General features: G+C 65.4%; 103 protein-coding genes, 1 tRNA gene and 1 pseudogene (1 of these 105 only partly in view). 55 read left to right on the top strand and 50 right to left on the bottom strand.

From position 1 onward, the window contains the following. From WN72_RS40865 to WN72_RS40850, 4 genes are all read left to right on the top strand, one after another. Positions 1 to 3,290 carry the 3' portion of an acetyl-CoA carboxylase family protein gene (locus WN72_RS40865; RefSeq protein ID WP_092215065.1) on the top strand. The gene continues 13 nt to the left of window position 1, outside the view, so the window shows 3,290 of its 3,303 coding nt (coding positions 14-3,303); its start codon lies beyond the left edge, outside the window; it ends in the stop codon at positions 3,288 to 3,290. A 228-nt stretch (positions 3,291 to 3,518) separates the two neighbouring features. Beyond that, on the top strand, positions 3,519 to 5,363 hold the full coding sequence (locus tag WN72_RS40860; RefSeq protein WP_167380752.1) for a sigma-54-dependent Fis family transcriptional regulator: 1,845 nt from the start codon (positions 3,519 to 3,521) through the stop codon (positions 5,361 to 5,363). Between the two features lie 123 nt (positions 5,364 to 5,486). Beyond that, complete coding sequence (locus tag WN72_RS40855) at positions 5,487 to 6,374, top strand: LysR family transcriptional regulator (protein WP_027563795.1); 888 nt, start codon at positions 5,487 to 5,489, stop codon at positions 6,372 to 6,374. A 133-nt stretch (positions 6,375 to 6,507) separates the two neighbouring features. Beyond that, positions 6,508 to 7,929: an FAD-binding protein gene (locus WN72_RS40850; protein WP_092215061.1), complete on the top strand. Its 1,422-nt coding sequence runs from the start codon at positions 6,508 to 6,510 to the stop codon at positions 7,927 to 7,929. A 1-nt stretch (position 7,930) separates the two neighbouring features. On the opposite strand, the gene WN72_RS40845 is transcribed toward WN72_RS40850, so the two are convergent. Both WN72_RS40845 and WN72_RS40840 read right to left on the bottom strand, forming a co-directional pair. Further along, the gene (locus WN72_RS40845) at positions 7,931 to 8,485 is read right to left on the bottom strand and encodes a flavin reductase family protein (RefSeq protein ID WP_027563796.1); all 555 of its coding nucleotides are present in this window, start codon (positions 8,483 to 8,485) and stop codon (positions 7,931 to 7,933) included. A 57-nt stretch (positions 8,486 to 8,542) separates the two neighbouring features. Then, positions 8,543 to 9,640: an LLM class flavin-dependent oxidoreductase gene (locus tag WN72_RS40840; protein WP_027563797.1), complete on the bottom strand. Its 1,098-nt coding sequence runs from the start codon at positions 9,638 to 9,640 to the stop codon at positions 8,543 to 8,545. A gap of 210 nt (positions 9,641 to 9,850) precedes the next feature. Between WN72_RS40840 and WN72_RS40835 the strand changes: the two genes are divergently transcribed. The 3 genes and pseudogenes from WN72_RS40835 (at position 9,851) to poxB (ending at position 13,227) form a co-directional block, all read left to right on the top strand. Continuing rightward, positions 9,851 to 10,765, top strand: a complete 915-nt coding sequence (locus WN72_RS40835) for a 2-dehydro-3-deoxygalactonokinase (protein WP_092215059.1) — start codon at positions 9,851 to 9,853, stop codon at positions 10,763 to 10,765. A 13-nt stretch (positions 10,766 to 10,778) separates the two neighbouring features. Further along, positions 10,779 to 11,411 (top strand): 2-dehydro-3-deoxy-6-phosphogalactonate aldolase, encoded by a 633-nt coding sequence (locus tag WN72_RS40830; RefSeq protein WP_092215057.1) that lies wholly within the window; start codon positions 10,779 to 10,781, stop codon positions 11,409 to 11,411. 80 nt (positions 11,412 to 11,491) lie between these two features. Beyond that, positions 11,492 to 13,227, top strand: a pseudogene (gene poxB, locus WN72_RS40825) (ubiquinone-dependent pyruvate dehydrogenase). Here poxB and WN72_RS40820 read toward each other — a convergent pair. Then, a complete protein-coding gene (locus tag WN72_RS40820; protein WP_027563801.1) occupies positions 13,224 to 13,589 on the bottom strand; it encodes a hypothetical protein in 366 nt (121 codons plus the stop codon). The pseudogene poxB and the gene WN72_RS40820 sit on opposite strands and share 4 nt — an antisense overlap. Before the next feature lie 68 nt (positions 13,590 to 13,657). After that, the gene (locus tag WN72_RS40815) at positions 13,658 to 14,566 is read right to left on the bottom strand and encodes a PaaI family thioesterase (protein ID WP_027563802.1); all 909 of its coding nucleotides are present in this window, start codon (positions 14,564 to 14,566) and stop codon (positions 13,658 to 13,660) included. Between the two features lie 134 nt (positions 14,567 to 14,700). On the opposite strand from WN72_RS40815, the gene WN72_RS40810 reads away from it, so the two are divergent. After that, entirely contained in the window at positions 14,701 to 15,012 is a 312-nt protein-coding gene (locus tag WN72_RS40810) for a hypothetical protein (RefSeq protein ID WP_027563803.1), read from the top strand. Positions 15,013 to 15,182: 170 nt separating this feature from the next. Here the strand turns inward: WN72_RS40810 and WN72_RS40805 are convergent, their stop codons facing one another. Both WN72_RS40805 and atzD read right to left on the bottom strand, forming a co-directional pair. Beyond that, on the bottom strand, positions 15,183 to 16,652 hold the full coding sequence (locus tag WN72_RS40805; protein ID WP_027563804.1) for an amidase: 1,470 nt from the start codon (positions 16,650 to 16,652) through the stop codon (positions 15,183 to 15,185). 111 nt (positions 16,653 to 16,763) lie between these two features. Continuing rightward, a complete protein-coding gene (gene atzD / locus WN72_RS40800) occupies positions 16,764 to 17,864 on the bottom strand; it encodes a cyanuric acid amidohydrolase (RefSeq protein ID WP_092215053.1) in 1,101 nt (366 codons plus the stop codon). Positions 17,865 to 18,279: 415 nt separating this feature from the next. Here atzD and WN72_RS40795 point away from each other — a divergent pair, with 415 nt between their 5' ends. From WN72_RS40795 to WN72_RS40780, 4 genes are all read left to right on the top strand, one after another. Continuing rightward, positions 18,280 to 20,610 (top strand): Tex family protein, encoded by a 2,331-nt coding sequence (locus WN72_RS40795; RefSeq protein WP_167380751.1) that lies wholly within the window; start codon positions 18,280 to 18,282, stop codon positions 20,608 to 20,610. 331 nt (positions 20,611 to 20,941) lie between these two features. Then, a complete protein-coding gene (locus WN72_RS40790; protein ID WP_092215051.1) occupies positions 20,942 to 21,478 on the top strand; it encodes a hypothetical protein in 537 nt (178 codons plus the stop codon). Between the two features lie 100 nt (positions 21,479 to 21,578). Beyond that, a complete protein-coding gene (locus WN72_RS40785; protein WP_092215049.1) occupies positions 21,579 to 22,271 on the top strand; it encodes a response regulator transcription factor in 693 nt (230 codons plus the stop codon). After that, positions 22,258 to 23,325 carry a sensor histidine kinase gene (locus tag WN72_RS40780; RefSeq protein ID WP_027563809.1) on the top strand — a complete coding sequence of 356 codons (1,068 nt, stop codon included), beginning with the start codon at positions 22,258 to 22,260 and terminating at the stop codon, positions 23,323 to 23,325. The genes WN72_RS40785 and WN72_RS40780 overlap by 14 nt, the downstream gene beginning before the upstream one ends. Here WN72_RS40780 and WN72_RS40775 read toward each other — a convergent pair. Both WN72_RS40775 and WN72_RS40770 read right to left on the bottom strand, forming a co-directional pair. Then, a complete protein-coding gene (locus tag WN72_RS40775) occupies positions 23,320 to 23,691 on the bottom strand; it encodes a response regulator transcription factor (protein WP_027563810.1) in 372 nt (123 codons plus the stop codon). The genes WN72_RS40780 and WN72_RS40775 overlap by 6 nt on opposite strands. Continuing rightward, the gene (locus WN72_RS40770; RefSeq protein WP_027563811.1) at positions 23,688 to 24,554 is read right to left on the bottom strand and encodes a S1C family serine protease; all 867 of its coding nucleotides are present in this window, start codon (positions 24,552 to 24,554) and stop codon (positions 23,688 to 23,690) included. Before WN72_RS40770 ends, WN72_RS40775 begins: the two co-directional genes overlap by 4 nt. 233 nt (positions 24,555 to 24,787) lie before the next feature. Here WN72_RS40770 and WN72_RS40765 point away from each other — a divergent pair, with 233 nt between their 5' ends. The 3 genes from WN72_RS40765 to WN72_RS40755 all read left to right on the top strand — a co-directional run bounded on the left by WN72_RS40765 (position 24,788) and on the right by WN72_RS40755 (position 29,220). Then, a complete protein-coding gene (locus tag WN72_RS40765; RefSeq protein WP_092215047.1) occupies positions 24,788 to 25,753 on the top strand; it encodes a VOC family protein in 966 nt (321 codons plus the stop codon). A gap of 61 nt (positions 25,754 to 25,814) precedes the next feature. Beyond that, positions 25,815 to 26,690, top strand: a complete 876-nt coding sequence (locus WN72_RS40760) for a dihydrodipicolinate synthase family protein (protein ID WP_027563813.1) — start codon at positions 25,815 to 25,817, stop codon at positions 26,688 to 26,690. A 208-nt stretch (positions 26,691 to 26,898) separates the two neighbouring features. Next, positions 26,899 to 29,220 carry a xanthine dehydrogenase family protein molybdopterin-binding subunit gene (locus tag WN72_RS40755; RefSeq protein WP_092215045.1) on the top strand — a complete coding sequence of 774 codons (2,322 nt, stop codon included), beginning with the start codon at positions 26,899 to 26,901 and terminating at the stop codon, positions 29,218 to 29,220. A gap of 202 nt (positions 29,221 to 29,422) precedes the next feature. Here the strand turns inward: WN72_RS40755 and WN72_RS40750 are convergent, their stop codons facing one another. From WN72_RS40750 to WN72_RS40740, 3 genes are read right to left on the bottom strand one after another with little or no spacing between them, the layout of a single operon-like run. Further along, the gene (locus WN72_RS40750) at positions 29,423 to 30,619 is read right to left on the bottom strand and encodes an acyl-CoA dehydrogenase family protein (RefSeq protein ID WP_027563815.1); all 1,197 of its coding nucleotides are present in this window, start codon (positions 30,617 to 30,619) and stop codon (positions 29,423 to 29,425) included. A 15-nt stretch (positions 30,620 to 30,634) separates the two neighbouring features. Then, positions 30,635 to 31,774, bottom strand: coding sequence for an acyl-CoA dehydrogenase family protein (locus WN72_RS40745; protein WP_092215044.1), 1,140 nt, complete (start codon positions 31,772 to 31,774; stop codon positions 30,635 to 30,637). 4 nt (positions 31,775 to 31,778) lie between these two features. Further along, on the bottom strand, positions 31,779 to 32,630 hold the full coding sequence (locus WN72_RS40740; RefSeq protein ID WP_027563817.1) for an enoyl-CoA hydratase: 852 nt from the start codon (positions 32,628 to 32,630) through the stop codon (positions 31,779 to 31,781). Positions 32,631 to 32,775: 145 nt separating this feature from the next. Here WN72_RS40740 and WN72_RS40735 point away from each other — a divergent pair, with 145 nt between their 5' ends. The 3 genes from WN72_RS40735 (at position 32,776) to WN72_RS40725 (ending at position 34,932) form a co-directional block, all read left to right on the top strand. After that, positions 32,776 to 33,378, top strand: a complete 603-nt coding sequence (locus WN72_RS40735; protein WP_027563818.1) for a LemA family protein — start codon at positions 32,776 to 32,778, stop codon at positions 33,376 to 33,378. A 165-nt stretch (positions 33,379 to 33,543) separates the two neighbouring features. Then, positions 33,544 to 34,431, top strand: a complete 888-nt coding sequence (locus tag WN72_RS40730) for a TPM domain-containing protein (RefSeq protein WP_027563819.1) — start codon at positions 33,544 to 33,546, stop codon at positions 34,429 to 34,431. Between the two features lie 3 nt (positions 34,432 to 34,434). Then, positions 34,435 to 34,932 (top strand): TPM domain-containing protein, encoded by a 498-nt coding sequence (locus tag WN72_RS40725; protein WP_027563820.1) that lies wholly within the window; start codon positions 34,435 to 34,437, stop codon positions 34,930 to 34,932. A gap of 131 nt (positions 34,933 to 35,063) precedes the next feature. Here WN72_RS40725 and WN72_RS40720 read toward each other — a convergent pair whose 3' ends face one another. Further along, positions 35,064 to 35,876, bottom strand: a complete 813-nt coding sequence (locus tag WN72_RS40720) for an MBL fold metallo-hydrolase (RefSeq protein WP_092215042.1) — start codon at positions 35,874 to 35,876, stop codon at positions 35,064 to 35,066. Further along, a complete protein-coding gene (locus tag WN72_RS40715) occupies positions 35,873 to 36,244 on the bottom strand; it encodes a Crp/Fnr family transcriptional regulator (RefSeq protein WP_027563822.1) in 372 nt (123 codons plus the stop codon). The genes WN72_RS40720 and WN72_RS40715 overlap by 4 nt, the downstream gene beginning before the upstream one ends. A 279-nt stretch (positions 36,245 to 36,523) precedes the next feature. Here WN72_RS40715 and WN72_RS40710 point away from each other — a divergent pair, with 279 nt between their 5' ends. The 3 genes from WN72_RS40710 to WN72_RS40700 all read left to right on the top strand — a co-directional run bounded on the left by WN72_RS40710 (position 36,524) and on the right by WN72_RS40700 (position 39,334). Next, the gene (locus WN72_RS40710) at positions 36,524 to 37,522 is read left to right on the top strand and encodes a hypothetical protein (protein ID WP_167380770.1); all 999 of its coding nucleotides are present in this window, start codon (positions 36,524 to 36,526) and stop codon (positions 37,520 to 37,522) included. 94 nt (positions 37,523 to 37,616) lie between these two features. Further along, positions 37,617 to 39,152, top strand: a complete 1,536-nt coding sequence (locus tag WN72_RS40705; protein WP_092215039.1) for a hypothetical protein — start codon at positions 37,617 to 37,619, stop codon at positions 39,150 to 39,152. 17 nt (positions 39,153 to 39,169) lie between these two features. Continuing rightward, entirely contained in the window at positions 39,170 to 39,334 is a 165-nt protein-coding gene (locus WN72_RS40700) for a hypothetical protein (RefSeq protein ID WP_167336556.1), read from the top strand. A gap of 197 nt (positions 39,335 to 39,531) precedes the next feature. Here WN72_RS40700 and WN72_RS40695 read toward each other — a convergent pair whose 3' ends face one another. The 3 genes from WN72_RS40695 to putA form a co-directional block, all read right to left on the bottom strand. After that, positions 39,532 to 40,179, bottom strand: a complete 648-nt coding sequence (locus WN72_RS40695) for a glutathione S-transferase family protein (RefSeq protein WP_027563825.1) — start codon at positions 40,177 to 40,179, stop codon at positions 39,532 to 39,534. Positions 40,180 to 40,335: 156 nt separating this feature from the next. Next, entirely contained in the window at positions 40,336 to 41,541 is a 1,206-nt protein-coding gene (locus WN72_RS40690) for a CaiB/BaiF CoA transferase family protein (protein WP_027563826.1), read from the bottom strand. A gap of 256 nt (positions 41,542 to 41,797) precedes the next feature. Further along, positions 41,798 to 44,797 carry a bifunctional proline dehydrogenase/L-glutamate gamma-semialdehyde dehydrogenase PutA gene (gene putA / locus WN72_RS40685; protein WP_092215037.1) on the bottom strand — a complete coding sequence of 1,000 codons (3,000 nt, stop codon included), beginning with the start codon at positions 44,795 to 44,797 and terminating at the stop codon, positions 41,798 to 41,800. Positions 44,798 to 44,911: 114 nt separating this feature from the next. Here putA and WN72_RS40680 point away from each other — a divergent pair, with 114 nt between their 5' ends. Continuing rightward, positions 44,912 to 45,373, top strand: coding sequence for an Lrp/AsnC ligand binding domain-containing protein (locus WN72_RS40680; protein WP_027563828.1), 462 nt, complete (start codon positions 44,912 to 44,914; stop codon positions 45,371 to 45,373). A 171-nt stretch (positions 45,374 to 45,544) separates the two neighbouring features. Here the strand turns inward: WN72_RS40680 and WN72_RS40675 are convergent, their stop codons facing one another. From WN72_RS40675 to WN72_RS40660, 4 genes are all read right to left on the bottom strand, one after another. Further along, positions 45,545 to 45,745 carry a cold-shock protein gene (locus tag WN72_RS40675; protein ID WP_008563500.1) on the bottom strand — a complete coding sequence of 67 codons (201 nt, stop codon included), beginning with the start codon at positions 45,743 to 45,745 and terminating at the stop codon, positions 45,545 to 45,547. Positions 45,746 to 45,953: 208 nt separating this feature from the next. Then, a complete protein-coding gene (sorB, locus tag WN72_RS40670; protein WP_167380750.1) occupies positions 45,954 to 46,262 on the bottom strand; it encodes a SorB family sulfite dehydrogenase c-type cytochrome subunit in 309 nt (102 codons plus the stop codon). Positions 46,263 to 46,273: 11 nt separating this feature from the next. Beyond that, positions 46,274 to 47,473, bottom strand: a complete 1,200-nt coding sequence (sorA, locus tag WN72_RS40665) for a SorA family sulfite dehydrogenase catalytic subunit (protein ID WP_092215032.1) — start codon at positions 47,471 to 47,473, stop codon at positions 46,274 to 46,276. Positions 47,474 to 47,823: 350 nt separating this feature from the next. Continuing rightward, positions 47,824 to 49,551 carry an adenylate/guanylate cyclase domain-containing protein gene (locus WN72_RS40660; RefSeq protein ID WP_092215030.1) on the bottom strand — a complete coding sequence of 576 codons (1,728 nt, stop codon included), beginning with the start codon at positions 49,549 to 49,551 and terminating at the stop codon, positions 47,824 to 47,826. 400 nt (positions 49,552 to 49,951) lie between these two features. Here WN72_RS40660 and WN72_RS40655 point away from each other — a divergent pair, with 400 nt between their 5' ends. Then, positions 49,952 to 51,469, top strand: coding sequence for a glycosyltransferase family 39 protein (locus WN72_RS40655; protein WP_092215373.1), 1,518 nt, complete (start codon positions 49,952 to 49,954; stop codon positions 51,467 to 51,469). 116 nt (positions 51,470 to 51,585) lie between these two features. Here WN72_RS40655 and WN72_RS40650 read toward each other — a convergent pair whose 3' ends face one another. Together WN72_RS40650 and WN72_RS40645 are read right to left on the bottom strand one after the other, a co-directional pair. Then, complete coding sequence (locus WN72_RS40650; protein WP_027563832.1) at positions 51,586 to 52,614, bottom strand: YcjF family protein; 1,029 nt, start codon at positions 52,612 to 52,614, stop codon at positions 51,586 to 51,588. After that, positions 52,611 to 54,080 carry a YcjX family GTP-binding protein gene (locus WN72_RS40645; RefSeq protein ID WP_027563833.1) on the bottom strand — a complete coding sequence of 490 codons (1,470 nt, stop codon included), beginning with the start codon at positions 54,078 to 54,080 and terminating at the stop codon, positions 52,611 to 52,613. The genes WN72_RS40650 and WN72_RS40645 overlap by 4 nt, the downstream gene beginning before the upstream one ends. Positions 54,081 to 54,267: 187 nt before the next feature. Between WN72_RS40645 and trhA the strand changes: the two genes are divergently transcribed. Further along, on the top strand, positions 54,268 to 54,963 hold the full coding sequence (trhA, locus tag WN72_RS40640; protein WP_027563834.1) for a PAQR family membrane homeostasis protein TrhA: 696 nt from the start codon (positions 54,268 to 54,270) through the stop codon (positions 54,961 to 54,963). Between the two features lie 64 nt (positions 54,964 to 55,027). Beyond that, positions 55,028 to 55,822, top strand: a complete 795-nt coding sequence (locus tag WN72_RS40635) for an SDR family oxidoreductase (protein WP_027563835.1) — start codon at positions 55,028 to 55,030, stop codon at positions 55,820 to 55,822. 189 nt (positions 55,823 to 56,011) lie between these two features. On the opposite strand, the gene WN72_RS40630 is transcribed toward WN72_RS40635, so the two are convergent. Continuing rightward, positions 56,012 to 56,473, bottom strand: coding sequence for a MarR family winged helix-turn-helix transcriptional regulator (locus WN72_RS40630; RefSeq protein ID WP_084334926.1), 462 nt, complete (start codon positions 56,471 to 56,473; stop codon positions 56,012 to 56,014). A 75-nt stretch (positions 56,474 to 56,548) separates the two neighbouring features. Here WN72_RS40630 and WN72_RS40625 point away from each other — a divergent pair, with 75 nt between their 5' ends. Then, positions 56,549 to 57,325 (top strand): SDR family NAD(P)-dependent oxidoreductase, encoded by a 777-nt coding sequence (locus WN72_RS40625; RefSeq protein WP_027563836.1) that lies wholly within the window; start codon positions 56,549 to 56,551, stop codon positions 57,323 to 57,325. A gap of 174 nt (positions 57,326 to 57,499) precedes the next feature. On the opposite strand, the gene mdlC is transcribed toward WN72_RS40625, so the two are convergent. The 4 genes from mdlC to WN72_RS40605 form a co-directional block, all read right to left on the bottom strand. Continuing rightward, positions 57,500 to 59,122, bottom strand: coding sequence for a benzoylformate decarboxylase (gene mdlC, locus WN72_RS40620; protein ID WP_092215023.1), 1,623 nt, complete (start codon positions 59,120 to 59,122; stop codon positions 57,500 to 57,502). Positions 59,123 to 59,292: 170 nt separating this feature from the next. Next, a complete protein-coding gene (locus tag WN72_RS40615) occupies positions 59,293 to 60,144 on the bottom strand; it encodes an HTD2 family dehydratase (RefSeq protein ID WP_092215020.1) in 852 nt (283 codons plus the stop codon). A 14-nt stretch (positions 60,145 to 60,158) separates the two neighbouring features. Then, entirely contained in the window at positions 60,159 to 61,259 is a 1,101-nt protein-coding gene (locus tag WN72_RS40610; RefSeq protein ID WP_092215017.1) for a CaiB/BaiF CoA transferase family protein, read from the bottom strand. 9 nt (positions 61,260 to 61,268) lie between these two features. Then, the gene (locus tag WN72_RS40605) at positions 61,269 to 62,438 is read right to left on the bottom strand and encodes an acyl-CoA dehydrogenase family protein (RefSeq protein WP_092215371.1); all 1,170 of its coding nucleotides are present in this window, start codon (positions 62,436 to 62,438) and stop codon (positions 61,269 to 61,271) included. Positions 62,439 to 62,563: 125 nt separating this feature from the next. On the opposite strand from WN72_RS40605, the gene WN72_RS40600 reads away from it, so the two are divergent. Next, a complete protein-coding gene (locus WN72_RS40600) occupies positions 62,564 to 63,484 on the top strand; it encodes a LysR substrate-binding domain-containing protein (protein ID WP_027563841.1) in 921 nt (306 codons plus the stop codon). 228 nt (positions 63,485 to 63,712) lie between these two features. Here the strand turns inward: WN72_RS40600 and WN72_RS40595 are convergent, their stop codons facing one another. After that, positions 63,713 to 64,987, bottom strand: coding sequence for a cytochrome P450 (locus tag WN72_RS40595; RefSeq protein WP_167380749.1), 1,275 nt, complete (start codon positions 64,985 to 64,987; stop codon positions 63,713 to 63,715). A 178-nt stretch (positions 64,988 to 65,165) separates the two neighbouring features. After that, positions 65,166 to 66,431 carry a cytochrome P450 gene (locus WN72_RS40590; protein ID WP_027563843.1) on the bottom strand — a complete coding sequence of 422 codons (1,266 nt, stop codon included), beginning with the start codon at positions 66,429 to 66,431 and terminating at the stop codon, positions 65,166 to 65,168. A gap of 314 nt (positions 66,432 to 66,745) precedes the next feature. Here WN72_RS40590 and WN72_RS40585 point away from each other — a divergent pair, with 314 nt between their 5' ends. After that, a complete protein-coding gene (locus WN72_RS40585) occupies positions 66,746 to 67,891 on the top strand; it encodes a YjgN family protein (protein WP_194483055.1) in 1,146 nt (381 codons plus the stop codon). Positions 67,892 to 67,894: 3 nt separating this feature from the next. After that, the gene (locus WN72_RS40580) at positions 67,895 to 69,004 is read left to right on the top strand and encodes a M48 family metallopeptidase (RefSeq protein WP_092215011.1); all 1,110 of its coding nucleotides are present in this window, start codon (positions 67,895 to 67,897) and stop codon (positions 69,002 to 69,004) included. A gap of 10 nt (positions 69,005 to 69,014) precedes the next feature. Here the strand turns inward: WN72_RS40580 and upp are convergent, their stop codons facing one another. The 3 genes from upp to WN72_RS40565 are packed head-to-tail and all read right to left on the bottom strand — an operon-like array spanning position 69,015 to position 72,198. Beyond that, entirely contained in the window at positions 69,015 to 69,644 is a 630-nt protein-coding gene (upp, locus tag WN72_RS40575; RefSeq protein ID WP_027563846.1) for a uracil phosphoribosyltransferase, read from the bottom strand. Between the two features lie 51 nt (positions 69,645 to 69,695). After that, on the bottom strand, positions 69,696 to 70,934 hold the full coding sequence (locus WN72_RS40570; protein WP_092215009.1) for a URC4/urg3 family protein: 1,239 nt from the start codon (positions 70,932 to 70,934) through the stop codon (positions 69,696 to 69,698). A gap of 7 nt (positions 70,935 to 70,941) precedes the next feature. Further along, on the bottom strand, positions 70,942 to 72,198 hold the full coding sequence (locus WN72_RS40565) for a GTP cyclohydrolase II (protein ID WP_194482960.1): 1,257 nt from the start codon (positions 72,196 to 72,198) through the stop codon (positions 70,942 to 70,944). A 256-nt stretch (positions 72,199 to 72,454) separates the two neighbouring features. Here WN72_RS40565 and WN72_RS40560 point away from each other — a divergent pair, with 256 nt between their 5' ends. From WN72_RS40560 to WN72_RS40550, 3 genes are read left to right on the top strand one after another with little or no spacing between them, the layout of a single operon-like run. Continuing rightward, the gene (locus tag WN72_RS40560) at positions 72,455 to 73,582 is read left to right on the top strand and encodes a threonine synthase (RefSeq protein WP_092220645.1); all 1,128 of its coding nucleotides are present in this window, start codon (positions 72,455 to 72,457) and stop codon (positions 73,580 to 73,582) included. Between the two features lie 9 nt (positions 73,583 to 73,591). Beyond that, positions 73,592 to 74,245 carry a helix-turn-helix transcriptional regulator gene (locus WN72_RS40555; protein WP_092220639.1) on the top strand — a complete coding sequence of 218 codons (654 nt, stop codon included), beginning with the start codon at positions 73,592 to 73,594 and terminating at the stop codon, positions 74,243 to 74,245. Continuing rightward, a complete protein-coding gene (locus WN72_RS40550) occupies positions 74,235 to 75,380 on the top strand; it encodes an alanine racemase (protein ID WP_244554012.1) in 1,146 nt (381 codons plus the stop codon). Before WN72_RS40555 ends, WN72_RS40550 begins: the two co-directional genes overlap by 11 nt. A gap of 54 nt (positions 75,381 to 75,434) precedes the next feature. On the opposite strand, the gene WN72_RS40545 is transcribed toward WN72_RS40550, so the two are convergent. Both WN72_RS40545 and WN72_RS40540 read right to left on the bottom strand, forming a co-directional pair. Further along, positions 75,435 to 76,250, bottom strand: coding sequence for a DUF2927 domain-containing protein (locus WN72_RS40545; protein WP_167381188.1), 816 nt, complete (start codon positions 76,248 to 76,250; stop codon positions 75,435 to 75,437). A 209-nt stretch (positions 76,251 to 76,459) separates the two neighbouring features. Next, positions 76,460 to 77,038, bottom strand: a complete 579-nt coding sequence (locus WN72_RS40540) for a L,D-transpeptidase (RefSeq protein ID WP_027563853.1) — start codon at positions 77,036 to 77,038, stop codon at positions 76,460 to 76,462. A 365-nt stretch (positions 77,039 to 77,403) separates the two neighbouring features. On the opposite strand from WN72_RS40540, the gene WN72_RS40535 reads away from it, so the two are divergent. Continuing rightward, positions 77,404 to 78,951 (top strand): acetolactate synthase large subunit, encoded by a 1,548-nt coding sequence (locus WN72_RS40535; RefSeq protein ID WP_167381187.1) that lies wholly within the window; start codon positions 77,404 to 77,406, stop codon positions 78,949 to 78,951. A gap of 38 nt (positions 78,952 to 78,989) precedes the next feature. Continuing rightward, positions 78,990 to 79,508 carry a hypothetical protein gene (locus tag WN72_RS40530; RefSeq protein WP_027563855.1) on the top strand — a complete coding sequence of 173 codons (519 nt, stop codon included), beginning with the start codon at positions 78,990 to 78,992 and terminating at the stop codon, positions 79,506 to 79,508. 52 nt (positions 79,509 to 79,560) lie between these two features. Here the strand turns inward: WN72_RS40530 and WN72_RS40525 are convergent, their stop codons facing one another. Next, positions 79,561 to 81,144, bottom strand: a complete 1,584-nt coding sequence (locus WN72_RS40525) for a winged helix-turn-helix domain-containing tetratricopeptide repeat protein (protein WP_092220631.1) — start codon at positions 81,142 to 81,144, stop codon at positions 79,561 to 79,563. 149 nt (positions 81,145 to 81,293) lie between these two features. Here WN72_RS40525 and WN72_RS40520 point away from each other — a divergent pair, with 149 nt between their 5' ends. After that, complete coding sequence (locus tag WN72_RS40520; RefSeq protein WP_092220629.1) at positions 81,294 to 81,527, top strand: DUF1127 domain-containing protein; 234 nt, start codon at positions 81,294 to 81,296, stop codon at positions 81,525 to 81,527. 112 nt (positions 81,528 to 81,639) lie between these two features. On the opposite strand, the gene WN72_RS40515 is transcribed toward WN72_RS40520, so the two are convergent. Next, on the bottom strand, positions 81,640 to 83,181 hold the full coding sequence (locus WN72_RS40515) for a peroxidase family protein (RefSeq protein ID WP_092220627.1): 1,542 nt from the start codon (positions 83,179 to 83,181) through the stop codon (positions 81,640 to 81,642). Positions 83,182 to 83,312: 131 nt separating this feature from the next. Here WN72_RS40515 and WN72_RS40510 point away from each other — a divergent pair, with 131 nt between their 5' ends. Further along, positions 83,313 to 83,471: a hypothetical protein gene (locus WN72_RS40510; RefSeq protein ID WP_156950915.1), complete on the top strand. Its 159-nt coding sequence runs from the start codon at positions 83,313 to 83,315 to the stop codon at positions 83,469 to 83,471. Positions 83,472 to 83,516: 45 nt separating this feature from the next. Here the strand turns inward: WN72_RS40510 and WN72_RS40505 are convergent, their stop codons facing one another. After that, entirely contained in the window at positions 83,517 to 83,750 is a 234-nt protein-coding gene (locus tag WN72_RS40505) for a DUF3551 domain-containing protein (protein WP_027563859.1), read from the bottom strand. A gap of 273 nt (positions 83,751 to 84,023) precedes the next feature. Here WN72_RS40505 and WN72_RS40500 point away from each other — a divergent pair, with 273 nt between their 5' ends. The 3 genes from WN72_RS40500 to greA all read left to right on the top strand — a co-directional run bounded on the left by WN72_RS40500 (position 84,024) and on the right by greA (position 85,638). After that, positions 84,024 to 84,398: a hypothetical protein gene (locus WN72_RS40500; RefSeq protein WP_027563860.1), complete on the top strand. Its 375-nt coding sequence runs from the start codon at positions 84,024 to 84,026 to the stop codon at positions 84,396 to 84,398. Positions 84,399 to 84,534: 136 nt separating this feature from the next. After that, entirely contained in the window at positions 84,535 to 84,999 is a 465-nt protein-coding gene (locus WN72_RS40495; RefSeq protein ID WP_092220625.1) for a hypothetical protein, read from the top strand. Positions 85,000 to 85,155: 156 nt separating this feature from the next. Continuing rightward, on the top strand, positions 85,156 to 85,638 hold the full coding sequence (gene greA / locus WN72_RS40490; protein WP_027563862.1) for a transcription elongation factor GreA: 483 nt from the start codon (positions 85,156 to 85,158) through the stop codon (positions 85,636 to 85,638). A 203-nt stretch (positions 85,639 to 85,841) separates the two neighbouring features. Here greA and WN72_RS40485 read toward each other — a convergent pair whose 3' ends face one another. From WN72_RS40485 to WN72_RS40470, 4 genes are all read right to left on the bottom strand, one after another. Continuing rightward, positions 85,842 to 86,615 carry an SDR family NAD(P)-dependent oxidoreductase gene (locus WN72_RS40485; protein WP_092220623.1) on the bottom strand — a complete coding sequence of 258 codons (774 nt, stop codon included), beginning with the start codon at positions 86,613 to 86,615 and terminating at the stop codon, positions 85,842 to 85,844. A gap of 46 nt (positions 86,616 to 86,661) precedes the next feature. Then, the gene (locus WN72_RS40480) at positions 86,662 to 87,060 is read right to left on the bottom strand and encodes a (R)-mandelonitrile lyase (protein ID WP_208617525.1); all 399 of its coding nucleotides are present in this window, start codon (positions 87,058 to 87,060) and stop codon (positions 86,662 to 86,664) included. 121 nt (positions 87,061 to 87,181) lie between these two features. Further along, complete coding sequence (locus WN72_RS40475) at positions 87,182 to 87,967, bottom strand: carboxymuconolactone decarboxylase family protein (protein WP_092220619.1); 786 nt, start codon at positions 87,965 to 87,967, stop codon at positions 87,182 to 87,184. After that, positions 87,964 to 89,169 (bottom strand): arabinose transporter, encoded by a 1,206-nt coding sequence (locus WN72_RS40470; protein ID WP_244554011.1) that lies wholly within the window; start codon positions 89,167 to 89,169, stop codon positions 87,964 to 87,966. The genes WN72_RS40475 and WN72_RS40470 overlap by 4 nt, the downstream gene beginning before the upstream one ends. A 100-nt stretch (positions 89,170 to 89,269) precedes the next feature. Between WN72_RS40470 and WN72_RS40465 the strand changes: the two genes are divergently transcribed. From WN72_RS40465 to WN72_RS40455, 3 genes are all read left to right on the top strand, one after another. Continuing rightward, positions 89,270 to 90,169 (top strand): LysR family transcriptional regulator, encoded by a 900-nt coding sequence (locus WN72_RS40465; protein WP_092220617.1) that lies wholly within the window; start codon positions 89,270 to 89,272, stop codon positions 90,167 to 90,169. A gap of 196 nt (positions 90,170 to 90,365) precedes the next feature. Beyond that, positions 90,366 to 91,043 (top strand): hypothetical protein, encoded by a 678-nt coding sequence (locus tag WN72_RS40460; protein ID WP_027563867.1) that lies wholly within the window; start codon positions 90,366 to 90,368, stop codon positions 91,041 to 91,043. 217 nt (positions 91,044 to 91,260) lie between these two features. Beyond that, complete coding sequence (locus tag WN72_RS40455; protein ID WP_027563868.1) at positions 91,261 to 91,962, top strand: hypothetical protein; 702 nt, start codon at positions 91,261 to 91,263, stop codon at positions 91,960 to 91,962. Between the two features lie 287 nt (positions 91,963 to 92,249). Here WN72_RS40455 and WN72_RS40450 read toward each other — a convergent pair. From WN72_RS40450 to WN72_RS40440, 3 genes are all read right to left on the bottom strand, one after another. Next, positions 92,250 to 92,324 (bottom strand) — tRNA-Val (locus WN72_RS40450). A gap of 157 nt (positions 92,325 to 92,481) precedes the next feature. After that, positions 92,482 to 93,774 (bottom strand): coiled-coil domain-containing protein, encoded by a 1,293-nt coding sequence (locus tag WN72_RS40445; protein WP_027563869.1) that lies wholly within the window; start codon positions 93,772 to 93,774, stop codon positions 92,482 to 92,484. Between the two features lie 118 nt (positions 93,775 to 93,892). Next, positions 93,893 to 94,498: a DUF1134 domain-containing protein gene (locus tag WN72_RS40440; protein WP_092220615.1), complete on the bottom strand. Its 606-nt coding sequence runs from the start codon at positions 94,496 to 94,498 to the stop codon at positions 93,893 to 93,895. Between the two features lie 140 nt (positions 94,499 to 94,638). Here WN72_RS40440 and WN72_RS40435 point away from each other — a divergent pair, with 140 nt between their 5' ends. After that, positions 94,639 to 95,124, top strand: a complete 486-nt coding sequence (locus tag WN72_RS40435; protein WP_092220613.1) for a YHS domain-containing (seleno)protein — start codon at positions 94,639 to 94,641, stop codon at positions 95,122 to 95,124. A 9-nt stretch (positions 95,125 to 95,133) separates the two neighbouring features. On the opposite strand, the gene WN72_RS40430 is transcribed toward WN72_RS40435, so the two are convergent. After that, entirely contained in the window at positions 95,134 to 95,961 is an 828-nt protein-coding gene (locus tag WN72_RS40430; RefSeq protein ID WP_027563872.1) for a 3'(2'),5'-bisphosphate nucleotidase CysQ family protein, read from the bottom strand. A 189-nt stretch (positions 95,962 to 96,150) separates the two neighbouring features. On the opposite strand from WN72_RS40430, the gene chpT reads away from it, so the two are divergent. From chpT to WN72_RS40395, 7 genes are all read left to right on the top strand, one after another. Further along, positions 96,151 to 96,804: a histidine phosphotransferase ChpT gene (chpT, locus tag WN72_RS40425; protein WP_167381186.1), complete on the top strand. Its 654-nt coding sequence runs from the start codon at positions 96,151 to 96,153 to the stop codon at positions 96,802 to 96,804. Positions 96,805 to 97,001: 197 nt separating this feature from the next. Then, complete coding sequence (locus WN72_RS40420; protein WP_194482959.1) at positions 97,002 to 99,803, top strand: hybrid sensor histidine kinase/response regulator; 2,802 nt, start codon at positions 97,002 to 97,004, stop codon at positions 99,801 to 99,803. An 83-nt stretch (positions 99,804 to 99,886) separates the two neighbouring features. Continuing rightward, entirely contained in the window at positions 99,887 to 100,357 is a 471-nt protein-coding gene (locus tag WN72_RS40415; protein ID WP_092217595.1) for a chemotaxis protein CheW, read from the top strand. A gap of 74 nt (positions 100,358 to 100,431) precedes the next feature. After that, positions 100,432 to 100,797, top strand: a complete 366-nt coding sequence (locus WN72_RS40410) for a response regulator (RefSeq protein ID WP_007600538.1) — start codon at positions 100,432 to 100,434, stop codon at positions 100,795 to 100,797. A gap of 75 nt (positions 100,798 to 100,872) precedes the next feature. Then, the gene (locus WN72_RS40405; protein WP_027562540.1) at positions 100,873 to 102,072 is read left to right on the top strand and encodes a protein-glutamate methylesterase/protein-glutamine glutaminase; all 1,200 of its coding nucleotides are present in this window, start codon (positions 100,873 to 100,875) and stop codon (positions 102,070 to 102,072) included. Next, on the top strand, positions 102,069 to 102,941 hold the full coding sequence (locus tag WN72_RS40400) for a CheR family methyltransferase (RefSeq protein ID WP_027562541.1): 873 nt from the start codon (positions 102,069 to 102,071) through the stop codon (positions 102,939 to 102,941). Before WN72_RS40405 ends, WN72_RS40400 begins: the two co-directional genes overlap by 4 nt. A 264-nt stretch (positions 102,942 to 103,205) precedes the next feature. Further along, positions 103,206 to 103,676, top strand: a complete 471-nt coding sequence (locus WN72_RS40395; protein ID WP_027562542.1) for a hypothetical protein — start codon at positions 103,206 to 103,208, stop codon at positions 103,674 to 103,676. 54 nt (positions 103,677 to 103,730) lie between these two features. Here the strand turns inward: WN72_RS40395 and WN72_RS40390 are convergent, their stop codons facing one another. The 5 genes from WN72_RS40390 to ctrA all read right to left on the bottom strand — a co-directional run bounded on the left by WN72_RS40390 (position 103,731) and on the right by ctrA (position 106,876). Then, positions 103,731 to 104,891 (bottom strand): glutathionylspermidine synthase family protein, encoded by a 1,161-nt coding sequence (locus tag WN72_RS40390; RefSeq protein WP_092217596.1) that lies wholly within the window; start codon positions 104,889 to 104,891, stop codon positions 103,731 to 103,733. A 3-nt stretch (positions 104,892 to 104,894) separates the two neighbouring features. Further along, on the bottom strand, positions 104,895 to 105,143 hold the full coding sequence (locus tag WN72_RS40385; RefSeq protein ID WP_092217597.1) for a hypothetical protein: 249 nt from the start codon (positions 105,141 to 105,143) through the stop codon (positions 104,895 to 104,897). 64 nt (positions 105,144 to 105,207) lie between these two features. Further along, complete coding sequence (locus WN72_RS40380; RefSeq protein WP_092217598.1) at positions 105,208 to 105,597, bottom strand: hypothetical protein; 390 nt, start codon at positions 105,595 to 105,597, stop codon at positions 105,208 to 105,210. A gap of 1 nt (position 105,598) precedes the next feature. Continuing rightward, a complete protein-coding gene (locus WN72_RS40375; RefSeq protein WP_027562546.1) occupies positions 105,599 to 106,003 on the bottom strand; it encodes a DUF350 domain-containing protein in 405 nt (134 codons plus the stop codon). A 171-nt stretch (positions 106,004 to 106,174) separates the two neighbouring features. Further along, positions 106,175 to 106,876, bottom strand: coding sequence for a response regulator transcription factor CtrA (gene ctrA / locus WN72_RS40370; RefSeq protein ID WP_016848562.1), 702 nt, complete (start codon positions 106,874 to 106,876; stop codon positions 106,175 to 106,177). 400 nt (positions 106,877 to 107,276) lie between these two features. Here ctrA and fliI point away from each other — a divergent pair, with 400 nt between their 5' ends. The 5 genes from fliI to WN72_RS40345 all read left to right on the top strand — a co-directional run bounded on the left by fliI (position 107,277) and on the right by WN72_RS40345 (position 112,088). Continuing rightward, a complete protein-coding gene (gene fliI, locus WN72_RS40365; RefSeq protein ID WP_092217599.1) occupies positions 107,277 to 108,602 on the top strand; it encodes a flagellar protein export ATPase FliI in 1,326 nt (441 codons plus the stop codon). Between the two features lie 121 nt (positions 108,603 to 108,723). Continuing rightward, the gene (gene fliJ, locus WN72_RS40360) at positions 108,724 to 109,143 is read left to right on the top strand and encodes a flagellar export protein FliJ (protein ID WP_011084990.1); all 420 of its coding nucleotides are present in this window, start codon (positions 108,724 to 108,726) and stop codon (positions 109,141 to 109,143) included. A gap of 183 nt (positions 109,144 to 109,326) precedes the next feature. Further along, entirely contained in the window at positions 109,327 to 109,872 is a 546-nt protein-coding gene (locus WN72_RS40355; RefSeq protein ID WP_027562548.1) for a sigma-70 family RNA polymerase sigma factor, read from the top strand. 37 nt (positions 109,873 to 109,909) lie between these two features. Beyond that, the gene (locus WN72_RS40350; protein ID WP_092217600.1) at positions 109,910 to 110,962 is read left to right on the top strand and encodes an anti-sigma factor; all 1,053 of its coding nucleotides are present in this window, start codon (positions 109,910 to 109,912) and stop codon (positions 110,960 to 110,962) included. Positions 110,963 to 111,128: 166 nt separating this feature from the next. After that, positions 111,129 to 112,088: a helix-turn-helix transcriptional regulator gene (locus WN72_RS40345; protein ID WP_092217601.1), complete on the top strand. Its 960-nt coding sequence runs from the start codon at positions 111,129 to 111,131 to the stop codon at positions 112,086 to 112,088. Positions 112,089 to 112,178 lie beyond the last annotated feature (90 nt).

Below are 112,178 nucleotides of genomic sequence, written 5' to 3'. Positions count from 1 at the left end.
AACTCCTGATCGCCAACCGCGGCGAGATCGCCATCCGCATTGCGCGTGCCGCGGCCGATGCCGGCATCGCAACGGTTGCGATCCACCCCGCAGACGATGCGCTGTCGCTGCATGTGCGCCTCGCCGACGAGGCGGTCGAAATTCCCGGCCGCGGCGCGCGAGCCTATCTCGACATCGAAGCCGTGGTGAAGGCGGCGAAGAGCGCCGGCTGCGATGCTGTTCATCCCGGCTACGGCTTCCTCAGCGAGAACGCGGCGTTCGCCAAGGCCTGCGCTGACGCAGGCATTGCCTTTGTCGGACCCAAGCCGGCGGCGCTGGAGCTTTTCGGCGACAAGGTCGCGGCCCGGCAACTGGCAAAACGCTGCGGCGTGCCGATCATCGCAGGCACCAGCGGCCCGTCGTCGCTGGAGGAGATCACGGCATTCTTCGAATTGCTCGGCAAGGGCGCGGCGATCGTGATCAAGGCGATGGCCGGCGGCGGTGGTCGCGGCATGCGCGTGGTGGAGAAGGCTGCTGATCTCGCGGAAGCCTATGCGCGTTGCCAGTCCGAGGCCAAGGCGGCGTTCGGCTTCGACGGTGTCTATGCGGAGCGGCTGATCCGTCAGGCGCGCCATATCGAGGTGCAGATCATCGGTGACCGTCACGGCGCGATCTCCCATCTCTGGGAGCGCGAATGCACCATCCAGCGCCGGCACCAGAAGCTGATCGAGGTGGCGCCGAGCCCCTCGCTGAGCGACGGCTTGCGCGGCCGCATCATCGAGGCGGCGAAGCAGCTTGCGGCTGCGGCCTCGTATGACAATCTCGGCACGTTCGAGTTCCTGGTCGACGGCACGGCCGAGGACAGCTTTGCCTTCATCGAAGCCAATCCACGTCTCCAGGTCGAGCACACCGTGACGGAAGAGGTGCTCGGCCTCGATCTCGTCCGGTCCCAGCTCGCGGTCGCGGCGGGCAGCACGCTCGCCTCGCTCGGCCTTGCGCAGGGCGCGATCCCGAAGCCGCGCGGCTATGCGATGCAGCTGCGCGTCAACATGGAGACGCTGGACGAGACCGGCGCGACGCATCCGACCGGCGGCGTGCTCGCGGTGTTCGAGCCGCCGTCTGGGCCCGGTGTGCGCGTCGATAGCTTTGGCTATGCCGGCTACAAGACCAGCGCTGCCTTCGACTCGCTGCTTGCAAAAGTCATCGTGCATACGCCGGGCGAGGCTTGGCATGACGTGGTGGCCAAAGCCTCGCGCACCCTGCGCGAGTTCCGGATCGACGGCGTCGTCACCAACATCGCCTTCCTCCAGGCGGTGCTGGCGCATCCCGATTTCAGGACCAACCGCATCGCGACCGACTTCATCGATCGCAACGTTGCGAAGCTGGTCGAGGCAGCGGACGGGGCGGCCAAGCCGCTCTACTTCGCGGCGACGGAGCGCGGCGATCACGGCGTGGAAGCGCATATCGCGCAAGTCGTGCCCGAAGGCGCGGTGATGGTCGCAGCGCCCTTGCAGGGCACCATCGTCACCGTCCAGGTGAAAGAAGGCGAGATCGTGCGGCCCGGTCAGCAGCTCGCCGTGATCGAGTCCATGAAGATGGAGCATCTGGTCATGGCCGAACAGGGCGGTCGGGTGACAAAACTCGTCGCCGGCGACGGCGTCACGCTGATGCATGGCGAACCGATCATGTATCTGGAGCCGCTCGACGTCGCGGCTGACAGCACGGCGGCGGAAGCCGACATCGATCTCGACCACATCCGTCCTGACCTCGCCGAGCTGATCGCGCGCCAGGCCAACACGCTCGATGCCAACCGCCCGGCCTCGGTCGAGCGCCGCCGCAACACCAACCAGCGCACCGCGCGCGAGAATGTTGCCCAGCTCGTGGACGAAGGCTCGTTCATGGAATATGGCAGCCTTGCGATCGCCGCCCAGCGCCGCCGTCGCAAGCTCGACGATCTCATCAAGAACACGCCGGCGGACGGCCTCGTGATGGGCGTTGCCACGGTGAATGCCGAGAAGTTCGGACCCGACGGTGCGCGCTGTATCGTCGTGGCCTATGACTACACCGTGCTTGCGGGCACGCAGGGCCACATGAACCACAAGAAGATCGACCGCATGCTGACGCTGGCGGAAGACTGGCGCGTGCCGCTGGTGTTTTACGCGGAAGGCGGCGGTGGTCGGCCCGGCGACACCGACCGGCTCGGCATGACCGGCCTCGACGGCCCGTCCTTCGTGCAGTTTGCAAGGCTCTCCGGCCTTGTGCCCGTCATCGGCGTCGTCTCCGGCTATTGCTTCGCCGGCAACGCGGCGATGCTCGGCTGCTGCGATGTCATCATCGCTACCAAGAATGCGTCAATTGGCATGGGCGGCCCGGCGATGATCGAGGGCGGCGGGCTCGGTGTCTATCACCCGGCCGAGGTCGGCCCGGTTTCATTCCAGTCGCCGAACGGCGTCATCGACATCCTGGTCGAGGACGAGGAGGAGGCGACGCGGGTTGCGCAAAAGTATCTGTCCTATTTCCAGGGTGCGGTGCAGGACTGGGAAGCCGCCGACCAGCGCCTGCTCCGTCGCGCGATTCCTGAGAACCGCCTGCGCGTCTACGACATCCGCAACGTGATCGATCTCGTCGCCGACAAAGATTCCGTGCTGGAGCTGCGCCGCGACTACGGCGTCGGCATGATCACCGCCCTGATCCGCATCGAAGGCAAGCCGTTCGGCCTGATCGCCAACAATCCGCGCCATCTCGGTGGCGCCATCGATGCCGATGCCGGCGACAAGGCCGCCCGCTTCCTCCAGCTCTGCGATGCCTTCGACCTGCCGATCGTGTCGCTCTGCGACACGCCCGGATTCATGGTCGGGCCCAAGGCCGAGAAGACCGCGATCGTCCGTCACGTCTCGCGCATGTTCGTGACCGGCGCGAGCCTCACCGTGCCCTTGTTCGGCATCGTTCTGCGCAAGGGCTATGGCTTAGGGGCGCAGTCGATGATCGGCGGCGGCTTCCACGCCTCCTTCTTCACCGCGGCTTGGCCGACCGGCGAGTTCGGCGGCATGGGCCTCGAAGGCTATGTCCGCCTCGGCTTCCGAAAGGAGATGGAGGCGATCGCCGACCCCGAGGAGCGCGAGACCTATTATCGGAACAAGGTCGCCGAGCTCTATGCCAACGGCAAGGCGGTCTCGATCGCCTCGGTGTTCGAGATCGACAACGTCATCGACCCCGCGGAGACGCGGCGCTGGATCATGGCCGGCTTACGCTCCGTGCCGAAGCCGCCGGCGAGGACGGAGAAGAAGCGGCCCTGCATCGACACGTGGTGAGCGCGGTGCAGCAATTGCAATGCGGGGTCATTCCGGGGCGGCTCGCAGAGCCGAACTCCGGTGCGCAATTGCGCACCTGAGAATCTCGAGATTCCGGGTTCGATGCTTCGCATCGCCCCGGAATGGCAACTGGAGACAGCGCGCCGTGCTGCTGTTCCCGGTTCCCGATTGACATCCCCGCCCGTGCTGCCAGACTTTGCACAATAATACAGGGTGGAGACGTCCGCGATGGCCAGCCTGTCGGCCTCGAACCATGTCGCCCGTGTTCTGTCCGTCGCCAATCATGTGGCCGACGTCGATGCCTCCTCGCGCATCGCCAATTCCTGGCGGCGCTGTCTGATCAGCCACAAGCTCGATCCCGCCCGCCAGGGCCCGCCGCAGACGCTGACCGAGGCAGAGATCCGTCACGTCGCAGAACCCATGGAAGAGGTGATCAGGCTCGCGACGCCCGAGCTCGACGATCTCGCCCGCGTGCTGCGCGACGCCGGCTACTGCGTCAACCTCGCTGACGCGAACGCGACCATGCTGTTCAGCCGCCTGCCCGGCGAGGCCGACGCCAAGATGTTCCTGGATTGGAAGATCTACACCGGTTCGAACTTCGCCGAGACGTTCGAGGGCACCAACGGGCTCGGCACCGCGCTAGCGGAGCAGAAGCCGATCCTGGTGCATCGCGACGAACATTTCCGTGCGCAATGGCACATGTTCTCCTGCGCGGTGGCGCCGCTGTTCGATCAGGCCGGCCGTCTCGCCGGCGCCATCAACATCACCTCCTGCCGCGAGGACCTCGAGCGCGCCGCGCATCAGCTGGCGCTGGCGGTGACGATGGAGGCGACGCGGCGGATGGAGGGCGCGATCTTCCGCGGTCATTTCCGCAACGCCTGGATCGCGACCGTGCCGGGTGATGGCGGCAGCGGTCTCATCGCCTATGACGACGACCGCCGCGTCGTCGGCGCCTGCCGCTCGGCGCGTGCGCTGCTCGGCCTCACCGATGGCATGATCGCCTCCGGCATCGATCTGTCGCGCTACATCAAGTTCGATCATCACGCCGCGCGGAGCGCGGACGAGGTCGTCGAGCTGAGCCGCGCCGACGGCCGTGCATTGGGCCAGGGCCATATCGCGCCGCCGCTGCGTACAAGGTCGCCCGTTCCGCGCCGCGATGCGCCCGCGGATCGCTTCGACGCGCTGCACCGGCTTGCCGGCCGGGATCCAGGCCTCGTCAAGAGCGTCAAGCGCTTGAGGAGCATCGGCGATCACAATCTGCCGGTGCTGCTGTATGGCGAGACCGGCGTCGGCAAGGACGTGTTCGCACGCGCGATTCACGCCGCCAGCAACCGCGCGCGCAACAATTACGTTGCGCTGAACTGCGCGGCGATGCCGGAGAGCCTGATCGACGCCGAGCTGTTCGGCTACGAGGCCGGAGCCTTCACCGGCGCGCGGCGCGAGGGGTCGAGGGGCCTGATCGTGCAAGCCGACGGCGGCACGCTGTTCCTCGACGAGATCGGCGACATGCCGATTGCGCTGCAGACGCGCCTGCTGCGCGTGTTGGAGAATCGCGAGGTCTGGCCGCTCGGCGCGCGCAGGCCGGTGCCGGTCGACATCCGCCTGATCAGCGCCACCCATCGCGATCTCGGCCGCATGGCTGAGGAGGGCGCCTTCCGTCCCGATCTCTATTTCCGCCTGCGCGGCATGGAGGTGCGGCTGCCGGCCTTACGCGAGCGCGCCGACCGGGACGACATCATTCGCCAGATCGCGCGCGAGGAAGCGCCGAATTGCCGCCTGTCGGACGAAGCCTGGTTGTTGCTCACAGCGTATTCCTACCCCGGCAACATGCGTCAGCTCCGCCACGTGCTACGGCTTGCGGGCTGCACGGCGGAGGACGGCATCATCACGGATGCCGATCTCGATCTGCCGCCGTTCGGTGGAAGGACCGCGGAGCCTGCTCTCGAAGTGGCCGAGCGCGCCACCATCGTCGAGGCCCTGCGGCAGCACGGTGGCCGCGTCACTGAAGCAGCGCGCGCGCTCAAACTCAGCCGCGCCACGCTCTATCGCAAGATCAAGCAATTGAAGATCTAACGAGCAAGGGGCTCCTGCCGGAACCCTGACGCCGCCCGGCCCTTGATCTGCTCTCCCGGATCAGGCGGCAAACGCGCCGCCGCGAACATACATTCCCGAGAGTTCGAGAGAGGAGCGCATTCGATGGAGGAGATCGAGGTCTTCCTGGCGGTCATCGAGGCGGGAAGCCAGACGGCCGCCGCGCGGCAATTGGGTCGGTCGTTGCAATCGGTGAACCGCGTACTCGCCGCGCTGGAACGCAGTGTCGGTGTGGAACTGGTTCGGCGAACCACGCGGCAATCGGTGGCGACCGAAGCGGGTCTGGCGTTCTATCGCCGCGTCAAGCCGGCCTTTGCGGAAATCACCGAAGCGCGGCTCGAAGCCGCGAACCGGCGCGTCGAGCCGTCGGGACTGCTCAAGGTCGCAGCACCGGTCCTGTTCGGATCGACCCATGTGGTGCCCGTGATCGCCGAGTTCATGGCGCGCTTCCCGCAGATCGAAGTCGACGTCAACATGTCCGACCGGCCTGTCGATGTCGTCGGCGATGGCTTTGATCTCGCCGTGCGGATCAGGGAATTGCCGGACTCCTCGCTGAAGACCCGGCGGCTGGGCGAGCTGCGCACGGTCGTCTACGGCGCGCCCGATTATTTTGCGCGCCATGGCCGCCCGCATCATCCGAACGATCTCGCCAGGCATCAATGCATCCTGCGCAAGATCAATCGCGGCGAAGCGGATGCATGGCGGTTTCAGATCGACGGCAGCGCGGCGATCGTGCAGGTGAACGGCCGCTTTCACACCGACAATATGACGGCTGCGCATGCGGCCGCCCGTCATGGCCTCGGTGTCGGATATGGCCCGTTCTGGCAGATCCGCGATCTCGTCGATCAGGGCGCGCTCGAAATCGTGCTGGAGGCGTTCGAGGCCGCGCGAACGCCCGTGCGCGCCGTGTTCCCTCCGAGCGCGATACCGCCGGCCAAGACGCATCTCTTCGTCGATCTGCTGGTGGAGAGGCTGAAGCACGAGCGGCTTTGAGCCGCGTCCGGGAACGCATTCTACCATTTGGCGGGAATGTCTATCCCGCGAGGCGCCGGTTGTCCTGACGTGCCGTCGATCGCAGCTTGAAGCGGGGCGCATATCCGCCCGGCGAGGCGCAAAGGACTGCTCCATGGCTCCCAATCGACGGACACTCTTGCACGCCGGCGTCAGCGTCACCGCGACGCTGGCTTCCGCCACCCTCGCCGGACAGTCTGGCGCACGCGACCCGCAGCCGCCGAAGTTCCTGCTCGCGGACGATTCGGAATCCTGCGCGGCGGCCGCGCAAGATTTCGGCCACATCGTTCAGAGGCGGCCGCGGGCCATCTGCAAACCCGCGACCAGCGGCGAGGTCGTCGACATTCTGCGCTGGGCGCGCGAGCAGGGCCTGAAGGTCGCGGCGCGCGGGCAGGGCCACGCGACCTACGGCAGGGCCATGGCCGAGGACGGCATCGTGATGGACCTTGGAGCGCTGGCCGCGATCCACCGGATCGAGCCCGATCGCGTCGTGGTCGATGCCGGCGCGACCTGGCACGATGTGCTGGATGCGACGCTGGCCAAGGGGCTCACACCTCCGGTGTTGACAAACTATCTCGGCCTGTCCGTCGGCGGCACGCTTGCCGTCGGTGGAATCGGCGGATCATCGTCCCGGCATGGTCTCCAGACCGATCAGGTTCTGGAGCTCGATGTCGTCACCGGCGAAGGCGTGGAGCTGACCTGCTCGCCGACTGCGCATGCCGAGCTGTTCGACGCCGTTCGGGCCGGGCTGTCGCAGTGCGCGATCATCACGCGGGCGACGCTTCGATTGATGCGTGCGCCCGAACGTGTCAGGCGTTATCTGCTGTCCTATCCCGATCTTGCCTCGCTGACCGCCGATCAGCGGCGCGCTCTGGACGAGCGACGTTTCGATCAGTTGCAGGGCGCTGTCGTGCCTGATAGCGCCGGCGGCTGGCGCTATCAACTCGAAGCAGGCGTCTTCTACGACAGCAACACGCCTCCCGACGACAAGGTTTTGCTCGCGGGCCTCGCCGACAAGCGCGAGACCGTCTCGGACCTTGGCTTCGGGGAGGACGCCAACGCATTCGCCAAGCTCGAGAAGCTGCTGCGGTCGAACGGCCAATGGTTCAATCCGCACCCCTGGCTGCTGACATACTTGCGCGGCAGCAACGCGCTGGAGGTCGCAAGCGAGGTCATTGCTGAACTGAACAGCGATGATCTCGGCCCGTTCGGACGGATCACTTACTATCCGATGTTCAAGGATGCATGCCGGACACCCTTGCTTCGATTGCCTGACGAGCGCGTCGTCGTCCCGTTCAATCTCATCCGCATCCCTGTAACGGCCTACAAGGCGAATGCGGACCGGCAGGTCGTCCGCAACCGCACACTGTACGATCGCATTCGCGAGGCAGGCGGCATTCTGTATCCAGTGAGCGCACTCGCCATGTCGTCGCAGGACTGGGCCGACCATTTCGGCGCGAGATGGCCGCTGCTGCGCGATGCTAGGCGTCGTCACGACCCGGACGGCATCCTCACGCCTGGCTATGATCTGTTCTAGATCAGGAGAAATCCGTCCAGCTGAGATGCCGCGCATCGAGGTCGCCGAGCGCGACCGTCTCGCGCATCTCCTGCGGCGTATGAAAATGGCCGCGCAGATACACCAGTGGCTTCGCGGCATCCGAATGGGACACGCCGCGCACCTCGCCGACGAAGATCGAATGCGTCCTGGTTTCGAATTCCTGCGCCAGCACGCAGTCGAAGGCTGCGACCGCGTCGGTCAATACCGGCGCGCCGGTTGCGCCGCGCGTCCACTGCCCGAACGCAAACCGGTCGTCGCCGTTGACGCCCTTCTGGCCGCTGAAGGTCAGCGCCAGCATCGCGTGATCCTCGTGCAGGAAGTTGATCGCGAAGGCGCCTTCCTCGCGGATGCGCGTATGCGCACTGGCATTGCGGTTGACGCACACGATCAGCGAGGGCGGATTGTCGGACAGTGAGCAGGCCGAGGTCACCGTCAAACCCGTGCGCTTGCCGTGCTCGGCGCCGACCGTGACCAGCGCCACGGCGCCGGCGCACTGGCGCATCGCCTGCTTGAAATCCTTCGCGTCGACGCTCACGCGGAAATCTCCCAAATGAAAGCGGGTGCGGCACGATCGCGCCGCACCCGTATCGGGTCAAGCTGCCTTCTTCGCGGAGCCGAGATGCGTCAGACGCGGCATCACCTCGTTCTTGAGCAGCGAGAGCGAATGGTGCCAGGCCTCGGCCTTGTGCTTGTAGTCGAAGCCGAACACCAAGAGCACGCCGAAGCCGCCGACCTCGTCGTAGATCTTCTCGATCTTCTCGGCCACGGTCGCGGGCGAGCCGACGATCCAGTTCCGCTTGGCGCAATATTCGACCGTGACGTCGCTGTCGGGCACGTCAGGCGCGTGCTTGAGGTAGTCCTTGAAGCCGAAATGGCCGAGCAGCGGCAGGAAGTATTCGTGCATCATCCGGCCCATCATGTCGCCGGTCGAGAGCTTCCAGGCCTCCTCGTCGGTATCGGCGACGAACACCTCGCGCACGAGGCGCCAGTCCTGTCGGTTCGGCTTGCGGCCGGTCTTGGCGGCGCCGATCTCGACCGAGTCCCAATGGCTGCCGACATAGGCCGGGTTGAGATTGAGGCTCATCGGGATGAAGCCGCGCTCACCTGCGAGCTTCAAGGTGTCCGAGTTCTTCGATAGCCCGGCAACGCCGATCGGCGGATGCGGCGCCTGCAGCGGCTTGATGTGGGGCTTGAGGAAGTCGAACATCGTGTCCGGCTTGGTCACCGTCCAGTATTTGCCCTTGTGGGTGAACGGCGCCGGCTCACTCCAGAGCTTCAAGATGATCTCCAGCGCCTCGCGGGTCATGTCGCGGTTCTGCCCGCTCATGCCGTCGACGTTGAACATCGCCCAGTCGCTCGGCAAGCCGCTCGCCGCGACGCCGAAATTGAGCCGGCCCTCGGACATATGGTCGAGCATCGCGACGCGGTTGGCGAGCTCGGCCGGGTGGTGATAGGGCAGCAGGAAGCCGCCCGGCCCGATGCGCAGGCGCTTGGTCTGCATCAACGCCTGCGCGATCAGGAGGTCCGGCGTGGGATTGGGTTCCCAGGGCGCGGTGTGGTGCTCGCCGACCCAGGCCTCCTGATAGCCGAGCTCGTCGAGCCAGCGCATGACTTGCAGGTCCCAGTCGTTCCCTTCCTTCAGACCGCACTCCGGCGGATGCGAAGGCATCGTGAAATAGCCGATCTCCATGGGTTTCCTCATCTGATGTTGACGCGTCTTGCTGCGCGGTTCACGGACGTGAGTGGAGAGGCTTCAGCAAGGCGTGTGCCAGCGCGGCTCGCCCTCGGACTTGCGAGAAAAGGCTGGTTTGCGGCCGCAATAGCCGATATCCCGAGGCAGATTTGCAGAGCGCCGTCTCATTGTCGCGAGACGCCGTCTTGCCTGTGAGACGAGGACACGATGACCGAACCCGCTTTTGTCGCGGTGGACTGGGGCACCAGCAGTTTTCGCCTGTGGCTGGTTGATCGCACCGGCCAGGTTCTGGCCGAGCGCCGCAGCGGCGAGGGCATGCTGACGGCGGCGAAGGCTGGCTTCTCCTCCGTGCTGCAGTCGCATCTCCGCACAGTCGAGGCGCCCGATCCTCTGCCCGTTCTCGTCTGCGGCATGGCCGGCGCAAAAACCGGCTGGGTCGAGGCCGGCTATGTCGACACGCCGGCGCCGCTCGCCGCCGTCCTGAAGCAGGCGGCGCGCGTGCCGGGTGAGGCGCGCGACATCCGCATCCTGCCGGGCATCGCACAGCGCGACGCCAGCGCGCCGGACGTGATGCGCGGCGAGGAGACGCAGCTGCTCGGCGCGCTTGGCCTCGATGCCGCCGGCCAGGCGCTGGTCTGCATGCCCGGCACCCATTCGAAATGGGTGCGGGTGAAGGACGGTACGGTCGCTCACTTTTCCACCTTCATGACCGGCGAGCTCTTCAGCGTCGTTTCGCGCGAGACGATTTTGTCACTTGCGGTTGCCAATGCCGATGACGCCGAGGATGTCGAGAGCTTCAAGGCGGCCGTGAAAGCCGCGTATGAGGCGCCGGCCTTCGCCGCCAACCTCCTGTTCACCGCGCGCTCGCGTCAGCTGCTGTTCGGCGGCACGCCGGCTGAGGCGCGCGAGACGCTGTCGGGCACGTTGATCGGCGCCGAGCTCGCGGCAGGGCTCTCCGGAGCGTTGCCAAAAGCGGGCATTACGCTGATTGCCTCGGGGCGGCTCGCGACGTTGTATCGCCACGCTTTCGATGCGCTGGCGGTCGCCGTGCAGCCGGTCGATGCCGACGAAGCGGTCCGCCGCGGTCTGTCGATGGCCGCTGCGGCGATCTGGACGAAATAGAGGGATTTTTGAGATGAGCGTTCCTTTTCCATCGATGAAGCGTCCGCTGGTCGCGATCCTGCGCGGCGTCAAGCGGGAGGAGACCGAGGCCATCGTCGGCGTGCTGATCGAGGCCGGCATGACCGCGATCGAGATTCCCTTGAACTCGCCCGATCCGTTCCGTTCGATCGCAACCGCCGCCAAGCTCGCGCCGGCTGGCGTGCTGATCGGCGCCGGGACGGTGCTGACCGCCGCAGATGTCGACCGCCTCAACGATGCCGGCGGCAAGCTGATGGTCTCGCCCAATGTCGATACTGACGTGCTTGCGCGCGCGCATCAGCACGGCATGGTGACCCTGCCCGGCGTGTTCTCGCCGACGGAAGCGCTGCTCGCGGCGCGCTCCGGCGCATCGGGCCTGAAATTCTTTCCGGCCAGCGTGCTCGGCGCATCCGGGATCGCCGCGATCCGCGCCGTGTTGCCCGCGGGCGTCATGATCGCCGCGGTTGGCGGCGTCTCCGATCAGAATTTTGCCGAATACATCAAGGGTGGCGTGACGGCGTTCGGGCTGGGCTCGAGCCTCTACAAGCCCGGCATGTCGGCGGCCGATGTGGCGACGCGGGCGAAGGCGACGATTGTGGCCTATGATCGGGCGATTGCGAAAGACTGAGCGCGCAATAAACAAGCCGTGATGCCGTCACGGTCGCGCGTTATCCTATCTTGCTCTACCGGCGAGATCAGGAGACCGACATGGCGATCAACAACGTGGCCGATCTGTTCGTGGGAACGCTCGAGCAGGCCGGCGTCAAACGCATCTATGGCATCGTCGGCGACAGCCTGAACGCCTTGACCGAGGCGCTGCGCCGCCGCGGCACCATCGAGTGGATCCATGTCCGGCACGAGGAGGTTGCAGCCTTCGCCGCTGCGGCGAAGCCGAGATGACGGGAAGCCTCGCGGTCTGCGCGGGTTCCTGCGGCCCGGGCAATCTGCATCTGATCAACGGCCTATTCGATGCCCATCGCAGCCGCGTTCCCGTGCTGGCGATCGCGGCGCAGATCCCGACCGCCGAGATCGGCGGCGGCTATTTCCAGGAGACACATCCGCAAAACCTCTTTCGCGAATGCAGTCACTACTGCGAGCTGGTCTCTGATTCGAGCCAGCTTCCTTATGTGCTGGAGAACGCGATTCGCGCGGCGGTCGGCCTGCGCGGCGTCGCCGTCGTCGCGATGCCCGGCGATGTCGCCTTCCGCTCGCCGCCGAAGCGAGCACTGTCGACGACACGTGGCCTCGCGTTATCCGCACCGAAGATCGTGCCGCAGGCGGATGAGCTGAAGGCGCTCGCCGATCTCCTCAACCGCGCCGAGCGCATCACGCTGTTCTGCGGCCGCGGCTGCGCCGGCGCGCACGCACCGCTGATGCAACTGGCCGAAACGCTGAAGAGCCCGATCGTGCATGCGCTCGGCGGCAAGGAGCATGTCGAATACGACAACCCTTACGATGTCGGCATGACCGGATTCATCGGCTTCTCCTCGGGCTATGCCGCCATGCACGCCTGCGACGCGCTGGTGATGCTCGGCACCGACTTTCCCTACAAGCAGTTCTTCCCTGTTGATGCGAAGGTCGCGCAGATCGACATCCGCCCGGAAAATCTGGGACGGCGGTGCAGGATCGATCTCGGCCTCGTCGGCGACGTCAAGCTGACCATCGAGGCGCTGCTGCCGCTGCTCAAGTCCAAGACGCAGCGCAGGCATCTCGACGATGCCATCGCGCACTACAAGAAGGCGCGTGAGGGTCTCGACTCGCTCGCCAAGGGCACGCCCGGCAGCAAACCGATCCATCCGCAGTATCTGGCCAAGGTCATCAGCGACCACGCGTCCGACGATGCCGTGTTCACCGCCGATGTCGGCACGCCCACGGTGTGGGCCGCGCGCTATCTCGACATGAACGGCCGCCGCCGGCTGATCGGCTCGTTCGTGCACGGCTCGATGGCCAATGCCATGCCGCAGGCGATCGGCGCGCAGGCCGCGCAGCCCGGCCGCCAGGTCATCTCGCTTTCCGGCGACGGCGGCTTCACCATGCTGATGGGCGACCTCATCACGCTGACGCAGATGAAGCTGCCGGTGAAGGTCGTCGTCTTCAACAACGGCGTGCTCGGCTTCGTCGCGCTGGAGATGAAGGCGGCCGGCTTTGTCGACACCAATGTCGATCTGGAAAATCCTGATTTCGCCGCGATGGCGCGCGCGATGGGCATCTTTGCCAAGCGCGTCGAGGATCCCGGCGAGCTGCCGGGCGCGATGAAGGAGATGCTGGCCCACAACGGGCCGGCGCTGCTCGACGTCGTCACCGCCAAGCAGGAGCTGTCGATGCCGCCGACCATCACAGCCGAGCAGGTCAAGGGCTTCAGCCTGTGGGTGCTGCGCGCGGTGATGAACGGCCGCGGCGACGAGGTGCTCGACCTCGCGAAGACGAACCTCTTGCCGCGCTAACCGCGCTTCACTGACGGCACCGGCAGCCGCTCGTGGCGGCGCTGGAAGCGCTGCCAGTGCAGCACGATGCCGATCAGCAAGGCCGGCAGGAAGCCGAGCGCGATCAGGAAATGCGGCAGCTGCGTCGGCGAGATGAACGCCATGGCGACGTCGGAGATCAGCCAGAGCGCCGCGAACATCACCGCAAAATCGGTGCGTGGGCAGCGCAGATAATAGAACACGGCGGTAATGACGATGGCGGGCCCGATCGCAATCCCGATCATCACCGCCGTCAGCTCTTTCGGCGTCAACGCGTCGAGCACCATCGCCGCCAGCAGCCAGAGCGCGGCGAACATGGCGATGATGTCGAGCGGATGCCGCAACCCAATACCTCTCGCAGGGAACGCGCTATCGTTGTGGCCCGGCCCCCTGCCGTCAAGGGAAAATACGCCTATTCCTCGTCACTTCCGGGCGTCGGGCGCAGCATGAAATGGCCGAAAGCGGTCGCGATCGGCTTGTCCCCATCGTCCTGCCAGGCCCGCGCCTCGAAGGCGACGATGCGGCGGCCTTGTTTCACGATCGAGACATTGGCAATGCTGTCGAGCGCGCGGCCGGAACGCAGATAGTTGACGGTGAGCCCGATCGGCTTGGGCAGCGCGGCGATGCCGAGCTCGCGCGTCACGCCGACGATCGCGGTGGTCTCGAGAAAAGCGCCGGTCATCCCGCCATGGATCGCGGGCAGGATCGGGTTGCCGATGATTTTCGGAGAGAACGGCATGGTCAGCGTGCCGTCGTCATTGATGCGGATGCCGAGGCAGCGTGCGAACGGGCTGCTCGCGAACGGGCCGTCCGGATCATCCGGCGCCTCCAGCGTCGGGATGTTGCGCGCATCCATCCTGCGGTCGGCGAGCATGTTGGTGCGGTTGGCGCCGATCATGAAGCAGGCGGTCGCGGTCGCGACCGGATCGTCCTCGGACTCCTGGTAGGCGGTGGAGCGCACGAAGGCGATCGAGCGCGTGGTGCGGTAGCAGACCGAATGCGCCTTGATGTCGAGGCCCGGCGTTGCCGGCTTCTGGTAGTCGATGCGCAAGTCCAGGGTTGCGATCGCACGGGTGCCGTCGAGCGCGAGTTGCACGGCCATGCCGCAGCTCTCGTCCAGCATCGCGGTGACCACGCCGCCATGCAGCACGCCGGTCTCGGTGTCGCCGACGAAGACCGGCCGGTAGGGCAGGCTGGACCAGGCCTCGCCCGGCGCAAAGCGGTCGAGCTGAAGCCCGCTGATATGGCCGTAATCGGAACGGCGGCCCTTGATCGCCTCGGCGAGTTCCTCGAAGGGGAGCGTGGTCGGTGGAGTGGACATGGCGATGTTCTAGACCAGTGCCGGGCGCGGTGCAAAACCCGAACAGGTCGCCGGAGGCAGTTGGGCCTCGACAGGGCGGACGGAAGCAACGATGGTGGGCGCTTCGTTTGTTCGACCAGCCGCAAGGAGCGCCCATGACCGACCCCGAAACGCCCGCTCAGGGGCCCGTCACCATTTCGAGCTCGAGCTCGGAGCGCGCGCCGATCATCTATTTCGACGGCGCCTCCTGCTTCGGCCATCACAACGGCGCGATCCAGATCGAGCTCGCCGCGAACCTCTTGATGCCGGTCGGCGCCGCGGTCAGGGTCGACGTGGTCCAGACCGCGCACCTGCGTTGCAGCGTCGCCGCAGCGCTTGCCTTGCGTGAAGCGCTCGACAAGGCGCTGGCGATGTTCAAGCAGGGTCAGCAGCAGCCCACGGAGGACATTCCGGCGGTGAAGAACTGAAGGCAGCCGTGTGGGCCCGCACGGTTCGAGACGCGCCGCCAGGCGGCGCTCCTCACCATGAGGGTCTGAGATATCGCCGCGAAATCAGACCGCATCCTGAGGGCCCGCCATCGACGGGCGTCTCGAAGGATGGCCGCAAGCGCGGGGCTTACGAAACGAACGGGCCTGCCTCAGCCGACATGCACCTTCGGCTTCCTGCCGCCGTTCCACTTGCCGTCGAGCGCACGCTCGATCTGGGCGGCGAGTTGTAGCAAGAGGCCGTCATTGGCCTGCTTGGCGATCGCCTGGATGCCGAGCGGCAGGCCGTGGTCTTGCGCCGCCATCGGCATCGAGATCGCGGGCATGCCGCAGAGATTGGCGAGCGGCGTGAAGGCGAAGAAGCGCCAGAGATTGCCGAACCAGTCGAGCACATCGGGATTGTCGGAGATGGTGAGATATTCCTTCGTGCCGACCTTCGGCGTCGGCAGCGCGGTGATCGGCGTCAGGATCACGTCCCACTGCTCGAAGAACGCGCCGAAGCCGCGCGAGGTGGTGTTGAACACGCCCTGCATCTTCGCCCGCTCGGCGAAGCTGGTGTGACGGCCGGCTTCCCAGATGCGGATGTTCATGGGCTCGATCAGATCTTCCGGCGGCTTTTCAAGCCCGCGCGCGGCGAGCATGTTGGAGATCACCACGGCAAAATTGCTGATGTAGCAGGTGGTCTGTGCCGCGAAGGCGGCGCGGAAGTCGAGCTCGGGCAGCGCGTAGTCGACGTGATGGCCGAGGCCTTCGAGGAAACGGCCGGTCTTTTCCAGCTCGGCGGCGATCTCCGGGGTCGCGGTGTAATCGCCCCAGGTGTGGGACAGCGCGATACGGAGCTTGCCCGGATCGCGCTTGATCATCTCCGAATAGGGTTGCGCCGTGGTCCAGAACGGCATGAACTCGCCGGGCGCAGGTCCCCGCGCATGATCGACGAAAGCGGCGGTGTCGCGCACCGAGCGCGACTGGCAGCCCTGGATCGAGACAAGGCCGGTGAGGTCGGACATGTGCGGGGCGAGCGAGAACACACCGCGCGAGACTTTCAGGCCGATATTGCCGTTGACGCCGGCGGGAATGCGGATCGAGCCGCCGCCGTCGGTCGCATGCGCGATCGGCACCACGCCGGCCGCGACCATCGCCGCACTGCCCGCCGACGAGCCGCAGGTGGTGTAATCGGTATTCCAGGGATTGCGTGTGACATAGACGGCGGGATTGTCGGCCGAGCTGCATACGCCGAATTCCGGCGTCGTGGTGCGCCCGATCAGGTTCAATCCCGCCTGGCGAAACTTGCCGGTGAGGAACGTGTCGGCGGCGGCGCGATTGCCGCGCATCAACACCGAGCCCATCTCCTGGAGCCGGCCCTTCATGGTCGGTCCCAGATCCTTCATCAGGAACGGCAGGCCGGCGAACGGGCCGGACAGATTGGCGCCGTCCCTGGCGGGATCGGCGATCACGTCCTCGAACAGCTCGACCACGCCCGACAGCGCCGGATTGACCTTGGCAACGCCAGCGACCGCTTGCCGCGCCAGTTCCTTGGCCGTCAGCTCGCCATTGCGGACGCGCGCCGCCAGCGCGACGCCATCGTGCTGCGCCCATTCATTCCAGCTCATAGGCAAAGTCATGAAGTCAGATCCCCTAAGATGCGGGCGCCACCTTTTTCGCAAGGGCCCGCGTGAATCAACCGAGCCGGCGCGAAGGGCAGGGTTGCGCCGGGCGGAGAGGTCGGCGCGTCATTAAGACAGGCGTGCGATGACCGCAACCGGGCCGCCGCCCGCAGGCCCCTGGTGCTCGGCGCCGCCGGAAACATAGACCGCGCCGGTGCCGGCAAGGCCGGCGATCAGGCCGCCGACCGCGGCGCGGGCGTGACGTGTCGAGCTGATGTCGGTGTCTTCCAGCATGGTGTGGCGGTCGCCGCGCACGCTGCCATCGGGCGAGGCCTCGGCCTTGGCGAAGACATTGACGAGCTCGCGGCCCGGCTGCGGCGTCGTGCCAAGCCCGACACTCGTCAGCGCCGACATCACCGCCGCAGCATCGATGGCGTCGTCCATCACGGCATGCCCGATCTCGAACGTGCTCGCCGATGACGCGGAGTTGCCGAGCACGATGACGACGTTATGCATCAGCTCGATGCCTGACGAGGTCGAGGCGACGTTCGAGAACAGATCGTCGCGTCGCAGCACGTCCTCATCGCGAATATCGGAAGCGATCTCGCCGAGCGCCACCGCAACTCCGAGCGCGGAGGCGCCGCGCGAATAGGCCATCGAGCTGTAGGAGCTCGTCGTCGCCGTCTTGTTGCCGCGCGCTTTTGCCGCCTCGACCCGTTCGCTGGTGAGCAGCGGGCATTTGATCTGGACGAAATGAACGTCAGTGGGATCGGTGATGCCGGCATCCTCCATGGCGGCTTTCACGGCCGTGGCCGTCTCCGTGATCTGCGCGGAGCGGCCAAGCTCCTCGGGCAGGAAATCCCGCGTGTGCGCCATGCCGATGCTGAGCCGCTTGCCCGACATGCCGGCCGGCCGCTCGGCCTCGCGGCGTGTGAACACCGTGATATGCGGGCTGAGCACGCCCTCGGTGCCTCCGGACATCACGAAGGCGATGCGCTGCTCGACTGCCTCTGACGACAGCCCGAGCTTTGGCGCCAATGCCGTGCACAGCGCGGCGACGGCATATTCCCGGGTAAAATCGTTGACGCCACCATTGCCCTCGGTCTTGCCGAGAATGGCGAGGATCGACGTCGGATCGATCGCGCCGGAGCCGATCATGGCCATCAGGCCGGAGACGTCGCCCGGGCCCCTGGTGGCGATCTTGAAGACGCCGACCGCTGTTGTCCGCATGATAGTCCTCGTGTGGAGTTCGGTGGTCCGGCAGATCAAACAGGCGCGGAACACGGGGCTGATGTCAAGCCGCACGCGTTCATCTCTCACCGTCACCCTGAGGTGCGAGCGAAGCGAGCCTCGAAGGGCGACGGCCCGGCTGCATCCAGGCCGCTCATCCTTCGAGGCTCCGCATGGGACGCTATGCGTCCCATGCCTCGCACCTCAGGATGACGGGGTGGCTATCTCGGTCTGCCGCGACGCAAGAGAGAAGCCGCCGACATCCCCACGATTGTGGCGAGATCGCATCGGTCTGGCAAAAAATCCCTTGTCGACGGTTTGTCGCAGTACCTTGATGAATCAACCCCGGTTGGTCCATAAGCGGCGTCCCGCGGCCGGGTTCGGTTCGCGTCGCGTGCTTGGAGGGAATTCTCGCGTGGCCAATATCAACCAGAAAATTGCGCAGGAGCTTGGGGTTCGGGCCGAGCAGGTCGAGGCGGCGGTGACGCTACTCGACGGCGGCGCCACGGTTCCCTTCATCGCCCGCTACCGCAAGGAAGCGACCGGCGCGCTCGACGACGCGCAATTGCGCACGCTGGAGGAGCGCCTGGTCTACCTGCGCGAGCTCGAGGATCGCCGCAAGGCCATTCTGGAGTCGGTGCGCGAGCAGGGCAAGCTCGATGCCGCGCTCGAAGCGTCGATCATGGCCGCCGACAGCAAGGCCCGCCTCGAAGACATCTATCTCCCATTCAAGCCGAAGCGCCGCACCAAGGCGGAAGTCGCCAAGGAGGCTGGCCTCGAGCCGCTCGCCAATCAGCTCATGGCCGAGCCCGGCAACGATCCGAAGGTGGTGGCCGAAGGCTTCATCAACGCCGAGAAGGGCGTTGCCGATGCCGCCGCTGCGCTCGACGGCGCGCGCGCCATCCTCGTCGAACGCTTCGACGAGGACGCTGACCTGATCGGCGCCTTGCGCGAAGACGTGTGGACCAATGCCCGCATGGCGTCCAAGGTGCGCGACGGCAAGAAGACCGAGGGCGAGAAGTTCGCCGACTATTTCGATTTCTCCGAGCCGCTGACCAAGCTGCCGTCGCACCGCATCCTCGCGATGTTCCGCGGCGAGAAGGAAGAGATCCTCGACCTCCAGATCCGGTCCGAGGAAGCGCCGCCCGCTGGCGTTCCGGGCTCCTATGAATTGAAGATCATGAAGCGGTTCGGCATCGCCGACCTCAAGCGCGCCGGCGACCGCTGGCTGATCGACACCGTGCGCTGGGCCTGGCGCACCAAGATCCAGGTGCATCTCAACATCGATCTGCGCATGCGGCTGTGGAACGCGGCCGAGACCGAGGCCGTCCGCGTGTTCGCCTCCAACCTGCGCGACCTGTTGCTGGCGGCGCCCGCCGGCACCCGCGTCACCATGGGTCTCGATCCCGGCTACCGCACCGGCGTCAAGGTCGCCGTGATCGATGCGACCGGCAAGGTGGTCGATACCACCGCGATCTATCCGCACGAGCCGCAGCGGCAGTGGAACGAGTCGCTCGCAACGCTCGGCCGGCTCGCGATGAAGCATCGCGTCGAGCTGATCGCGATCGGCAACGGCACCGCCTCGCGCGAGACCGACAAGCTCGCGACCGAGCTGGTCAAGGGCCTTGCCGAGCTGAAGATGTCCAAGATCGTGGTGTCGGAAGCCGGCGCGTCGGTCTATTCGGCCTCGGCCTTCGCCTCGGAAGAACTGCCCGGCCTCGACGTCACCCTGCGCGGTGCGGTCTCGATCGCCCGCCGCCTGCAGGATCCGCTCGCCGAGCTCGTCAAGATCGAGCCCAAGGCGATCGGCGTCGGCCAATATCAGCATGACCTCGGCCAGGCCAAGCTCGCCAAATCGCTCGATGCCGTGGTCGAAGACTGCGTGAACGCGGTCGGCGTCGACGTCAACACGGCTTCGGCGCCGCTGCTCGCCCGCGTATCGGGTGTTGGCTCCGGCCTTGCCCAGAGCATCGTGGCGCATCGCGACGCCAACGGACCGTTCAAGTCGCGCAAGGCGCTCAAGGACGTGCCGCGGCTCGGGCCGAAGGCGTTCGAGCAGTGCGCCGGCTTCCTGCGCATCCTCGGCGGCGAGGACCCGCTCGATGCCTCTGGCGTGCATCCGGAAGCCTATCCGGTGGTGCGCCGCATCCTCGCGGCCACCAAGAGCGACATCAAGGCGCTGATCGGTTCTAGCGAGATCGTGCGCACGCTGAAGCCGAAGGATTTCGTCGACGAGACCTTTGGTCTGCCGACCGTCACCGACATTCTGCGCGAGCTTGAGAAACCCGGCCGCGACCCGCGTCCGGCGTTCAAGGCCGCGGTGTTCAAGGAAGGCGTCGAGGAGATCAAGCATCTCCAGAAGGGCATGATCCTCGAGGGCACCGTGACCAACGTCGCCGCCTTCGGCGCCTTCGTCGACATCGGCGTGCACCAGGACGGCCTCGTGCACATCTCGGCGATGTCCAGGAACTACATCAAGGATCCGCGCGAGGTCGTGAAGCCCGGCGACATCGTCAAGGTGAAGGTGCTGGACTTCGAGGTCGCCCGCAAGCGCATCTCGCTCACTCTGCGCCTCGACGACGAGGTCGGCACCAAGAAGGACGCGCCGGGCATGCAGCGCGACAACTCGCGCAACACGAGCCGCATGACCTCGTCGGCGCCGCGCAAGCAGGAATCCTCCGGCGGCGGCGCCCTCGCCGAAGCCTTGCGCAGGGCTGCTGAAAAGAACAACGGCAAGCGGGCGTGACTCTTGACCTCTCCCCGCTTTGCGGGGAGAGGTCGGAATTCGCGCGCAGCGCGGATTCCGGGTGAGGGGCAGGCAGACTGTCGGCCGGGTCAATGGTCCATCCGACTCCTACGCGCCGCGCCCTCAACTTAAATCGAATTCGCGGCAGCAGCCCCTCACCCCACCCTCTCCCCGTAAGGACGGGGAGCGGGAGCGATAGAGCTGGGCTCCCCCTCCCTAACACCCGCGTCAGAATCTGGCGCGTTTGTAAGTTGAAGCTGCCCGTCCCTTCCTCTCATCTGATCATCCTCGTGCGGCGCGGTGACCGCCGCAGTGCAAGGAGGATGCTTCGATGAACAACAGGCTTCTCAAAGGCCTCACCGCGGCGACGCTCGCAGCGATGATGGCGGTTGCTTCACCAGTGCTCGCGCGTGGCGGCGGTGGTGGTGGTGGCGGACACGGCGGGGGCGGCTTTGGTGGCGGTGGCCATGGCGGCTTTGGCGGCGGCGGGCATTTCGGCGGCGGTGGAATGCATGCGGGTGGCTTCGGCGGCGGCATGCATGGCGGAGGTTTCGGCGGCATGCGTGTCGGCGGGATGGGCGGCGCCAGCTTTGCCCGTGTCGGCGGGCCAGGCTTTGCTCGACCTGCCTTCGGCGGACCACGCTTCGCGCATGCGGCGATCGGACCGCGCTTTGCCGGCGCCGGCTGGCACGGCAGGACCTTCATCGGCCGCCACGCCTTCTTCCGGAATCATCACTTCCGTCGTTTCGCTTTCATCGGCGGGCCCTTCTACGCCGACTATTACAATTATTACGACGACGGCTGCTGGCGCAGGAGCTTGACGCCCTACGGCTGGCAATGGGTCAATGTGTGCGGAGACTATTGGTAGTCGCATCGCCGTACCGCACCATTGTCGCGATCGCCACCGGGCGGTTCCGCTCAGCCCCGGAACGGGATAGTCTGGTGGCGATCGTCGCGCGGAGTTTCGCATGACCGGAGGTCACCGCCGCATCCTGGTCGTCGAGGACGATCCGGAAACCGCAGGCCAGCTCGTCGAGGAATTGACCACCTCGGGCTATGACGTCGATCTCGCCGCGACCGGGCGCGAGGCGCTCAGCCACGGCGCGGCGCGCGACTATGCCGTGATCACGATCGACCGCATGCTGCCCGATATCGACGGCATCACCGTGATGCGCCAGTTGCGCGACGACGGCATCGCCGCGCCGTTCCTGATCATCTCGGCGCTCGGCGAGGTCGACGACCGTGTCCGGGGCTTGCGTGCTGGCGGCGACGATTATCTCGTCAAGCCGTTCTCCTTCGTCGAGCTTCTCGCCCGCCTTGAAGCATTGGGCCGTCGCAGCGAGACCATCGCCAAGGAAACCATCTTGCGCGTCGGCGATCTCGCCGTCGACCTGATCGCGCGCAATGCCAGCCGCCGCGGCCGCAAGATTCCGCTGCTGCCGCGCGAATTCCAGCTGCTCGAATATCTCGTCCGCAACGAGGGCCGCGTCGTCTCGCGCGCGATGCTGCTCCAGCACGTCTGGGACCTGCATTTCGATCCCTCCACCAACATCATCGACGTCTATGTCGGCCGCGTTCGCCGGAAGGTCGACGATGCCCAGGCCTATCCGCTGATCCACACCATCCGCGGCATCGGGTATTGCCTCCGTGCTCCTGGCTAAGACGCTCCGCTCCTCGACCTTTCGCCTGGCGCTGATCGCGATCGCGGTGTTCGGGCTGATCGTCGCGGCGATCATGGCCTATGTCTATTTCGGCACGCTTGCCTATGTGCGTAGCCGGGTCGGCGATGCCGGCGATCACGGTGATTTCACCGCGATGATCGGGCTCGCGATGTTCGCGGTCGCCATGCTGCTGGCCATGCTGGCTGGCCTTGCGGCAGTCCTGGTGACGCGGCGCACGGTCGGCCGGATCGAGGAGATCAATGCCACCAGCCGCGCCATCATGCTCTCCGGTCTCGACCGGCGCATTCCCTTGCGTGGCAGCCACGACGAATGGGATCGCGTCGCGGAAAACCTCAACCTGATGCTCGACCGCATCGAGACGCTGATGGGCGAGGTCAAGCAGGTTAGCGACAACGTCGCCCATGATCTGCGGACGCCGCTGACGCGCATGCGCGGCCGGCTGGAAAAGGCCTACCACACCCCGCGCGACAGCGAGGCCGATGCCGCGTTGATCGGCGACACCATCGCCGATCTCGATGCCGTGCTCGGCATGTTCGCCTCCATCACCCGGATCTCGGAGATCGAGACCCGCGCCCGCAAGGGCGCCTTCCGCAGGCTCAATCTCGTCGAGGTTGCCGGCGAGGTGGTCGAACTCTACGACGCCGCCGCCGAAGAGGTCGCGACCCGTCTCAGCATCAGCGGCGACCGCGAGGTCTCCGTGACAGGCGACCGCGACCTGCTGTTCGACGCCATCGCCAATCTCGTCGACAATGCGATCAAGCACGGCCGCGCAGGCGGGCAGGTCACCGTGACCTGCCGCAGCGCCGGTGGCGGGGCGGACATCGCGATCGCGGATGATGGTCCCGGCATTGCCGCTGCGCAGCGCGATCACGTCTTCAAGCGCTTCACCCGGCTCGAGCAGAGCCGCTACACGCCGGGCAACGGGCTGGGCCTCAGCCTGGTCGCTGCGGTCGCGCGCCTCCACGGCGCCGAGATAACCCTGCACGACAATGCGCCGGGCCTCACGGTCCGGCTCAGCTTCCCGACGTCATAGCTCGATCACGCCGCGGCGTGCCGCATGTGCGACTGCATCGGTGCGGCCGGTGGCATCGAGCTTGTCCAGCAGCGAGCCGACATGGAATTTCACCGTGTGCACCGAGATGTTGAGCTGGCGCGCGATCATCTTGTTGGAGGCGCCTTCCGCCATCAGCGCCAGCACGTCGAGCTCGCGCTGCGTCAGCGCGATATCCTCGGGCATGCGGCGTGGATCGCGCGCGATGACCGTCACCGCAGCCTGCTCACCTGGCCCGGCAAGACGAAGCCCCGCGACGCTGCCGAGCAGCGTTGCGAGGCGATTGGCAAGGACGGGATCGTCGATCTCGAGGGACAGAACGATCTCCGGCGTCGTGTCCGCGCTCACGTCTCCGGCCTCTCGCCGATCGTGACCTTGAAGCTGGCCGGCTCGCCGCCGCGGCGCACCGCGACGTCGACCACCGTGCCGACGCTCGCAGGCCCCAATGTCCGGGACAGCGCGCGGACGCCTGACAGCTTCTGGTCGTTGACCGCGACGATCACGTCGCCCTGGCGGATGCCGGCCGCGGCGGCCGGCCCGGCCTTGTCGACATTCATCACCATCGCGCCGACGCCATCGTCGAGCCGCACCGGCTGGAGCCCGAGGCCGAGATAGCCGCGGGCGATGCGGCCGCGCGTCTCGAGCTGCGCCGCGACGCGCTCGATCGTCGCTGTGGGAATGACGAGCACGCGCCGCGGCCCGAGCACGGCCATGCCGAAGGCCTCGCCCGATGCATCGAGCGCGAGCCCGCCCTCATGGCTATCGCGCAAGCGCACGTCGAGCTCGATCCGCGCATCGATGTCGCCGCCGCGCAGGGAGCGCCAGCCTTTGCCCGAGGCCGATACCATTCCGAGCGCCGCGCTCGGGGCGTCGCGATCGGTGGCGACGACGACCGAGAGCGAGCCGAGGGCGGGCACCGTTGCGGCCAGTTTCACCGGCGCGATATTGGTGTCAGCGCGCAGCAACGCGATATCGGTGGTGTGGTCACGGCCCGCGATCGTGGCGACGGCGGTGCTGCCGTCGGACAGGCCGATCTGGACCTCGCCCTCGTCGGCCAGGGCCTCGTCGGCGGTGACGATCAGGCCGGGCTTCCAGACGAATCCGGTCGAGCGCGAGCGATGCGAATGCACGGAGACGATGGACGGCGCGGTGCGCGCCACGACGTCCGCAAGCGCGGACGAGAGTGAAGACAGAGGAGTTGGGTCGGTCATGCAAGGCTCCTGCAAGGAATCAAGGCTCCTGTAAGCTGTCCTCAATCTGGGATGTCGCCGGCATTTGCGAAACTGGCCGGGTGGCCAGGACTTCGCGTCAGGACTTCGCGTCAGGACCTGGCTTCCGTAGGACCACGGCCGACGAATATGTGATTGGGAGGCGCTCACGGGAACGTGTAGCAATCGCCAAATTGCACCGCCCGGCCTCAAGCCATTTCCGCGAGCCCTGACTGATGACCATCGATCTCACCCGCCGCACCCTGCTTCAACTCGCCGGCGCCAGTTCGCTCGCGATGGCCGCCGCGGCGGCTGCGCGTGCCGAAGGCACGCCGCAAGGCGGCGGACCGACCTATGCCAGCCGCACGCCGATGCGGGTCGGCATGGTGACGCTGCGGGTGAAGAACCTCGACACGGTCGCCGACTACTATCGCGACGTGATCGGGCTCACCGTGATGGAGCGCTCCGCGACGGGTGCAAAGCTCGGCACGGCCGGCATCACGCTGCTGGTGCTGGAGGCCCGTCCCGAGGCCGCGATTGAATCGCGCAGCGCCGCCGGCCTCTATCATACCGCCTTCCTGATGCCGACGCGCAAGGACCTCGCGCGCTGGCTGGTACACGCGGCCTCACACCGCGTGAAGCTGTCAGGCTTCGCCGATCATCTCGTCAGCGAGTCCGTCTATCTCGACGACCCCGAAGGCAACGGCATCGAGGTCTATGCCGACCGCGATCCCTCGCAATGGCAGTGGAGCGAGGGCAGCGTGAAGATGGCGACCGACGAGCTCAACATCCCCGACCTGTTGTCGCTCACCAACACGCGCGTGCCTGATTATGCCAAGGCGCCGGACGGACTGCGCATCGGCCACATGCATCTGCGGGTCGGCGATCTCGCGCAGGCGCAGAGTTTCTACCACGGCACGATCGGCCTCGACCCGACCCGCAGCCGCAACGGAGCTGCGTTCCTGTCGTCAGGCCGCTATCACCATCACCTCGGGATGAACGTCTGGCAGAGCCAGGGCGCCGGCCAGCGCGACGACACCGCTACGGGCCTCGCCTGGTTCTCGCTGGTGATGGCGAAGCAGGAGCTGCTCGCCGCGCAGGAGGAGCGCCTGCGCAAGGGCGGTGCGAAGGTCACCGCGCTTGCTGACGGCGTGGAGGCGATCGATCCCTGGGGCACGCGGGTGCGGCTGATCAAGGTTTGATCGCCGGGACGGGCGTTGGTAAGACCGGTCAGGCGTAGCCAGCTTTCCGGGGCCATCTGACATGACCGACTTCCACGGCGTCTTCCCCTATCTCGTCTCGCCCGTCGATGCCGATGGCGCGGTGCGCATGCAGGTGCTGACAAAGCTCTGCGACGATCTGATCAGCGCCGGCGTGCACGGGCTGACGCCGCTGGGGTCCACCGGCGAGTTCGCCTATCTCAATTCCGCGCAGCGAATGGCGGTCGTGCAGACCACGATCGAGGCCGCCAAGGGCCGCGTGCCGGTCTTGGCCGGCGTCGCCTCCACCTCGACGGCGGATGCGGTAGCGCAGGCGAAGGCGTACCAGAAGTGTGGTGCGAACGGCATCCTGGCGATCCTGGAGGCGTACTTCCCGCTTGCCGATGCCCAGGTCGAATCCTATTTCCGCGCCATTGCGGACGCCGTGGACGTTCCCGTCGTCATCTACACCAATCCGCAATTCCAGCGTTCCGATCTGACGCTCGACGTCATCGCGCGCCTCGCCGAGCATCCGCGCATCGGCTACATCAAGGACGCCTCGACCAACACCGGCCGGCTGCTCTCCATCATGAACCGCTGCGGCGATGGCTTGCGCGTGTTCTCGGCCTCCGCCCATATCCCGGCTGCGGTGATGCTGATCGGCGGGCTCGGCTGGATGGCGGGCCCGGCCTGCATCATCCCGCGCCAGAGCGTTGCGCTCTACGACCTCTGCAGGGCCGGCCGTTGGGACGAGGCCATGGCGCTCCAGCGCAGGCTGTGGCGCATCAACGAAGCCTTCGCCCGCTTCAACCTCGCCGCCTGCATCAAGGCCGGCCTCGCGATCCAGGGCTACGATGTCGGCGATCCCGTCCCGCCGCAGGCCCCGCTGACCGCCGAGGCGCGCAAGGTCGTGGAAGCGGCGTTGAGGGAGCTGAGTTAGCCGTCATTCCGGGGCGCCCGCAGGGCGAGCCCGGAATCTCGAGATTCCGGGTTCGATGCTGCGCATCGCCCCGGAATGACGGTCTCTAAGACAAGCCCGGGCATGACGAATCCATGGTCCCGCCGCCCAAAAGCGCGGCTGGCATGCCTCCGGTCGATCCGCTAAAAGGCTGCCCGCAGTTTCGAAAAGACCCTGAGGACCCCACGGAATGAACATTCTTCCCGGCAATTTGCGTTTCGGAGCGGGGCAGCCCGTCAAGCGTTTGGAAGACCAGCGGCTGCTCACCGGGAAGGGGCAATTCATCGACGACAAGCCGGAAGATGGCGCGCTGTGGTTGCATGTGCTGCGCTCGCCGCATGCGCATGCGAAGATCGTCTCGATCGACACCAGCGCGGCGGCGGCGATGCCCGGCGTCACCGCGGTCTACACCGGTGCGGACCTCGTCAAGGACGACGTCGGCGCCATCCCGACCTTGAGCATCTTCAAGCGCCCCGACGGCAAGCCGATGACGGTGCCGCCGCGCCGCCTGCTGGCCCATGAGATCGTGCGCTATGCCGGTGAGGCCGTGGCGGCAGTGGTGGCTTCCTCTCGTGCCGAGGCGCAGAGTGCGGCCGAAGCGATCGTGGTCGATTACGACGTGCAGCCCGCGGTGGTCGATCCGGTCGAGGCGGTGAAGCCCGGCGCGCCCGTGGTGTGGCCAGATGCGCCCGACAACATCGTCGGCGCGATGGCTTACGGCGATGCCGCGAAGGTGGACGAAGCCTTCGCCAGGGCCGCGCACACCGTCGAGCTCGACCTCGTCAGCCAGCGCCTCGTGCCCTCCGCGATGGAGCCGCGCTCGACCATTGCCGAGATCGACAAGAAGTCCGGCCGTCTGCTCCTGCACGTGCAGTCGCAGACCCCGGCCTCGACCCGCGACGTGCTGGCGGAAGCCGTGCTCAAGCGTCCCAAGGACAGCGTGCGCGTGCTGGTCGGCGACATCGGCGGCGGCTTTGGCCAGAAGACCAACCTCTATCCCGAGGACGGCATCGTCGCCTATGCCGCGACCAAGCTGAGCAAGAAGATCCGCTGGCGCGGCGACCGCACCGACGAGTTCGTCGGCGGCACCCATGGCCGCGATCTCACCTCGACGGCGTCCTTTGCGCTCGACGAGAAGGGCAAGGTGCTGGCTTATCGCGTCAAGTCGATCGGCTGCACAGGCGCCTATTCCTCGGGCGCGGCCAACATCATCCCGCTGGTGCTCGGGCCGTTCGTGCAGACCGGTGTTTACGACCTGCCGCTGGTGCATTTCGAGGTGCAGTCTGTGATGACCCATACCGCACCAGTCGGCGCCTATCGCGGCGCGGGCCGGCCCGAGGCGGTGTTCATCGTCGAGCGTCTCTTCGACGCTGCTGCCCGCAAGATCGGCATGGATCCGCGTGCGATCCGCAACGCCAACTACATCAAGCCGGCGCAGCTGCCCTACACCAACGCGGCCGGCCAGGTTTACGATTCCGGCGCCTTCGCGCACATGCTCGACCGCGCAGTGAAGCTCGCCGACTGGGACGGCTTCGCCGCGCGCAAGAAGGCCGCGAAGAAGAAGGGCCTGCTCTACGGCCGCGGGCTCACCTCCTACATCGAATGGACCGGTGGCCGCGCCCACACCGAGAAGGTCAGCCTGCACGCGACCTCGCAAGGACGCGTCGTGCTGCATTCCGGCACTATGGCGATGGGGCAGGGGCTGCAGACCACCTATACCCAGATGATCTCCGACACGCTCGGCATCGCCATGGACAAGATCGACGTCGTTCAGGGCGACACGGATCTGGCCATGGGTTTTGGCAGCGTCGGCTCGCGCTCGCTGTTCGTCGGCGGCACCGCGGTCGTGGTTTCCTCCAGCGATCTGATCCAGAAGGCGCGCGAGAAGGCTGCGAACGTGCTGGAGACGTCGGTCGAGGACATCGAATATCAGGGCGGCATGCTCACCGTGGTCGGCACCGACCGCCGCATCAGCCTGTTCGACCTCGCCGAGAAGGAGAGCGGCGCGAAGCTCAGCGTCGATTCCGAGGGCGAGGTCGACGGTCCGAGCTGGCCGAACGGCACGCATATCTGCGAGGTCGAGATCGACCCCGAGACCGGCGTCTCCAAGGTCGTGCGCTATACCACGGTCGACGACGTCGGCGTCGCCGTGAACCCGATGCTGGTCACCGGCCAGATCCATGGCGGCGTCGCGCAAGGCATCGGCCAGGCGCTGTATGAAGGCGTCTCCTACGACGCCGACGGCCAACTCCTCACCGCGAGCTACCAGGACTATTGCATCCCGCGCGCCGACGACGTGCCGCCGATCGTGGTGACGCTGGACGATTCCGCACCCTGCCGCACCAATCCGCTCGGCGCCAAGGGCTGCGGCGAATCCGGCGCCATCGGCGGCCCTCCTTGCGTCACCAACGGTGTGATGGATGCGCTCGCCGAGCTCGGCATCACCCAGCTGAACACGCCGCTGACGCCGCAGAAGATCTGGCAGGCGATCAGGGACGCGAGGGCTGTCTAGGTAAAGATTTCGCCGTCGCCGCAAACATAACTGTCGTCCCGGGGCGCGCGTAGCGCGAACCCGGGACCCATAACCACAGGGTCGAGTTTGGCGAAGACTCGTAGTGACCAGCTCGCGCCATAACCTCTCCCTGTGGTTATGGGTCCCGGATCTGCGCTTCGCTTGTCCGGGACGACAGCGGGGTGTGCAGCGCCAGCTCGCCTCAAATCCCCAGCATCATCTTCGCAATGATATCGCGCTGAATCTCCGACGTGCCTCCGAAGATCGTGTACGCTCTCCCGTTGAGATATTCCGGCACTACCGTCAGCATGTCCTCGGGCGTCGCGGGCTCGTGATTGAGCTTGTACAGCGGACGCATCGGCTCGACGGCGAGGGCGTCGTGGCCGATCACGTCTACGCCGAGGCGCGTCACGGCCTGGCGGATCTCGCTGTTGCGCAGCTTCAGGATCGACGACACCGCGCCGGGATTTTGCCCGGTCTGCAGCGCCGAGAGCACACGCAGCTCGGTCATCTCCAGCGCGTCGATGTCGACCTCGACCTCCGAGATGCGCGTTGCGATATCGGGACTGTCGATCGCGCGCCCGGTCAGATCAGACTCGGCGAGCTCCGCGATCGCCTTCAGCCCCTCTCGGAGCTTCGCTGACGCAATGCCCGAGCCGCGCTCGAACTCGAGCAGGTACTTGCCGTAGGTCCAGCCCTTGCCTTCTTCGCCGACGCGGTTGGCGACGGGCACGCGGACGTCGTCGAAGAACACCTGGTTGACCTCGTGGTCGCCGCCGATGGTGAGAATGGGGCGCGTCGTGATGCCCGGTGTCTTCATGTCGATCAGGATGAAGCTGATGCCGTCCTGCTGCCGCGGCCCGTCGCTGGTGCGTACCAGCGCGAACATGCGATTGGCGTGATGCGCATGCGTGGTCCAGATCTTGGTGCCGTTGATGATGTAGTCGTCACCGTCGCGCACGGCGCGCGTCTTCAGCGACGACAGGTCGGAGCCGGAGCCGGGCTCGGAATAACCCTGGCACCAGTAATCCTCGCCCGAGAGAATGCGCGGCAGATAAAAGTTCTTCTGCTCGGGCGAGCCGAAGCCGATGATGACGGGCCCGACCATCTTCACGCCCATCACGTTGACATTCGGCACGCCTGCGCGCGCGGACTCGGTTTCAAAGATCCAGCGCTGCGCCGGCGTCCAGTCGGGGCCGCCATATTCGACCGGCCAGCCCGGCGCGCCCCAGCCCTGCCGGTGCAGCGCCCGTTGCCAGGCCATGCCGATCGGCGGATCGGAGAACACCGACGGTGTCAGCGCGGTCGCGCGTTTCATCTCGTCGGTCAGGTTTTTGGCGATGAAGCCGCGCACCTCGCTTTGAAAGGCGCGCTCCTCGGCATTGAACGTGAGGTCCATGATGCGCTCCTTGGGTCAGGCGGTGCGGCCAAGCTGGGCGTGGCGGGCATAGTGATGCGCGCTGCCGCCGAACAGTGTGTCGAAGGCGACCAGCCGCTTGAAATAGGCTCCGACCTCGAGCTCCTCGGTGACACCCATGCCGCCGTGAAGCTGGATCGACTGCTCGCCGACGAAGCGTGCGCATTTGCCGATTTTCGCTTTCGCGCCTGACGCCGCCCGAGCACGCTCGACCGGCGCAGCATCCACCTTCAACGCAGCCCGCAGCGCCATCGAGCGCGCCTCGTCCACCTGCATCGCCATGTCGGCGAGGCGGTGGCGGATCACCTGGTTGGCGGAGAGCGGCCGGCCGAACTGCTTTCGGATCTTGGTGTAGTCGAGCGTGGTGTCGAGCAGCGTCTGCATGATGCCGACGGCCTCCGCACCTAACGCAGCCATGGCGCGGTCGACGGCCCATTCGATCACCGGCAATACGTCGCTATCGTCACCGAGGAGAGCGTCCTGCGGCAGCTCCACGCCTGACAGCTCGATGTTGCAGGCCCGTCCGCCGCCGAGACGTTGATAGTCACTCATGGCAACGCTCGGCGTTTTCGCCTGGACCAGGAACAGGCCGATGCGTCCCGACGGTCCCCGATGATCATGGATATGCGCGGAGACGATGATCTCGTCGGCAGCGTGGCCGTCGAGCACCGCGATCTTGCTGCCGGAAAGGCGCCAGCCCTCGGCTGTCTTGTGAGCGGTGGTCGCGACCTTGGCGAGATCGAACCGCGCTGCGCGCTCGGAATGCGCAAAGGCGAGCTTGAGCGATCCGTCGGCGACCTTCGGCAGCCGCTCCTGCTTCTGCGCGGTGGTGCCGCACGTCTCGATCAGCGCCGCTCCGAGCACGACCGTCGCGATATACGGCTCGGACACCAGCCCACGGCCAAACGCCTCCATCAGAATCCCGATCTCGACCGCGCCGCCGCCGAGCCCGCCAAACTCCTCAGGGACCGGCAGCGCCAGCCAGCCGAGCTCGGCGAACTGTTTCCAGACATCAGGGCTGTATCCGAGCGGATCGTTCGCCATCTTGCGGCGATGATCGGCATCGTAGCTTTCGGCGACAAAGCGCTCCGCGCTCTCGCGCAGCAGCCGTTGCTCGTCGCTGAGATTGAGGTCCATGTCGCTACTCCGCGGCCGGCGGCTTGCGCACGGAGGGATGCAGTCCGGATGGATCGACGATCATGCCGAACTCCTGGAGATTGTGGGCGTGGCAGAGCTGATGCAGCGCGAAGGCCTGGTCGATCGCGGCGGGCTGGCCCATCACGTCGACCGAGCGGTTCACGGCCTCCTTGGTCAACTTGAGCGCAAAGGCCGGCTTTGCTGCGATCCGGCGCGCCAGCTCCAGCACGCGCGACGACAGCTCGGCGCGCGGGACGACCTGATTGACCATGCCGAGTTGATGCGCCTCTTGCGCACTCCAGCTGTCGGCGGTGAACAGAAACTCCTTGGCCTTGCGCGAGCCGAGTTCCCAAGGATGCACGAACCATTCGACGCCGCAGACGCCCATGGTGACGACGGGGTCGCAGAACTGCGCGTCGTCGCTGGCGACGATGAGGTCGCAAGCCCAGGCCAGCATCAGGCCGCCCGCGATGCACTTGCCGTGCACCTCGGCAATGGTCGGTTTCGCCAGATTGCGCCAGCGCCGCGTGATCTGGAGATAAATTTCCTGCTCGCGCGCGAAGCGGCCATGTGCGTTCGGTTCGGCAAAGCCGCCCCAATTTCCTACCGGCGGAAAATCGATGCCTGCGGCATTCTTAGCCCCGGGGCGGAGGTCATGGCCTGAGGAGAAGTGCGGCCCGTTGCCGGCGAGGATGATGACCTTGACCGCATCGTCCTGCACCGCTTCGTCGAAGGCGGCGTTGAGGTCGTAGGTCATTTGCAGATTCTGCGCATTGCGCGCCTCGGGCCGGTTCATCACGATCCGGGTGATCGCCGGCTCCGGCCGCTCAACGAGGATGGTCTCGAACGAGGACATCGCGTTCCCCCTGGCGTTTCCATTTGGTCTTATTGTTTCGTCGAGTTGACTATGTCGGCCAGGGATAGGCAAGAGGCTTGCGTAAATCGGCTGCTTTTCGCGCGCGATCTGGTAGTTTGCACCAGATTCCACCGGGAGAAATTCCATGCGCAAGATCCTCACCGTACTGGCGGCGCTGGCCTCGCTGAGCCTGACGAACTGCGGCTACAACGCGATCCAGACCGAGGACGAGCAGATCAAGGGCAACTGGTCCGAGGTCGTGAACCAGTATCAGCGCCGCGCCGATCTCGTGCCCAACCTCGTCAACTCGGTGAAGGGCTTTGCGCAGCAGGAGAAGGACGTGCTGCTCGGCGTCACCAACGCGCGCGCCAAGGTCGGCAGCATCCAGGCGACGCCGGAGGTGCTGAACGATCCCGCCGCCTTCCAGAAATTCCAGGCCGCCCAGGGCGAGCTCTCCAGCGCGCTGTCGCGGCTGCTGGTCGTCACCGAGAACTATCCGCAGCTCAAGTCGGATGCGCTGTTTAGGGATTTGATGTCGCAGCTCGAGGGCACCGAGAACCGCATCACGGTCGCCCGCAACCGCTACATCAAGGCGGTGCAGGATTATAACGTCACCATCCGCTCGTTCCCGACCAACTTCACCGCGATGGCGTTCGGCTACAAGGAGAAGCCGAATTTCTCGGTCGAGAACGAGAAGGAGATCTCGACCGCGCCGAAGGTGGATTTCAACCCGGCGCCGTCGAAGTAGCCGCGTTCGGCACAGATGCGCGCCCCACTCACCACTGTCATTCCCCGCGAAGGCGGGGAATCCAGTACGCCGCGGCCCCTCCGCATCTCGCCGGCGTCTCTGGAATACTGGATCGCCCGGTCAAGCCGGGCGATGACAGCGAGGGTGTGGCGGGCTTGTTCGAGCATGCTCTCGCGGATTGCCCTCGCCGTCGCGCTGGCTCTCACCTTTGCCTTCGCTGCTGCGGCCGACGTCGCCGTCCCCCAGCTCACCGGCCGTGTGATCGACCAGACCGGGTCCTTGTCGGGCAGCGACATCGCCACGCTCACGCAAAAGCTGCGCGATTTCGAGACGCGCAAGGGTAGCCAGATCGCCGTCCTGATCGTGCCGACGACGCAGCCGGAGACGATCGAGCAATTCTCGATCCGCGTCGCGGACGCCTGGAAGATCGGCCGCAAGAAGGTCGACGATGGCGCGATCCTGATCGTCGCCAAGAACGACCGGCACTTGCGCATCGAGGTCGGCTACGGCCTCGAAGGCGCGCTCACCGACGTCACCTCGCGGCGCATCATCGACGAGATCATCACCCCGAAATTCAGAACGGGCGATTTTGGCGGCGGTATCTCGGACGGTGTCGATCGCATGATCCGCGTCATCGATGGCGAGCCGCTGCCGGTTCCCTCACCAAGCGTGAATTTCGGCAATCTCGACGATCTCGGACCGCTCTTCATCGTGACGCTGTTCGCCTCGATCGGGGTGGGCGGGTTCTTTCGCGCCATGCTGGGGCGGCTGGCCGGATCATTGGTGACCGGCGGCATCATCGCCGCGCTTGCCTGGTTCATTCTCGGCTCTTTCGCACTCGCCATGGCCCTCGGTGTCGTCGGCTTCATCATCGGGTTCATCGCCGACCTGTTCTCGGCGATGGCGCCAAGCACGCGATCGTCGCGTGGCGGCTCCTGGTCGAGCGGCAGCGCGGGAGGCGGCTGGAGCAGCGGCTCGTCGAGTAGCGACAGCGGCAGCTTCAGCGGCGGTGGCGGCAGCTTTGGCGGCGGCGGCGCCTCGGGGAGCTGGTAGGTCATGAGCATCAAGCGCATTGCCAGACACCTGGTGCAGCATCATTGGCGGGCAAAGCAGGTCTTTCCGCAAGCCGTGCTCGATCGCATCGAGCAGGCGATCAGGAGCAGCGAGGCCACCCATTCCGGCCAGGTCCGCTTCGTGGTCGAAGGCGCGCTCGACGGCCGTCCGCTGTTCCGCGACCAGCCAGCCCGCGAGCGTGCGCTCGACGTGTTCTCGCATCTGCGGATCTGGGACACCGCGCATAACAACGGCGTGCTGATCTACCTGCTGCTCGCCGACCGCGATGTCGAGATCATCGCCGATCGCGGCATCGACGCGAAGGTGGGTGCCGAGGGCTGGGAGACGATTTGTCGCGCGATGGAGGCGGAGTTCGCCGCGGGCCGGTTCGAGCCAGGCGTGATCGGCGGCATCGCCGCGGTGTCGCGCGAGCTGGCCAGGCACTTCCCACCGGGCGGACCGCATCCGAACGAGTTGCCGGATGCGCCCGTGGTGATGTGAGGGGGACGATAGTCCACACTCCGTCATTGCGAGGAGCCCGTGCGACGAACCAATCCAGACTGCCACCGCAGAGACATTCTGGATTGCTTCGCTACGCTCGCAATGACGGGGGTGGCAGAAGCGCCCGCCACCTAATCATCCAGTTTGTTCAGATCCCGCACCGACTGCATGATCGGCTCGAAGTTCGAGCGCGCGTCCAGCGCGTCGAACAATTGCGCGGTGTCTTCCAGGAGGCCATGCGAGCGCGCGATCGCGATGCGGACATCGTCCTGCGGCGTATCCGACAGCCGCCCGTGTCCCGACAGCAGGATCTTCGAATCCAGTCCCTTCAGCCGCTCCAGCGACTGGATATAGTCGGCGATGCTGCCGGAGCCGAACACGCCGCCCATCACCCCGCCCGGCATCAAGGTGTCGGCGGCGAACAACAGGCCCTTGTCCTGGTCGTACAGCGTGATGCAGGCCGAGGTGTGGCCCGGCGTGTGCATCACGTTGAGGCGGAAATTGCCGAGGTCGATCAGATTGCCTTCCTCGAGCCAGATGTCGACATTGATCGGCACGTTCGGCTCGTTGAACATCTTGCGCAGCATCGAGAAGTCGTCGCGCAGCATGATCTTGTTGGCGGCGAGCCGATGCGCAGCGATGAAGGTGCGACGCTCGTTGAAGTGCCAGGCAGCGCCGATATGGTCGAGATGCTCGTGGCTCAGCACGACCATATCGATTGTCTCCGGAGGACATCCGGCGAAGTTCAGGCACTCCACCATCGACGGATAGTTCGAGGACAGGCCGACATCGATCAAAATGGTACGCGCCGAGCCGCGCACCAGATAGGCATTGGCGGCGCGATTGGCGAAGCGGATCTGGTAGACGTCGTCGGCGGCCTGGATCAGCGAGCAGGTGTCGTTCTTCATCAGGACCGGGAAGGCGGTCGGCTCGCGATCGCTCATGATTGCGCCGCCCGGTAGGTGACCGCGTTGGAGGCGCGCAGACGTTTTGAGAGCGCATCCATCACCATCAGCGCGAACGCCGGCTGCTGGCTGACGAGATAGACGAAGCGGGCGTGATTGATCCGCATCACCCTGGTGTTCGGCGCCGCCGCGATCGCGGTCGCCGAGCGTGCCGAGCCGTCGATCACGGCCATCTCGCCGAAGAACTCGCCCTTGCCGAGCTTGACGATGGTGGTCTTGCTGGCGCCGTTCATCTTGGCGATCTCGACCTCGCCGTCGAGGACGACGAACAGCTCGCGGCCGGTCGAGCCTTCCTCGAAAATGACGTCATCGACACCAAACGCGTTGATGCATTTCTCGATCGTCATGGCACCCCCAAACGCCTTCTGGCTGACGGGACCGCCCATGTTAGCCAGAGGCCGATGACGGGCAAGCAGCCCTTCGGCTAAGGCGAGCGTCTGCCGCAGGGCAGCATCGGCTGACGATTTGTTGCACGCCGCCACGCCGGTTCCATTTTCCCGACCCAATTCGGCCCCGGATGAGTTCCTAAAATTTCGGTAAGCGGGTCCGGAGGTAAGGATTTCGCAAGCAATGAAAGTTACCAAAAGGTCAATCCAGACTGGAGTATTTGAGCCGTGAGCGAACCAATGCCCGAGCAGGCTGCCCAGGAGACCGGCGAACAGACGAACGTCGTCGAAGCCGCCGCGACCGTGCCGCAGGCCGTCGAGGCTGCCGCCAGCATCGAGGCCCCCTCGATTGCCCCCGACCATGAGGCGCCGCCGAAGCCCGATCCGGTGAAGGCGGATGCCCCCAGGATCGAACCGCCCCGGATCGAGGTCCCGAAGTTCGAAGCCAAGGTTGAGCCGAAAGCCGAGGCAAAGCCTGAGCCGAAGCCCGGCAAGCTGATCGTGATGGCGCCCTCGGACCGCTCCTGGGAGCGCGAGGAGTTTGCCCCTCATGTGAAGCCGGAAGCGCCGCGCGAGACCGGCGACAAGCGTCGCCTGTCGGCGATGGCCGCGGTGGTCGCGATCGCCGCCGGCGTCGGCGCCATCAGCGGCGCGCTTGCGACCGCCGGCATGATGCATTTCGCAGCCCCGGCCGCCGCGCCGGCGCAGGTCGCCGACACCAGCGCGCTGGAATCCTCGGTCGCCCGGATCGATGCCGATCTCGTCGCCCTCAGGGCGAATGTCGAGCACACCTCCAAGACCGGCCTCAGCCAGTTCAACCGGGCCAATGACCGGCTCGACAAGCTGGAGAAGGCGCAGGCCGAGCCGATGGCGAAGCTCGCAAAGCTGTCCGAGACCGTCGACAAGCTCCGCGCGACGCCGCCCGCCGCGCCCGCACAGGCTGCGGCTGCGCCCGCCAAGGAAACCACCGGCTCGATCGTGCCGACCCAGGTTGCGGCCGCCGCCGGACCGGCTCCCGCGCCCGCCACGCCCAAGACCGAGGTCGGCCGCATGCCGACGCTCGAAGGCTGGAGGCTGCGCGACGTCGCCAATGGCGGCGCACTGATCGAGGGCCGCGACGGCCTCTATGAGGTCTATGCCGGCGACCCCATTCCCGGCGTGGGCCGGGTCGATGCGATCCGTCGCCAGGACGGCCGCTGGGTGGTCGTCACCAGCAAGGGCCTGATCGTCGCGCGCTGAGCACGCCGATATCTTGTTTTCAAAGAGGCGCTTCACCACCGTGTGAAGCGCCTTTTTGCTTGAATAGGCGTCCCCGCGCGGTGTTACCTCAGGCATGAGCCGCGCGTTGCGAATTCTGGTTGTTGTTGCCGCATTGGTCGGCGGCGCCGTTCCGCTTTTCGCGGCGGGAACTACATCGCTGACGCGTGGCACGGCGATCACCGATCCTGATCTGCTGAAAAAGCTCGACCAGAGCGACGTGCTGACGATCTCGCGGCTGCTCTGGCCGGAGCGGAACGCGAACTTTCTGCTGACGACCGAGCAGATGTTTTCGCAGCTGTCGCAGCTCGAGCAAATTCCACCCGCGATCGACGCGGAGCTCGAGCGCTACGTCGCGCAGCAGAAGGCGGCCTTTCCGAGCGAGACCATCGGCGTCGGCGAAGGCTTTGACGTCCAGCTGTTCGACCGGGCCAATCTGAAGTCGCCCGACACGCGTTTCGTGCTGGCCGGCATCGTCAACCGCATGGACCGCGCCTATGTCTCGGAACAATCCTGCGGCGAGATCCGGCTGATCTATCGTCTTGCGCGGTTCGACAACAAGCCGGACGGCGGCAAGACCGCAACGCGTCTGCCGATGACGTTCAATCTGGTGCTGAAGGCGAGGGACCCGCGCCAGGCGGATGCGAGCGGCAACCCGGTGACCTGTGCCGAGGTCGCGCTGCGCTGGCTCGACAATGGCGACTGGCAGGGGCTGATCGGCGGCGGCGTTCATCCTTCCGACGCGATGCTCGACCGCATCGAGACCAACATCCAGGTCTCCGTCGCGCCGAAATCGGCACTGCACGATTTCCGCTCCGACTATCTGCTCAAGGTGTTCAAGTACGATGCCGCGACGAAGACGTTCGAGGAATCGACGCTGGAGAACCAGATCGACCGCGACCGCATCCTTGCAGAGGATGATCTGCGGCGCGACTTTAAAGACTGGCTGCTCGCGCCGGAGAATTTGCGCGAGTTCGATCGCGGCACCGTGCTGATCCCCGAGAAGTTTTTGGCCAAGGTCGCGGTGGTGCCGACACCGGCCGGGCTCGATGCCTCCGCGTTGCAGCCGGAATTCGGCATGATGGAAGGTGAGGGCAAGGACAATCCGGTCTTCACCGACAACGACGTGGTCGGCGCGCTGAAGCAGGCGGCCGCGCGCGGGGACCTGCAGAACATCCGCTCGGTCGCGGGCTTCCAGCGCCGTCTCAACGACGTCACCTGCGCCGGCTGCCATCAGACCCGAGGCATCGGCGGCTTCCATTTCCCGGGCGTCGACTGGCTCGCGGACAAGCCGTCCAATTCCACCATTGTGCCGGCCTCGCCGCATTTTGTCGGTGACCAGCTCCGCCGTCGCGACATCCTGACCGCGTTCGCCGCCGGCAAACGTCCTGATTTCTCACGCGGATTTGCCAGCCGGCCGCAGACCCGCGGCAGCGGCGAGCTGGCCGGCACCGAATATCAGGACGGCTGGGGCGCGCATTGTTCCCTGCAAAATGCGGGATCGGGAGCGCGGGATGAGAGTTTTACGTCATGGAGCTGTGCTAAAGGTTTGACCTGTCAGGCTGCCGCGGCCTCGCGCCGCATCGGCATGTGCTTCATCAAGACGCGCTAAACCGATTTGGATCACCCATGACTGATACCAGCGAAGCCGACAAGGAGCGCAATCGCGAGATCGCGCGCAATGAGGAAGCCAAGCAGGTCACCGGCAGCGTCCGCGTCAGCACCTGGGCAGTTGCGGTGGTGGTGATCGTCGGCGGCATCCTGTTCACGCTCGGCTGGCTGGCGCTGAGGTAGCTGCGATAACTCTGTCGATTGGAAGCGCACGGAGCGAGCTGCGGGTCCACCTCTCCCGCTTGCGGGGAGAGGTCGGATCGCTCTTGCGATCCGGGTGAGGGGGTACGGGTCCCTCGGCGATCTCACGTGTGGAGAGAGGCCCCTCACCCTGATCCTCTCCCCGTAAGAACGGGGAGAGGGGAAAGAAAGAGCCCAGCTCACTTCGCGTAATTCGTCATCCGCCGTCCCGGCAGCAGCTCATACGCCGATTTCCAGCCGGGCAGGGCGGCCATGCGGCCGAGCCAGGCATGGATGGCGGGATGGCTCGCCGCGAAATCAAAGCCGTGCTCGTCGCTCGGATAGTGCAGATAGGCCATCATGGAGATATCGGCGACCGTCGGCTTCGCGCCGATCGCGAAGGCGTTGTGCTGGAGATGGCCGTCGAGAATGCCGAGAAAATCGTCGAGCCGCCGGCGGAAATGCTTCAGCACCTGCGGATCGTTCTTCTCGGTGAAGGCCCGCATGAAGCGATAGGTCGCCATGTAGCCGGTGAGCTTGTGGTTGTCCCAGAACAGCCATCGCAGCAGCTCGAACTTCTCGTCCTCGGTCTCGGCGCCGAAGCGGCCATATTGTTCGGCGAGCATGAGCAGCAGCGGCGCGGTCTGCGTCATCTTCACGCCGTCGATCTCGAGCACGGGAATCTCGCCCATCTCGTTGATGGCCTTGCGCCACTCCGCCGTGCGCGTGACGCCGCCGCCGAAATCGGTCCACACCGGCTCGAACGTCTCGCCACACAGCGTCAGCATCAGCGCCAGCTTGTAGCTGTTGCCGGATTCCGGGAAGTAGTGCAGGCGGTAGTTGGGCATGGGACCTCACGACGAGCGGTGTTGTCGTGAGTATATAGCGAGATCGCTCCACATCGTCATTGCGAGCGCAGCGAAGCAATCCAGCAATGCATCCGCGGAAAGACTCTGGATTGCTTCGTTGCGCTCGCAATGACGGAGTTTGCGGAGACGATGGGGCTAACCCACCGCCCCCGAACCTCGCAGCTCTTTGATCGCCTGCTCGTCGTATCCCGCCCCGCGCAAAATCTCGTCACTGTGCTCGCCGACGGCTGGCGGCTTGCGCGGCTGGACCTTCTTGGCGCCGTCGATCCATATCGGGCTGGAGATGGTGAGCATGGTGTCGTTCTCGAACGGCACCAGCACCTCGTTGTCGAGCATCTGCTTGTCGTTGGGGATGTCATCGAGAATGCCGACGATGCCGAACACGAGCCCGTTGCCGTCGAGAATTTTTCGCCATTCGGCGAGATCCTTGGTGGCAAAGGTCTCATCAAATATCTTGATCAACTCCACCGAGCGGGCGTGGCGGTCGGGCTTGGTGGCGAAGCGCGGATCGGTGATGAGGTCTTCGCGTCCCAGGCATTTGGCCAAGGTTGGAAACTGCCTCTCCTCGCTCAGCAGCGACAGGATCAGCCAGCGGCCGTCCTTGCATTGATAGTGATTGGCGACCGCGTTGAGCGCTCGCTCGCGTGGCCGTCGCTCGGCGAATTTGGCGCCGCTCAGCTTTGCCTGTGCCAGCACGCTCGCCGCCCAAATGCCGTTTGCCATCAGATTGGAGGCGACATGCGAGCCCTTGCCGGTCTTCTCGCGCTGATAGAGCGCCGTGACGATCGCGCTGTAGAGCGCCATGGCGCAGGGGTGGTCGCCCATGCCGGCGACCGAGCGCGCCGGAGTGGTCTCAGTGTCGGCGCGGACGAGGTCCATCAGGCCGGAGCGCGCCCAATAAGCGTTGCTGTCGAAGCCGGGCTTGTTGGCCTCTTCGCCCTTTTCGCCATAGCCGGTGAAGGAGGCGTAGATCAGCCGGTCGTTGAGATGGGCGAGATGGTCATAGGTGATGCCGAGCTTGGCGCGCACCGGCGGCGGCATGTTGGTGATGAAGACGTCGGCCTCCTCCACCAGCTTGTAGAGCACGGCCTGCGCTTCGGGCTTGGAAAGGTCGAGTGCGATGCTCTTCTTGTTGCGGGCCTCCAGCAGCCAGGCGTAATTGTGCTCGCTGCTTGGATAGCCCGGAATGTTGGGCAGATTGCGATAGGGGTCGCCGGCGCCGGGCGGCTCGATCTTGATGACGTCGGCGCCGAAATCCGACAGCACGGTCGCGGCCGCGGGCGCTGCGATGAAGCTCGCGCAGTCCAGAACCTTCAGGCCCGCAAAAATGCCCTTTTCCATCGCGGCGTTGCTCCCTCGTTCTTGTCGTTTCCCGCGCGCTGGAATTGGCGCGGGCGGATCATGGGAGCATTAGACCGATGTTTCGCCGGGATGCAACGGCGCCAGGCGCAGGGCTTGCTGTGTCCAGCGCGCGTCCGCCACCGACCCGAAACGATCTCCGTCACCCTGAGGTGGCCGCTTCTTCAGCGGCCCTCGCACCTCAGGATGACGGAGCTGCGATTGCGCGCCGATGCGAGCCGTGAATTCAGAAGCGTCCTCACTCCTCCCCCGCGAGCAGCGCCGCATTGCCGCCCGCTGCCGCGGTGTTGATCGTTACGGTCTGCTCGGTCGCAAACCGCGCGAGATAGTGCGGGCCGCCGGCCTTGGGGCCGGTTCCGGACAGGCCATTGCCGCCGAACGGCTGCACGCCGACCACGGCGCCGATCATGTTGCGGTTGACGTAGATGTTGCCGACCTGGACGCGGTCGATGATCGCCTCGATGGTGTCGTCGATGCGCGAGTGGACGCCGAGCGTCAGCCCGTAACCGGTGCGCGCGATCGCCTGCAGCACGCGCTCGAGGTTCTCGGCGCGGTAGCGCACGACATGGAGGATCGGGCCGAACACCTCCTCTTTGAGCTGGCCGGCGTCCTTGAGCTCGAAGATGTGCGGCGCGACGAAGCAGCCTTCGGGCGCCTTGCCGGCAAAGTGCAACTTCGCCTCGCTCTTCATCCGCGCGACGTGCGCATCGAGCCGCTGCTTGGCCTCAAGGTCGATCACCGGTCCGACATGGGTCGCGACATCTGCGGGATCTCCGATCCTCAATTCACGCGCAGCGCCCGCGATCATCTCGATCATGCGGTCGGCGACGTCCTCTTGCACGAACAAGAGCCGCAGCGCCGAGCAGCGCTGGCCGGCGGAACGGAACGCGGAGGTGACGACGTCGTCGGCGACCTGCTCGGGCAGCGCGGTCGCATCGGCGATCATCGCATTGATGCCGCCGGTCTCCGCGATCAGCGGCACGATCGGCCCATCCTTGGCGGCGAGCGTCCGGTTGATCGCCCGCGCGACCTCGGTCGAGCCGGTGAAGACGACGCCTGCGATGTCTTGATGCGCGGTGAGCACTGCGCCGATGCGGCCGTCGCCGGTGACGAGATGCAGTGCGCCCTTGGGAATGCCGGCCTCGTGCAGCAGGGCGACCGCCTCGCGCGCGATGCGCGGCGTCTGTTCGGCCGGCTTTGCCACCACGCAGTTGCCGGCCATCAGAGCCGCCGTGACCTGGCCGAGGAAAATCGCCAGCGGAAAATTCCACGGCGAGATCGCGACGAAGACGCCGCGGCCGCGCATCGCGAGCGCATTGCTCTCGCCGGTCGGGCCGGGCATGGCGGCATCGGCGCCGAACTGCTTGCGTCCTTGCGCGGCGTAGTAACGGCAGAAATCCGCGGCCTCGCGCAGCTCCGACAGCGCATCGTCGAGCGTCTTGCCGCCCTCGCGCTGCAGCAGCGCGATGAAATGCGCGCTGCGGCTCTCCAGGAGATGCGCGGCCTGCTCCAGCGCCGCCGCGCGCACGGCCGCCGGCGTCCGGCTCCAGGCGGCGAAGCCGGCGCGTGCCGCTGCCACCGCCGCATTGGCCTGATCAGGCGCTGCATCGGCAATCGGCTTGAGATCAGCCGCCTCGGTCTTGACGTCCGTCAGCAACTGATCGAGCGCGGCACGCTCGCCGAACTCGACGCCGCGCGAATTGCGCCGCTCCGGCGCGAACAGATCGCCCGGCAACGGAATTTTTGGATGCGCCGCCGCCTGCGGCCGGACGATGGCATCCGCCGGCCGCTGCAGCAGTGCCGGCACTGGCACGCGATAATCGGCGGCCTGCGCCACGAACGAAGAATTGGCGCCGTTCTCCAAGAGCCGCCGCACCAGATAGGCGAGCAGGTCGCGATGGCTGCCGACCGGGGCATAGGTGCGGTAGGCGATATCAGGGTGATCCTTGGCGAGCTGCTCGTAGAGCGCTTCGCCCATGCCATGCAGGCGCTGGAATTCGAAGCCGCCGCTGCCATGCGCAAGCTCCAGCACGGTCGCGACCGTCAGTGCGTTGTGGGTCGCAAATTGCGGGAAGATGCGCGGCCGCAAAGCCAGCATCTTGGCGGCGCAGGCGACGTAGTTCAGATCCGTCATCGCCTTACGGGTGAACACGGGATAGCCGTCGAGCCCACGCTCCTGCGCGCGCTTGATCTCAGTGTCCCAATAGGCGCCCTTGACGAGGCGCACCATCAGCTTGCGGTCATGCGCGCGTGCGAGTTCGTCGACATAGTCGATCACGGCGCTGGCGCGCTTCTGATAGGCCTGGATCGCGAGGCCGAAGCCGTCCCAGCCTTTGAGCGAGGGATCGGCGAGCGTGGCCGCGATCACGTCGAGCGACAACTCCAGCCGGTCGGCCTCCTCGGCATCGACGGTGAAGTTGAGGTCGTGGGCCTTGGCGCGCTGCGCGAGATCCAGCAGCAGCGGCACCAGTTCGCGCATCACGCGGTCCCGGCTGATCGCCTCAAACCGCGGATGCAGCGCCGAGAGTTTTACCGAGATGCCGGGCCGGTCGGGCAGGGGACGATCACCGGCCGCCTTGCCGATGGTTTCGATCGCACTGGCATAGGCGTCGAAATAGCGCTTCGCATCCGCCGCCGTGCGGGCGCCTTCGCCGAGCATGTCGAAGGAGTAGCGCGGCTTCTGGCCGGAGCGCGGCTTACCCCGTTCCAGCGCCTGCTCGATGGTCTCGCCCAGCACGAAATGATTGCCCATCAGCCGCATCGCCTGGCGCGTCGCGGTGCGCACCGCCGGCGCGCCGAGCCGCTTCACGAGGCGGCCGATGGTGCCGTCGGGCGTCTCTCCGGGCTGGATCACCCGCGCCGACAGGCCGAGCGCCCAAGCCGAGGCGTTGACCAGGAACGCCGTAGACTTGGTCTCGTGGTGGATGAAGTCGCCCTCGCCGAGCTTGTCCTCGATGAACTGGTCGGCGGTGCGCGCATCGGGCACGCGCAGCAGCGCCTCGGCCAGCACCATCAGCGCCAGCCCCTCCTTGGTCGAGAGCGCGAACTCCCGCAGCATGTCCTCGACGCCGCCGAGCCGGTCGTCGCGCTTGCGGATCGCCTCGATCAGCCGGGTCGCAGTGCGGTCGATGCGCGCCTCCTGCGGCGGGCTCAGATGCGACGCGGGCAGGAGCTTTGCTGCGATCTCGGCATCATCAGGGGCGTAAGGCGCGGTGAAGGGCGGCGGGATGTCTGGCATGGCGTGTCCTGTGGCTCAAACTCAGAATAAGGCCCGCGTGACCGTAGCTCGATAGACAATTTAATCATTTTGCCTTAGAAAATGAAGATCGATGATAAGATAGCCGCGGAAAATATGGAACTCGATCGAATCGACCGGAAAATCCTCTCTGTTTTGCAGCAGGATGGGCGAATCGCCAATGTCGAGCTGGCCGAGCGCATCGGCCTGTCGCCGACCTCGATCGGCGAACGGCTGAAGCGGTTGCAACGTGAGGGCTTTATCGAGGGCTATGGCGCGCGGCTCAATCCGCACCGGCTGGGCCTTGGCCTGCTGGTGTTCGTCGAGGTGCTGCTCGACAAGACCACGCCCGACAATTTCGAGCGCTTCGCGCGCGCGGTGAAACTCGCGCCTGAAGTGCTGGAGTGTCACATGGTTGCAGGCGGCTTCGACTATCTAGTGAAGGCGCGGCTTGCGGACATGACCGCCTATCGACGTTTCCTCGGCGAGACCCTGCTGTCGATGCCGGGCGTGCGCGAGACGCGAACCTATGCGGTGATGGAGGAGATCAAGCGCGACGCACCGTTGCCGGTAGAGTAACGAAGTGCGGTCGCGATTGTCATTGCTGTGGCGTTGAGGATGCGGTTTTCGCGGGAAAAATAGCTCTCCGTGTGCAGTCGCAACGCCTGTCGTCGAATGCACTGGCCGTCTTCTGAAATTTTCTTGGCCCCGCTCCCGGATCGATCCGGGAGGCAGCAAAGGCTGGCGGGCTTATACTTTGAGGTTCTCTGCGGAGGTCTTGCCCCGGTTTGCGATCTCTTCGTATTCAACCGTCTGTCCCTCGTTGAGGGTGGACAGGCCGGCTTTCTGCACTGCCGAGATATGCACGAACACATCCTTGCCCCCCGACGCAGGCTGGATAAATCCATAACCCTTCGTCGGGTTGAACCACTTGACCGTACCTTTAGCCATCACGACTTCTCCGCGGGTCTTCCTCCGAGATCGCGAACCGCCAGTCCCCGCCAACCGGCCGGTTCGGTCCTAACAGGATACGCGGATTGTGGCGGGCTTGGTAGCTCAAACCACATCAGCATTTCGCCGAATTCCGCTCAACTTCGCGGCGTTTTTGCCGGTTTTGCCCGTTTGGCGGTCAAATGGCCCGCACCCCGCGTGCCGTCCGTCAATAAGTCGCGGCCAGATAATCGACGATCTTGCCGACATCGGCATCGTCGATCGGTGCGCCATAGACCTTGATCATCTTGGTCACCTCGGCCTGCCAGAAGCCCTTCTTGTCCTTCATCGGCGGCTGTGTGGCGACGTAGTCGGACGAGTGGCAGGCGGTGCAATTGCCCTGCACGACCTCCAGATTGGGCCCGGGCTTGAACGCGGCGACCTCGTCGGGGGTCTTGTAATTGACCGGCGCCGCGGTCACGGCGCTGATGCCGGCGGCGAGGGCGAGCGAGGCGGCGAAGAGAACGGTGCGCTGCATGATCATTCTCCTCAGGCGACGGTGACGCGCGTGGTTTCGACGACATTGCGCAGATAACCCGCGGGGTTCCAGCGCGGCGTATCCGGCTGGGTCTCGCCGCCATTGCCGGTTGCGCGCACCTTGAGCTCGACCTGGCCGGCCGCAAGCTTCACCGGCAGCTTCCATTCACGGAATGCGTATTTGCCGAGATCCTTGCCGAGCTTGGCGCTCGCCCAGGTCTTGCCGCCGTCGGTGGAGACCTGGACCTCCTTGATGCCCTTGCCGCCGTCGAAGGCGATGCCGCGCAGTGTCGTGCGTCCCGCCTTCAGCTTGGCGCCATCGGGCACGCTGGTGATGAAGGAGCGGATGGTGAAGCGGTTGATCGGGATCGTCGCCTTCGGCGCGGTGCCCGGCTCGATCGCGTTGTTCGGCGTATCGGGAATGCGATAGGCCGACTTCATCCAGAAGCCGTCATAGACGTTGTCGATGACGGTGATCTCGTTGAGGTGCTTGACCCAGTAGGTGCCGTAATAGCCGGGCACGACCAGGCGCAGCGGGAAGCCGTTGAGGAACGGCAGGTCCTCGCCGTTCATGCCATAGGCCAGCATCACCTCGCCGTCGCTGGCGTGGTCGATGTCGAGCGCCTTGATGAAATCGGGCGTCTTGTCGCTGACCGGGCCGTCCATGCCGTTGAACGTGACCTGCTTGGCGCCGGCCTGCACGCCGGCCATCTCCAGCACGGTCTTGAGCGGCACGCCGCGCCAGCGCGCGCAACCCATCGCGCCGTTGGCGAGCTGGCCACCGGCGACGCGCGGCTCGGAAAAGCCGCGGCTGTTGCCGGAGCACTGGTTGACGGCGACGATCTCGGTCGCCTTCATCTTCCTGATGTCCTGGAGCGACAGCTTGAGCGGCTTGTCGACCTTGCCCTTGACCTCAAGCGTGAACTTGTCGGGGTCGAGATTGTAGGGCAGGTCGGAGAGGTGATAGCGCACGAAGAACGCGTTGTTCGGCGTGATCGGGCCGTCGTTGAAGACAGCGAACGGCGTCTCGAGCTGCGGCGGCCGGCTGGTCAGACCGATCATCGGCCGCTTCTGTGGATATTTCACCAGCGGCCGTTCGCCATTGGTGAAGGGCAGCGTGACGGTGTCGAGGGCCAGCGCCTTGGTGGAATTCAGTGTGGCCGCGATAGCGGCAAGTCCCGCTCCTTTGAGCAGGTCGCGTCGATCGAACATGGTGTCTCCTCCCGGAGCTTTTCGTTGGACAGCGGTCATCACCGCGATCCCGCGCTCATCTGTCGCAACGATTTGAATGAAGTCAATTCGTGCTTTCGCAGCAAGCCCATGCCGCTGCGTTGCAGCAAGCCGGTGTTACGTCTGTAACGAGATTGAGCCTGGCTGTAGCGGCGACGATGGTGCGCTCCCTCGCCCCGTTCTTACGGGGAGAGGGTTGGGGTGAGGGGCCTCTCTCCGCACGTGAGGTCGTCGTGAGACCTGTACCCCCTCACCCGGATCGCACCGGACGATGCTTCGCATCGCCGAGGCGATCCGACCTCTCCCCGCAAGCGGGGAGAGGTGAAGAAGAATCAGGCCGCCACGCGCTCGCCGCGATCGACCAGCGCCGCAAGCTCCCTCGCATCCGCAACCACGCGCACGGCCATCGGCTCGTCGCGGCCGCGGATCGCGACTTCCTGCTGCGGCAGCGAATCGTCGCCAAGGCCGGCGGTGCGGCGGACTTCCTCGGAGACGATGGCCTCGCAGGCCAGGGTCTTGGTCATGTCCTGGAGGCGGGCGGCGACGTTGACGGCGTCGCCGAGCGCTGTGAACACGATGTGATCGCGATAGCCGATGTCGCCGATGATGACCTCGCCGCCATGAATGCCGATGCCGAAGCGGATCGGCTGGCGCAAATCATGGCTGAGGAGCTCGTTGAGCTCGTCGATGTTCGCGGCGATGCTGCTGGCCGCCTTCAGCGCCTGCCGGCAGGCGTGTTGCGGATCTGCTGACAGCCCGAACAGCGCCAGCATGCCGTCGCCGACGAACTGGTTCGGCTGGCCGCCATGCTCGATCACCGCCTGCGAGACCGCGCCGAGAAAGCGGTTGACGATGAAGACGGTGTCGAACGGCAGCCGCTTCTCGGCAAGCTGCGTCGAGCCGCGCATGTCCACGAACAGGCTGACGAGATAGCGCTCCTGGCCGATTCGCGTGGGCGTCGAGGCGTGCGCGTTGGCGGACAGAGTGTGCGGCGTGAAGAGCTGGAAGAAGGAGAGGTCGCACTCCGGCCGCAGCTGGCAGGCAAGCCGGATCGAGGGATCGGCGGTGCCGACACGGGCGAGCACGAACGCCTCGCGCTGCGACGGCTCGGGCAGGACGGCATGGTCGCCGATGATACGGATGCGGCAGGTCGAGCAGCGGGCGCGGCCGCCGCAGACGCTGGCATGCGGCACGTTGTGGCGCAGGCTCGCCTCCAGCACGGACAGGCCCTTTGGCACCCGCACCGTCTTGCCGTTGCCGTAGGACAGCGCGATCATGCCGCCGCGCCGTTCGCGCAAGGCCCGCACGCCGCGCGCCGCCAGCACCAGTCCGAGCAGGCCGACATAGCCGATGGTGAGGGTGTTGGTGATGCGGTCGAGCGTTGCGGCCTCGGCCGTCGAGCCGAGCTGGCGGCGGGTGAGATTGTGCGTGCGCCATTCGCCGTCATCGGCATCGAACATCACGCTGCGGCCGCCCTGATAGACGCCGAGCAGCGACAGCGTCGGGATCAGCACGGCGGCCGCGAGCAGATAGGGCGCCGCACGCGTGAAGAATGGTTTCAGGCGAAGCCAGAAATAGATGCCGATGCAGCCGTGGATCCAGGCGATGGTGAGCAGGATCGTCATGGTCCAGATGCGGTTCGAAGAGAAGAATAGATAGAGCTCCTGCGGATAGAGCTTCTGGTGCCCGTACAACGTCTGGCCGAGCCGCACGCCGATCACATGCGCCATGACCAGCGCCGGGATGCTCAGTCCCAGCACGAGCTGGAGCGGCTCGATGGTCTTCCAGCGGAACTGCCGGCGCTGATACAGCGCGTAGACGCCGAGCCCCATATGGGTGAGGGCGGCGCCGTAGAACACAATCGCGACGGGCAGGAATTGCCAGAATGCCGTGTGATAATAGACCCCGACCTCCATGGCATCGACCGAGATGTTGCCGAGCGCATGGTTGAGGAAATGGCTGATCACGTAAGCGAACAGGATGATGCCGCAGACCAGCCGCACCTGCCGCACGCCGGTCGCGCGGACGAGTTCGGGGATGTGGACGGGAGCGGTGGCCATGATTCGGTTGTATCAGTTCATCAATGAGAACAGCCAGCCTAGCGTTTAATTCCCGGAGTGGACAGCTCGCCCGATCACATGCGCGATAGTTGCCAAATAAGCTGCTGTCGTCCCGGACAAGCGTAGCGAAGCGGAGCGCCGATCCGGGACCCATAACCACAGGGAGCGGTCGTGTGACGGGCTGGTAATTCCGAGTCTTCGCCAAACTCCGCCCTGTGGTTATGGGTCCCGGGTCTGCGCTTCGCTTGCCCGGGACGACACCGATGTTGGGACCCCCGCATTGACTCCCCCTCCGAGGTTAGCGAAAAGCGCGGCCGTGACGATCGCTCCCGACATCTCTGCGAAGCCAGACGGCGCCGAACGCCGGCTCATCCTCATTGCCGTGCTCGTCATCGCCGCGATGACGGTGCTGCGCATCGTCTACGCCTCCGCGATCGAGCTGCGCACCGACGAGGCCTATTACTGGACCTGGTCGAAGGAGGGCGCGCTCAGCTTTCTCGATCATCCCCCCATGATCGCCTGGCTGATCCGCTGCGGCACCGCGATCTTCGGCGACACCGCGCTCGGCGTGCGCTTCGGCGGCATCGTCGCGATGCTGGTGACGCAGCTGCTGCTCGCCGACATCGTCCGCCGTCTCACCCATGATGCGCGCGCGATCGTGTTCGCGGTGCTGATGCCGGAAGCCGCGCTCTATTACGGCCTGCTGATGGCCAAGGTCGCGCCCGACGTCGCCATGATCCCGTTCGCGGTGGCGATGATGTGGTCGCTGGTGCGGCTGGCGCAAAGCGGCGACGGACGCTGGTGGCTCGCGGCCGGACTGTTCGCCGGGCTGTCGCTGCTGTCGAAATTCACTGCGATCATGTTCGCCCCCGCGGTTGCCGCCTTCCTGCTGGTGCCGGATTGGCGCTGGCGCTGGCTGCGCAGCCCGTATCCTTACCTCGCGGCGCTGATCGCCATCGCCGTGTTCTCGCCGGTCTTGATCTGGAACGCGCAGCACGATTGGGCCTCGTTCCGTTTCCAGGGCGTGCGCGCCACCACCAATTACGGCATCTCACTGCGCACGGTCGGCGACTACATCGGCCTGCAATTCGGTCTCGTCGGCTTCGTCATGCTGCCGGTGGTTCTCTCGGGCCTCGCGATGACGGCATGGCGCGGCTACCGCCGGCGCGAGCCGGTCGCGATCTTGCTGTCGACCGCGGTGCTGGTGCCGTTCCTCTATTTCCTCGTGAAGTCGATGACGCTCCGGGTCGGCGATACCTGGCCGATGTTCATGTGGCCGGTCGGCTTCGCCGCTGCCGCCGTCAACCTCGCCGCCCTGTCGCGCGAGGGGTGGTCGGCAAGGCTGATCCGGTCGAGCGTGTTCTGGCTCAACACGGCGGTCGTCTCGGGCATTGCCTTCGTCGTCATCGTGTTCCTGTATTACCTCGCCGCGCCCTGGAATCTGCTCGGCAAGATCGACCCGATCGGCGCCGAGGCGGGCTACGAGCAGGTCGCCGCGCGCGCGCAGGCCGCGCTGGACGAGACCGGCGCAACCTGGATTGCCACCACGGACTACCGCACCTACGCCATGATGCGCTGGCTGTTCCGCGGCCGCGTGCCCGTCATCGAGATCAACGAGCGCGGCCGCTTCCAGGATTTCCGCGATCCCGGCATGGACCGGATCAGGGGCCATGCCGGCATCTATGTCGGCCGCGAGCCGGACAATCGCGCGCCGGTGTGGGATTCGATCCCCGCGCAGCGCGAGCCGCTCGGCGAAGTCGAACGCCGCTGGCGCGGCGTTCTCACGGATACCTATGTGATTGAAAAGCTCACCGGCTGGACCCCGGAGCTGTCCCCGCCGAAGGATTCGCCGCTGTTTTGGTGGAAAGTGCTGGCCTTCCTTTCCCTCTCCCCGCTTGCGGGGAGAGGGGTGGGGTGAGGGGGAGTCTCCGCGGGAACGGTGACAGTTGGTTTCGTGGAGACTCCCCCTCACCCGGAATTCAAGCTGTGCTTGAATTCCGGCCTCTCCCCGCGGGCGGGGAGAGGCGAAGCGCGCTACTCCTCCTCGTCCTTCTTCCGCAGCAGATCCGTCGCGAGGTCCGACAGTTTTGGCGGCGGCAGGGCTGCGAACGGCAGCGGGCGTGTCACGTCGATCGCGGCGAGGCCCAGCCTCGCCGTCAAGAGCCCGTTCAGCACGCCTTCGCCCAGCCGCTGCGACAGCTTCGCCGCAATGCCGTGCCCGAGCATCTGCTGCACCAGGCTGTCGCTCGCGGCCATGCCGCCGGTGATGGCGAGGTGGGCGATGACGTGGCGGAGCAGGCGGATCATGCCGAGCGCGCCGGGGCGGCCGCCATAGAGGAAAGCGAGCTGGCGGATCAGTCGCAACGCGGCGACGAACACGAACAGCACGTCGATCGCCGCGCGGGGCGAGACCGCAGTCACGATCGAGACCTTTTGCGCCGCCGATGACACCAGCCGCCGCGCTTCCGCGTCCAGCGGCGACATCAATTCGCGCTCGGCGAGGCGGATCATGTCGGCGCCATCGATGATCTCGCCGGTGTGGCTCTCCAGCGTGGCGCGGGCGCGCGCCAGCTGCGGATTCTGGTGCGCGATCTTGATGAGATCCTGCACGATGACGCGGCTTTCCTTGCGATCGTCGCTGGCAAGCACCGCGGCCGCGCGCTGATGCAGCTTTTCGATGGTTGCAAGGCGCGCGAGCCCGAACGCCTCGCGCCCGATCACCACTGCAAGCGCGAGCGCGGTGACGAACGCGAAGGCAAGGCCAACGAAGCCGAGGCTTTCGCTGCGCGCAAACAGATCCTCGATCAGATGCACCACGCCGAGCCCGGTGCCGAGCAGCGTCAGCCCGGCAAGGCCGGACCAGAACAGCGTGCCCCAGGGAAAGCCGCGCCGCGCCGGACGTGCTGCCTCGATCGGCACCGGAAACGTCGATGGATCAGGCTCCGGCGTGATCTGGATGGTGGCGCGGCCGAGCCGGCTGGTGTCGTCGGCTTCGGTGACGATGACGCCGGGATCGTCGAGCCGGAACGTCGCCGGGCGCCGCTGCTGGGATCGATCGTTCATGCGAGCTTGTCTCCGATCAGGAACTGCAGGGCACGGTCGAGGCGGATGTGTGGCAGCGCGGGCTCGCTCGTGCCTTCGTGCTCGAGCTTGGGCGGGCGGAAGCGCAGGAAGCGGAAATCGCTCTTCTCCGCTGCCTCTGTGGCGAGGCCGCGGAACGCATCCCTGCCGTCGAACAGCGGTTCGGGATCGAGCGGCAGGTCGCCCGGAAAGGTCGCGACTTCCGTGTTGCCGTCGAAGAACTCGCCGTTGGCGCTTTCGCCCGCGGCCGGTGTTCCCAGGATCGAGGGCAATTTGTCGCGGCCATGCGCGACCTGTGCCTCGCGCGTGGCGCGCACCGCGGCAAGCGCGACGACATCGATCGCAGCGCCTGTATTTTCTGCCCGAGCCACGGCGCGGGTCACGGCGCGGCGCAGCACCGCCTCGAGCCGGTCGTGGCTGGAATGATGCAGATGGTCCGCCTTGGTCGCCGCGAACAGGATGCGGTCGATGCGCGGCCGGAACAGGCTGGAGAGGATGGTGCTGCGGCCGATGTTGAAGCAGTCGAGAATGCCGGCCAGTGCCGCTTCGAGATCGTGCAGCGCCTCGGGGCCGGAATTGAATGCGGCGAGCGCGTCGGCCAGCACGATCTGGCGATCGAGCCGCGCGAAATGATCGCGAAAGAACGGCCGCACCACGACGTCCTTGTAGGCCTCGTAGCGGCGCACCATCATCGCCCACAGCGATCCCTCGCCCGCCTGACCGCCAACGGGTACGTCGAGCGGCGCAAAGGTCAGCGCCGGCGTGTCGGCGAGATTGCCAGGCATCAGGAAGCGGCCGGGCGGCAGCAGGCTCATCGCGAACTGCTCGTCGCGGCAGGCGCGCAAGTAATTGGTGAAGAGCTTTGCCGCCGTCAGCGTCGCCTGCTCGTCCTCGCGTGCTTCGGGCTTGAGTGTAGCAAGATGGGCGTGCCAGTCCGCGGCCAGATGCGCACGCGGCGCGTCGCGCGACAGCGCCAGGCTTTCGGCGGACCATTGCTCGTAGCTCTTCTGCAGCAGCGGCAGGTCGAGCAGCCATTCACCGGGGTAGTCGACGATGTCGAGGGTCAGCGTGCGGTCGGCGCCGTTCGGGCGCTGGTAGTCGATGACGAGGCGCAGCTCGCTGATATCGACCGTCGAGTTCGGCCAGCGCCGCTCCTCGATCAGCGCGCGCAGATGGTTCTCATAGGCAAAGCGCGGCACGGCATCGTCGGGCTGCGGCGCCAGATGCGCCCGCGCGATCCGGCCCGAGGCATAGGCCTCGAACACCGGAAACCGCCCGCCGCGGGTGAGGCCATGGATCAGCGCCGTGATGAATACGGTCTTACCGGCGCGCGACAGGCCTGTGACGCCGAGCCGTACCGTCGGGTTGAAGAAGTGCTCGCCATAGTCGATCAGCGCCCGGGCCGACAGGCGCGCCTCCTCGACCATATCCTGGAAACTGAATGCCATATGAACGTTGAGGGAGCTCGGGCGAGGGATACGCAAAATGGACTAATCACAAAAAGTGGCAACTGCCTGAGGAAAATCAAGCTTTCATACTTCTACCGCCTTTATCGGCAAATCAGCCGTTTGAACGACGTGCCGGCCCCGAAAGACCGATACAAGAGGGCATTGCCTCAAGCTTTCCTGGATTGCCATGACCGTCTTCCAATTGAAACAGTTCGCATCCACCTCCGTCCACGCCGCAGCCGACGTGATCGGCTGGAACTACGATCGCGCCGAGATGATCGCCGACGGAATCATCCACGCGATTGGCGTCCTCGCCGGCCTTATCGCCGCGACCGTGCTGGTGGTGCTGACGGCGATCTATGCGACCGCGATCGACATCGTCGGCGTCTCGATCTACGTCGCCGGCCTGCTCTCGATGCTGGTGCTGTCGGCGACCTATAATCTTTGGCCGGTCTCGCCGGCCAAATGGCTGCTGCGCCGGTTCGACCATTCCGCGATCTACCTGCTGATCGCCGCGACCTACACGCCGTTCATCCTGGAAGTGAAGGACAGCGTATTCGCGCTCGTGCTCCTTGCCGGCGTCTGGTGCGTCGCCATCCTCGGCATCGTGCTGAAGCTGTTTTACCCCGGCCGGTTCGACCGCGTCTCGGTCGGCATCTATCTCGCCATGGGCTGGAGCGGCCTCATGCTCTACGACGCGGTGGTCCAGGCGCTGCCTGCGCTGGTGCTGGGTTTCATCCTTGCGGGCGGCCTGCTCTACAGCTTCGGCGTGATCTTCCACGCCTGGCGGCGGCTGCGCTTCCAGAACGCGATCTGGCACGGCTTTGTCTTGGCCGGCGCGGCATGCCATTATACCGCGGTGCTCGACCTCGTGTTGAGCTGAGCAGGATCCGCGACGCGGAATAAGCGGCGCGGTATAAGCGGTACAAGACAAGAGGAGACGTCGCATGCAGGTGACCGGCAAGGTCGTGGTCGTCACGGGCGGCGCAAACGGCATCGGCAAGGCGCTGTGCGAGGCCTTTCACAAAGCGGGTGCCGCCAAGGTCGTCGTCGCCGACATGGATGCCGGCAATGCAAGGGCGGTCGCGGCCACGGTCAATGGCGCGGCGTTCAAATGCGACGTCGCGCAGGAAAAGGACATCACGCACGTCATCGAGGAGACCGAGCGGCAGTTCGGCCCCATTGATCTCTTCTGCTCCAATGCCGGCATCGGCGGCGGTTTCGATCCGATGTCGGAAAATGCCGGCGGCGCCTCCGACGAGCCGTGGCAGCGCAGCTGGGCGATCCACGTCATGGCCCATGTCTATGCTGCGCGGCATCTGATCCCCCGCATGAAGGCGCGCGGCGGCGGCTATTTCCTCAACACCATCTCGGCCGCGGGCTTGCTCTCGCAGGTCGGCAGCCCGGCTTATTCGACGACAAAACACGCCGCGGTCGGCTTTGCCGAGAACCTCGCGATCTCGCACAAGGCGCACAACATCAAGGTCTCGATCCTCTGCCCGCAGGGCGTCGACACCAACATGCTGCGCTCGATCCCCAAGGGCCCGCAATCCGGCGACGGCGATCTCACGCCCGAGCAGGTGGCGCGGGACGTGCTCGCCGGCCTCGAGCAGGAGACATTCCTGATCCTGCCGCACCCCCAGGTGCTCGGCTACATGCGCAAGAAGACCGAGAATTACGACCGCTGGATCGGCGGCATGGCGAAGATCCAGGCCAAGATGCGGGAGGAGTTCGGGAAGTAGCCGACCGGGCGTTTGACGCACGACTCGAACCAAATACTCGCTGTCGTCCCCGCGAACGCGGGGACCCATAACCACAGGGAGAAATTTGGCGAGGGCTGGTAGTTTCTCTTTCGCGCGGTACTGACCCCTCGGCTTTACCGATAGATCACGCGGTATGGGTCCCCGCGTTCGCGGGGACGACAGCGGTGGTTATGCGACCGTCTCCGCCTCACCCTCCACCCGGCTCGCCCGCAGCGCCCGCGCGTAGAGCATCATCCCCTCGCGCACGGTGCGCTGCTCCGCCACCGTCAACGCCGCCAGCGCGCCGCTTACCTGCTGCCGGCCGAATGCGTGCAGCGCCTCCAGCGTGCGCCGTCCCTTCGGCGTCAGTGACAGCAGCTTGCTGCGGGCATCCGTCTCATCCGGCGTCTCCCGCAGCTCCCCGCAGTCGATCAGCTTGCGCACCAGGCGGCTGACGCTGGATTTCTCCAGCCGCAGGAAATCGCCGAGCTCGCCTGAATTCATCGGGCCGCGGATGCCGATCTCCAGAATGGTATGGACCGCCGACGGCGGATAGTCCGAGGCCGCCACCGTCGCATCCATGAAGCCGAGCTCCCGCACCATCAACCGCGAGGCGGCGCGGATGTCGTCGATCAGCGAAAGCTCGGCCATCTTGACTCCGTGCATATAGTTGTATCATACAACTATATGCACGCAACGAAGCGTGCAAGCGTTTTGGAGTGTGCCATGAGCGGAACTTTGCCATCGGGAATGCGGATGCGAGGCAAGGTCTGCCTCGTGACAGGTGGCGGCAGCGGCATCGGCCGCGCCACGGCCTTGCGGATGGCCTCCGAAGGCGCGGAAGCGATCCTTGTCGCGGGCCGGCGCGAGGCCGAGATCGATGCGACCGCCGCGGCGTGCCGCGAACTCGGTGTAGAAGCGATCCCCCTCAAGACCGACATCACGAAAGAAGAGGACGTCGCGCGGCTGGTCCGTGCGGCCATCGAGCGCTGCGGCCGGCTCGACGTCGCCTTCAACAATGCCGGTTTTCAGGAGCGCCGCGCGCCGCTGGAAGAGCAGGGCACCGACATCTACGACAGCGTGTTCGACACCAATGTCCGCGCGCTGTTTTTGTGCCTGCGTCATCAACTGCCGGCGATGCTAAAGCAGGGGCGCGGCAGCATCGTGGTCAATGCCTCGGTCAGCGGTGTGCGTAATCCCAATCCCGGCTTCTCGCTCTATTCGGCCTCGAAGGCCGCAGCGATCTCGCTGACGCGCTCGGCGGCGATGGAGAACGCACCGCGCGGCATTCGCATCAACGCCATCGCGCCCGGCCGCGTCGTCACCGACATGATGCTGCGCGCCGGCGTCGGCGATGTCGCAACGGTCAGCGCAGGCCTGCCGCTGCGGCGGATGGGCAATCCGGAGGAAGTCGCGGAGGCCGTGGTGTGGCTGTCGTCAGATGCGTCATCCTACGTCGTCGGGCACGTGCTGGCGGCGGACGGCGGATTTTTGGCGTCGTAGTTTGCGCGGCGGCGCGCGACATACTCGGTGTCGTCCCGGCGAAGGCCGGGACCCATACCCGCAGGAAGGAGTTTGACGAAGACTGATAGTGGGCAGCTCCGCGCTACAACTATTCCCTGGGGTTATGGGTCCCGGCCTTCGCCGGGGACGACACTGAGGAGATCCCCTGCGTCCCTAATGCTTCTGCCCGTACAGCACCGGCACCGTCGAATCCACGACGACCTCGACGAGACTCGTGCCCTCGAACATCATCCCGCGCTTCAGCGCCTCGCCGAGCTCCGCCGCCTTGCTCACCCGCACCGCGTGGCAGCCCATGCCTTCGGCAAGCCGCACGAAATCGATCCCCGGCAGCTCCAGCCCGGGCACGTTGCGGACCTGCATCACCTGGCTGAACGAGCGCATCGCGCCGTAGCCGGAATTGTTGATGACGACGACGGTCAGCGGCAACTTGCGCTGCGCCGCGGTCCAGAGTGCCTGGATCGAATACATCGCCGAGCCGTCGCCGATCAGGCAGACGGTGCGCTGCTTCGGCTTGCCCAGCGCCATGCCGACGGCGGCGGGTAGCGAATAGCCGAGGCCGCCGCTCGCCATGGTGTAAAAACTGTCCTGCCCGCGCATCGGCAGGAATTTCTGCATCGCCGGCCGGTGCGAGGGCACTTCCTCGACCAGCGAGGCGCCATCTGGCATTGCCTGCGACAGCGAGTGCAGCAGGAACTCCACCGGTAGCGGATCGGCGGCTTGCGGTGCCGGCGGCAGCGTGCGGCCCTTCGGCGTCGCCCGCTTGCTCTCGGGGAGCATGTCGAGCAGCAGGCTCAGCGCCGGCTTCATCGTCGCGATGATGCTGGTGCCGACCGGCGTCACCGCCGCCGCATCGGGATCATCAGTGATCTGGAAGATCGTCGCGCCGCCGTCGAAGATCGCGGCATGGCCCTCGACATGGAAGGTGAACACCGGCGCGCCGATCACGACGACGAGGTCGTGCTCGCGCAGCGCATCGGAGAGCTGCGCGGGCGAGGCATGCAGAAAGCCGGCAAATTGCGGGTGACGCTCGGGGAACGAGCAGCGCGCCGAGAACGGGCTGACCCAGACGCTGGCCTTGGCCTTCTCGGCTACGCGGACCATCAGGTCGACCGCGCCGGCGCGGTCGACACCGGGGCCGACCACGAGGGCAGGGTGCTTTGCCGAGCCGAGCGCCGCGACAAGTGCCTTCATGGCGTCAGGCTCGGGGCCGGTCTCGCGGCTGACCTTGCGCGCCTCGACCGGCGCGCAGGCATGGGCCCAGTCGTCGATCGGGATCGACACGAAGGTCGGCCCGCACGGCGGCTGCATCGCGGTGTAATAGGCCCGCGCGATCGCGGCCGGCACGTCCTCGGGCCGCGCCGGCTCGACGCTGTATTTGACGTAAGGCCGCGGAAATTCCGAGGCGCGCTCGGCATAGAGAAACGCTTGCAGCGGCAGGATCGAGCGGGCCTGCTGGCCCGCGGTGATGACGAGCGGGGTCTGGTTGCGATGCGCGGTGTAGATGTTGCCGAGCGCGTTGCCGACGCCGGCCGCCGAATGCAGATTGACGAAGCCGGCATTGCGCGACGCCTGCGCATAGCCGTCGGCCATACCGACTGCGGAGGCTTCCTGCAGCGCCAGCACATAATCGATGTCGTCGGGCCAGTCGCTCAGGAACGGCAGCTCGGTCGAGCCGGGATTGCCGAACACCTTTTTGATGCCGAAGGAGCGCAGCAGGTCGAGCGTCGCCTGCTTCACGGTGACGGACTTGCTGCCGGTCTTGCCGTTCTTGGCCATGGTTTCCGTCCCTATCAATTCCTCATCCTGAGGAGCGCGGAACGCGCGTCTCGAAGGATGAAGGCCCGGCTGGTGGCCTCGCCCTTCGAGGCGCGCGCGAAGGGCGCGCTCCTCAGGGTGAGGGTCTAACTTCCTACATCGCCGCTACATTCGCAATGACGAGGAGAGCGTTACCACACCGCCGTGCCCTTCATCGTCGGCTGCCCTTCCGCATTCGCGGTCCAAAGCTCCATGCTCTCGCTGTTGTCGTTGGCGTTGATCGAGAACTCGGTCCCCTCGAACAGCGGCTGCAGGCCGCGATAGGTAAACTTCTTCGGCGCTTTGCCGCCACGCAGCTTCGCCGCCATCTCGATGATCAGCGCGGCCTGCAAGGGCCCGTGGAAGATCAGGCCCGGATAACCCTCGACCTTGGTGACGTAATCGCGGTCGTAATGGATGCGATGGCCGTTGAAGGTCAGCGCGGAGTAGCGGAACAGCAGCACGGGATCGGACACATGCGTCTCGCGATGCTGCGCCTTCGGCGGCGGAGGCGGCGCCTTGGCGCTCGCCGGCGCGCTGCTCGTCATCTCGCGATAGACGATGTCCTGCCGCTCGCGGATGGCAACGCCACGTGGGCAAGAGATGCTGTGCTCGACCGAGACGAAGCACAGCGTGCCGGTTGAACCCGTCTTCACCTGCACATCGGCAATGCGCGAGGTCCGCGTCGATTCATCGCCCACCTGCAGCGGCTGCAGGAACTCGATCTCGCCGCCGGCCCACATCCGGCGCGGCAGTGGCACCGGCGGCAGGAAGCCGCCGCGGGTGGGGTGGCCGTCGGGCCCGAGCATCGACATCGGAAACACCGGCTGCGCCAGGCACCAATGCACCGTGAATGGTGCGGCGTCACCCTTTTGGGGCTCGCCGACCTCCTGGAACAGCGTCGCGCGCAGGCCCTTCACGAGCTGTGCGGTGACGATGTCGGTCGCCTCCGTGCTGCGGCCGATCCATTGCCGCAAATGATCGATGTCGAGCTGCTCGGTCATGACGCCTCGCTCTGTTACTTCTTCTGGGGATTTTCGCCGATCGCGGGCACAGCGCCGTAATTGCGCGTCTCGCCGACGATGATCGGCGCCGGCGCGGGGTAGCTGACGCGGCCGTTCGGCGTGTCGACCTCGATGCGGCGCAGGTGCGGATGGGTGGTGAGGTCGGCCATGGTGTTGACCTCGGCAAAGGCGATGTCGGCGTCCGACAGCCGCTTGAGCAGCTCGTTGCGCGTCAGGCTGCCGAAGCTGTCCGCGACCGTCTTGTCGGTGAAGTCGCGGTTGCGCACGCGCTCGACCCCGTTGGCAACGCGCGGATCGTTTGGCAGATCCGGCTGATCCAGCACCTTTACGCACAGCGTCTTCCACTCGCGCTCGCTCTGGATCGAGATCAGGATGTCCTTGCCGTCCTTCGAGGTGAACACGCCGTAGGGCGCGATCGAGGGATGGCGCAGGCCCATGCGCTTGGGCGGATTGCCGGCTTCGGAGTTGAGCAGCGGCACAGTGCACCAGTCCGCCATCACGTCGAACATGGAAATGCGGATGTCCGCACCTTTGCCGGTGCGCCCGCGCCCGATCAGCGCCTCCAAAATCGCCGCATGCGCGGTGGCGCCGGTCGCGACGTCCACGATCGACATGCCGACGCGCGAGGCGCCATCGGGATTGCCGGTGATCGAGGCAAGGCCGCTCTCGGCCTGGATCAAGAGGTCATAGGCCTTGCGATGGGCGTAGGGGCCTTCGTCGCCATAACCAGTGATCGTGCACGAGATCAGCTTTGGATAATCCTTCAGCAGCCGCTCGCGCGAAAAGCCGAGCTTGTCCATCGAGCCCGGCTTCAAGTTCTGGATCAGCACGTCCGCGCTCGCGATCAGCTTCTCCAACTCGGCGCAGCCTTCCTTCGTGGCGAGATCAACCACCGCCGATTGCTTGCCGCGGTTGAGCCACACAAAGTAGCTGCTCTGGCCCTTGGCCGCCGCGTCATAGCCGCGGGCGAAATCGCCCTCGGGCCGCTCGATCTTGATCACCTCCGCGCCGGCATCCGCCAGCCGTGACGAGCAGAACGGCGCCGCCACGGCCTGCTCGACCGCAATCACCCTGATCCCGTCAAGTGCTCCCATGGCGTGACCTCAGTACGAGCGCGGCATGCCGAGCACATGCTCGGCGACGAAGGACAGCACCAGGTTGGTCGAGATCGGCGCCACTTGATAAAGCCGCGTCTCGCGGAACTTGCGCTCGACGTCGTATTCCTCAGCAAAACCGAAGCCGCCATGGGTCTGGATGCAGGCATTGGCCGCTTCCCAGGACCCATCGGCCGCGAGCATCTTGGCCATGTTGGCCTCCGCGCCGCAGTCGAGCCCGGCCTCGTATTTGCGCGTCGCTTCCTTCACCATCAGCTCGGCCGCGCGCATCGAGGCGTAGGCCTTGGCGATCGGGAACTGGATGCCTTGATTTTGGCCGATCGGACGGCCGAACACGCTGCGCTCCTTGGCATAGTTCGTGGCCTTGGCGATGAACCATTTGGCGTCGCCGACGCATTCGGCGGCGATCAGGATGCGTTCGGCATTCATGCCGGAGAGGATGTAGCGGAAACCCTTGCCTTCCTCGCCGATCAGATTCTCCGCCGGCACCTTCATGTCGGTAAAGAACACTTCGGTGGTGGCGTGGTTCATCATGGTGCGGATCGGGCGGATCTCGAGGCCATTGTTCTTGGCCTCGCGCATGTCGACGATGAACACGGAGAGGCCATCGGTGCGCTTCTTGACCTGCTCCTTCGGCGTGGTGCGCGCCAGCAGCACCATCAAATCGGAATGCTCGGCGCGGCTGGTCCAGATCTTCTGGCCGTTGACGATGTAGCTGTCGTTGCCTTCCTTGCGCGCAAAGGTCTTGAGCGAGGAGGTGTCGGTGCCGCTGGTCGGCTCGGTGACGCCGAACGCCTGCAACCGCAATTCGCCGCTCGCGATCTTCGGCAGGTATTTTGCCTTCTGCTCGGCATTGCCGTGCCGCAGCACGGTGCCCATCGTGTACATCTGGGCATGGCAGCCGCCGCCGTTGCAGCCGGCGCGCTGGATCTCTTCCAGGATGGCTGCGGCCGCCGAAAGCTTCAGGCCCGCGCCGCCATATTCCTCGGGGATCAGCACCGAGAGATAGCCGGCCTCGGTCAGCGCATCGACGAAGGCCTTGGGGTAGGCCATCTCGCGATCGAGCTTGCGCCAATATTCGCCGGGAAACTGCGCGCAGAGCTTGGCGACGGCTTCGCGGATGTCGGCGTGATCCTCAAGGTGGTGTTCTTCACTCATGGCGTTTCCCATTGGTAGCGGCAGTCAAGATAACGCCGGCCGATCCTCTGGCGTTGTGAAAACATCGCCAGCCCCCTATGCTCATTTGCTATAGCGTATGGAGTAGCCTTCCAGGATTGGCAAGCATGGATTTCCGGCAGCTCAGGACCTTCAGTTGCGTGGCGGAGCTCGGCAGCCTCTCGAAGGCATCCGACACGCTGCGCGTGGCGCAGCCGGCGCTCTCCAGGCAGATCAAGCTCTTGGAACACGAGCTGCGCACCGAGCTGTTCACCCGCAACGGCCGCGGCATGGTGCTGACCGAGGCCGGTCATTTGTTGCTGGCGCGCACCTCCGGCATCGTGCGGCAACTTGACCAGATCCGCGACGACATCCAGTCGGCCAAGGGACCGCCGTCGGGGCAGGTCGTGCTCGGCCTGGTTCCGACCGTGAGCTGCGTGCTGTCGGCGCGCTTTGCGCGGCGCTGCGTCGAAAAATTCCCCGGCATCTCGCTGCGCATCGTCGAGAGCTACAGCGGCCATCTCGTCGAATGGCTGCATCGCGGCGAGATGGATCTCGCCATCCTCTATGGCCGCTCGGCCGATCTTCATCTCAACGTGCAGAGCCTCGGCCGCGACAACATCGTTGCGGTCGGCCCGCGCGGCTGCGGTCTCGCGCGCAGGAAGAACGTCGACATCGGCTGGCTGCTGCGCCAGCGCCTGGTGCTGCCAAGTCATTCCCATGGCCTCCGCGCGCTGATCGAGCACGCCGCCGCCCAGCGCAAGATCAAGCTCGACGTCCAGCTCGAGGCGGATTCGTTCCGCGTGCTGACAAGCCTGGTCGAGGAAGGCCTCGGCTTTGCGCTGCTGCCGCCCTCGTCGGTCCACGGCGAGGTCGCGGATGGGCGGCTGGAAACCACCGCCGTCTCGAAGCCGATGACACGCGAGCTCATTTTCGCTTCTCCGATCGACCGCCCGGCCTCGACGGCCTCGCTGGCCGTCACCGCGCTGTTGCGCGAGGAGGTCGCCGCCTGCCGCAAGGAAGGCGTGTGGGACATCAAATTGAGTTAGATGCGCTCGTGTCGTAGACCAGTCAGGCGCGGCCGGCCCTTCGCATCCTTTGCGAGCTGTCATGCCGGAATTTTATAGCTGAGGGTGCCAGTTCCTCATCCTGAGGAGCGCGCTTGCGCGCGTCTCGAAGGATGAAGGTCCGGCCGGTGGCCTCGCCCTTCGAGACGCCTGCTGCGCAGGCTCCTCAGGGTGAGGGGAGGGAGTCGAACGTGCCGCGGGAACGCTGGCTCAGGCCGGAATCCTCACCGGCAACGTCTCATAGCCCTTGATGAAGCTCGAATAGATCCGCTTGGGCTCGCCGACCACCTCGATGCGGTCGAAGCGCTTGAGCATCTCCTCCCAGACGATCCGCAGCTGGAGCTCGGCGAGGCGCATGCCGACGCAGCGGTGGATGCCGAAGCCAAAGGAGAGATGCGTGCGCGGGCGTGGGCGGTCGATGATGAAGTCGTTCGGCCTCTCGAACATCTCCTCGTCGCGGTTGCCCGAGACGTACCACATCACGACGCGGTCGCCCTTTCTGATGTGCTTGCCGCCGATCTCGGTGTCTTGCAAAGCCGTGCGCCGCATATGTGCGAGCGGCGTCTGCCAGCGGATCACCTCGGGCACCATGGAATCGATCAGCGCGGGATTTTCGCGCAGCTTGTCGTACTGGTCGGGGTTCTCGTTCAGCGCCAGCACCGAGCCGGTCATGGTGTTACGCGTGGTGTCGTTGCCGCCGACGATGAGCAGGATGATGTTGCCCATGAGGTTGTCGGGGTCCATGAAGCGCGTGGCGTCGTTGTGCGCCATCAGCGACAACAGATCGTTGCGCGGCGCGGAGTTGACGCGCTCGTTCCAGAGCTTCGACATGTAGGCGTAGCACTCGTCCATTTCGCGGCGGCGCTCCTCGGCCGAGGCGACGATGCCGCTCTTGGGCAGCGCGGTCGAAACGTCGGACCAGCGCGTCAGCTTGCGCCGCTCCTCCCAGGGGAAATCGAACAGCGTCGCCAGCATCTGCGTCGTCAGCTCGATCGAGACGCGCTCGACGAAATTGAAGGTCTCGTTGCGCGGCAGATTGTCCAGCACGGTCTGCGAGCGCTGTCGGATCAGCTTGGCCAGCTCGTCCAGATGGGTCGGGGTGAACATCGGCGAGACCGTCTTGCGCTGCGCCGAATGGCGGGGCTGGTCCATCGCGATGAAGCTCGGCCAGTCATAGCCTTCCGGCACGTCGCGGATCGAAATGCCGCCGAGTGTCGAGTCCGAGGAGAAGATGCCGTGATTGGTGTCGACATGCATGATGTCGTTGTATTTCACCACCGACCAGTACGGATCGATCGGCGCATTGGTGCAGTAATGCACCGGCTCCTCCTTGCGCAGCCGCTCGAACCACGGCCACAGCGTGTCGTCCTGGAATAGCCTGGGCGCGCCGGGATGGAACTGAGCCAGCGGCGTCGCATAGGCCTCCTCGCGCGCCCTGCGCATGCGTTCGGCCCTGTCCACTTTAACCGGCGCTTGGATGTTCATGGTGGTAACTCCAGTGCTTCTCTTTCTTCGCCTCTCCCCGCCTGCGGGGAGAGGCCGGATTGCATCGAAGATGCAATCCGGGTGAGGGGGACTCTCCGCGAATCCGTCTCTCAGCGTGTTCGCGGAGAGAGCCCCTCACCCCGACCCTCTCCCGTAAGAACGGGGAGAGGGAGATTTTCTACGCCGCAATCTTCACCGGCAACGTCTCCAGTCCCTTCACGAAACTCGAATAGACCCGCCTGGGTTCGCCGACCACATCAATATGGTCGAAACGGCTAAGGATCTCTTCCCAAATAATCTTGAGCTGGAGTTCGGCAAGCCGCAATCCGACGCAGCGGTGGATGCCGAAGCCGAAGGACAGATGCGTGCGCGGGCGGGCGCGGTCGATGATGAAATCGTAGGGCTTTTCGATCGCCTCCTCGTCGCGGTTGCCCGAGACGTACCACATCACAACCTTGTCACCCTTCTTGATCTGCTTGCCGCGGAACTCGAAATCGGAGAGCGCGGTGCGTCGCATATGCGCGAGCGGCGTCTGCCAGCGGATCACCTCCGGCACGAAGCTGTCGAGCAGCGCGGGGTTTTCGCGCAGCTTGCGATACTGCTCCGGGTGCTGGCTCAACGCGAGAAGCGAGCCCGACATCGTGTTGCGCGTAGTGTCGTTGCCGCCGACGATCAACAAGACGAGATTGCCGAGGAAGTTCTTGGCATCCATGTCGCGGGTCGCCGCGCCATGCGCCATCATCGACAGGAGGTCGCTCTTCGGCGGCTGCTCGATGCGCTCCTTCCAGAGGCGGGAGAAATAGGCCGCGCATTCCGTCAGCTCGGCCTGCCGTTCGTCCTCGGTCGCGACGAGGCCGTCAGGCCCGGGAATGGTGGTGGCGATGTCGGACCAGCGCGTCAGCTTGCGGCGGTCTTCCCATGGGAAGTCGAACAGCACCGCGAGCATCTGTGTGGTGAGCTCGATCGAGACCTGGTCGACCCAGTCGAACACCTCGCCGCGCGGCAGATTGTCCAGGCACTCGGCTGAGCGCTTGCGGATGTTGATGGCGAGATTGTCCAGATGCGTCGGCGTGAACATCGGCGCCACGGTCTTGCGCTGCGCGGCATGGCGCGGTGGGTCCATCGAGATGAAGCTCTCGCGGCGCAGGTCGGGATCGATGTCGCGGATGGTGATGCCGCCGAGCGCCGAGGCCGAGGAGAATACCGAATGGTTGGTCTCGATCTCCATGATGTCGTTGTAGCGCGTCACCGACCAGTACGGCCCGAACATCGAGTCCTTGCAATAGTGCACGGGATCCTCGCGGCGCAGGCGGTCGAAATAGGGCCAGAACGTATCGGTCCTGAACAGCTCGGGATCGCCCGGATCGAACTGCTCCAGCGGCAGTGATGACGCGCGCTCGCGCAATGCGTCGAGCTTGGACGCGCTCTCCATGGTCCCATGCATGACTGGTCTCCCTGGCATTCCTCGCGCGCCTTTTTATGAATTCTGCGCTGCGGCATTTGATTTGCAATTACAGCCGGTTGTCTGCGCCGGAGCAAGGGAGAGTTTTGCCACATCCAACCTTTGCGAGAGGGATTGGGCGGATGTCACGTGGATGTGTCAACGTGATCTGCGGCACGCCGTTCGTCATGAAATCCTGTCAGAAATCGACTGGAATCGAGGTAAATCGAACCCGCCCATCTTGGGGTTCGACTAACCTCTGATCTATAAGTTTGATCCTGACTGGTCCGCACCCCGAGGTTGCCGCCGTGAACGACATGCAATGGACCCCGATCGGGTCCGAACCATTACCGCCGCCGCTGCCGCCGACGCGGGTCGATTTCACAGGCAATCGCACCGAGTTCCGGAAAATGGTCACCAAGGGTGCCATGCTGGAGCTCGTCACCTTCGGCTTCTACCGGTTCTGGCTGGTCACGGACATCCGCCGTCATCTGTGGTCGAACACCGCGATCGACGGCGACGCCGCCGAATACACCGGGCGGGGCAAGGAGCTTTTGATCGGCTTCCTGTTTGCACTCGCGATCCTGGTGCCGATCTATCTCGCCTATTTCCTCATCGGCATCGAGTTCGAGCGCTGGCAGGGCTTCGCCTCGACGCCGCTGTTCATCAGCTTCTACGCCTTCGGCCAGTTCGCGATCTTTCGCGCGCGGCGCTATCGGCTGACGCGCACGGTCTGGCGCGGCGTGCGGTTCTGGATGGACGGCTCGGGCTGGGCCTATTCGTTCCGCGCCATGGCGTGGGGCCTGCTGGTATTCCTCACGCTCGGCCTGGCGCTGCCCTGGCGCGAGGCTTCGCTCGAACGCTACAAGATGCGGCACACCCATTACGGCGATTTGCAAGGCGACTTCGAAGGCAACGGCTGGGAGTTCTTCAAGCGCGGCTGGTGGCTGTGGCTGCTCAGCCCGATCGCGCTCATCATCTTCCCGCTTGCCCCGTTCTTCTATGCCGAGTTCAAGGCGCGCGAATGGCGCTGGTGGCTGGACGGCATCCGCATCGGCGGCGTCAGCGTGTCCTCGGAGTTGCCGCACGATGCGTTCTACGGCCTCTACTGGAAAGTGATCGGCTGGTGGATGCTGCTCTCGACCATCTTCGGCTTCTACCTCGGCGGAGCCACCATGCTCCTCGTCAAGCTGAGCGGCCTGCCGCCCGAGCAGGCGTTCGGGCCCGACAATGCCACCAGGAGCATCCCGATGATGGTGGCAATGGTCATCGGCTATCTCGCGCTGGCGCTTGCGATCAACATCGTCATGCGGGTGTATCTGCAGCGCGACATCTGGGCCAAGGTGCTGGAAACCGTCGAGGTGCACAACATCGGCGCGGCCTCGGATGTGCGCGGCACCGGCGAGCTTGCCAGCGCCCTCGGCGAAGGCTTTGCCGACGGCCTCGATGTCGCGGGATTCTGATCTGTGAGTGAGCTGTCCACCGAGTCTCCGGCGCAGTCGGCAAAGCCGACCATCTTCTTCGACGGCGTATCGAGCCGCAGGCGGCAGGTGACGCTGGCGCTCGGCGATGCGCTCGAGATCGTCGAGGAGGGCGCAGCGCCGGTGCGCTGGGCCTATGCCGACATCCGCCGCGCCGACAGTCCGGCCGGCATCTTGCGGCTTTCCTGCACGACCGCGCCGCCGCTAGCGCGGCTCGAGGTCCGCGACGTCGCGCTGGCCACGCAGGTGATGGTCCGCTGTGCGCGGCTCGACGAGCACCAGACCTCGCGCCGCGGGCTGGCAAAAATCGTCGGCTGGTCGGTGGCCGCCGCCGTCTCCATCGTCTGCGTCGTGCTGTTCGGCGTGCCGCTCGCCGCCGACCGGCTCGCGCCGCTGGTGCCGAAGCCGATCGAACGCCGCATCGGCGATGCCTCGGAAGTCCAGGTGAAGACCATCTTCGGCCGCAGCGTCTGCGAAGACCCCGCGGGCAAGGCTGCGTTCACCAAGCTCGTCAACCGCCTGCGCGATGCCGCCGGCCTCGACGACGACGCCATGACCGCCGGCGTGCTGCCGACCCCGGTGCCGAATGCGTTCGCGCTGCCGGGCGGCAAGGTCTACGTGCTGAGGGGGCTGCTCGACAAGGCGCAAAACCCCGACGAGCTCGCCGGCATCCTCGCCCACGAGCTCGGCCATCTCAAGCATTACGACAACATGCGCGGGCTGATCTACAACGGCGGCACCTCGTTCCTGATCGGCCTCTTGTTCGGCGACGTCACCGGCTCGAGCGCCGTGATCTTCGCCTCGCGCAGCGTGGTCGAAGCCTCCTATTCGCGCGAGGCCGAGACCGGCGCCGACACCTTCGCGATCGAGATCATGCACAAGCTCGGTCGCTCGCCAAAGCCCGCGGCCGAGCTGATGTTCCGCATCACCGGCAAGGAAGTCGGCAGCGGCTTCACGATCCTCGCCAGCCACCCGCTGACCGAGGACCGCCTTGCCCGCATGACGAAAGAGGATCGCCCCGCCAGCGGCCCGCCGCTGCTGACGGACAAGGAATGGCAGGCGCTGAAAGGGATCTGCGGCAGCGGCAAGATCTGAGCTGCGCTGCCTAGCGCGTGCCGTAAGTGCGGTCGCCGGCGTCGCCGAGGCCCGGCAGGATGAAACCGTTCTCGTCGAGGCCTTCGTCGACTGCGGCGGTCCAGATCGGCACGTCCGGATGCAGTCCGCGCAGTCGCTCCAGTCCTTCCGGCGCTGCGATCAAGCAGGCGAGGCGGATATCCTTGGCGCCGCGTTCCTTCAGCCGGTCGACGGCGGCGACGGCCGTGTTGGCGGTGGCGACGACAGGCGTCACCACGATGGCGAGGCGCTCGCCGAGATCGGACGGCGATTTGAAGAAGTACTCGACGGCGGCAAAGCTGTGCGGCTCGCGATAGAGGCCGATATGGGCGACGCGCGCGGTCGGGACCAGGTCCATCATGCCGTCGACGAAGGTGGTGCCGGCGCGCAGCATCGGCACGAACACCAGCTTCTTGCCGGCGATCTTTGCCGAATGCATCGTCGCCATCGGCGTCTCGATCACGGTATCAGTGAGCGGCAAATCGCGCGTCACCTCGTAGCACAAGAGCATGCCGATCTCCTTGATCAGCTCGCGAAACGATTTGGTCGAGATCGATTTGTCCCGCACCAGCGTCAGCTTGTGCTGCACCAGCGGATGATCGACGATCGTGACGCCTTCCATGATCGTATGCTCCTGAAATTCATCAAGTGAGTGCGTGAGCGACAATAAGGGTCAGAAAACCGTGCCGTCGCTGATCACCTTGAGCGGCGGCGAACCATCTGGGCGGCGCGCAAACGCGATGGCCCGGCCCGCGGCCCAGCTGCCGCCTTCCAGAATGCTGGCGAGCGGCAAGGTCTCGGGCGGGCGGCCAAGTTTTGCGCGAACCAATTCGGCGAGCCGGTCGAGCAACGCGACGGTCAGCGCGCGCCACTCGACCACGAGCAGCGAATCCACCGCATGCGCACGCTCGGCATCGGCAGCGTCGCGCAGGCGCAACACCCCGTGATCGACGAACAGGCCGCCATTGCGGTACTCGGCAAGCCCGGTCAGGCCGTCGATGTCGGTGACATTAAATCCCGCGCGCTGGAGCGGCTCGATCAGCGAATAGCTCAGCCATTGCGACAGCTTGTGCAGCGGCACGAGGCCCGCGGTCGCGTCATCAGTCCTAAGCGCGGGATGGCGCCAGCAATCGCCGAGCGGGACGCCGGCGAGCTCGAGCCGCGACGGCCAGATCGGCCCGAGCTGGTTCAGCACCGCGGAGAGGATTGCAGGTGCTGGAATCGCGCCGCCCACAGCCTGCGCCACGATGTGATCAAACAGGCCGCCGGGCCGCGGCGTGTCTTGCAGGCCGAAAATGTCCGCACGCTCGGCAACCAGCTTGCCCAGACGCCGCAGCAGATCGGTCCGTCCCTCAAGCCCAAGCAGCGGATTGGCATCGTTCACCTGAAAGGCCGACGTGAGTGCCGGGAGCGGAAGTTGCGCCAGCGCGCCCGCATCGGCCCTGAACGGCGCGCTGGCATTGCCGGAGAAGAGTCCGGCCGCAAACATGTCGAGGCTCGCGAACGCGAGCCCCTCGGATCGCCCGATGCTCTCGCCGGTCACCGCGTCACGATAGCGCCACGCAGCGCCCGCGCCGGCATCGAGCAGCACGCTGACGATGGCGAGATCGAACTCGGCGCGCGCCCGTGCCGCGCGATCCGGCCATGATGCCGCATCGGCGAGCCGCGCCCAGCGATCGGCGCCGCCAAGCACGAAATGCCGCCAGCGCGCATGGAAGGGAATGTCCAGCGTCGGATAGGCTTTTCGCGTCACCGCAAGCACCGCCTCCGCAACGCCGTCCATGCGGTCGAGATCGATCGTGAAATGGTTGAGCCCGCCGGCAAGGCCGATCTCGAGCATTTTGCCGGCCCGCGCGCGCACCGCTGTCGCGGTGAGCAGCGAGCGTGCCTGTCGTTCCAAAGCGTCCGCCATCGTGCGATCAGTATTTTTCCAGCGAACGCCCGACCACGCCGTCCACGTCCTTCTCCGGCGCGATGTCGGTCGAGTAATAGCCGGCGGCCTTTTTGGCGGCGATCTCGACATGAGCGTCGGCCGGGATCAGCTCGGGCGGGATCGGCACGCGCTCGACGATGTCGATGCCCTGCGAGGTCAGCGCGTCGTACTTCATGTCGCTCATCGACAGGAAGCGGTCGATGCGCTTCAGGCCCAGCCAGTGGATCGTGTCCGGCATCAGCTGCTGGAAGCGTGCGTCCTGGACGCCGGCGACGCATTCGGTGCGCTCGAAATAGGCTGCGGCCGCATCGCCATCCTCCTGCCGCTTGCGCGCATTGTAGACCAGGAATTTGGTGACCTCGCCGAGCGCGCGGCCTTCTTTGCGGTTGTAGACGACGAGCCCGAGCCCGCCCTCCTGCGCGCCGCGCGCGGATTCCTCGATGCCGTGGATCAGATAGGGCCGGCAGGTGCAGATGTCCGAGCCGAACACGTCGGAGCCGTTGCACTCGTCATGCACGCGGCAGGTGATCTTGGTGCGATGGTCCGGCAGTTTTGTCACATCGCCGAACATGTAGACGGTGGTACCGCCGATCGGCGGCAAGAACACCTTCAGGTCCGGCCGGGTGACAAGCTCGGGGAACATGCCGGCGGTCTGCTCAAACAGCGTGCGCCGCAGCTCGGTCTCGTTGGTGCCGAACCGCGTCGCAAGGCCGGGCAGGTACCAGACCGGATCGATTGCGATCTTCACCACCGAGACGCTGCCATTGGCGTGCACGACCTCGCCGTCGGCGCGCAGCCGCTTTGCGGCCAGCGCCTCGCGGATCTCCGGCAGATCGAGCCGCGCGCGCGTCACCGCGATGCTCGGGCGGATATCGACGCCCTCGGCGATGTCCTTGCCGAAATTCTCGGCGACGAGATGCCCCCACGGGTCGAGTGCGACGATCTTTGCGGGATCGCGCCATTGCTCGAACGGGCCGATGGTCGCGGCCGGGAAGGTGTTGGTGAGATCGGGGCGCTTGATGGGATCGAGCGCGCCGGCGGACACCGCGAGCGCGCGGTACATCGCGTAGGAGCCGCCATGGCTGCCGATCACGTTGCGATCTCCGGCGCGCGACACCGTGCCGATGATCGGCCCGCGGGCGCGCGCATCTGCGGCACCCCAATGGATCGGATAGGCGGCTTTCTTGCCCGGCTCCGGATGGGAGGTCAGGCGGATATGCTCGGTACGGTTCGCGCGGCTCATGTCCAGGCTCCCAAAAAGCCAACGGCCCGCCGCTTGGACGGGCCTGGCTCACCTGCATCGCCCATGCGGAGCACCGACGACGCAAGCTCAATCCAACATATTGTAGCGGCGAGCCACGACAGACAAGTTAATCGTACCGTCGGGGCGGGCCGTTTGCGGCCAAATTCCCGTCATCGGCGGCCCAAGCTGCCTCTGATCTGGACAAAACGTATATAATTAGACATATTGTATGGATCAATACCGCCCGGAGACCACCATGCCTGCCGCCAGCTACATCGACCCCCGCACCGGACAGCTCTATCCGCTGGACCAGCCGCGCTGGTGCTCGGACGAGCGCACGCCGCTGCTGGTGACGCCGGGGGCAGGGATCTCGCGCGAGGACATCGACAGCGGCACGCGGTCGCTCTGGCGCTACAGGGCAGCGCTGCCCGTCGAGATCGGAAAGCCTGTCACGCTCGGCGAAGGCTGCACGCCGCTGGTTCAGCAGGATTGGGGCGATCTGCGCCCGTTCTTCAAGCTCGAATGGTTCAACCCGACCGGCAGCTTCAAGGACCGCGGCTCGGCGGTGATGCTGTCCTTCCTGCGGCAGATCGGCGTCGACGCGATCCTGGAGGACTCCTCCGGCAATGGCGGCTCGTCGATGGCCGGGCTCGGTGCCGCCGGCGGCATGCGCGTGAAGATTCTGGCGCCGGCCTCGACATCGCCGGCGAAGATCGCGCAGGTGCGCGCCTATGGCGCTGCGGTGCAACTCGTCGAGGGGCCCCGTGAAGAGTCGGAAGCCGAGGCCATCCGCCAGTCGAGCCAGACGTTTTATGCCAGCCACAACTGGCAGCCGTTCTTTCTCGAGGGCACCAAATCGCTGGCCTATGAGATCTGGGAAGACCTCGGCTTCCGCGCGCCCGATAACGTCATCGTCCCCGTCGGCGCCGGCAGCAGCCTGCTCGGCTGCGCCTTCGGCTTCCGCGAGCTTTTGAAGGCCGGCCAGATTACAAAGCTGCCGCGCCTGTTTGCGGCGCAGCCGCTGAATTGCTCGCCGATCGATGCGAGCTTCAAGGCCGGCGTCGATACGCCCGTCGCGCGCGAGGTGAACAAGACCATTGCAGAGGGCACCGCGATCAAGAACCCGCTGCGTCTGCGCGAGATCATCGCCGCCTTGCGCGAGAGCGGCGGGGGCACCATCGCGCTCACCGAGGACGAGATCGTCGCTGCCCTGCGGCGTCTTGCACGGCAGGGTCTGTTCGCCGAGCCGACCAGCGCCAGCGCGGCCGCCGCATTGGAAAAGCTCTCTGCTGCCGGATCGATCAGGACGAACGAGACCACGGTCGCGGTGCTCACAGGCACGGGCCTCAAGGCCGCGACCACCGTTGCCGATCTCGTGCAGTAGGGCCGGGCGATGAGCCGCAGCAAATCAGCAGCCCCGAGCAAGTCCGCAGCCGAGCGAAAACTGCTGTTCGATCAGTTGCAGCAGATCGCGCTAGGATTGGGAGAGACCCTGGCCCCGTTCTGCGAGGTCGTGCTGCACGATCTCACCGACCCCAGACAGGCGATCGTCGCCATTCACAACAATCTGTCGGGACGCAAGGTCGGCCAGCCCGCAACCGAGCTTGGCCTTGCCCGCATCGCCGACCCTGATTATGCGCAGGTGATTTCGAACTACGCCAACAGCTTTGCCGACGGACGGCAGGCCAAGAGCACCTCCATTGGTATCAAGGGTGCGGATGGTTCTTACGTTGCTGCGCTCTGCCTCAACGTCGACCTGACACTGTTCCAGGGCTTGCAGAGCGCCATCGGCCAGTTCGTCAGCGTCGATGCCAACAACAACCCGGGCGAGTCCCTGAGCCCCATCGGCGCGGACGCCATCCGTGCCCATATCGACCAGTTCGCCGCGCGGCGCGCCACCACGCCCCGCGCGCTCAACACTGAAGATCGCCGCGCGCTGCTGCGCGAATTGCGCGACGCCGGCTGCATGCAGGTACGTCGATCCTCGGACATCATTGCGGCCCATCTCGGAGTGTCGCGCGCCACGGTGTATGCCGATGCAAGGTGATACCGACCTGTCGAACCTGCAAACGCCCTGCCTGCTGCTCGACGAGCAGCGGCTTCGCGCCAATGTCGCGCGGATGAAGGCGCACCTCGCCGGTCTCGGCGTGGCCTTCCGCCCGCATCTGAAGACCGCAAAATCACTGGACGTCGCGCGTATCGCGATGACCTCGGCCACGGGGCCGGCAACGGTCTCGACGCTGCGCGAGGCCGAATATTTCGCGGCCGGCGGCGTCCGCGACATGATCTACGCCGTCGGCATCGCGCCCGCGAAGCTCGCGCGCGTCTCTGCCATCCGCGCGACCGGTGCCGATCTCGCCGTGATCCTCGATAGCATCGAACAAGCCGAGGCCGTGGCCGCGCATGCCGCGAGCAGCGACGATTCGGTTCCGGCGCTGATCGAGGTCGACGCGGATGGCCATCGCTCCGGTGTCGCGCCGACCGATGCGGCAACGCTGATCGCGATCGGCAAGCGCCTGGTCTCGGGTGGCGCGACCTTGCGCGGCGTGCTGCTGCACGCCGGTGACAGCTACGCACTGGACGATCCGGCAGCCATCGCGGATGCGGCGGAAGCGGAACACATCGCTGCCGTGACTGCGGCCAACGCGTTGCGCAGCGCAGGTCTGCCCTGTCCCGTCGTCAGCGTCGGCGCGACACCGACCGCGCGCTATGTGCGCGACCTCACTGGCGTCACTGAAGTGCGCGCCGGCGTCTTCATGTTCGGCGACCTTTATCAGGCCGGCGTCAGCTCCGTGGCGATGGGCGACCTCGTGCTCTCCGTGCTTGCCACCGTGATCGGTCACCAGAAGGCGAAGGGCTGGATCATCGTCGACGCCGGCTGGATGGCGCTGTCGCGCGACCGCAGCACGGCGAAACAGGCGCTCGACCAGGGTTATGGCATGGTCTGCGATCTCGCTGGAAAACCGTACCCGGAGCTCATCGTCACCGATGCCAACCAGGAGCACGGCATCATCGGCTTGCGCAAGGGCTCGAATGCCGCGCTGCCCGACCTGCCCATCGGCTCCCGCGTCCGCATCCTCACCAACCACGCCTGCGCGACCGGCGCGCAATATGATCGCTATCAGGTGCTGGATGGTGAAGGCGGCGTCAGCGCGGTCTGGCCGCGGATCAATGGGTGGTAGGACAGGCCTGACGTTTGGAGGAGGCGCGCTTACCCTCCAGGGGAGGGTAAGAGCTCACTCCTTCAGATCATTCACCTGCTTCACCCAGGCGCGCACGTCCGCGAGCACTTGCGGCAGCACGGCCTTGACCTCCGGCACGGTCATGCCGGCCTTGATGCGGGGGTCGTAGAGCAGATTGAGGATGTACTGGTCGTAGACGTCGAAATAGCCCATCGAGACGTTGTCGTTGAACATGGTCCAGGGCACGCTCGTGGTGTCGTTGATCGGGCCGAGCGATTGCAGCAGCTCCTCATAGGCGCAGTCGAGGAAGGTGAAGTCGCCATTGTCGACGGTGAGGATGACGTCGGAGTGCTCGATTTCGAAATTGTCGTTCTTGCGGAAGCCGGACAGGCATTGCGGATCGAGCGAGGTGCGGATCTCGCGCGCCTTGTCCACGCCATAGAAGGTCGCGATGGTGCGGAAGAGATCGCGGTCGCGCACGAGCTTGACCCGCACGTTCGCAGCTTCACTGGTGGCGGTCATGACGATGTCGAGATGCTGCACGCGCTTGCCGATGTCAGCGACGACTTTTGCGAGCTGCGCCTTGCGGTCGGCGCGGTCGCTCTCGGCGTAGACGCGCACCGGCCCGTCGAACTTGCGGATGCGGTCGACGCGGCCGGCGAGGTGGTATTCGGCGCCGAACGCCGTCTTAAGGAAACCTTCGACGATCTCGCCGTCGGTAAAACTCTTCTTCTCGCTGCGCTGACGTGAGGCGATCGCGGGCAGTTCGCCCGCGGCGGCGATGGTAGCGGTGTCAGGCACGGATGTGAGTGCAGCAAACGCCAGCAGGGCGAGGCGGACGGCAGCCGAGGGCTGGTTGAATGCGCTCATCGTCGCGCAACGCTGCCGTATTCGCCGCGCGCGCACAAGACCGCAAATGCACGCGTCAGGCGGGTTCCTGCTGTGGCTCATTATCCACGCGCAGCTGCGTAGGGTGGGCAAAGCGAAGCGTGCCCACCACCTTTATCCAATCTGCAGACAGTTGGTGGGCACAGCGCAAGTGCGCCTTTGCCCACCCTACGGAAGCTCGCCCGCCCGGCTTAGTTGTTCAGCACGACCACGGTGGTGCCGACCGAGACGCGGCCGTAGAGGTCGGTGACGTCGTCGTTGGTCATGCGGAAGCAGCCCGAGGACACCGCCTGGCCGATCGTCTCCGGCTCGTTGGAGCCGTGGATGCGGTACAGCGTCGAGCCGAGATACATCGCGCGCGCGCCGAGCGGGTTCTCGATGCCGCCCTTCATGTGGCGCGGCAGGTCGGGGCGGCGGGCCAGCATCTGCGAGGGCGGCGTCCAAGCCGGCCATTCCTTCTTGGCGGTGATCCTGTGCACCCCGCCCCAGCGGAAGCCGTCGCGGCCGACGCCGATACCGTAGCGGAGCGCCTGGCCGTTCTGGAGCACCAGATAGAGCCGGCGCTCGGCCGTGTTCACCACGATCGTGCCGGGGGCATAGTTGCCGTTATACATGACGGTGGTGCGGGGGATCGGGCTGGAGCCGCCGCGAAAGAAGTTCGGGCCGCCGCCCATGATATCGCGCGAGTCGAACTCTTCGGCGAACGCGCCTGCCGCGGTGGCGGTCAGCAGTGCGATGGCGGCAATCGGCGCGGCGAAAAACCGGATCATTGGTACCCCCAGCAAAAAATCTCTTCAACAAAGGTCAGAGTCCATATTTGCGGGCTTTTCGCAAGCCACGGCCCCGTGAGGGGCGCCATGCTTAACGATTGGCGTTACCAAATCGGCAACCCCGCCAGTTTGCCGGAAAGCATGAGAGCGTTTTCAAGCGAAGTGGATACCGGTTCGCATCAAGAAAACGCGTCAAAACAAGACTCTAACGCCCCGTTCCGATTCCATCGGAACGGGGCGTTAGCCAAGCCCGCGTATTGCCGCGCGGGGCAGGGCCGCAATGGCCGCTCTTGCTTTGACGGCACGCGCGAACAATGATTGATCGCAGGGATCACTGGAAATCGCCGGTTGCGGGAGCAGACAGAATGAACGGTGCGGAAAGCCTGGTGCGGACGATGGTCAAGGGCGGGGTGGACGTCTGCTTCACCAACCCGGGCACCTCCGAGATGCATTTTGTCGCGGCGCTCGACCGCGTTCCCGGCATGCGCTGCGTGCTCGGCCTGTTCGAGGGCGTGGTGACGGGCGCCGCCGACGGCTATTTCCGCATGAAGGGCACGCCGGCCTCTACCCTGCTGCATCTCGGCCCGGGCCTCGCCAACGGCCTTGCCAATCTGCACAACGCCAAGAAGGCCAATTCCGGCATCGTCAACATCGTCGGCCAGCACGCCGTCTACCACATCGGCTACAATGCGCCGCTGACCTCCGACATCGAGGGCCTGGCCCGGCCGATGTCGTCCTGGGTCCGCACCTCCCCGGATTCCAAATCGGTCGCCGCCGACGGCGCCGCGGCCATTGCGGCTGCGAAAAGCGCCCCGCCGCAGATCGCGACCCTGATCCTGCCCGCCGACACCGCCTGGAACGAGGCCGACGGCATCGCCGAGGTGCCGGCCGAGCAGCAGCGCGCGAGCTATTCGCCGCAGGCGGTCGAGCGGGCCGCGAAGATCTTGCACGGGGACGGCGAAGGCACGCTCTTGCTGATGACCGGCAGCGCGCTGAGCGAGCAGGGCCTGGCGCTGGCCGAGCGCATCGCCGGCAAGACCGGCTGCACCGTGATGGGTCCGACCTTCCGCCCGAAGATGGCGCGCGGCCGCGGCCGCTTCTCGATCGACCGCATCCATTACGTGATCGAGAACGCGCTGCCGATGCTGGAGAAGTTCCGCCACATCGTGCTGGTCGAATCCGACGATCCCGTGGCGTTCTTCGCCTATCCGAACAAGCCGAGCATGCTCAAGCCCCAGGGCTGCGAGGTGCATCGCATGACCTCCTGGGGCGAGAATTCGGTCGCAGCGCTCGAAGCGCTGGCCGGCGCCGTCAAGGCGAGCGCCAAGGACGTCAAGCCGCAGGCGTTGGCCGAGCTGGTCAAGCCGACCGGCGCGCTGACCTTCGCCACGATCGCGCAGGCGATCGCCTGCGCCATCCCCGAGAATGCGATCATGGTCGACGAATCGCTCACCACCGGCCGCGGCTTTTTCCCGCCGACAGCGGCGGCGGCGCCGCACGACTGGCTCCAGAACATGGGCGGCTCGATCGGCTTCTCGACGCCGCTGTCGATCGGTGCCGCGATTGCCTGCCCGGACCGCAAGGTGATCACCATGGTCGGCGACGGCAGCGCGATGTACACGATCCAGTCGCTGTGGACGCAGGCGCGCGAGAACCTCAACATCGTCACCATCGTGTTCGCCAACCGTATCTACCAGATCCTGCGCGGCGAGTTCGACAATGTCGGCGCCGGCGAGCCCGGCCAGCGCGCCAACGATATGCTCCGCCTCGACCGCCCGACGCTCGATTTCGTCGCGCTGGCCAAGGGCATGGGCGTGCCCGGCCGCGCCGTCACCAATGCCGACGAGTTCAACAAGGCGCTGGCGGAGGCCGTCGCCGAGCCCGGGCCGCGGCTGATCGAAGTGCAGATGTAGGGCGCACCAACCGAGAGCGCCGAGGGCCCGGAGGCACGATGCAGGCCGAGCTGAACAAGGTGATCGCGGCGCTCCGGGACTTCTACGCGCACGAAGCATTTTTGTTCGAGAAGGACATCGGCGAGCGTGCGATCACGCATCGCTTCGCCGTTTACCTGGAGCGGCAGTTCTCGGGCTGGGCGGTCGACTGCAATTACGACCGGCTCGGCGAGCGCACGCTGCATCTGCCGCACGGCACCATCATCTCGACCGACGATCATCTCGGCAAGTCGATCTATCCCGACGTCGTGGTGCATCAGCGCGAGATCCCGAACAACCTGCTCGCTGTGGAGATCCGCAAGGCGAGCAACCACACCCCGCTCGATCACGACCAGCACAAGCTGATGGCGATGACCGATGCGCATATCTGGTTCGCCTATTGGATCGGCGTGCTGCTGGTGCTGGACAGGCGCGGGGTGACGACGTCGGAGGTCTATGTCGGCGGCCTCGTCGAGCAGCCGCTGTCGCGCTGGTTCGCGACGCGGCTTGGCGAGAGCGGTCTTGGGGCGGCGCGCTAGTGCGTGTGTTGATCTTGGCCCAACAGCGCCCGATTGTGACCCTTCTCGGACATCAGCCCTCCGGCACTCCCGCCAGCCGCATGCCTTGATAGACGCGCTCGCGTTTGGCGAGGTAAACAGGGTTATCACTGCAAGCGCCGTTCCGGAAACGGCGGATGGTGAAGTCTGGGACGAGCGCAAATAGCGCCTTTGCAGCGGCTTTCGCCTCATTCAGTGAGCCAAGTAGCGCGAGCGCGGCGGCCAGCCCAAAATGCGCGTTGACATCATTTCGGTTGGCTTCGATGCTGCGGCGGAACCACCGGACCGCTTCAGCATCCGCGTCAACCTGCATCTTGGCAAAGCCGGTTATCATGAACCAGCGATGGGCGAAGATATCGCGAGGAGAGAGGCGAAGTGCTTCGTTGATATGGGCCTCAGTCTCAGCTCCGCGACCCATATACAACTTAGCGCTGCCAGTCTGCGCGTGCGCTTCAGCCAAATTGCGATCCAGTGCCAACGCTCTCTCGAATTCCGCGATGCCCTGAACCGCGCGGTTCGTGCATATTAGTGCGCAGCCCAAAATCAAGTGCGCATAGGCATGGTTGGGCGCAAGGGACAGCGCCCTTATTGATGTCGCCTCGGCCACTGCGAAATGCTCGCTCGTGGCGTCATCCAAGTAGCTCACTCCAAGTATCAGATCGACGCCAGCCATCCACACCATCGCGTCGACATTCTTGGGGTCAAGGGTCAACGCCCGTTCAAACATCGCGCGCGCCTGTGGCACGCCTTCCGACGTCCACCCCTTGTGCAACAAAGCTTTGCCTCGGAAATACAAGTCCATCGAATTGGGATGCGGAGATCGTTCTGATCGCCGAGCCTCTTGTTCAGTGAGTTGGGCGTCCAGCGTGTTGGCGAGGCGCGATACGATCTCGTCTTGCATATCAAAAAGATCGGCGACGAGTTTGTCGAAGCGGTCGGCCCACAGATGCGCGCTGGTTTCCGCGTCCACGAGCTGGACGTTTACGCGAAGTCGATCGCCGGCTCCCTGCATGGAACCCTCTAGCACGTACCGAACATTCAGCTCGCGGCCAATCTGCTTGAGATCGATCGCTTTGCCCTTGTACGTGAATGCGGTATGTCGGCCGATGACGAACGAGCCGGAGATGCGCGACAAATCCGTGGTCAAGCTCTCGGTCACACCATCAACGAAATATTCTCGCTCGGGATCTTCGCTGAGATTGGCGAACGGCAGCACAACGATTGAAAGGCGAGGGGCTGAAGACGGCGTCTCCTCCGTCTCTCCAGGATACGTCGTCGAAGCGGCCTGCTCGATCGGGCTTCCCTGCCATTCTTCCCGCACGACGCCGACGAAGCGGAAACCTTTGCGCGGCAGTGTCTTGATGAGACGCTGTTGTTCACCGCTGTCGCCGATGGCGCTTCGTACGGCATTCAAACGGGTCGTGAGCGCGGCATCGGATACCGCGCGTCCGTTCCAGATCGCACTGATCAGCTCATCCTTGCTGACGACGCGTTCCCGGTGACCTATCAGGTACGCGAGTAGGTCAAATACTTGCGGCGCCACGAGCAACGCATCCGGTCCGCGACGAAGCTCGCGCCGGTCGGTGTCCAAGGCATGGCCCTCGAAGAGATAGCGCAAGATCCCTCCCGTCTGGCATCAGGAATGTAGCATAGGATGCAACGCGAAAAATAAGCCGCTGGTGAGGAAAATGTGAGCCCGGCGTCAAGCGCGCTCCGATCTGCCTTGGCAAGGTCGCCCGGTGGGTAGTCATCTCCCGGGAGAGAGCGATGAGCACGATTTATACTGCGGCGGGATCGGCGCAGACGCCCGTGTCGACGCGGCGATCCCCAAACTTACTCAAGAGGTATTTCGACGCTTATTGTGCTTGGTGTATTCGCCAGACCTTGCGCGCGACGTTGGACGACCTGAGCGATCTGGAGCTCCGGGACATCGGGGTTGCGAGGGGCGAGATCGAGTATCTCGTTCGAGCTGATCCTTCGATCGACCCACGCGGCTTCTAACCGGAATGCGCTCTGGTTGTACTGACGCGGCCTCGGGGCGCGGTTCACCTATCCGAGTACAGGACAAGGCCGCCCGCGTGACGCGAGCGGCCTTTCATCGTTCGTCGCAAGCTCAGTGCAGCGGATCGCCCTCTCCCAGCGCGTAGTTGACGAGGTCCTTCAGCGCGAAGCCGGGTCCGGTTACCGGCGCCCATTGCGGGTCGAGCGACAGCACGGAGGAACTGTCGCCGAACATCAAGCCGAGGAAGACTTCGGCGACGATGCGGCCACCCACGGGGCCGAGCTGCGGCGTCTTGACGGTGCCGGGTCCGCCGGTGACGGGAATTGGGACGTCGGCCTTGAAGTGCCGGGCCTCGGCCAGGATATAGGTCCAGAGCGGGCAGTTGTCGGCAAACACGCCGTTCGCGATGGTCGCGATCGGAGTCTGCGGATCGCCCTCCTCGGGCTCGTCGACGGCCTTGCCGATGATGATCTGATCGTCGTTCAGCGGGTTCAGCTGCATCGCCCTGGCGATGGCCTGGCCGGAGGGCAGGCCGAGCCGCCAGCCGCGCTCGAGATTGCGCAGCGCCAGCGAGGCCGGATTGGAGGCGACTTCCGGCGGCAGCTTGCGCAGCGGATCGACCAGCGAGGTGTCGATGCGATAGGCGAACTGAAGCCGCCGCTTGTTGTCGGGATTGCTCTCGTCGTTCTCGTCCCCAAAGGGGCGCGTGTCGATGTCGATGAAGCGGCCCCAGTCGATGGCGCGTCCCGGGCCCATGGCGCGGAAGCCGGTCAGCGCGTTCTTGTCGGGATTGTTGGGGTCGGGGAAGATCTGCAGCAGCATGTTGTCCGCGTCGTTGAGCCGGTAGCCCGGGCGAATCATGGAATGCCCGAGCCGGTAGGCGGCGACGGAGAACTCCACCGGCATGAACGGGTAATTGTGCCAGTGATAGTGGGCGAGCTTGCTGCGGTCGTAGCTGCCTGCGGTCTTCAGCGCGTTCAGAACGTCGGCGTGGACGATGCGCGGCAGGAAGTCGTTCAGCACGACATATTGATAGTGGAAGCGGACGCGCTGCTGCACCTCCTCGAACGTCAGGCTGTCGTTGTCGTCGACCATGCGGTTGTGAAAGCGCAGCATCAGGCCCTGGAACTGCGAGACGATGCTGTTCTCGTCGTTGCGGGGATCGCCGATCAGCGCGCGGCCCTTGAAGCGCGGCAGGTCGTTGGCGTCGTCGACGCCCGCACCGGTCAGCTTCTCGCCGAGCAGGAACTTGATGCCGTCATACATGTAGGGCTGGTCGTTCGGGCCGCGGCCGTAGAGATTGTCCAGATCGAACGAGGGCGTGCGGAAATCGACCAGTCCGTCCGGATCCTGCTGCTTGGTCAGCGAGCTGACCGGATCGAAGGTGATGTCGTGATCGACGAACTGGCTGAAATAGGTGTAGAGCGCGGGAATGCCGCTCTCTTCCGCGTCCGGCGAGTCTTTCGGCGCATCGAAGCTGCCGATCATCCTGTCGGCGAGCGCCGACAGGTTGGCGATATTGTCGGGTTCGGTGGCTCCGAATTGGGCCGGGGTGAGGCTGGGCTTGCGGAACATGCGGCCGAAGCGGCCTTGCGACAGCGGCGAGCGGATATTGTTCAATCCGCGCGGAAGAATTGCGTGGCGGCTGCTCATTTCAAATTCCTCCCTGAAAAGTCACACCGAAAAAGACTAAAGTTAAAGTTGTTCGCTACAGAATATGCAGGCGACGCTAGATCAGGGATTCTTGCGCCACAAGCGGTCGCTTCACACAGTTCGCGATATCGATGCTGTTCCGGGGGAGGGCGCTGCGCGCAAGCTGCGGCCGTGCTTTGCAAATTTATCCCGAAGCGATGACGGATAACATTCTCGTCATCGACGGGCGCAAGCGGCTTTGCGCGCGCGAGTTCGCCGGAGTGTCGGCGAGGCAGAAAGTCTTCACGTGAAGATTGTGGCGGCGCGCGCCTCGAGCGCACGCCGCCGCAATGTCGTCAGTAATAGCGCTGCTGCGAGTACGCGTAGCGCGGATTGATGCCGCAATAGGCCGACGTGCCGGATGCGCTGGCCTGGCACTGCTGATAGCTCGCGAACTGGCAGTTGCCGGGATAGCCCCACATGCGGCCTTGCAGGCAATACCGGTCGTTTGCGGCGTGAGCCTGGGCCGCCGGGAAAGTCGCGGCGATCAGCGCTGCAAACGATGCGAGGGTAAGGATGGTGCGACGCATTTCAAACTCCTTCGAGAACGAGTGAATGAGGAACCGCAAACTGCATCTGCGTGTTCCCGGCCTTGGCCGACACTTTGTCGTGCCCGTCTTGGTCTGCGCAGTGGGCACTGCGTTCGACATGGGTCTATGATGCGGCGTGAGCCGCGGTCAGCAATGTGATCTCGGCCACAGTTTGGCGGCCGGCTTCGCGCCTATCCTGGGCGGACCTGCATGCGTCGATCCAGGGAGGCCGCTGCTTCGTCTCGTTCGGATCAGGACATTTTGGAGGCTTTGATGCAAAGGTCATATTTGCTGGCTGCGACAGCAGCGCTGGCGCTTCTTGCGCAAACACCGCTCGCGCTGGCGCAGAACGCGCCGGCCGCAGGTGAAACCGCAGCGCCCGCGACCACCGCTGCGCCGGCGGCGACGACAGCGCCCGCGGCGACAACGACAGCGCCCGCGGCGGCAACAACAACGCCGGCCACGACCACCGACACCTCCAGCCAGCCATCCGACTCCAAGAAGAGCGCCTCGAAGAAGCCGGCGAAGAAGAAGATGACGCGGCAGCAGGAAATCGATCATTCGATCGACAGCGGCACGGTTCCGGCGCGCTATCGCAGCTCGGTGCCCAAGCAGTACCAGCAATATATTCCGTTCGATAAGCGGTGATCCATCGTACGGCGGCGCAGCGCGACTTGGCGTCGCGCCGCCGTAGCACTGGTCCCGCCGGCCGGAATCGGGCGATACATCCCTTGTGGCGGCCTGTCCGAGCGGTGCTAGAGTAGGCCGAAGCCCGGGGGGAGTAATGAGCGACGACGTCAAGGATGCTGGCCTTGTGGCCATGATCAGCAGCATCCTGGGAGGCAACAAGCGCGCGGACAGCGTCGCGCCACCGCCGCTCGCGGAGGTTCCGCCGACCGCGCCGTCGAACGGATTTGATGCGGTTGCCGCAATCGTCCCCGAAGCAAGCCCGGTTAAGCGAGAGGATGCACCCGCGCCGGCCGCGCCGCCCCCGAAAATCACGAGGACCGCGGACGGCAGGCAATTGCTGCCGGCGGAAGGGATCGCCGAGCTCGTGCTCGGCGAGCTGCGCAAGCTGGAAGACTTTCCGGCAACCGGCGCCTCTGTCACGGTCTACGGCTACCGCCACTGGAACGCCATGATCACCTTCGCGCCGTTCTCGACCAGCTTCCAGAACGCGACGCGGTTCCGCCAGGCCATGCCGGATCTCGTCTTCAAGCTCCGTCGTTTCGTCGCACTTGAGATATAAAGCGTTTTCAAGCGGAGTAGATTCCGGTTCGCGCGAAGAAAACGCGCCGGACCAAAGAAGCGAGAGACCCGTTCCATCGGAACGGGACTCTCGTCAGGCAAATCGCCCGCGGCAAACGCGCCGCAATCAGCCAGACAAGTCGACAGGATTCTTGAATTGAGCGTCGCCTTTACCAAGGAAGAAAGCGCCGAGACCGCGTCCGAGACGCTGCTCCCGGATCGCCCGATCTCGCCGCATCCCAATCTCGTGACGGAAGCCGGCTTGCAGGCGTTGCAGCAGCAGCTCGGCGAAGCGCGCGAGGCCTATGAGACTGCGCAGGCCATCGACGACGTCAACGAGAAGCGCCGGCAGTCGGCGGTGCCGTTGCGCGACGTTCGCTATCTCACCGAGAGGCTGCGCACGGCGCAAATTGTCGCGAAGCCCGAGTCATCAGATACGGTCGCCTTCGGCAGCACCGTGACCTTCAGCCGCACTGACGGCCGCGTGCAGACCTATCGCATCGTCGGCGAGGACGAAGCCGATCCCAAGGCCGGATCGATCTCGTTCGTCGCGCCGGTCGCGAGATCGCTGATGGGAAAGGCGGTCGGCGACGTCGTGGGTTCGGGCGCGCAGGAGATCGAGATCCTGTCGATCGCGTAGCGCGTGGTGGGCATATTTTCGTGGCAGGGTTATCGCGTATGACCCAAGAACTTGGGGCACTGAAGTTTCCACAACGTCATGGCCGGGCTTGTCCCGGCCATCCACGCCTCGCCGAGTGGCACAAAGAACGTGGATGCCCGGGACAAGCCCGGGCATGACGTGCTGCGTGAACTAAGCGCGCTTCAACCTGAAGCCATTCCGCTCTAGACCTGCGGCAATTCAACCCCCGTCAGCCTGCCTAACTTCTCGATGAGCTCGTCCTGAAACTCCGGATCGGCGGCCTCGCTGGCCGGCTGCTGCTGCGCGAGATGATGCCAATAGCGCCCGCTGACCAGAGCAGCGGGATCCTCGCTCACCGCCAGCCAGGCCTGGGTCCGTTGCCCGGTGTCGAGATCGACCGGCGCGGCCGCGCCGCCCATCTTGGTGCGGACCCAGCCGGGATCGACGGCGTTGCTCAGGACCTTGGGCCAGCGTCTTGCCAGCGTGAAGGCCAGTGCGACGACGTGCAGCTTGCTCTCGGCATAGGCCTTGGCCGAATCCCACGCCCGCTTTTTCCAGTCGAGATCATCGAGCGAGCCCTCGCCACCCCGGTGCAATCCGCTGCTGAGATACACCAATCGGCCGGGCCGTTCGATCAAAGCGGTCAGCATGTACGGTGCAAGCGTATTGATGGCCAGCGTTTCGGCATGGCCCCCCGGCGTCGCGCCACGGCCCGGCCGCGTGTAGACGCCGGCATTGTGGATGATCGCATCCATCCGTCCGATCGCGTTGACCTGGTCTGCGATGCTCCTCACGTCTGCGGCCCGCGCGAGATCGCCGACCACGATCCCGGCAGAGCGCGATGCGAGCTCACCGATCGCGCCGGTGCGACCCGCCGATCGCGCGTGCAGCAGCACGCGGTGACCCTGATCGGCGAGCGATTGCGCCGCCGCCCGGCCGAGGCCGTCGGTGCTGCCGGTGATGAAGATGGTCGCCATGCGCTGCTCCTCGAAAAGGTTTCTGCACGCACTCTACAACGCGCGCTCACGGCTTCCGATACTGTTCGTCGCTCACTTTCTCCATCCACTCCACGTTCTTGCCGCCCAGGGATTCCTGGATGGCGATATGGGTCATCGCCGTCGTCGGTGACGCGCCGTGCCAGTGCTTTAGTCCCGGCGGAAACCACACGACGTCGCCGGGCCGGATCTCCTCGATGGCTCCGCCCTCGCGCTGCACCCAGCCCAGTCCCGCGGTGACGATGAGCGTCTGCCCGAGCGGATGTGTGTGCCAGGCAGTGCGGGCACCCGGCTCGAAGGTGACCTGGCCCGCGCCCACCCGGGCCGGATCAGGCGCCTGGAACAGCGGATCGATCCGCACCGTTCCGGTGAACCAGTCCTGTGGGTCCTTTTGGGAAGGGCGCGATCCGTTGCGCTTGATGTCGATGTCCATATGAGCCTCCTTGTGTGCCTCCGACGCCCGCGTCTGCGTCCGGCGAAATCCGATCGTGGCGGCGGCGCTCCCGACAATGAGCACGTTCCGTCGTGTGATCACCTCACGTCTCCGCTCATCGCGGCCGCTTTTCGATGACGTCCTTGATAACAGGCGCTGCAGAGAACGCATTGGGCCAGCCGGCATAGAAGGCGAGATGACCGAGCACCTCGCCGGCTTCCTCGCGGGTCAACCCGTTGTCCATCGCGCGGTTCAGATGGTAGGTGATCTGCGCGACCTGACCGGTCGCGATGAGCGCGCTCACGGTGACGAGGCTGCGGTCGCGTGGCGCCAGCGCGGGCCTTAGCCAGAGATCGCGGAACAGCACGTCGGTGGTGTACTGCACGAGGCTTGGCGTGATCTGCCCGAACTGCTCGCCGACACGGCTCGCCCGCTGCTTCTCCGCGGCTTCGTCGAGCGGCAGTTGCGGCCCCGAGGCCGGCGGAAGCTGATCGGTTCCGATGTTGCGGCTCTTGAAGACCTCCTTCGCCGCCGGGATCGCATCCATCGCATTGGCCCAGCCGGTGTAGAACGCCAGATGCGTGATGATCTCCGAGATCTCCGCCGGCTTCACGCCGTTGTCGAGCGCAAGTGCCAGATAGTGCGGCAGCTCGACCGTCTGGTCGCGCGCGATCAACGCCGCGACCGTGACGATGCTGCGGTCTCGCGGCGAGAGTCCAGGTCGCTTCCAGAGATCGCCGATGACGAATTTTTGCGCGTAGCCTTCGAGCGCTGGCGCAACGGCGCGGATGTCTTCCGATATCGTCATGGGATTTGCTCCTTTGACGGCTGTTGGGTCCGCGGCGGCGGGGCCGCCGGCGACCAGCCAAATCGACAACAGGGTGGGTGCGAGCGTTCTCATTGTTGATGTCCTTCGACGGTGAGCGGGTGCGCGAGCAGCCACCAGGCGACCAGCGCGGCGCAGAGCACGGTGAGGGCGCTCGCGAGAAACAGGAGGTTCAGCCTCGCGCCTGTTGCGATCAATCCGAGCGCGGGGCTGGCGATCCCCTGGGCGAGGTCGAGAAAGGCGGTGTAGGCGCCCATGGCGAGGCCGCGATTCTGCGCCGGCACGCGGCGCACCGCCTCGACGCCAAAGCCGGGATAGATCAGCGAGAAGCCGAAGCCGGTCAGTGCGGCGCCGGCCAGCGCCATCTCGGGTCGGGTCGCCAGCCAGATCAGGGCCTGCCCGGCGGCTTCGATCAAGGCACAGACAAGTGCAACCCTTGCGCCGCCGACCGCATCGGCCAGATGACTGAAGAAGACGCGCGCGAGGATGAAGGCGACGGCATAGGCCGTGTAGGCAAGCCAGCCATTGGCCCATCCGCGGCTGGCAAACAGCAAAGCGACGAACGTCGTCACCGCGCCGAAGCCGACGCTGCCGAGCGCGGATCCCAAGCCCGGCACCCATACGGCGCCGAGCACTTTTGCGAACGGCACGCGCACCTGCTGCACCGGTGCCACCGTTGGAAGCTGGGCAACGAACAGCAGCGCCAGCAGCGGCGCCGCTGCCGTCGCGATCGCGATCGCCGCAAAGCCGTAGGCGGCGTAGAGCGCGGCGCCTGCGGGCGCACCGATGGCAAAGGCCGCGAACATCGCCGAGCCGACCCAGGCGATGACCTTGCCGGTGTTGCCGCTGTCGACGAGTGCCAGCCCCCAGCTGACTGCGGCGGTGATGATGAAGCTCTCGGCGCCGCCGAGCAGGCCGCGGCCGAGCAGCAGAATGGTCACCGAGGCCAGCGGAGCCTCGGTGAAGCCAAGCGAGAGCAGGTACAACAGCCCGGACGCCGCGGCCGCGACGAGGCCGGCGACGACGCCGCGCTTCGCCCCGCGTCGATCCGAGAAGTGACCGGCCCACGGCCGCGAGACCAGGGATGCCGCGAACTGGCTGCCGGCGACGAGGCCGACCACGAACGTGCCGAACCCCAATCCGTCGTGGACGTGGAGCGGCAGCACCGGCATCGCCACGCCGATGACGAGGAAGGCGAGGAAGACCACCGCCATGATCGGCAGCAACGTCGCGGTGACGCGAAGCGGAGCAGCGGGCTGCATGGTCGTGACCGGCATGCTGGTTTCGGAGCTCCTGATGGCTGCTCCGAACCTAGGGCCTTCGCCGATCCCCGGTTAGATGATAGATTTCGAATGCGCTTATTAGGAGTGCTAATCAATGCATCGGGACGACGCGAGCGACCTTCTTGCGTTCCTCGCCGTGGCGCGGGAGCGCAACTTCACGCGCGCCGCTGCGAAGCTCGGCATGACGCAGTCTGCGCTGAGCCAGATTATCCGCAATCTGGAAGAGCGGCTGGGTGTCCGGCTGCTCAATCGCACGACGCGAAGCGTCACGCCGACCCAGGCCGGCGAGCGGCTGTTCCAGAGCATCGGCCCCAAGTTCACCGAGATGGACAGCGACCTTGCTGCACTCAGCGAGTTTCGCGAAAAGCCTGCAGGAACTATCAGGCTGACGGCGACGGAATATGCCGCCAGCGAAATCCTGCTGCCGGCGCTGGGAAGGCTCCTGCCGAAATACCCCGACATCCATGTCGAGATCATCGTCGATTACGGCCTCACCAATATCGTCGCACAGCAGGTCGATGCCGGCATCCGTCCGGGCGAGCTCGTCGCCAAGGACATGATCGCCGTGCGTGTCAGCCCCGATCTCAGGATGGCGGTGGTCGGATCGCCTTCCTACTTCGCCGAGCGCAAGCGGCCGAAGACGCCGCAGGATCTGACCCAGCACAATTGCCTCAATCTGCGCCTGCCGACGCATGGCGGCAGCCTCTATGCGTGGGAGTTTGAAAAGAACGGGCGGGAGCTCAACGTGCGGGTCGAGGGCCAGCTGGTGTTCAACAGCGCAGGGCTTTTGTTGGAGGGGGCGCTGAAGGGATTGGGCCTCGCCTATCTCACCGAGGGACACGTGCAGCCTTATTTGTCCCAGGGTCGTCTCGCCCGCGTGCTCTCGGATTGGTGTCCGCCGTTCTCGGGATACCATCTCTACTATGCCAGCCGGCGCCAGCCTTCTCCGGCGTTCTCATTGCTGGTGGAGGCGCTGCGATACCGCGGCAAGTAGAACCGCGCGGCCGGCTCGTCCGCGTCTTGCGTCTCTCCGATGCTGCGTTCCACCGGTTGCTTTGAGGATTGCGCGGCAAAGCGCGCTATCGACAGGGGCGACCGCATTCGCCTAAAGCATGGGGCATGCGTTTCCGCTGTCTTGTCCTGATATCGATGGTTTCCACTATGTCCGCGCAACAAAGCCCGATGGTTGGATGAGACGGTTTCTGTCGGGAGCGTTGCCGTTCTATGCGCTGGCTGGATTGGCCATGTGCATGTACCTTGTCCTGTACAAGACTGAGCTCTTCGACTTGAACGCCGTCGTCCAGGGCGCGACCGGTTCATGGTGGTTTCCGGTCTTCATGTTCGGCTGCGTGCTGCTGGAGTCGGTCTTCCCGTATTTCGGCTATTTTCCCGGCACCGCCCTGATCCTGATGTCCGCGGCGCTCAATCCCAAGCCTGCCGATGTCTCCGTTTTCATCATGGCGTGGCTGGCCATCATCGTGGGCGCAGTCTTGAGTTACGGACAGGCGCGCTTTTTCAGACCGTTTCTGCAGCGGGTCGCCTCGAAAGCGGCCCTGAGCCGATGCGAGTCCCTGTTCGACGCCTACGGTCCCTACGCGCGCGTCGCCTTGTTCGTTCATCCCAACGCTTCTGCAATGTATTTCACCGCACTCGGCCTGCTCGGCCGCAACCTGACGCGAGAGCTCGCCTATCTCTGCGCGGGCGCAGCGGCCGCCGTGGGCATTCTGTTCGTCATCGTGACGAGGTTAGTGTCGTCCGTCGGCGCGACAGACGACGGGCAATTGCAGGTGCTGCTGGCGGCAGGCCTGGTCGCCATCGGTACGCTCGTCGGGCTGTACACGGCCTGGAGGCCGGAGCGGGTGGGTTGAGGCTTGGGGGCGTGCGTGCCAATCGGCGCGGTCTCTCCCCTCGCTCCGTCATTGCGAGCGTAGCGAAGCAATCCAGAGCCTTTCCGCAGAAGGATTCCCAGCGCCCGCATGACACGCTTTTCAACCTTCAGCCTATGCTTGCGTAATAGTCAATCTCAAGTGATATTCGTCTTCTTCTCCGACGGTGCATTGCCCGAAATTAATCTGGAGAGAAGTCATGACTGTCACGTCGAGCATTGAGGAGCTGGTCGTCCCGCTCAGGAACGCGTTGCTCTATCCGATACTGTTCTTCGTCGTCCTTTTCGTCGTGTTTCACGTCTATGTCTATGTCGCCAGGCCGGGCGCGCGGTTTTTGAAAAAGGTCGATTACGCGTGGCTTGCGCTTGCTGCTCTCTCCATCGTTAGCGCAGCTTCGGACCAGCGTCGTATGCTCGCTCAAAGTGCCGCGCTGACGGGCGCGAACTGGTTCACCTCGGAAGCAGTCGTGCCGGTGCAGAACGTGCACTTCATGAGGAAACTGATCTGCGAGACGCCCTGGAACGTCGACGACAAAGGACGTGCCGAGATTGCGTCCGAATGCAGCTGGTACTCGAATTTGGAAAAGAGCTGGTCGGAGCTCGATCAGATATTGCAAGACAAGAATCTGCCGGCGGTCGAGCGTGCGACCAAGGCTGCGCACCAAATCCAAAAAATAAACGTGACTCCCGACGTGCAGGCAAGATGGGCCTCCGACGCTGCCGACCTGACCAGTCGCGTTGCGAACGCAAAGCAATCGGCTACTCAATATCTGACGATCGTGGGATCAATCGAAAGAAGCACGGGCGAACTGATCCTGATTTATTTCCTGCCGTATCTCGTCGGTGCTGCCGTTGCCTTGCGATTTGCCAAGACGACGGGCGAATTACGCTTGAACCCCTAGAGAACCTCTCGCATGTGAAGCGCGCGCTCGCGGAGCAATCCGATCGTCAGCCCATGGCATGGCGCTAGACCTTGCCTGCGATCGTCCGACGGACGTCTTCGGATCATGCCATCATGCCCCTGTTTTGCCCGACGGGTCAATCAGAATTCGGAAAATACGTAGCTCATTGATCCGGCTGACGCCGGCTACTGTGCATGGGGTTGTTTTCGAGATTTTTGACGAGGCAGCCCAAAAGACCACCATGCGCCGATGGTCGTCCGCAACAGATAGGGGTTCAGGAGGATGGATGGTGGGCGCACAAGGGATCGAACCTTGGACCTCTCCCGTGTGAAGGGAACGCTCTCCCGCTGAGCTATGCGCCCGGGACCATCATGCAGGCGGCCGGACTTTCGGCCGGCCGGTGCATTGGAGCCCGCGATTTAGAAGTGCGGGCCGAAGGTGTCAAGTTTCGAGGTGCCTTGCGGGGCGAAAACCTTGGCCGATCGCGTAATCCGGCCGCAAGGCCCGGTTTCGGCCCGCTTACGCGCCCTGCTGGCGGGCGCGGGAGGCGTGGGCCTGCAGCGCCCGGATGCGTTCAGCGAGTGTTCCACCGCCCTCGGGCAGGCTCGGCGTGCCGTTGGTCGCGGCGTCGTTGGCCGGGCGCGGCGCCGGCTTCGGCGGCTGGCCGGCTTCGGCCGCGAGCAGGGCCTCGATCGGCGAGTTCGGGCCTTCGAGCTGCATCGCGAGCTTGGCCACCTCGGCGGCGATGTCGTTGATGCGCTCGCGCAAGAGCGCGTTCTCCATCCGCTCGGTCGCCCAGGAGCTTTCCGCCTGCTGCTGGATCGCGTTGATGTCGCGCTGGAGTTTGCCGCGCTCGTCGCGCGCGGTGCGGAGCTGCTCCTCCAGCGTGGTCTTTTCCGCGCGCAGCGATTCGAATGCGGCCGACGACTTGCCGCCGCTCAAGGCCGCGATCTCGACGCGCAGCTCCTTGACGGTGCGCTCGGAGGTCTCATTGGCCTGACGGAGCTGGTTGTTCTCGTAGTCGCGCTCGGCCAGCAGCTTGCCTTGCGTGGCAAGGCGTCCCTCGAGGTCGGCGACGCGGCCCGACAGCATCTCGGCTTCCTTGACCTGCACGAGGAGCTGGCGGTCGAGCTCGTTGACGCGCTGGCTCAGATTCTCGACCCGGCCGCGGGCATCGCCGAGCTCGCGCGAGGCGGTCTCGGACTCGTTGCGCTCCTGCGCGAGGCGCGCTTGGGTGGCGGCGAATTCCTTCTCGGCATCGCCGACGCGGTTCTTGAGCTCTTCGATCTGGGCGCGCACCGCGACCAGCTCGACCTGGCGGCTCTCCGCCATCATCGACCGGTCGGACAGCTCGGAATTGATTTTGGCGAGCTCGCCCTGCTTGTCGGTCAGCGCCTGCTCGGCGGAACGCAGGGATTCGGTCTTGGCGTTGAATTCCTCTTCGGTCGCCCGAAGCTGCTCCTTCACCGCCTTCTCGCGCGCCTCGAGCGCGAAGATCGTGGCGTTCTTTTCGCCGAGCTCGATCTTCATGCGGTTGATGGCATCGCTCTTCTTGCCGAGCTCGGCGAGCTGGCTCGTGGTCTTGTTCTTGAGCTGCTCGACGCTCATCTCGAGCCGCCGCGCCGACATGGCGAACTCGGCGCGGAGCTGGTCCTTGTCGGCCTGGATCTCGGCCATCGAGAGCGGGGTGGCCGCCTCGAGCCGGCGCGTGGTCAGGCGCACCGCGCGGTTATGCACCAGCGGCACGATGGCCAGCCCGCACAGCATCGAAAGCAGGAAACCGATCGCCAGGTACATGATCGGTTCGACCATGGGCCAGAACTCCGAGAGCTAAGGAAAAATTTACCAACGACAATGCATGGCGGGCCGGCAAAAAGCCAGCCCCGCCCTGTCGTTAACGTGAATCCGGAACTTGTCCGGGGAGGGATGTTTAGAACGGGTTCCAGGTCGCGCGCGGCGTGTACTTCAAGTAACCGATATTGGCGCCCAGCCGCAGGCCGAGGCCGGAGCGGATCGGCACCAGCACGATGTTGTTGGATGTAAGCGCCGTCATGCCGAAGCCGCCGATGATATAGGCCGAGCCGTCGATGCCGGCGAAGCGCTGGTAGATCGCGTTGGTGGCGGGCAGGTTGTAGACCAGCGTCATGGTGCGCGCGCCGTCGCCGCCCCAGTCGAAGCCGAGCGAGGGACCCTGCCAGTAGACGCGGAGGTCGCCGGCGTTCTTGGTGTAGAGCGTGCCTTCGCCGTAGCGCAGGCCCGCGACGAAGGCGCCGGAGCCTTCCTCGCCCAGGATATAGCCGTTGGGCAGGCCCCATTGGCTGACCGCCTTCTCGATGATCGAGGCGAGCCCGCGCGAGACGTTGCCGAAGAAGCGGTGGCCGGCGGTCACCAGCTCGTCCGGCCCATAGGTGTTGGGCGTCGGGGTCCGCTGCGGCGGCGGCAGGTTGGGCGGCGGCGCCTGCTGGGCGGAAGCCGGCACGATCCAGCCCACCATCGCGGCAAGCGCGAGTGCAGCAAGGCGTGATGCGAAAGTCATAAAAGAAACCCCTGCTATCGAATCCGTTCGCTTCCTTAACCTGACGCCAACAGGCACGGCTCTAGGTTGCGCCGGATGTCCCCTCGACTCGGATGTTATCCGCAGCAACTATGACGGCACAACGGCAGGAAGATAGCCCTTTGCGCCCCGGAATTGCCTTGATCGGGCTCGCGATCTGGCTTCTGGCGGGCATTTGGCTCGCCTGCCTGGAGTTGCCGGCCCAGGCGGCCACCACCGAGCGGATCGTGGTCAACCGCTTCTCGGGCGTCGCCATCGAGGGTTTCGACCCGGTCGGTTATTTCGTCGACGGCACCGCCCAGCAGGGGACGGAGGAGTTCGAGGCGAACCTGTGGGGGGCGGTCTGGCGTTTCCGCAACGAGGGCAACCGGGCCTCCTTCCTGGCTCATCCCGAGATCTATGGTCCGCAATTCGGCGGCTATGACCCCGCCGACATCGCCCGCGGCGTCACCGTCCCCGGCAATCCCCGCTTCTTCGTGATCGCGGCGCAGCGGCTCTATCTGTTCAGCCTGGAAGCCAATCGCGACGCCTTCGCCGCCGATCCGGAACGCTTCCTCTATGAGGTCGGCAAGCGCTGGCCGGCGCTCCAGGACAAACTTAGCCAGTAACAAGCTCAGTCAGTAGCAGCCTACCGCCTGCGGGTCGCCCCAGGCGATGAAGTCCGGGATGATGAAGCCGGTATCGCCGCGCTGGCCGAAAAGGAGCGCGCCGCCCTTGCCGTCGGTGACCTTGCCACCGGCGGCGGTCACGACCGCGCAGCCGGCCCCGACGTCCCATTCGCAGGTCGGCCCGAAGCGGGGATAGATGTCGGCGCTGCCCTCCGCGATCCGGCCGAACTTCACCGCCGAGCCACAGGTCTTTCTCACGGCGTTGGGCCGGCTAGCGATGAACGTCTCGCTCTGGGGATCGCCATGCGAGCGGCTCACCGCGGCAACCCACGGCTCGCCCGGCTTCGGCAGCTTACGGGTTCGGATCGGCTCGGCAGCCTTGATGGTCGCGCCGTCAAACCTCACGCGCTCGGCGCCACGGCCGACGATGCCGCGCCAGAGCAGCCCCAGCGCGGGCGCGCTGACGATGCCGAGCAGGGGCACGCCGTGAGTGACCAGGGCGAGGTTGACCGTGAATTCGTCGCGGCCGGCGACGAACTCCTTGGTGCCGTCGAGCGGATCGATCAGGAAGAAACTGCCCTGAAACGGCGGCGAGGCGAGCTGGGTCCGCTCCTCCGAGAGCGTGGGAACGTCGCCCGCGAGCTGCGCCAGTCCGTCGGCGATGATGTGGTCGGCGGCAAGGTCCGCTTCGGTCACCGGCGAGCCGTCCTGCTTGCCGTCGACCCGCATTGCCCCACGGTTGACGGCCAGGATCGCCTCGCCCGCCTTCACCACCAGCGCGGTGAGCGGCTCCATCAATCGGGCTGCGGCCTCGGCGTCGATGATGCTCACCTGCATGCCTCATTCATCGGCAAATCTCACCCCTCTTCACCTGATTCGCCCGCAGCCCTTTATGGCCGCTTCGAACCTATCGCAAGCTAGCTGCCACAGGCTGGCGAATGTTAGAACCCGCAGCATCCGTCAAGCATGCGTGATTCGCGGCGTCCAGCGCCGTGCAATTCCAGGAACCCGCCAGGACCCCTTTATATGTCTGACGCCTCGTCGCCCGCGACCGCTACTGCTCCCGATATGCTCGAACTCGCAGCTCTCCTGTGCTCGCGGGTCTGCCACGATCTCATCAGCCCCGTCGGCGCCATCGTCAACGGGCTCGAAGTGCTCGACGACGATCCCAAGCCGGAAGACCGCGAATTCGCGCTCGACCTGATTCGCAAAAGCGCCAAGACTGCCTCCGCCCGGCTCCAGTTCTGCCGCCTCGCCTTCGGCGCGGCCGGCTCGTCCGGCGCGCAGATCGACCTCGGCGACGCCCAGACCATGGCGCGCGGCCATATCGAGGACGGCAAGTGCGCGATCACGTGGAATCTGCCGCGGCTTTTGCTGCCGAAGAATCGCGTCAAGCTGCTGCTCAACATGCTGGTCGTCGCCCAGCACACGATCCCGCGCGGCGGCATGCTGACGGTCGATCCGATCGGCGAGGGCGAAACGATGAGCTTCCGCATCACCGCGACCGGACATAATGCGCGCCTGCCGCAGAACATCTCCGAGCTGCTCAGCGGCGAACGGGGACCTGCCGCGGATGCGCACGCGATCCAGCCTTATTATACGCGCCTGCTCGCAGAGGCCTGTGGGCTCACCGTGAAGCTCGCGCCGGAAGGCGAAGCCATCATCGTTACCGCTTCGTAAACGCGCCCGCCGCGGCCGAATCGTTAATCCAATCTTTACGAGGCGCTTCGGCTTGTCCGGAGCGCCTTATCTCTTTGTTGGTTCCGTTCTTTTGCACATACTCAACCATTATTAAACGCTTTGCGGTGAAGCTGGCTTCATTCCGAAATGGCGCATCACGCCTCGTGCGCGCCCTCCCTGTATGAAGGCCTGTTTTCATGGATGATCTGTTGCGGGAGTTTTTGACGGAGACCAGCGAAAGCCTGGACACCGTCGACAATCAGCTGGTGAAGTTCGAGCAGGAGCCGAACAACGCCAAGATTCTGGATAACATCTTCCGCCTCGTCCACACCATCAAGGGCACCTGCGGCTTCCTTGGCCTGCCGCGGCTCGAAGCGCTGGCCCATGCCGGCGAGACCCTGATGGGCAAATTCCGCGACGGCATGCCGGTGACCGGCCAGGCCGTGACCGTGATCCTGTCCTCGATCGACCGCATCAAGGAGATTCTGGCCGGCCTCGAGGCAACCGAGGCCGAGCCGGAGGGCAACGACCGCGATCTCATCGACAAGCTGGAAGCGATGGTCGAGCAGGGCATGGCCGCAATGGCGGCAGGTGCTGCCGCTCCCGTTGCTGAAGCCCCCCCGCTGGTGCCGGAAGCGCCCGCCGCTGCACCTGCTCCTGCAAAAGAGATGACGACCGGCACGCTGATCGATCAGACCCTGGAGCGCCCGCTGCGTCCGGGCGAAGTCTCGCTCGACGAGCTCGAGCGCGCCTTCCGCGAGACCGCGATCGAAGCCCCAGCCCCCGCGCCCGTTGCCAAGGCCGAGCCCGCACCTGCGCCGGCTGCCGAAGCTCCCGCTCCCGCAGCGAAGGAAGCCAAGGAAACTGCAAAGCCCGCCAAGGAAAAGGCCGCGCCGAAGAAGTCGATGGCCGACGAGAGTGCCGGCGAGGGCGACCGCATCGCCAACCAGTCGATCCGCGTCAACGTGGATACGCTGGAGCACCTGATGACCATGGTCTCCGAGCTGGTCTTGACCCGCAACCAGCTCTTGGAGATCTCCCGCCGCAACGAGGACACCGAGTTCAAGGTGCCGCTGCAGCGCCTCTCCAACGTCACCGCCGAGCTGCAGGAGGGCGTCATGAAGACGCGCATGCAGCCGATCGGCAATGCCTGGCAGAAGCTGCCCCGCATCGTCCGCGACCTCTCCAGCGAACTCGGCAAGCAGATCGAGCTGGAGATGCACGGCGCCGACACCGAGCTCGACCGCCAGGTGCTCGACCTGATCAAGGACCCGCTCACCCACATGGTGCGCAACTCCGCCGATCATGGCCTGGAGACCCCCGCCGAGCGTCTCGCCTCCGGCAAGGGCGAGCAGGGCACTATCAGGCTGTCCGCCTATCACGAAGGCGGCCACATCATCATCTGCATCGCCGACAATGGCCGCGGTCTCAACACCGAGAAGATCAAGGCCAAGGCGCTCTCCTCCGGTCTCGTCACCGAGGCCGAGCTCGAGAAGATGAGCGAAGCGCAGATCCACAAGTTCATCTTCGCGCCCGGCTTCTCGACCGCGGCTGCCATCACCTCGGTCTCGGGCCGCGGCGTCGGCATGGACGTGGTGCGCACCAATATCGACCAGATCGGCGGCACCATCGACATCAAGTCGGTGGCCGGTGAAGGCTCCTCCGTCACCATCAAGATCCCGCTGACCCTCGCCATCGTCTCTGCGCTGATCGTCGAAGCCGCCGGTGACCGCTTTGCCATTCCGCAGCTCTCGGTGGTCGAGCTGGTGCGCGCCCGCGCCAACTCCGAGCACCGCATCGAGCGCATCAAGGACACCGCGGTCCTCAGGTTGCGCAACAAGCTGCTGCCGCTGATCCACCTCAAGAAGCTGCTCAAGATCGACGACGGCGCGGCCTCCGATCCCGAGAACGGCTTCATCGTGGTCACCCAGGTCGGCAGCCAGACGTTTGGCATCGTCGTCGACGGCGTGTTCCATACCGAAGAAATCGTCGTGAAGCCGATGTCGACGAAGCTCCGTCACATCGACATGTTCTCCGGCAACACCATCCTGGGCGATGGCGCCGTCATCATGATCATCGACCCCAACGGCATTGCGAAAGCGCTCGGCGCCGCTGGCTCCTCGGCCCATGACATGGCCGACGAGAACGGCGCGCACCACATCGGCTCGGGCGAGCAGACCACCTCGCTCCTCGTCTTCCGCGCCGGCTCGTCCCAGCCCAAGGCGGTCCCGCTCGGGCTCGTCACGCGCCTGGAAGAGCTGCCGGCCGACAAGATCGAGTTCTCGAACGGCCGCTACATGGTGCAGTACCGCGAGCAGCTGATGCCGCTGGTCGCCATGGAGAGCGTCACCATCGCCAGCCAGGGCGCCCAGCCGATCCTGGTGTTCGCCGATGACGGCCGCTCCATGGGCCTCGTCGTCGACGAGATCATCGACATCGTCGAGGAACGGCTCAACATCGAGGTCGGCGGCTCCTCCTCCGGCATTCTCGGCTCGGCCGTGATCAAGGGCCAGGCCACCGAAGTGATCGACGTCGGCCATTTCCTGCCGATGGCGTTCGCCGACTGGTTCACCCGCAAGGAGATGAAGCCGTCGATGCATTCGCAGTCGGTGCTGCTGGTCGACGACTCCGCGTTCTTCCGCAACATGCTGGCTCCGGTACTCAAGGCCGCGGGCTACCGCGTCCGCACCGCGCCAACCGCGCAGGAGGGCCTCGCGGCGCTGCGCGCGCAAAGCTTCGACGTGATCCTGACCGACATCGAGATGCCGGACATGAACGGGTTCGAGTTCGCGGAAGTGATCCGCTCCGACAACAACCTTGCGGCAACGCCGATCATCGGCCTGTCGGCGCTGGTGTCGCCGGCGGCGATCGAGCGCGGCCGTCAGGCCGGCTTCCACGACTATGTCGCCAAGTTCGACCGTCCCGGCCTGATCGCGGCGCTGAAGGAGCAGACCGCGGGCGCGGCCGGCGCCTCCGAGCTGAGCCGGGCCGCGGCCTAAGAGCATGATCCGGAAAAGTGTGAAGCGGTTTTCCGACCAGATCATGCTCAAACAAAAGAGCGGCTAGGACGAGGAGAGACGATATGAGCAAGAAGACGCAAGTTGGCGAAGGTGCCATGGTCGAATACGTCACCGCGATGATCGGCGGCCAGCTGTTCGGCCTGCCGATCTCCCGCGTCCAGGACGTGTTCATGCCCGAGCGCGTCACCCGCGTTCCCTTGGCCTCGCGCGAGATCGCCGGCGTGTTGAACCTGCGCGGCCGCATCGTCACCGTGATCGACATGCGCGCCCGTCTCGGCCTGCCCAAGGCCGAGGACGGCAAGGCGCCGATGGCGGTCGGCGTTGACCTCCGCGGTGAATCCTACGGCCTCCTGATCGACCAGATCGGCGAGGTGCTGCGCCTGCCCGAGGCCGGCATGGAGGAGAACCCCGTCAACCTCGACCCCCGCATGGCCAAGCTCGCCGGCGGCGTCCACCGTCTCGACGGCCAGCTCATGGTCGTCCTCGACGTCGATCGCGTGCTCGAGCTCGCGCCCGAGATGATGGCGGCCTGATACGACAGCAAGCGCCGCCAACGGACTTGCAATTGGAAGTGCCCCCCGCGAAGGGGGAGGAAGCAGAGGTTCACATGCGAACTTGTCTCGTCGTTGATGATTCCAGCGTCATCCGCAAGGTTGCGCGCCGGATCCTGGAGGGCCTCGACTTCCAGATCCTCGAAGCCGAGGACGGTGAGAAGGCGCTTGAGGCCTGCAAGCGCGGACTTCCCGACGCGGTGCTGCTCGACTGGAACATGCCCGTGATGGACGGCTACGAATTCCTCGGCCATCTCAGGCGCATGCCCGGCGGCGACCAGCCCAAAGTGGTGTTCTGCACCACCGAGAACGACGTCGCCCATATCGCGCGTGCGCTGCACGCCGGTGCCAACGAGTACATCATGAAGCCGTTCGACAAGGACATCGTGACGGCGAAATTCCAGGAAGTCGGACTTATCTGAGCGAACTCCCGGAGGCTGAACGGATCCTTCGGCGATTGTTTTCAACTGAACCGTTTCAGTCTGAGTTGGTGAGTAATGAGTGTTGCGTTCGCAGGTAATTCGACCACGGGTCCCTCGCGCGAAGCCGGGCCGCTGCGGGTGATGGTCGTCGATGACTCCGTCGTCATCCGCGGTCTGATCTCGCGCTGGATCGGTGCCGAGCACGACATGGAGGTCGCAGCCTCCTTGCGCACCGGGCTCGAGGCGGTCAACCAGCTCGAACGCATCAATCCGGATGTTGCCGTGCTCGACATCGAAATGCCCGAGCTCGACGGTCTGTCGGCGCTGCCGCGACTGCTGGCGAAGAAGCGCGACCTCGTCATCATCATGGCTTCGACCCTGACCCGCCGCAACGCGGAGATCAGCTTCAAGGCGCTGTCGCTCGGCGCGGCCGATTACATTCCGAAGCCGGAATCGACGCGCGAGGCGCAGGCCGCGGACATCTTTCATCACGACCTGATCCAGAAGATCCGTCACCTCGGCGCGCGGCTGCGCCGCAAGCCCGCGGTTGCGAGCCCGCCGCTGGCGCCCGCGAGCCCGGCTCCGGCCGCACGCGGACCGGCCGTCGCGAGGCCTGCTGCGCCCGCACCGGCGCCGGCCGTGCATGCGCCGTCGTCAGCCGCGTTGTCGACCCGTCCGTTCTCGACCCAGGTCCCGAAGGTGCTGCTGATCGGCTCCTCGACCGGCGGTCCGCAGGCGCTGATGGCGCTCGTCACCGAGCTCGGCCCGGTGATCGATCGCTTCCCCGTGCTGATCACCCAGCACATGCCTCCGACCTTCACCACCATTCTCGCCGAGCATCTGGCGCGTTCGAGCCGCCGGCCGGCAGCCGAGGCGGTCGATGGCGAGCCGGTGAAGCCGGGACGGATTTATCTTGCGCCCGGCGGCAAGCACATGCGCGTCGCCCGCAGCGGCGCGGACGTCGCGATCGCGCTCGACGATGGTCCCGCGGTCAATTTCTGCAAGCCCGCGGTCGATCCGCTGTTCACCTCCGCCATCGACATCTGGCACGGCAACATTCTCTCCGTGATCCTGACGGGCATGGGCTCGGACGGCATGCGCGGCGGCAAGGACATCGTCGCGGCCGGCGGCAGCGTGATCGCTCAGGACGAAGCCTCCAGCGTGGTCTGGGGCATGCCGGGCGCGGCGGCCAATGCCGGCATCTGCGCGGCGATCCTGCCGCTCAACCAGATCGGCGCCAAGGTCAATCGCCTGTTCGCGGGAGACCGCTCGTGACGCCCGCAGATTACGATTATCTGCGCAAGTTCCTGAAAGAGCGCTCCGGTCTCGATCTCTCCGCCGACAAGCAGTATCTGGTCGAGAGCCGCTTGCTGCCGCTCGCGCGCAAGGCAAGTCTTCCTGGCATTCCCGATCTCGTGCTTAAGATCCGGAACGGCGACGGCCGGCTTGCGACCGACGTGGTCGAAGCGATGACCACCAACGAGACCTTCTTCTACCGCGACAAGATCCCGTTCGATCATCTGCGCGAAACCATCCTGCCGGGCCTGATCCGGGCGCGCGCGGCGCGCAAGTCTTTGCGCATCTGGTCGGCGGCGTCCTCGACGGGGCAGGAGCCCTATTCGATCGCGATGTGCGTGAAGGAGATGGGCGCAGCTCTTGCCGGCTGGCGCATCGAGATCGTCGCCACTGACCTCTCGCAGGAGGTGCTGGAGAAATCCAAGGCCGGCGTCTACAGCCAGTTCGAGGTGCAACGCGGCCTGCCGATCCAGCACCTGATGAAGTACTTCACGCAGACCGGCGAGCTCTGGCAGCTCAACGCCGATATCCGCGCCATGGTGCAGTTCCGCCAGCTCAACCTGTTGCAGGATTTCTCCCATCTCGGCACGTTCGACGTGATCTTCTGCCGCAACGTGCTGATCTATTTCGATCAGGATACCAAGGCTGTGATCTTCGAGCGGATGGCGAAGGGATTGGAAGCCGACGGCACGCTGCTGCTTGGCGCTGCCGAATCCGTCGTCGGTATCACCGATGCGTTCCGTCCCATCACCGAGCGCCGCGGTCTCTATCAGCTCAATCCCGCACGCTCCGGCCGTCCGATGGGCGGATTGATGCCGCAGCCGCTGAAGGTTGCCGCGGCGAGGTGATTTGCCGCACGGCGCGGCGATCGGAGTGAGCGACGTTGTTGCGGATGACCGGCAGCACCTGCCGGTCTCTCCATTGCGCGCGGCGCTTCACCAGCAATTGAGCAGCGCAGATTACTCGGCTACCGCGCAGCAGAGCGCGCGCCGTGATGCGACGCGATCGCGGCCCTCATCAGCATCTGGCGGTTGTGCTATGGTCCCGGTCGTCCCGCCCGACCGAGGCGGGAATTCGTTCAAGATCATGACCTGTTTTGAGGAGGACATACCATGCGAATGTCTTGTGCCTCTTATTTCCTGTTGGCGGCGCTCTCGTTGCCCGCGACGGCTTTTGCTGGCGAGCAGGTGCTCGAATTCAAGCTCGTCACCAAGCCGATGGACGTCAAGGTCACCGAAGTCGCGAATGTCGAAGGTCAGACAGTCATGTCCGGCAAGATGTTCGGCGTTGCCTTCTTCAAGGACGGCCGTATTGCCGTGAAGGACTTCGTCAATTCCTCCGACTTGCTCAAGGGCTCAGGACCGATATTCGGTTACAGCACCTACACCTTCGACGACGGCTCCTCGATCACGGCGCGCTACGCCGGCGCGGTCAAGGACGGAAAGGCAAAGGGCGAATACACGATTTTGTCGGGCACCGGCACGTACGCAAATGCGACGGGCACGGGCGGCTTCGAGAGCGTGCAAAGTGGGTTCAAGGGCGCCGGCCTCTACGACGGAAGATTTATCGTCAAGACCCCCTAAGCCGGCACGAACCTTAGCGCTCGCGCGCCTTTGCCGGTGAGGCGCGAGCGCATTTCACAAGATCGCATGCGGCAGAAACCGCGAGCGGTTGCCGGTGATCGGGCTCTCGTCCTCGCGGATCGACAGGCCGCACGGCTCGTGGTTCACCAGCCAACTTCCGACCACCGGATAGTTGCCTGAGAAATTCGGCAGCGGCGATAGCGCCTGCCGCACGAAACCTTCTGCGCCGTAGGGGCCGGCCTGCTCGACAAGCGATACGCCGCCGGAGACCAGCGTGACATTGGCGCCTTCGCGCGACAGCAGCGGCTTGCGCACATAGGATGTTCCGAGCTCAGCGGCACGCGGATCGTCCTCGAAGAAGGCCGGCAGCAGATTGGGATGGTTCGGAAACATCTCCCAGAGCAGCGGCAAGATGCCCTTGTTGGAGAGCACGGCCTTCCACGGTGGCTCGATCCAGCGCGTCGGCGCGTCCTTGAGTTTGGCGCCGAAGGCGTCCTGGAACATCCACTCCCAGGGATAGAGCTTGAAGACAAGCGCCATGTCACGATCGTCGAGATCGACGAAGCCGCCGGCTTCATCGCGCCAGCCAATCTCCTCGATGTCGAGCAGCGTGGTCGAGAGGCCCGCCTGGCGTGCGGTGTCTTCGAGATAAGCGAGCGTGCCGGCGTCTTCCTCGCTGTCGGTCGTGCCGGTGAGATGCAGATGCCGGCGGTCGCCGATCGCCTTCCACGCTTCGATCAGGCGCTCATGGATGGAGTTGAACTGATCGGCGCGCGCCGGAATAATGCGGCGTTCGATGGCCTGTTCGAGCCAGGTCCATTGAAACACCGCGGCCTCGAAGATCGATGTCGGGGTATCCGCGTTGTATTCGAGCAGCTTCGGCGGTCCGTCGCCGTCGAACTTCAGATCGAGCCGGCCATAAAGGCTGCGGTCGTCGCGCTCCCAGCTCTCGGCGATCAAATTCCAGAACGCCTCCGGAATCTTCAGGCGCCGCAAGTAACGGTCGTCGCCGATCACGCGGCCGGCAAGCTCGAGGCACATCGCGTCGATCTCGGCGGTCGGCGTCTCGATGCCGCGCTCGATCTCGTCGAGCGTGAAGCCGTAATAGGCGCGCTCGTCCCAATAGCGCTCGCCGTCGATGGTATGGAAGGCGAAGCCGCATTGCTCGGCGGTCTCTTGCCAGTCATCGCGCTCGGGACAGACGATGCGTTGCATGGATCAACCGCCGTGGCCGCCATGGCCATGACCGCCATGGCCATGTCCGTGCCTGCCATGCCCACCGTGCATGCGATGCAGCGTGCTGCCGAAGCCGCCATAGCTCGGCCGGCAATAGGGCTTGCCGTCGATGCCGGGAACGGCTTCGAGTCCGGAGCCACATGGCTGTTCGCGCCTGGTAAATCCCATCGAGACGGCACCTACTGCGGCACTTCCCATCATCGTCAGCATGACCCTTCGCGAGCGTTTCATGTTGCATCCTCCCGCGCGACTTAAAGCAGAGCGGCGCGCGGCGTTGAATTCAAAACCTCGCGCTTCAGCCGCCGCCCGAAAAACCATGGCCGAACGAGCCGAAGCCGCCGCGGCTCACGCTACTGGAGCCAGAGTCTGACGACGATCCCGACGAGGAATGGCTCGAGGAGTCGCTGCTGAAGAAGCTCGATCGCGACGACCAGCGCGAGCCGCCGCTGCCGCCTGACGAACTGCTGCTGCTGGTGCACGTCGTGGTCGTCTGCCCCGGCACAGCGCCGGGGGAGGGCTCGCAGGTCTGGTGCGGCATCAGCGTGTAGGCGGTGGTGCCGACCGCGATCGTGCCCATCACCAGCAGCGCGACATGGCCGGAGCGCTTCACCGGCGGCCGCGGAGGCGGCGGCTCAGCGGGCGGCCGGCGTTTGCCGAAATCCTTTTTGGTGGGTTTGTCCGCCATTTCAGTAGATCATGCAGGCGGCGTTCAGGAGGCCAGCGGCGAGCGAGGACAGCCCGAGCCAGATCGCGGGCGCAAGCTCACCGGCGGCGATCCGCGCCGACAGGTTCGGCACCGGCACTTTCACGAGAAACAGCACGATGATCTGCACGATCAGCGCGATGATCGCCCAGACCATGCAGTCCAGAACATTGGCCGAATGCGCGATCGCGCTGATCAGCGGCGCGACGAAGCCGAGCAGGCTGAGGCCGAGCGCGATCGCCGCGGCCGGCTCGTTGTCGCGGATCAGCTGGAACTCGTTGTGCGGGGTGATGCGGGTGTAGACGAACAGATAGGCCACGATGGCGATCAGGCCGGTGCAGAAATAGACCAGGAAGGCGGGCAGGCCGGCGAGTGATTGCAGGATCATCGTTCCCCCATCATGCAGCGACCATTCGTCGGCGGCGGGAGGATAGCGGTTCAATGCCGGGGGAGCGACGAAGCGGCTCTCCTGTCCCCAAAAAACAAAACCCCGCCATTTGCGGCGGGGTCCAGGCTGGGAGGAGCGAGCCCCGATGGGCCCGCGACGTAAACTTAGGGATCAGGCCGGGATGCGCTCGTCGGCCTCGTGCGGCTCGCGCAGCACGTAGCCGCGGCCCCACACGGTCTCGATGAAGTTGCGGCCTTCGGAGGCGTTGGCGAGCTTCTTGCGGAGCTTGCAGATGAAGACGTCGATGATCTTCAGCTCGGGCTCGTCCATGCCGCCATAGAGATGGTTGAGGAACATTTCCTTGGTGAGGGTCGTGCCCTTGCGGAGCGAGAGCAGCTCCAGCATCTGATATTCCTTGCCGGTCAGATGCACGCGCTGGCCGCCGACTTCCACCGTCTTGGTGTCGAGGTTGACGACGAGGTCGCCGGTCTGGATGACCGACTGGGCGTGACCCTTGGAGCGGCGCACGATCGCGTGGATGCGGGCCACCAGCTCGTCCTTGTGGAAGGGCTTGGTCATATAGTCGTCGGCGCCGACGCCGAGACCCTTGACCTTGTCCTCGATGCCGGCGAGGCCGGAGAGGATCAGAATCGGTGTCTTGATCTTGGAGACCCGCAGCTGCTTGAGCACGTCGTAACCGGACATGTCGGGCAGGTTGAGGTCGAGGAGAATAATGTCGTAATCGTATAACTTACCGAGATCGACGCCTTCTTCCCCCAAATCGGTCGTGTAGACGTTGAAGCTCTCAGACTTCAGCATCAGCTCGATCGACTGCGCGACGGCGCTGTCATCTTCAATCAGCAAAACGCGCATGCCAGTTCCCCATAGTCGCCGCTCCTGGGCGTCAGGTCGGCCGCATTCGCGGCACTCAACAAAACGCCTTTGAACAACTGATTCGGATCCTGACAACAGATGGTTAACAAATCCTGATTCTGGAACGCAAGTCCCCCCGGTGCAATTTTTCTCGAATCGCCCTAAGGTGTTGCGCGAGAAGCAGCTTTCGTCACCCGATCCCGTTCAAGCTCCACTTTAAGAGACGGCGCTAACCGACTCCCGCGACTCAGCCTTCTTCTGAAGGGGAGTCACGCTCAGTCACAAAGACAGTGACGCAATGATTAATGATGCGGGTAAACACGAAGTTAAGCGCCGTTCAGAAATATGGCGAAACTTAAGGTTTCCACGGTGAGGGCCAAATCATGAAGGCGCACACCTGATGAAGGCTCTTGCCGAACAGATCGGTGACATCGACGGCGTCAACATTTATGGCCGCGTCGTCGGCGTGCGCGGCCTGATGGTCGAGGTCGCCGGACCCATTCATGCGATGTCGGTCGGCGCGCGGCTCGTGATCGAGACCGGCGCCAATCGCTCTATTCCCTGCGAAGTGATCGGCTTCTCCGGCAACAACGCTGTCGTGATGCCGTTCGCGGGACTCGATGGCGTGCGCCGCGGCTGCAAGGCGGTGATCGCCAATGCCGCAAATCAAGTGCGGCCGTCGTCGGCCTGGCTCGGCCGCGTCGTCAATGCGCTGGGCGAGCCGATCGACGGCAAGGGGCCGCTGCCGCAAGGCTCCTCGCCGATGCCGTACCGCAATTCGCCGCCGCCGGCGCATTCGCGCAAACGCGTCGGCAGCCCGCTGGATCTCGGCGTGCGCGCGATGAACACCTTCCTTACCTGCTGCCGCGGCCAGCGCATGGGCATCTTCGCAGGCTCCGGCGTCGGCAAATCGGTGCTGCTCTCGATGCTCGCACGCAACGTCGATGCCGCGGTCAGCGTCATCGGGCTGATCGGCGAGCGAGGCCGCGAGGTGCAGGAGTTCTTGCAGGACGATCTCGGCGAGGAGGGCCTCGCGCGCTCCGTCGTCGTGGTCGCGACCTCCGACGAGCCGGCGCTGATGCGGCGACAGGCGGCGTATCTGACCCTCGCGGTCGCCGAATATTTTCGCGATGAGGACAAGGATGTCCTCTGCCTGATGGACTCGGTGACGCGCTTTGCCATGGCGCAGCGCGAGATCGGCCTCTCCGCCGGCGAGCCGCCGACCGCCAAGGGCTATACGCCGACCGTCTTCACCGAGCTGCCGAAGCTGCTGGAACGTGCCGGACCGGGCCTCCGCGAGGGTGCCATCACCGCGATCTTCACCGTGCTGGTCGACGGCGACGACCATAACGAGCCGATTGCGGACGCGGTGCGCGGCATCCTCGACGGCCATATCGTGATGCAGCGCTCGATCGCCGAGCGCGGCCGCTACCCCGCGATCAACATCCTCAAATCCGTCTCCCGCACCATGCCGAAATCGGCCGACCCGCAGTTCTGGCCGACCATCCAGCGGGCGCGGCAGGTGATGGCGACCTATGCCGACATGGAGGAGTTGATCCGGCTCGGCGCCTACCGCGCCGGCTCCAGCCCCGAGGTCGACGAGGCGATCCGCCTGCACGAGCCGCTGGAGGCCTTCCTGCGCCAGCGCAAGGACGAAAATGCATCACTGGCCGACGGCTATCGCCAGTTGGCACAGATCCTCGGGAATTTGGAAACGGAACGCTAACTTTGTCGCGTCATCATCCGACCCCACAGAGTAGTAGAGCCGGTCTTGGCCCAAATTGGGCCTGTGGGGAGACCGGTGTTGTCCCACGCGCAGCTAGGGGACTTCTGGGGAGTACGAGTCGATGAAGTCACGAGATACCCTCATCCGCCTGAAGAAGTTTCAGGTCGACGAGAAGCGCCGCCGGGTCACCCAGATCGAGACCATGATCGCCGACTTCCAGCGGATGTCGGTCGATCTCGAACGCGAGATCCAGACCGAGCAGGAGCGCGCCGGGATCAACGATCCCTCGCATTTCGCCTACCCGACCTATGCCAAGGCCGCGATCCAGCGCCGCGAGAACCTGACCCGCTCGGCCGACGAGCTCAAGGGCCAGCTCGACGAAGCCAAGGCCGCGCTGGCCGAAGCCTTCGAGGAGCTGAAGAAGGTCGAGCTGCTCGACGAGCGCGACCAGGCCCGCGAACGCGCCGAGGAGAACGCCCGCGAGCAGGCCGACCTCGACAGCATCGGCCTGATGCGCGCCCGAATCGGGGCCGTCGCCTAAAGGCGCCAGCGCCAACCTGCCGAGAAATTCGCGAAACCCGGACCGCAAGGTCCGGGTTTTTGCGTTTGCTGTCCACAGTGTGGCGCCGCGCCCCCTTGGTGGTCGGCTTTGCCGCGGGCTATGGTAGCGGAGTGCCAGGGCCTGCGCGAAAAGTGGCGGAGCCGTGCGCGTTTGGGGGACTGAATGCTGACGCCAGCAGAGCTGGTCGGGCTGATCGAGGCGGTGGCGAAGGGCGACCAGGCCGCGTTCGAGCGTCTCTACGCCGCCACGCGGGCGAAACTTTATGGCGTCGTGCTCCGTATCTTGCGCCGACAGGATCTCGCAGAGGAGGTCATTCAGGAGACCTACGTCAAGATCTGGAACGGTGCCGCCCAGTTCAATCCGGCCTTGTCGTCGCCGATCACGTGGATGGCGTCGATCGCGCGCAACCGCGCCATCGACATCGTCCGCAAGAAGTCCGAAGTCTCCATCGAGGAAGAGCCTCAGGCGATGGAGGTTGCGGCCGACAGTCCCGATCCGCTGGCGCGGCGGGAGATGACCGAGGAGTTGAAGCGGCTTTTGGAATGCGTCGGCCGGCTCGAGCCGGATCGTCAGAGGCTCGTCCTTCTCGCCTATTACAACGGCTGGAGCCGCGAGCAGCTGGCGGAGAAGTTCGCCGCGCCCGTCAACACGGTGAAGACGTGGCTGCGGCGCAGCATGTTGGATATCCGGGAGTGCCTCGGACTATGAGATCTTGCACTGTGAGGTTGGGTCTGGACTGCAATTGATGGCCTACACTGAGGACCATATCGCGCTCGCCGCGGAATATGCGCTCGGTACGCTCGATGCCGAGGAGCGCGCGCAGGTCGAGACCATGATGGCGGTGGACAGGGCGTTCGCCGACATCGTGCAGGCCTGGTCTTACCGGCTCGGCGTCCTCAACCAGATGGTCGGCAATATCGAGCCGCGTCCGATCGTGTGGGAGAACATCAGGTCCGAGATCGCGCGCACGGCGCTTGCGCAGGAGCCGCCGGCCCCGTCCGCAGTCGTGCCGCCGCCGCCACCTCCGCCGGTCGAAACCGCGCCGCCGGACTTGCCGTCCGAGCAGACGCCGGAGCCAGAGCCGCAGCCTGCCGAGGCAGAGCAGCCCGAGACGATGCGGACTTCACCTGATGCGATTGGCGACATCGCGCCGGTCTTCATGCCGCAGGTCCACGCGCCCGATCCCGACGTCGTGCGCGTGCAGCAGGTGCCGATCGTCGACGACACCAACGTGATCTATCTCGAGGGCCGCGTGAAGCGCTGGCGCACCATCGCATCCTCAGTCGGTGCGCTTGCGGCCGCGCTGCTGGTGACGCTGTCACTCCAGATCTTCCGGCCCGACGCGCTGCCGGGTGCGTTGCGTCCCGCACCGCGCATCCAGACCGTGGAGGTGAAGACGCCGGCGGCGCCGCTCGCCGCCTCTGCGCAATATGTGGCGCTGTTGCAGGGCCAGGGCGGCGGCCCGGCCTTCATTCTCACCATCGACGGCGCGACGCGGAATTTCACGGTGCGCAAGGTCGGCGCGACGCCGGAGCCCGGGAAGAGTTTCGAGCTCTGGCTGATCTCCGACAAGCTGCCGCGCCCGCGCTCGCTCGGCGTGATCAGCTCTGGCGATTTCACGGCGCGTCCGGTGCTCGGCTCCTATGATGCCGACGTCGTCAGCGGCGCCACCTACGCCGTCACCGTCGAGCAGGCCGGCGGCTCGCCGACGGGAGAGCCGACCTCCGCGCCGGTGTTTTCCGGCAAGCTGATCGAGACCGTGCCGCCGTCCCAGCCGCAGGCCCCCGCGAAGAAGTAGGCGACAGAGCTGGTTCCTGTCGCCACGGTCCATCCTGCCGTCGCATTCCGACAAATCTCGCCAAATCCGGCCCCGATTTGAACCTCCCCGCAATTCTGGGCGTCAAATGCCCGGAATTTGCAGTCGGCGTCGCCGATCATGATGCCGGAGAGGGGCAGGAAATCAGATGGATGCAGCAAGGACGCCGGGCATCTTCGTCCACCAATATTCAGGACTGCCGCACGGTCCGGCCTTCGAGCATTGGCGCGAGCGGGCCTTCGGTCCCTGCGGCCTCGATATCGGGCCGAGCCACGGCGACAGCATCGATTGCCGGCTCCAGGTCAGCGTGGTCGACAATATCGCGCTCGCCATTCCCGAGGGCGCCTCGGCGCAATACACGCGCACGCAGAGCCATCTTGCCGACGGCAGCAACGACCTCGTGCTGATATCGGCCCATGCGGGCCTCGTCCGGGTCGGGCAGAACGGCCATACCGTCGAGCTTGCGCCGGCGCAGATGGTGCTGGTCGACATGAGCGTCACCGGCACCGTCGGCCACACCGACGAGGACCGCTTCACCACTATCCGCATGCCGCGCCGCGCGCTGCTCGACATCAATCCGCGCGCGGAGGAGAAGCTGTCGCAAGTGCTCTCTGATGGTGCGGTGGCCGAGACCATCTTCCGCTATCACGCGCTTGCCGCCCATCACGCGCCGCATCTCGATGCCGTCGGCCAGCGCCTGACCGCGCAGCACATGGTCGATCTCGTCGGCCTCTTGCTCGGCACCGATGCCGAGCATGCAAGCCTCGCCCGCGGGCGCGGACATGCCGCGGCGCGTCTCGATCTCATGCGCGCCGACGTGATGGCCGCGCTCGGCCGCAACGATCTCTGCCTGTCCGAGATAGCGACGCGCTCGGGGCTCAGCCCGCGCCAGGCGCAACGCCTGTTCGAGCAGGCCGGCACCACCTTCACCGAATTCGTGCTGGAGCAGCGCCTGTTGCAGGCGCGCAAGCTGCTCGGCGATCCCCGCGCCAGGGCGCGCAAGATCAGCGACATCGCGCACTCCTCGGGCTTCTCCGATCTGTCCTATTTCAACCGCGCCTTCCGCAAGCGCTTTGGCGCGACGCCGTCGGAATTGCGCGAGGCCTGAGCCACGTTTTTGTGCAGCGGGCGCGGTGCTGCCGCAGTTGGTCGGCCGGGGCGAATGCGCTATATCTGCCTGTGCGGGCAGACCGTAGGA

The organism is Bradyrhizobium arachidis, assembly GCF_015291705.1.
GTDB lineage: Bacteria > Pseudomonadota > Alphaproteobacteria > Rhizobiales > Xanthobacteraceae > Bradyrhizobium > Bradyrhizobium arachidis.
The sequence above is the reverse complement of the archived record's forward strand: the minus strand, read 5'-3'. Positions and strand labels throughout refer to the sequence as shown.

Bases quoted from the DNA above. Each gene is read 5' to 3' on its own strand.
- WN72_RS40860 (WP_167380752.1), top strand. From the start codon at position 3,519: ATGGCCAGCCTGTCGGCCTCGAACCATGTCGCCCGTGTTCTGTCCGTC.
- WN72_RS40855 (WP_027563795.1), top strand. From the start codon at position 5,487: ATGGAGGAGATCGAGGTCTTCCTGGCGGTCATCGAGGCGGGAAGCCAG.
- WN72_RS40850 (WP_092215061.1), top strand. From the start codon at position 6,508: ATGGCTCCCAATCGACGGACACTCTTGCACGCCGGCGTCAGCGTCACC.
- WN72_RS40840 (WP_027563797.1), bottom strand. From the start codon at position 9,640: ATGGAGATCGGCTATTTCACGATGCCTTCGCATCCGCCGGAGTGCGGT.
- WN72_RS40835 (WP_092215059.1), top strand. From the start codon at position 9,851: ATGACCGAACCCGCTTTTGTCGCGGTGGACTGGGGCACCAGCAGTTTT.
- WN72_RS40830 (WP_092215057.1), top strand. From the start codon at position 10,779: ATGAGCGTTCCTTTTCCATCGATGAAGCGTCCGCTGGTCGCGATCCTG.
- WN72_RS40815 (WP_027563802.1), bottom strand. From the start codon at position 14,566: ATGTCCACTCCACCGACCACGCTCCCCTTCGAGGAACTCGCCGAGGCG.
- WN72_RS40810 (WP_027563803.1), top strand. From the start codon at position 14,701: ATGACCGACCCCGAAACGCCCGCTCAGGGGCCCGTCACCATTTCGAGC.
- WN72_RS40805 (WP_027563804.1), bottom strand. From the start codon at position 16,652: ATGACTTTGCCTATGAGCTGGAATGAATGGGCGCAGCACGATGGCGTC.
- atzD (WP_092215053.1), bottom strand. From the start codon at position 17,864: ATGCGGACAACAGCGGTCGGCGTCTTCAAGATCGCCACCAGGGGCCCG.
- WN72_RS40790 (WP_092215051.1), top strand. From the start codon at position 20,942: ATGAACAACAGGCTTCTCAAAGGCCTCACCGCGGCGACGCTCGCAGCG.
- WN72_RS40785 (WP_092215049.1), top strand. From the start codon at position 21,579: ATGACCGGAGGTCACCGCCGCATCCTGGTCGTCGAGGACGATCCGGAA.
- WN72_RS40770 (WP_027563811.1), bottom strand. From the start codon at position 24,554: ATGACCGACCCAACTCCTCTGTCTTCACTCTCGTCCGCGCTTGCGGAC.
- WN72_RS40765 (WP_092215047.1), top strand. From the start codon at position 24,788: ATGACCATCGATCTCACCCGCCGCACCCTGCTTCAACTCGCCGGCGCC.
- WN72_RS40760 (WP_027563813.1), top strand. From the start codon at position 25,815: ATGACCGACTTCCACGGCGTCTTCCCCTATCTCGTCTCGCCCGTCGAT.
- WN72_RS40755 (WP_092215045.1), top strand. From the start codon at position 26,899: ATGAACATTCTTCCCGGCAATTTGCGTTTCGGAGCGGGGCAGCCCGTC.
- WN72_RS40750 (WP_027563815.1), bottom strand. From the start codon at position 30,619: ATGGACCTCACGTTCAATGCCGAGGAGCGCGCCTTTCAAAGCGAGGTG.
- WN72_RS40745 (WP_092215044.1), bottom strand. From the start codon at position 31,774: ATGGACCTCAATCTCAGCGACGAGCAACGGCTGCTGCGCGAGAGCGCG.
- WN72_RS40740 (WP_027563817.1), bottom strand. From the start codon at position 32,630: ATGTCCTCGTTCGAGACCATCCTCGTTGAGCGGCCGGAGCCGGCGATC.
- WN72_RS40735 (WP_027563818.1), top strand. From the start codon at position 32,776: ATGCGCAAGATCCTCACCGTACTGGCGGCGCTGGCCTCGCTGAGCCTG.
- WN72_RS40730 (WP_027563819.1), top strand. From the start codon at position 33,544: ATGCTCTCGCGGATTGCCCTCGCCGTCGCGCTGGCTCTCACCTTTGCC.
- WN72_RS40725 (WP_027563820.1), top strand. From the start codon at position 34,435: ATGAGCATCAAGCGCATTGCCAGACACCTGGTGCAGCATCATTGGCGG.
- WN72_RS40720 (WP_092215042.1), bottom strand. From the start codon at position 35,876: ATGAGCGATCGCGAGCCGACCGCCTTCCCGGTCCTGATGAAGAACGAC.
- WN72_RS40715 (WP_027563822.1), bottom strand. From the start codon at position 36,244: ATGACGATCGAGAAATGCATCAACGCGTTTGGTGTCGATGACGTCATT.
- WN72_RS40710 (WP_167380770.1), top strand. From the start codon at position 36,524: ATGCCCGAGCAGGCTGCCCAGGAGACCGGCGAACAGACGAACGTCGTC.
- WN72_RS40705 (WP_092215039.1), top strand. From the start codon at position 37,617: ATGAGCCGCGCGTTGCGAATTCTGGTTGTTGTTGCCGCATTGGTCGGC.
- WN72_RS40700 (WP_167336556.1), top strand. From the start codon at position 39,170: ATGACTGATACCAGCGAAGCCGACAAGGAGCGCAATCGCGAGATCGCG.
- WN72_RS40695 (WP_027563825.1), bottom strand. From the start codon at position 40,179: ATGCCCAACTACCGCCTGCACTACTTCCCGGAATCCGGCAACAGCTAC.
- WN72_RS40690 (WP_027563826.1), bottom strand. From the start codon at position 41,541: ATGGAAAAGGGCATTTTTGCGGGCCTGAAGGTTCTGGACTGCGCGAGC.
- putA (WP_092215037.1), bottom strand. From the start codon at position 44,797: ATGCCAGACATCCCGCCGCCCTTCACCGCGCCTTACGCCCCTGATGAT.
- WN72_RS40680 (WP_027563828.1), top strand. From the start codon at position 44,912: ATGGAACTCGATCGAATCGACCGGAAAATCCTCTCTGTTTTGCAGCAG.
- WN72_RS40675 (WP_008563500.1), bottom strand. From the start codon at position 45,745: ATGGCTAAAGGTACGGTCAAGTGGTTCAACCCGACGAAGGGTTATGGA.
- sorB (WP_167380750.1), bottom strand. From the start codon at position 46,262: ATGCAGCGCACCGTTCTCTTCGCCGCCTCGCTCGCCCTCGCCGCCGGC.
- sorA (WP_092215032.1), bottom strand. From the start codon at position 47,473: ATGTTCGATCGACGCGACCTGCTCAAAGGAGCGGGACTTGCCGCTATC.
- WN72_RS40660 (WP_092215030.1), bottom strand. From the start codon at position 49,551: ATGGCCACCGCTCCCGTCCACATCCCCGAACTCGTCCGCGCGACCGGC.
- WN72_RS40655 (WP_092215373.1), top strand. From the start codon at position 49,952: ATGACGGTGCTGCGCATCGTCTACGCCTCCGCGATCGAGCTGCGCACC.
- WN72_RS40650 (WP_027563832.1), bottom strand. From the start codon at position 52,614: ATGAACGATCGATCCCAGCAGCGGCGCCCGGCGACGTTCCGGCTCGAC.
- WN72_RS40645 (WP_027563833.1), bottom strand. From the start codon at position 54,080: ATGGCATTCAGTTTCCAGGATATGGTCGAGGAGGCGCGCCTGTCGGCC.
- trhA (WP_027563834.1), top strand. From the start codon at position 54,268: ATGACCGTCTTCCAATTGAAACAGTTCGCATCCACCTCCGTCCACGCC.
- WN72_RS40635 (WP_027563835.1), top strand. From the start codon at position 55,028: ATGCAGGTGACCGGCAAGGTCGTGGTCGTCACGGGCGGCGCAAACGGC.
- WN72_RS40630 (WP_084334926.1), bottom strand. From the start codon at position 56,473: ATGGCCGAGCTTTCGCTGATCGACGACATCCGCGCCGCCTCGCGGTTG.
- WN72_RS40625 (WP_027563836.1), top strand. From the start codon at position 56,549: ATGAGCGGAACTTTGCCATCGGGAATGCGGATGCGAGGCAAGGTCTGC.
- mdlC (WP_092215023.1), bottom strand. From the start codon at position 59,122: ATGGCCAAGAACGGCAAGACCGGCAGCAAGTCCGTCACCGTGAAGCAG.
- WN72_RS40615 (WP_092215020.1), bottom strand. From the start codon at position 60,144: ATGACCGAGCAGCTCGACATCGATCATTTGCGGCAATGGATCGGCCGC.
- WN72_RS40610 (WP_092215017.1), bottom strand. From the start codon at position 61,259: ATGGGAGCACTTGACGGGATCAGGGTGATTGCGGTCGAGCAGGCCGTG.
- WN72_RS40605 (WP_092215371.1), bottom strand. From the start codon at position 62,438: ATGAGTGAAGAACACCACCTTGAGGATCACGCCGACATCCGCGAAGCC.
- WN72_RS40600 (WP_027563841.1), top strand. From the start codon at position 62,564: ATGGATTTCCGGCAGCTCAGGACCTTCAGTTGCGTGGCGGAGCTCGGC.
- WN72_RS40595 (WP_167380749.1), bottom strand. From the start codon at position 64,987: ATGAACATCCAAGCGCCGGTTAAAGTGGACAGGGCCGAACGCATGCGC.
- WN72_RS40590 (WP_027563843.1), bottom strand. From the start codon at position 66,431: ATGCATGGGACCATGGAGAGCGCGTCCAAGCTCGACGCATTGCGCGAG.
- WN72_RS40585 (WP_194483055.1), top strand. From the start codon at position 66,746: ATGCAATGGACCCCGATCGGGTCCGAACCATTACCGCCGCCGCTGCCG.
- upp (WP_027563846.1), bottom strand. From the start codon at position 69,644: ATGGAAGGCGTCACGATCGTCGATCATCCGCTGGTGCAGCACAAGCTG.
- WN72_RS40570 (WP_092215009.1), bottom strand. From the start codon at position 70,934: ATGGCGGACGCTTTGGAACGACAGGCACGCTCGCTGCTCACCGCGACA.
- WN72_RS40565 (WP_194482960.1), bottom strand. From the start codon at position 72,198: ATGAGCCGCGCGAACCGTACCGAGCATATCCGCCTGACCTCCCATCCG.
- WN72_RS40560 (WP_092220645.1), top strand. From the start codon at position 72,455: ATGCCTGCCGCCAGCTACATCGACCCCCGCACCGGACAGCTCTATCCG.
- WN72_RS40555 (WP_092220639.1), top strand. From the start codon at position 73,592: ATGAGCCGCAGCAAATCAGCAGCCCCGAGCAAGTCCGCAGCCGAGCGA.
- WN72_RS40550 (WP_244554012.1), top strand. From the start codon at position 74,235: ATGCAAGGTGATACCGACCTGTCGAACCTGCAAACGCCCTGCCTGCTG.
- WN72_RS40545 (WP_167381188.1), bottom strand. From the start codon at position 76,250: ATGAGCGCATTCAACCAGCCCTCGGCTGCCGTCCGCCTCGCCCTGCTG.
- WN72_RS40540 (WP_027563853.1), bottom strand. From the start codon at position 77,038: ATGATCCGGTTTTTCGCCGCGCCGATTGCCGCCATCGCACTGCTGACC.
- WN72_RS40535 (WP_167381187.1), top strand. From the start codon at position 77,404: ATGAACGGTGCGGAAAGCCTGGTGCGGACGATGGTCAAGGGCGGGGTG.
- WN72_RS40530 (WP_027563855.1), top strand. From the start codon at position 78,990: ATGCAGGCCGAGCTGAACAAGGTGATCGCGGCGCTCCGGGACTTCTAC.
- WN72_RS40520 (WP_092220629.1), top strand. From the start codon at position 81,294: ATGAGCACGATTTATACTGCGGCGGGATCGGCGCAGACGCCCGTGTCG.
- WN72_RS40515 (WP_092220627.1), bottom strand. From the start codon at position 83,181: ATGAGCAGCCGCCACGCAATTCTTCCGCGCGGATTGAACAATATCCGC.
- WN72_RS40510 (WP_156950915.1), top strand. From the start codon at position 83,313: ATGCTGTTCCGGGGGAGGGCGCTGCGCGCAAGCTGCGGCCGTGCTTTG.
- WN72_RS40505 (WP_027563859.1), bottom strand. From the start codon at position 83,750: ATGCGTCGCACCATCCTTACCCTCGCATCGTTTGCAGCGCTGATCGCC.
- WN72_RS40500 (WP_027563860.1), top strand. From the start codon at position 84,024: ATGCAAAGGTCATATTTGCTGGCTGCGACAGCAGCGCTGGCGCTTCTT.
- WN72_RS40495 (WP_092220625.1), top strand. From the start codon at position 84,535: ATGAGCGACGACGTCAAGGATGCTGGCCTTGTGGCCATGATCAGCAGC.
- WN72_RS40485 (WP_092220623.1), bottom strand. From the start codon at position 86,615: ATGGCGACCATCTTCATCACCGGCAGCACCGACGGCCTCGGCCGGGCG.
- WN72_RS40475 (WP_092220619.1), bottom strand. From the start codon at position 87,967: ATGAGAACGCTCGCACCCACCCTGTTGTCGATTTGGCTGGTCGCCGGC.
- WN72_RS40470 (WP_244554011.1), bottom strand. From the start codon at position 89,169: ATGCCGGTCACGACCATGCAGCCCGCTGCTCCGCTTCGCGTCACCGCG.
- WN72_RS40465 (WP_092220617.1), top strand. From the start codon at position 89,270: ATGCATCGGGACGACGCGAGCGACCTTCTTGCGTTCCTCGCCGTGGCG.
- WN72_RS40460 (WP_027563867.1), top strand. From the start codon at position 90,366: ATGAGACGGTTTCTGTCGGGAGCGTTGCCGTTCTATGCGCTGGCTGGA.
- WN72_RS40455 (WP_027563868.1), top strand. From the start codon at position 91,261: ATGACTGTCACGTCGAGCATTGAGGAGCTGGTCGTCCCGCTCAGGAAC.
- WN72_RS40445 (WP_027563869.1), bottom strand. From the start codon at position 93,774: ATGGTCGAACCGATCATGTACCTGGCGATCGGTTTCCTGCTTTCGATG.
- WN72_RS40440 (WP_092220615.1), bottom strand. From the start codon at position 94,498: ATGACTTTCGCATCACGCCTTGCTGCACTCGCGCTTGCCGCGATGGTG.
- WN72_RS40430 (WP_027563872.1), bottom strand. From the start codon at position 95,961: ATGCAGGTGAGCATCATCGACGCCGAGGCCGCAGCCCGATTGATGGAG.
- chpT (WP_167381186.1), top strand. From the start codon at position 96,151: ATGTCTGACGCCTCGTCGCCCGCGACCGCTACTGCTCCCGATATGCTC.
- WN72_RS40420 (WP_194482959.1), top strand. From the start codon at position 97,002: ATGGATGATCTGTTGCGGGAGTTTTTGACGGAGACCAGCGAAAGCCTG.
- WN72_RS40415 (WP_092217595.1), top strand. From the start codon at position 99,887: ATGAGCAAGAAGACGCAAGTTGGCGAAGGTGCCATGGTCGAATACGTC.
- WN72_RS40410 (WP_007600538.1), top strand. From the start codon at position 100,432: ATGCGAACTTGTCTCGTCGTTGATGATTCCAGCGTCATCCGCAAGGTT.
- WN72_RS40405 (WP_027562540.1), top strand. From the start codon at position 100,873: ATGAGTGTTGCGTTCGCAGGTAATTCGACCACGGGTCCCTCGCGCGAA.
- WN72_RS40395 (WP_027562542.1), top strand. From the start codon at position 103,206: ATGCGAATGTCTTGTGCCTCTTATTTCCTGTTGGCGGCGCTCTCGTTG.
- WN72_RS40390 (WP_092217596.1), bottom strand. From the start codon at position 104,891: ATGCAACGCATCGTCTGTCCCGAGCGCGATGACTGGCAAGAGACCGCC.
- WN72_RS40385 (WP_092217597.1), bottom strand. From the start codon at position 105,143: ATGAAACGCTCGCGAAGGGTCATGCTGACGATGATGGGAAGTGCCGCA.
- WN72_RS40380 (WP_092217598.1), bottom strand. From the start codon at position 105,597: ATGGCGGACAAACCCACCAAAAAGGATTTCGGCAAACGCCGGCCGCCC.
- WN72_RS40375 (WP_027562546.1), bottom strand. From the start codon at position 106,003: ATGATCCTGCAATCACTCGCCGGCCTGCCCGCCTTCCTGGTCTATTTC.
- ctrA (WP_016848562.1), bottom strand. From the start codon at position 106,876: ATGCGCGTTTTGCTGATTGAAGATGACAGCGCCGTCGCGCAGTCGATC.
- fliI (WP_092217599.1), top strand. From the start codon at position 107,277: ATGAAGGCTCTTGCCGAACAGATCGGTGACATCGACGGCGTCAACATT.
- fliJ (WP_011084990.1), top strand. From the start codon at position 108,724: ATGAAGTCACGAGATACCCTCATCCGCCTGAAGAAGTTTCAGGTCGAC.
- WN72_RS40355 (WP_027562548.1), top strand. From the start codon at position 109,327: ATGCTGACGCCAGCAGAGCTGGTCGGGCTGATCGAGGCGGTGGCGAAG.
- WN72_RS40350 (WP_092217600.1), top strand. From the start codon at position 109,910: ATGGCCTACACTGAGGACCATATCGCGCTCGCCGCGGAATATGCGCTC.
- WN72_RS40345 (WP_092217601.1), top strand. From the start codon at position 111,129: ATGGATGCAGCAAGGACGCCGGGCATCTTCGTCCACCAATATTCAGGA.